A 102,082-nucleotide genomic window follows, 5' to 3' on the forward strand; every position below is an offset into this window, starting at 1 on the left:
GTTCCGAAATTTCATATCACTCATCAGCTTGCTAGCCTTAACTGAACCGTATTGGATTCAAGGGTTTAAGGCCAGCCCTTTCAAAGCGAACAAATGAACTACTAAGGCAAAGGCTAAAACCCGTTCCCAATATAGGTTATCAATGATAAATTCAAGGTATCCTTGGCAATATCAGTACCAGGGTGCTGGAAAATGCTGTCCTCAATATGCCAATTTGTACTATTCTCAACTAGATTCAGTTTTTGTCAAGCGACAACGATTTTCAGTATTACAGGCTAGTCGAGAAGCACGCTGTTGGATGAGAACATCTAAATCTGGTCGTCCTGTCAGTGAAAGTCGCCAATCTGCCCAGATACTGTATAAAGTATCTGCAAGCGCACCAATGATTGGTAATTTGGTGACAGCGTAAACCCAACCCATTCCCAGTTCTTCGTATACCCGTCGAAAAACCTCAACATTTTTGATTACACTTCCATTTGGTAAAACTGCATGAATGCGCCCCATTGCGGTTTCAAAATTAACACCACCATGATTTTCAGGAGTGTAATCATCGGCTGCAATATCTACAAACGCTACTATTCCTCTACCCGCATCCTGCTTTTGCAAAAAGTTGACTTCCCGTAGACATAAAGGACATTCTCCATCGTAGAGTAGTTTGATTTTCCAAGATTGGCTATTGGCTGAAGGCATCATAAATATTTCTTAATTAAACTTTACAATAATTATAATTTATAGGTAGAGTTAATGCTTAAGAATAGACAGTAGAGACTAAGTTATAGCAAGTCGCCTGTTAATTGATTTGAACGTCACGCGACGTTCAAAAAGTGAATATACTGAACTTAATTAAGTGCAATAGTGCCAATTTTCAACAGATGCAACTAGAAGAAATTTTATTGGAATTAGAGAACAATACAAAAAAGTTTCCCCGTTTAGCTTTAGAAAGAGCGATTGAGGAACGAGAAGCTATAACTCCTATATTATTATCAACTTTAGAAAGGTTGAGTAATAATCTTGAAGAGTTATTAGAGAAAGAAGAATATATCTTACATCTTTATGCCTTATATCTACTAGCACAATTTAGAGAACCGTTAGCGTACCCTATAATTATCAACTTTTTCTCAGTGCCAGGAGAAATGGCATTAGATGTAACCGGAGATATAGTAACTGAAGATTTATGTAGAATACTTGCTTCTGTTAGTGGGGCAAATATTGAACCAATAAAACAGCTTATAGAAAATCCAGAAGCCAATGAATATATTAGAGGTGCGGCTTTAGAGTCGTTATTAGTTTTGGTGGCTCAAGAAGTTATTACTAGAGAAGAAGTTATACAATATTATGCCGAACTATTCTCAAATACGAGTTGGGGTAAAGATGATTATATTTGGACGAATCTAGTTAGTAATAGTGCAGAACTTTGTGCGACTGAACTAAAGGAAGAAATTGATAGAGCGTTTGAAGAGGATTTAGTTGAACAGTTTTTTATTAGTCAAAAAAATGTAAATGATGACCTACAAGTGGGAACAGAAGCGGCTTTGAAGAAACTGCGCGAAAATCCCCGTTACTCTTTCATTGAAGATGTAATATCAGAAATGAAAGGCTGGGCTTGTTTTTACCCTGAAAGATTCCAAAAACTCGATAATAGATTAATTAAACCAGAAGAGGTTACTTCTTTTATCCCCAAAAAAGGCAAAAATCAAGCTAAGAAGAAGAAAAAAATGCAAGAACAATCTCGTCGAAGAAATCGTACTAAAAAAAATAAGTAATCAGTAAATTTAAGATTAAAGTATTAGATTGAATGCTAATAAATGAATGCTGAATATTTAGTAATAGCTGTAACTGCTATTTTTGTCTTTAATTTTAAAATTTTATGGTTGATTAACTTTTCTGGTTGATTACTTTGTCATGGTGTAACATACTCGATTGCAAGATTGATGGTATTTTATTGTTGCACAAACTCTTTGATCTCAATGGCGATACAAGATATGACACTCAATTTATATTTACTGCGACATGGAGAAACTACTTTTAGTCAAAGTGGTAATTTCTGTGGTGAAACTGATGCAGAGTTAACATCTGAAGGGATGCAGATGGCATCTAGTTTTGCCGATGTGTATAAAAAATTGAAGTGGGAGGCTGTTTATGTTAGCCCAATGAAGCGTGCAATTGCAACTGCCAAGCCATTTTGTGATGCTATCGGTATGGATATGCAGTTGCGTGACGGACTGAGGGAAGGTAGTTACGGCGAATGGGAAACTAAGAGTAAATCCTTTGCTCAAGAGAATTACGCTCAAAACTATGTAAAATGGTTGACAGAACCAGCTTGGAATGCACCAATAGGTGGAGAAACTGCGGTAGATATTGCCAACCGTTCTATGCCTGTAATTGCTGAAATTCAAGAAAAACATCCCCAAGGTAATGTTTTAGTAGTTTCCCATAAAGCCACAATTCGGATTATGCTTTGCAGTTTACTAGGAATTGATTTGGGACGCTATCGCTATCGGGTGAATATTTTGGTCGCGTCTGTAAGTATGGTGAAATTTGACGTTAATGGCCCTTTGCTAGAAATACTAGGCGATCGGTATCATATACCCGATCATATTCGCTGTCGTCCAGGAACATAATAATCCCTACTTGTAGCATCGCTTGAGAACAAAAAAGAAAGGTTGAGGTAGGTTTTTATAATCCATGATTCCGAACAGAGTATTCTCATCTACTTTTCTAAAAGAATCATTGATTGGTAAATAATCATAAATCATGGTAGCAGAAACTTTTCCTCTATACTCCATCATTTGCAGTTTTGTTTGACTGTTCTCAGTCTTCATTAAATAATTTATTGACACCAGTAATGGTTTTAGGAAATTATTTTTGTGTATCGGTAATTTTAAGTTCCAGTTCATTAAACCGAGATTGGGTGCAACCTGAAAAATTTTCCTTTGAGTATCTAAAAATCAATACGGTTCAGTTAAAGGTTATTGGTGTAGATAATTGGTGTTGATTGACGCGATTTATCGCGTCAATCAAATTCTTCAGTACATCTGGCATCGAGTCTTTTGACCACAGACTCATTGTCTTAAATCCTTTTGCTGTTGATAACGTTGTTTAAATAGTTGTTGCTGTTTTTTATGATCCACAATGGGTTCAGGATAGCCAACAGCGTGACGTTCTAAAGGTGTAATCTTACCTGTCACCAAATATTCCGTATCTATAGACCGCAATTCAGGCAACCACTGGCGGATATACTCAGCATCAGCATCGAATTTTTGGGACTGACTAGCTGGGTTAAAAATCCGCACGGGTTTGGGATCCATACCGCTAGAAGCACTCCATTGCCAACCGCCATTATTAGCAGATAAATCACCGTCAATTAATTTCTGCATGAAGTATTTTTCACCCCAATGGGGATTAATTAACAAGTCTTTAGTGAGGAAACTAGCCACAATCATCCGACAACGGTTGTGCATCCAGCCAATTTCATTTAACTGGCGCATGGCTGCATCTACGATGGGGTAGCCGGTTCTTCCCTCACACCAAGCTTGAAAATGTGCCGTGTTACTTTCCCAGGGGAAAGTTTTAAACGCATCACGGTAAGCACCCTCAGCTAGTTCCGGGAAGTTATACATAGCGTGTTGATAAAATTCTCGCCAAGCTAGTTCTTGTTGCCAAGTGCGGATACTTGCGATCGCTTCTTCGCTGTTATAGTTTTCTAATGCTTCTATTGTGGCTTGCCAAACGGTGCGAATACCAATTACGCCAAATTTTAAACCTGCACTCAGTTGTGATGTCCCATCAATGGCGGGGAAATTACGCTGTTCTTGGTATTCTGTAATAGCTTTGGCGTTAAATTCCTCTAGTTTTTCTTGTGCGGCTGCTTCCCCTGGGGGAAGTATTAAATCTGCATCCCAAACAAATCCTAACTCTTTAGCTGTAGGTAAGGCGATCGCTCCTGCTTGTTTGGCCAGTTCCTGTTCTGCTTCCGTTAATCCTGCCGCATTTTGTAAGGTTTCTACTGGTTTAGCCTTCGGTTTGCTGTACCAATTTTTCCAGAAGGGTGTGTAAACCGTGTAAGGTGCATTGCTAAGAGAGAAAATTTCCTCTGGTGCGTGCAGAATTTGATCCCAGTTGTGGGTGAGAAATTCTATCCCTTTTGCTTTTAGAGTTTCAATGATAGCGCGATCGCGTGTTTGGGAGTAGGGTTCTACATCCCAATTCCAAAACACAGCTTTAGCTTGCAACACCTCAGCCAAATTAGGAATCACGTGTACAGGATCACCCTGAAGGATTAATAACTGACTTCCCGCCTGTGCGTATCGCTGTTGTAGTGCTTGCAAACAGCCGATCATATAAGTAACTCTAGCTGGTGCAACATCATCCCGTTCGAGAATATTAGGGTCAAGACAAAAAACACCCACTACGTGAGAACTTCGCTCTCTTGCCAAAGCTAATCCAGTATTATCAGCAATGCGTAAATCACGACGATGCCAAAACAAAATTAAGTCAGACATTTTAGATTTATATATAGTTCACTCGTACTAGCTTAAACTGTAGTCACATCATTTCATATCGTCTTAAATTTTGTTTCTAAACTTAAAACACCTTGGTCTGCATCCAAAGTAGCTATAGCACCCACGGGTAAAGCTGCATTGGGGCTATCATGACCAAAAGGTAAGTCAGAGACAATCGGAATATTTAAACCCCCCAAGCGATCGCGCACAACTTCTTCTACACTAAAACTGGGTATATTGGCAGGCGGTTCACATCTGCTAAAGCTTCCTAAAGCGATACCCTTAACTTTACCTAGAACACCACTTAAACGCCACTGGGTGAGCATTCGATCAATGCGGTATGGTGCTTCGGTGACATCTTCTAAAGCTAAAATTACACCATCTAAATTGGGTAGAAGGGGTGTAGCTAACAAATGGGTTGCTACAGTCAGATTTCCAGGTAATAACAGGCCAGTGACCACACCACCACCCCAAGGGCAACCCTTGAGATGTTCAAGCGGTCTTCCTTCCACCCAATTGAATAAACGCTCAATTGACCAAGTTGGCTCATCGGCTAAAGTTGTCATTACGGGAGCATGAACCCCAGATATACCTGCGTTGTAAAGACTCCACAACAAAGCCGTAATATCAGAAAAGCCAATTAGCCATTTAGGAGTCGATGAGTTAGTTTCCCAAGACCAATTTTCTAAGATGCGGGTACTACCAAAACCACCTCTAGCGCAGAGGATACCGCGACAATCAGGATCTTGCCAAGCAGTAGCGAGTTGATGACGGCGGTTTTCATCCTTGTCAGCGAGATATCCCCAACTGTAGTGAATATTATCACTCACTTCGACACGATAACCGCGCGATCGCCAAATTTCTATACTTAGCTGCAAAGCCTTAAATTCTCGCAACGCACCACTAGGGGTGATCACTCGTAGTAAATCTCCTGGTCTAAGAGGTGCAGGTAATATTTTCGATTCCATCAATTATAGTTTGGTTGAGCAGATTTCATCGGATTTTACATTTATAAGCTATTTATTCTCAACCTTAAATTTACAAAGCACTATACAGACAAAACCCACCTATGCAGGTAAGAAGAGTGCTGTTAGCGGTAGCGAGCGGGGCGTTTAGCCCGTTCCGTTAGCGGTAGCGCGGCGTTTAGCCGGTGCTGAGTTAAAAGACCACCCACTTTCTTGTGAGGTATCAACCTACGCCTGAAAAAAAGATTCCGCCCACGTTCGCGCAGCGTCCCGTAGGGAGAGGAGGGGCTTTTATTAAGTACAGAAGTACCGAATAAGTTTTAATTTACTCATTACTCAGCACTCAGCACTCAGCACTCAGCACTCAGCACTGAGTTAGTGTATCTTCACTCCGTACCCTTGAGAAAGTACCAAGTAACAAAACAGGGTAATATAGCTATGTTCGATTGCAACTTGAATTACTCACAATTATGGTAAAAAGCTATGTAACCAGTGCTTTTGTGCAAGCATTGGGATCTGAAGTATTTGCGGTATTTGGCTGGAGTCAGCGACAAACATATCCAATAATAGCTAAATCTTGGCTGGCAACATTAGAAATCTTTATTTGTGAACATAACTTAGAAGCAGCCTATCAAAAGTTTCAAGTAATTCAATCGACACCAATTTCTCAGTCAATTACTACAGCAGTATTACCCTATAAGCAGCCCCTAACGGAATCAAAAGAATTGCTAGTTTTTCTGGGAAATCAAAAACTAACTATTCTAGGTAATGGGTTCAAAAGCTATATTGATCAAGAAAAGACATTAGAACTTAATAGCTTTAGTCAAACAAGTCCTCAAGTATTACTAGAATTATTTGCTCAACAAAAATTAGAGGATGATTTATTACAAATTGATAGCTTCAATTCATTTAAATCGCTAGTTGAAAGTTTAGAAAAAATAGGACTAATTTCACCGGAGGTTGGAGCTTTAAATTGGGGTGATTTCAGGAAAATAACTCCTATTTGTCACGTGACAGGGTTCACACGAGGAACTCCAATTGACCGCTACTATCTGCAAAACTTTGTAAGTAAAATTAAGGATCAGGTAGTTGGAAACGTCTTAGAAGTTGGCGGTGTTGCCAAGGATCGAGAATTCTATCAATTTGATCTGGCCTCCACCTATCGGATTATGAATTTAGAATCAGGTTCTGGAATTGATTTAGTAGGTGATGTTCATGATGTTTCGCTGATTGAAACAGAATCTCTAGATGGGGTGGTAATTTTTAATGTATTAGAACATTGTTATTCTCCTTGGATTGCTGTTGAAAATATCTACAAATGGTTAAAACCAGGAGGAAAATGCTTTTGTATGGTTCCTAATGCTCAAAGATTGCACGATCGCCCTGGAGACTACTGGCGACCCTTACCTGATGGTGTAAACTGGCTATTTCGCAACTTTTCCCAACGCCAAATTTCCATCTATGGCAATCCTTTAACTGTAATCGCTAGCTTTCATGGGGTGGCGACTGAAGAACTGACTTCCGAAGAATTAGATGAATTTCATGCTGATTATCCCGTTTCTACTTGTATTGTGGCGACAAAATAAAGACTGAAGTCAAACTAGTTAATTGATGTGCTTTTGACTCAAATACGATATATTTACAAATCAGCAATGCAGTGGCAAAAACACAAACAAACATGAAAATATTGTTCCCTTATACCCCTATAATTTTACATCCATAAACCCTTTTTCACGCTAGCACTTATTATCCATAAGCTCCCATGACTAAAATTTTCTTACGGCCTAACACAATAGATGAAGTAGCCTTCCGTTCTGTTGTTGAAAAAAACGAATATCGAATTCCTGAAAAGCTTCAACCAGAAGATCGGATCATTGACATTGGAGCGCACATAGGATGTTTTTCCTACCTATGCTGGCAACGAGGGGCGCGAAAAATCGAAGCTTTTGAAGCTAATTTAGAAAATGCTGAACTAGCACAAAAAAATCTTGTTTCTACAAATGTGGTAATCCATTCAAAAGCTGTTTGGCGTTCAGACAATAAACAAGAGGCTGAGTTATATCATTCTGGCTATACACAAATGTTACCTGATGGGCCTGATACTGTGGGAATTAACACAGCATCAGGGAATATTTTCGCGTCAATTGGTCAACCCGTAACCGTAGTAGCCCTTGATGATATCATTGGAGATTCAACGGTGAAAATTCTCAAAATCGATTGTGAAGGAAGTGAATTTCCTATACTTCTCACCTCTAAACGCTTACGACAAGTCTGCTGTTTTGTCGGGGAGTATCATCTGATGGACTCTATCCCCAGTGCAGCACAGGTAGAAGGGTTCGAGAAATATACTGTAGGAACGTTGGCAGATTTATTCATTAGTCATCGCTTTAGAGTTGAATTTATCCCCTATCCCGATGCTCGGTTTTCTAATGTCGGAAATTTCTTCGCCTATAATCTTGACTTAGATTAAGTATTTGTAGGGTGTGTTACGTAGCCTAACACACCGACAAGATTGCAGGAGAAAAATTCACATTGTAATTTACCTCCCCCTACGCATATTTCAAAAATCAAATATGAGTTCTATTGAACTGAATATGCTAAAATTTTGAGCGTTTGCAGATCATGTAGTTTAAGTATATTCTTATGGCCTTAAGTCAGGTATTTTCTCATATATACAAAGTTAATCTCTGGGAAAGTTCAGAATCTCTTTCAGGCCGCGGCTCTGAAATTTCTATCACTGCAAAAATCCGTGAGTCTTTGCCAATACTATTGCAAAATTTAAAGGTGCAGTCTATCGTAGATGCTCCTTGCGGAGATTTTAACTGGATGAGCCAAATTTCTTTAGATGGTATTGATTATGTGGGGCTAGATATTGTTCCTGAAGTTATTGAAAAGGCTCAAAAAAAATCTACTCACTCTCGCATAAACTTTAGAACAGCAGATATTACTAACTCTGATATTCCTAAAGCAGATTTAATAATTTGTCGAGATTGCTTAGTGCATCTATCCTATCAAAATATTTTTCGCATTTTCCACAACTTTCAACGGAGTAAATCAACTTATTTATTAACTACAACTTATCCTAATTTGACGAGTAATCGAGATGTTCCCAGTGGTTGTTGGCGAGCATTAAATCTGGAAAAACCTCCTTTTAACTTTGGTCAACCTCTTTATTTACTTGATGATCCATCCGATGATACAGGTAACACAGATAAATCTCTAGCTTTATGGCGTTTAGAAGACATTATCCTTTCACCTCCCTCTCCTTGGAGTCTTTCTAGTTTAAAAGTTAGTACGATTTCTGGAATCAGGCGATTTATTCCTTCGTTTATGTTGTAGGTTTTGTTTAAAAATACCCAATTTCCAGCCAAAAACCCAGAATTAATTTTAAGAGAAACCTATTACAGCACAACTTAAATTTTTAATTCACGGCGGTACTAGGGGTGTACATTTGTGCGCCCCTAATGTGTGGTCTATTTACTCAGAACTCATTACTTATTTCCAAATTAAATCGAGGCGTTCTTGAGCCTCTTTTAAGCTTTTTTCTGGAGATGCACCTAGAATTGTAGACTCAATGGCACGACCTAGACTATCAGACAGGCGACTGTAGCCAGGAATAATGGGTCTAGCATCTGACACAAATAATTGGTCTACAAAGACTTTCATTACTGGTTTTTGCTTGATGAATTCTTGATAAGCTGGGCTTTGGGCAGATTTCACATTTATCGGTAAAAAACCTGAGCCAATACTCCATTCAGTTTGGAATTCTTCACTGATCAGGTATTCTAAAAACTTCGATGCTGCTTGTTCTTTTTCAGGTGTGGTTTTCATCACAAACATATTACCACTAGCCAGTACGTTGCCAGGACGAATATTGATCGGAATTGGCATGACACCAAAATCCACTTGACTTTTCATGATGAATGTCCAAGGCCCTGTCAACTGCATCGCTACACGACCAGCCAAAAAGTCATCTTCTTCGTATCCCCGTTCTGGTGCAGATAATTTAGTTGAGCCGTCTTTAATTAAATCTTGCCAAAATTGTAAAGCAGCGATCGCATTTGCATTCACCATATGAGGATGGCCATTTTCTAGGACTGTGCCATTACTACTGAACAAAAAAGGCAACCAAGTTGCAACTGTCCATTCTCCTTTACCCAAAGGCATTAATAAACCATACTGGTCGGGACGTTGATCACCATCGCGATCTATGGTAAGTTTCTTCGCAACTTCTCTGAATTCTTGCCAAGTTTTTGGTAATTCGGTAATTCCCGCCGCTTTAAACAAATCTGGTCTATAAAAAACACCAACATTACCAGCCAGCAGTGGTACTGACCAAATGTGACCGTCTAGCTGCATTTCAGCAAAACAATTGGGGAGAATTTCGGATTTGAGGGGTGATTTATCTAGCCATCCTTCTAGAGGTTGAATTGCTCCTAATTCCACCAATTGACCTGTGATTTGGGGATTAAAAAACAACATATCTGGCGGGACATTACCCACAACAGCAGTCAGTATTTTGGGTAACTGTTGGTCTAGTTGACCTGTATAGAGAGATTCTATCTGAATATCAGGATGAGCTTGGTTAAATCGGGCTACTAATTTTTGAAATAAATCCCGATTAACAGGCGGATTAATCGAGTGCCATAAAGTGAGATGTATAACTCCCGTGTCTTGGTATGTTGTCGGTTGACAGCCTGATAATATAAGACCAAAACATAAGCAAATAACCAGAATTGAACTCTGCCACAAACTTGTAATTCGCCGAAAATAGGGTATAATTTGGGATAAAATATAAATAGTTTTCATGGTATGTAATTAGCTCAACTAGAGTTTTATTTAGAAAATGATAATCATCTGTCATTGCAAATAATAATAACCCGTGGAAACTATTATTAGTAATTCGTCATAGCCAAAGCCAACATGATTAATAGCATAGTCATATTTAATAGAAGAAAATGATCACAAATCAAAGCAACTCACTCAAGTTGCTGATGTTATCTACACCAGTAGGTGCGATTGGTTCAGGCGTGGGAGGTGGAGTAGAACTCACTCTGAGTAATATTGCCCAGGAAATGATCCGACGTGGACATACTCTAAAGATAGTAGCTCCTAGTGGCTCAATAGTAAAAAATGTGCCAGTGGTGGAAATTTCTGGCGAAGTCCAAACACCAGCGCAAACGCAGACTCGTGATGAGCCGATTATTTTGCCGCAAAACTCCGTATTGGCGAATATGTGGGACTATGCTCACCAAGTTCAGACAGATTATGATTTAATCGTCAACTTTGCCTATGATTGGCTACCTTTATATCTGACGCCATTTTTTAGCTGTCCCATTGCTCATTTAATCAGCATGGGTTCTTTAACCGATGCAATGGACGGCATACTTGAGCAAGTAGCAACTAAGTTTCCTGGTACGATTGGCGTTCATTCACTCACACAAGCACAGACATTTACCTTTGCAGAAGAATGTCGTTGTTTAGCTAATGGAATGGACTTATCGATTTATCAGTTCTGTGCTGAAATGGGTGATTCCTTGGCTTGGGTGGGTAGAATTGCACCGGAAAAAGCTTTAGAGGATGCAGTAGCAGCAGCAAAAATTACCGGAATTACCCTCAAAATTTTCGGGTTTAAACAAAATGAGCAATATTGGCAAGAAATTTTGCAAAAATACCCCGATGCTCCCATAGAATATGTAGGCTTTCTCCCCACAGAACAACTACAACAGGAATTAGGTAAATGTCGGGCATTATTAGTAACACCGCGTTGGGTAGAAGCCTTTGGTAACGTGGCGATTGAGGCGTTAGCCTGTGGTGTACCAGTGATTGCTTATCGTCGTGGGGGACTCACGGAAATTGTCAAAGATGGTGAAACTGGCTTTTTAGTAGAACCAGATAGCGTTGACGGATTGGTGAATGCGATCGCACAATTAGATAAAATCGATCGCCGTGCTTGTCGTCAACAGGCTGAGGTAGAATATTCTCAAGAAGCAATGGGCGATCGCACTGAGCAGTGGTTTAGATATATCGTGAGGTACAAGAACCCCACTCCCCGCAAGCAAGGAGGGGGCTATGATATACCCATGTGATTAGGAAAAAACTTTAGCTATCGCAGCAGATTTTGGTAAATTAACTTGCAATTTCTTAGACATTGCTTCTCTAGCCTGCATAGCTAAAGTATCATCTAAAGATTGTAAAGTGATTGGCTGCTGATACTTTAATCGCAATGCTGTTTGAATTAACCAGTCAGCAACAAAGGGATTTTTAGGTAATAATGGCCCGTGGGAATAAGTGGCGATCGCATTTTGATAAAACGCGCCTTCTGTACCATCTTCGCCATTATTACCTAAGCCATATACGACTTTTCCCAATGCTTCCACTTTACCTAGTTTGGTGCGTCCGCCGTGGTTTTCAAAACCTACTAAATAGGGTTTGCTTCCCGTCATTGCTTCTAAATCTTTCGCTAGTCTGCTGGCTGTAACTTCTATCACTAAGTTACCGATGCAACGCTTAGTATTTTCGCCGGGATGGATGGAGACTAAATCGAGTATCCCTAAACCTTCAATGCGCTGTCCAAAAGCTGGCTCGTAATAGTGTCCTAAGAGTTGGGGTGAACCACAAGTAAAAACGCCTGGCGTACCGTTTTCGATTTTCTCGCGGATAGCTTCAGCTTTCGCACCTTGCAAATCACGCATGACAATCTCTTGCTGTCTATCTTGCGCGCCACCACCTACTATCACGTCTACAGATTTAATATCATCTGCTGTGGAATTTTGGTCAAGGGGTAATACTTTCACACTGTATCCCCGCCATTGAGCGCGACGTTCTATAGTAATCACATTACCGCGATCGCCATAGGTACTCATTAATGTAGGATATAGCCAACCGATTGTTAATTCTAGATTCATAGTTTGAATGGGGACTGGGGACTGGGAACTGGGGACTGGGGACTGGGAATTATGCAATCAGGCTTTTTTTCCTAATACCTAATCGCCGATACCCAATACCCAGTCCCTAATTTAAAGGATTTTCCTACCTGTGAGGACTTCTCGCACTTCTAGCATGGCTGAGTAGGTGGGGAGAATGTGCAGGGTTTCATCTGCTGGTGTGTGTTCTAAAGCAGTGGCGATCGCTTGCTTTAAGTCTGCCTCAACTATTAAATTTAGATTACTCTGGGGTGATTTTTCACTGTAACGCAGACGTAAGGCCATATCATAGACGCGATCGCCACTCACTACTAAAGTCCCGCCACGTTCGACTAGTTTTTCTGTGTCTACGTCCCAAATCCAGGATACATCTGTACCGTCGGGAGTGCGATCGTTTAACACCATTAATGTAGTTTTATCGGTGCTTTGAGTCACAACGCGAATTGTCTCATTCGTCCCGACAGGATTTTTTGATAATAAAATTCTGACTCGTTTACCATCAATCACTAAATCTTCTGCACGTCCAAAAGCAGCTTGAAAGGTATTAATAGTGTTGCGAATTGTACTTTCATCAACGCCTAATTCTATAGCGGCTGTGGCTGCGGCTAAGGTGTTGTATTTGTTGTATAAACCAACTAAAATCTGTTGCCATTCACTACTTACTAACGCTGGTTGACTCTTAGTAAAACCACAACTAGGACAAGTGAAATCTCCTAAATGAGATAAATACACACCTTTGTAATCTAAAGAATGTCCACATCGCGGACAATAAATAGAATCAACGGCGTGAGGAATAGCTTCTAAATAATGTTCTGGTTCATTTAAACCAAAGAATAATACTTTTTGGGGTAACTGTTGACCGAGATAGGATAAAGTTGGGTCATCAGCATTAGGAATAACTACTGTTTCTGGCGGGAGAGTCGAGATAACTTTTGTCCAGCGTTTGCTGATGGTGTCTACTTCGCCGTATCTATCGAGTTGATCCCGAAATAGATTCAAACACAGGATAATTCTTGGCTGGAGTGGTTTTAATACCTTGGGAACAATATTCTCGTCTACTTCCAGAATTGCATAATCAACATCCAGCGTCCCCACCAAGTTACTGTTTTCTAGGAAAGCTGTCATCAAACCATTTTCCAGATTTGCACCCGTGGAGTTATGACAGACACGAAAACCTTTGTTTTCCAATATCGTGCATAATAGCAACGCCGTAGTAGTTTTGCCGTTAGTACCAGCAATCATAATCACGCCGTTTTTGACTTGCTGGCTCAATAATTCTAACAGTCGGGGTTCAATACGGCGAGCGATCGCCCCTGGTAATACACTAGCAGCACCCAGACGCAGCGACTTTACCCCAAAGGTGACGCTTTTCGCCACCAACACCGCAAACCCTAAACGCACTCTATCTATAAGTTTTATCTTATTACCCACATCCATACCCTAATTCTTTTGATCAATAGTCAATCGTCAATAGTCAATAGTCAATAGTTTTTCTTCCCCAGCTTTTCTCTGTCACCTATCACCTATCACCTATCCCATAGATCCCCCTAGGCGTTATCTTAAAAAAAGTGGACGGGCGTAATTATATATCCAGCCCTGGTTGCCTAATTCAGCACACCTAACGATAAATAGTAGCTTGCAAGGTGCATTTTGATGATTAGTATCATGTTTTCTTTTTTACGTAAAAAAAATGCTGACTGGCGGCGGTTGGTTTCCAAATGCCTGTTTTTACTGACTTTATTATTAATTGTTAGTACACAGTCAGCTTTAGCAGGTGTTAACGATGACCTTTATGATGGCAATATCTTCGTAGTTTATGCTGGTAACGGTTCGCTAGTACCACCTAAAGTAACCCTAGCGCAATCTTTAGCCGAACATAAACCAACGGTGTTGGCTTTCTATCTGGATGATAGCCGTGATTGTAAACAGTATGCGATCGTTATTTCCCGGATACAAGAATTTTATGGTCAAGTAGCTGAGATTATGCCACTTAATATTGACACTATCCCAGCCAAAAAAAGCTATGAACCCACAGAACCAGGATATTACTATACTGGAGGTGTGCCTCAAGTTGTAGTGTTTAATCAGTCAGGTGAGGTGGTTTTAAATAAGCAGGGTCAAGTCGCCTATGAAGATATAGATGACAGTCTGCGAAAAGTGTTTGATTTATTACCCCGCACCGAAACAACACAGTTAAAACGCCGATCATTCAATGAGTTTAGTAGTGAATTAGCCAAATAACTTTGGGGTAGACCAAATTGGTCTGCCCTAAGTTTTCGTACCGCCTGTTACTGTATTCTTCATCCTGTAAAAGCTAATGTTGAGATATCAAATTTTTTAGTCGTTATTCATTAGTCAACATTCCAAGGCTTTTGACTAGTGAATAATGATTGATTAATGACCAATGACGAGTAGAGTGTGTTCTGATGTCAAAGGTTTACACTACCGAGGAACTAATTCAAATTTTGGCAGAAGAACGTCAAGCCTGCCTTAAAGGAGAACGTCTGAAGATAGAAGTAACAGTTTCTGGTAATCCTTTGATTGACCAGTTTATTAGAACAGATGGGCTACAAAAATTCACCGCCTATCAAGATTTTAAAGCTGCTATTCACGTTTATCAACAAGAAAATCAAGTTTCGGGAATTGTTTGGCGCGAGATGACAGTCAAAGGTAAAAGCCTGCGCTATCCAGAAGTAGATACCCAATTAATTGCCCTGGCTAATGATTTGGAAATAATCAAATCAGCGAAAAATTCTATTTTGAATTTTTGGTATGAAGTCACTGCACAAATGGATTTATATTTGAGTTTTAATAATAGTAAACAATATCAAAAAATTACAGTACCTGATGTAGAAAGAATTGCTCAAATAACAGAATGGGCTAGTTTCTCGAAGTGGGAAAATGCTAATTTTTTAGAGATGATTTTACAGATGGGATGGGGTAAACCAGAAGAAGCCAGTTATAAACGTGGTAGACCAAAATCAGGTAGTGAGTTTATTCATGCTGTCAATCCTGGTAATCAGCCGATTGGTTGATTTATAGATAGTTATTCAGATAACCCAACATTAATATTTTTGTTTCTGTTAAAAGCCGTTGACGCATTTCAGGATTTTGGTTTGTAGCTAGCCATAGCAAATCACCCACTACTTTCACTATTACCAAAGCGATCGCCTGACATTTTTCAGCATCTAGCGTAGGGTTAATTCTACCAAAAAAAGCCGCGAGTTCATCAACAATCCGATATTCGTACTTATCCATGGCCTCAATTGCTGGATATGTCATCAAATTCAGTAGTTGTTCATAAACCGCCCGATATCCCGGATGGCTATTCATAAAATGATCGAAAGCATCAATCACCCTATCAACATACACCTCTACAGGTAAAGTCTCTGCTTCTTGTGTGTGCAGTTGGGCAAACAACTGATACTCCTGTTGGAAATATCGAGTTGCTAAGGCTTTGAGAATCGCTTCCTTATCGGGGAAGAACTGATACAACGAACCTACCGGAACTTTAGCACGAGTTGCGATCGCTCGCGTCGTCGTCTGTTCATATCCCACCTCAATAAATAACTCCTCTGCTGCATTCAAAATGCTATCCACTCGCTCTTGACTCCGCAACTGCTGCGGTTGGCGACGCATTTTTGAGGCGTTGGGGGAATTTTTCGCTGTCATTAATTTAAATCTTGACAAAACATGAACGTTGTTCATATATTGAAAACGTGAACGGTGTTCATATTAATTATCCCCTCTTCACGAGTTTTTGTCATGCAAACCCTCAACCCTGCCACTATTCAGCCGCTTACACTTGATTCGGAAGTCCAACGGCAGATGAATTTCCAGTTTTTGACAGCGATGAAAGGCTTTTTTACATTACTCACAACAGAAGACAGTCTAGATGCCGTTGATGAACTGAGTAGCATCTTAATTCATAGCCGCGCTTTTGAACTGGCGGCTGAAGCTATGCAGATTAATCCCGATGTGGCAAGTTTAATCCAAGAACGTTACAGTCCTCCAGCCCATAATTTAGAGCAACTGTTGCAACTTCCACCTGATTCCTTGGGTTATCTCTACGCTTCCAGACTCAAGGAATTGGGTTTTGAACGTATTGATTTAGATATTGACATCAATTCAGATACCGCTTATATCGAGTATCGCTGGCAACAAACTCATGATATTTGGCATCTGATTACGGGTTTTAGTGCGAGCAGCATTGAGGAAATTGGACTACAGGCATTTTATTTAGCACAGTTTCGCCTACCCCTGGCTGGGATGTTAATTGCCAATGCTTTGATAAGCATAACTTTACTCACTCCAGAAGATTTACCCCAACTTCTCGAAACCATTGCCCAAGGCTGGATGATGGGATTAAAAGCAAAGCCCTTATTTGCTCAAAAGTGGGAAGATGCTTGGGAAAAACCTCTATCTCAATGGCAAGCTGAATTAAATATTCAACCATTGAACGCCTAACTCTATGTTGACAAAACCTTGCCATCTCTGGTTTCGTCTCATTCGCAAAACTTACCCCTGGTTATCTCTGGTTATACAGGGTAGACGCGTGATATTTGCTGCCAGTGTTGAGCAAATGCGCGAACGAGTTCGGTTTTGGATACTATTTTATAAGTTGGACTTTGCTAATCTGTTAGCGATCGCTATTGAATTAATTCAACCAGAATTTTGGGTTTAATTCAGCCAGTCCTTTCCAAAAACTGCTTACCACAATCTTTGCAGAGATAGCGTTGCTTCCCGTGACGATGCCCATTTTTAGATAAGCGGGATGAATGACAGTGAGGACACATCATTACTTTCATTACCTGCTTTGCTGATTGCTGTGTGTGAGGAGTCAAATATGCGACTAATAAAGCCTTAATTTCCGCATAACGGGCTGGTCTTTGGTTTGCATTTTGGCGTAAAGCATTCAGTAGTAAAGAGTTGTAACATATGTGAACCGTTTCTGCTAAAAGTTCGCTTTTTTCTACCGCTAAATCTGGATTCCACTGCCGAAAAAAGACGGCGAATTGTGTGACTAACTGCTCATTAAAGGTTTCATCAAATAACTGAAACAAATCTGGTGCAACAAAATACTGGATATACACGACACGAGACATAGGATTTTCAAAGTATTCCGCGTAGGTATTCACCATGCGTTCAATAAACTCTGATAATGGCTTTTGCTTGTCTGCTGACTGCATCATCTGGATATTAATCTTTGTCACCTGTTCCATGTGACGAGTTTCCAGAGCGTGAAAAATTGCTAATTTATCAGGAAAAAACTGATATAGAGAACCAATCGCCGTTTCAGCCTTCGCCGCAATCATGTGGGTGGTTGCAGCTTCATATCCCACCTCTACAAATACTTCTGCTGCTGCTTGGAGAATTTTCTCTACTCGTTCTTGACTCCGCTTTTGCTGCGGTTGACGACGCATCAAAGTAGAGTCTGATTTTTTTCTAATCATAGTTGACAAACATGAAGAATATGTCGTATTTTTAGATTTAAATATGAAACTTTCGTCACAATTTTAATCTAGTGATGGCGAACGTTGAGCGATCGCATTCATTTCACATACCTTACTTGGGAGACTCCTATGGAAGCAATTCTGCCTGGCGCACCGTGGTTAATTGCTCATCGTTCCATGCTAGGCATTAACAAACCTCATAAAATCACCTTGAATGGACAAGATTATGTACTGTGGCAAAATCAACAAGGTGAAGTTTTTGCCCTTGATAACATTTGTCCACATATGCAAGCACCGTTATCAGATGGCTGGATTTGTTCAGATAGGGGTACAATTGCCTGTCCCTTCCATGCGCTAGAGTTTGATGGACAGGGAAGACTTCACAATGCTGGTAAAGTGGGAAGCCAACCCCTCACGAGTCCTTTGGAACTAGTGATTCAAGACGATTGTATTTGGACATACGGCGGCTATACTCCCAAAATTCCCGTCCCGAATCTCATCTCCACACTCAGTGCAGGTATGAGCTTTTTAGGTGTAGCTGGAGAAAAAAGTATTCGCGGTACTTTTGTGGACAGTATATCTATCAACTATGACTACAACCATCAAAACGGCACACACCGAGAGTTATTTGGCATAAAAGCCAATCGCATCCCCCTATTTGAGCATGATGGCTATCATGCTCAAGTTGTGCAAGAACTAGATCGTGCAGATAGTACCTGGAATGATATCCTCAAAAATCCTGTTGTCCTCACTGCACCCAAGACGTACACAGGCATATTAGAATATGCTTTCCCCGCACTGACAACTTTTCGTGCTGATTTCCCCATTGGAGAAGTTTTGCAAGTTCATGCGTTGTACCCAGAAACCGCAACCCAAACTAAAACCTTCGTTTTAGTCTATAGCCAACCCAAACACCCAATCTTCAAGCCATTAATGGGACGCTTTATATTAAGTGCAGTGGAAACAGTTGTAGAGCAAGATACACGCACCATTGAAACATCTTATCCTCGCCAGCCAGCCAAGATTCGCCTACCCAACGAAGAAATTATGTTTCATGCCCAAAAGCTCTATCGTGAATGGTAAGCAATAAATTACGAATTAGTAATTATCTCCCTCGCCAAATCTATCGCCTCTTGGGGTGTTGAGACTTTCCCCTCAGCTTGTGCTACACCAATTTCCGTCAGCAGTTGACCTACAACTGGCGATGGCGGAATATTTAGTGCTATCATTATATCTTTACCACTTACTAGCTGAGTGGGATGAGCGACCAGATCATCAGGGTTAAGGTAGCGGCTGATCAATGGTGCGTATACCCCGAAAGGATTTGTGCCAGACATCGGCTCTACCAGATTATCGTATACTAAGGCTAACAAAATTGTAGCCGTGAATACAATTCCTGCTTCTTGGAATAAAAAATACTGTTCTCGCACGGTATCAGCTAACTTTAGCTGAGGGAACAATTTCAAAGCAGTAGTGATAGCGCGAACTTCAGCGCGGCTATAGGTAAGTTCCTGTAGTTCGTTTTCTGCTGTTGTTGGCTCTGGATGGACAAGACAGGCCAGTTTAGCAAGACCTAACCAAGTAGTTTTGACTGTATCACGCACATAATGTTGTAGTTCTACACCTAGCTGTGGCCAATTTTCTGTAACTAATGTCGCTACGGTGTCAACTGCTGCGAGTTTGTCGAAGCTTTTAGAAGTGGCGTTTTGAAAGAATGGTGCAAGTAACCCATCTTCCCCAGCCTTAGTTATCCAAGGTGTACCCTGAGAACTAGCTAGCAAGTAACCAATTTCTACCCGGACTCGTTCTGCGGCTACTTGGGATATATGCGATGCTAAAGCACGGATAGTATTTTGGGTATTTGGCTCAATATTAAAACCCAGTTGAGCAGCTTGGCGATAGGCACGCAATAGGCGCAGAGGGTCATCGGCTAAATTGCTGGGTGATATCATGCGTAATAGACCCAACTCTATATCATCACAGCCGTGTAGAGGGTCGATGATTTTTTGGGTGTGTGGATTATAGGCGATCGCATTTATTGTAAAATCCCTTCTATGTAAATCAGTCTCTAAACTCTGTCCTTCCTGTTGAGCAAAATCAGCAGTCGCATCAGGAAACACCACACGAGCAATTTGACGTTCTGAGTCGAGTAAGACAAAACCTGCTTGGTAATGATGTGCGATCGCTCTTGCTACCTTGACCGCATCCGATGGGATAATAAAATCAAGATCCCAATATTCACGCTTTCTACCTAAGATAGCATCCCGCACTGCACCACCTACCATGTAAGCAGTTCGTGGCAACCTTTCCAGACTAAAAGGCCAATTTTCAGGAGCTAAGTTAGTAAGAACATGAGGGTACATCTTAATAAAAATCAACCCAGCAACAGGTGAATAAAGGTTTGGCTTAAGCTAGATTAACAATAATCAAGGCATCTGGAGTTGGTTCTATTATGTGTATTTGCGTAAACTGCCACTATGTAGATCGCTGTGTAACTTATAATGCCGTCGAGACACAGCACCAACAGCCCCACTTAACAGAAACCCCAAATTTTGATCCCAATGAACCTTCTATCAACGTTAACATCCGTACTCAAGAAGATGTGATTGAAATGGAATGGGATGTGGTTGGTTGTCTCAGCTTTAAACAAGAAACAGGTAAGTGGTCAAAGCTACGTCCAGGCGAATTAGTACCGACTTGATGAAGAAAGTCAAATTTCATCATACAACAATCGGAAAAGTTTTTTAAATCACTTTTCCGATGACAACTTAGATTTATGAGCTATGAATTAAAACCATTTTCCATGTCCATAGCCATAGCCATAGCCATAGCCTCCTGAGTAGTAGCTTCTCGGAAAAGAATTGTAAGAAGCTTGGGAATAAGAGCCACTGTAAGTACCAAATCCAAAGCCACTACTATAACCACCGCCGGCAATCAATTCTATTGTTTGATTAGTCAATTTATCAAGAAAGGTTTCAGAATCTTGAAACAAATCATGACCTGTAGCATAAATCTCATCAATTGTGATATTAGCCATCTAACTTGCTCCTGAATCAATCATATTTAACAACAAAATTAGTTAGACATAATGGAATGTAGAGAGGAATTGCATCAATACTTAGGAATGGCTGAATAAAAATACAAATAAATGATGGTAGGCGCGAATCAAACCGCAAAAAATAAATTTGTACAGCCATTTTTACAGTTGCCCAATATTTGTGCAACATTTCTGATATTGTGTCTAACCTAATTCTGATGTTATCTAATTAATCGAATATGAGAAATCAAATAATTAGACAGAAATCTCTAATTTATGTCTTGAAGTTCGTAGTAAGAACTTTAATCCTTATGGATTTCCAGTAACTTCTGCATCCTCACCAATATCTCTCGGCAGGCGGCTCAACCGGGTTTTTAGCTGGCTGGCATTAGACGTAATCTGAATTGAGTAGTTGCATCAAGATGGCTTTCAGTTGCCAGCTATGCTATGGCTAGTCCACTGCATAAGCTACCCCTGAGTAGATAGTGCCTTGCGGAAAACAATCTTGTCCGCCCCTTCTGCATAGAACTCGCGTATACGTGCTTCCTCATCGTAACCGTTCTTTCGATAGAACGCTCGCACATACTCAAAATCTGGAGTACCCATCGTCTCTACTAGTAATACCCGCGCACCCCGGTCTGCCAAAGTCCGCTCTACAAAGAGTAGCAGTTTCGCACCACGTCCTTGCCTTTGGTGAGTCGGGTGGACGGCAATCAATTGCAAGTTCCATGTCCCGCTAGTCATTCGTTCGGGTTCACAGTAGGCTAATCCCACAAGTCCTTCATCGTCGTCTGTAATCCAGAATGGATGAGTGTTGCTATCTTTGCTCAACGAATCGGTCAACATCTGACGCAACTCCTCTAGTTCGTCGGATGAAAAGAGTTCGATAGAGTCGGCTAAGGCAATTAGTGCATCTTTGTCGTCGGGCATGATTGGTCGGATCATAGCAAACTCCAGGTATGTAAAAGAAAAAATATGACAACAGTTGTTATGTCGCAAAGGAAATATAACAACTGTTATGATGAGATGTCAAGATAATTATTTTATGTGGCTGCAAACTAAGGAGAGTTATGAGTTATGACGATCGCCGCATTGAAGTTGCTAATGCGGCATGGCGGGTGATTATCCGTGAAGGATTAGATCGTGCTAGTATGCGGGCGATCGCGCAGGAACTTGGCTCTTCTACGGGCGTTGTGACCCACTACTTTCGAGATAAAGAAGAACTCATCTTATTTGCTCTAGAACGAGTGTTTAAAAACGTCCTAGAGGACATGAAATTCTGTGTCAAGGGACGGCAAGGAATTGACAGGCTAGAACAGATGATTCTTACGGCTCTCCCTCTGAAGATGAGTGACAAAGCCGATTGGAAAGTTTGGGTGGCGTTTTTGGGCTATTCAATCGGGCGCGAACATCTAGTTCAAAAACACCAAAAACGCTATGACATTTTACAGCAACTTATTTCTCAAGAGTTAGCTGACTTGCAAACAGCTAATCTGATTCGAGTCGATCTTGATGTAACTCTCGAAGCCAATGTACTCATCGCCCTAGTGGATGGCATTGGTACTGGAGTTGTCATCTGTCCTGAGCAATTCTCGGCAGAGCAACAACAATACCTTGTACGCCGACATATTAATGCTTTACTGGCATCATCTTGAATACTAAATAATCCCTCTCTCTATATTTTTAGATGGAGGGATTATTTTTTAGAGAACCTGGATTAGTGCAGGATAACTCTTCCATTGAAAAAGATGAGAAAATTTCTGCCTGATTCTACTTACCAGCCTTTATCTGCTTGTTCCAGGACGTAAGCTGCTACATCTTCAATTTGGTCAGGCTTTAAACGACCATTAAAAGCAGGCATGGCATTTTTACCCTTTGTTACTTGAGCAATAATCGCCTCTGCTGAGTACATACCGAACTGTTCCAAGGCATCTTTCTTCAAGGTTTTATTAGCTTGCACCAGATTCTTACCACCTGCATGACAGGAAGCACAGTTAGCACTAAAGACTTTTGCTCCATTTACACTGTCAGCAGCCAAAGCGGAATTACTGAAGGCAAAAGTGAAGATTGCTATGCCTAACAGTAAGATTGAAAAAATTTTCTTCATTTTGTGTTCTCTCTGCAACAAAGGCTTATTCAGCCCAATATCTTCCTATATAATTTTCAGGCGACTGAATTACCTGCGTCAAAAGACGGTCTGTCAAACTTCATGATTCTTTAGCTGCTAACTGGCTAATTGCTAACTCTGTGACGCGGCAAATTCTCCATTCGTCTAAAATCGATGCTCCCATGCTTCGGTAAAATGCCTGCGCTGACTCATTCCAGTCAAGAACACTCCACTCTAACCTGCCGCAATCTCTTTCCACAGCAATTTGAGCTAATTTTATCAGCAGTGCTTTGCCAATGCCTTGCCGCCGATACTCTGGTAAAACAAACAAGTCTTCAAGATAAAGCCCTGGTTTAGTCAAAAAGGTTGAGTAATTATGAAAAAATAGCGCAAAACCTACAGCTTTACCTGAGTATTCGGCTAATATTGCCTCTACATACTTTCGTGAGCCAAATAAATGCTCCTGTAATGCGGAAACATCGCCAGTTACAGCATGAGATAGTTTTTCGTACTCCGCTAGCCCTTGAATTAAGCCAAATAGTGCTTTGCTATCATCAGGTTCAGCAAAACGCACAATTAAATCACCATGTACAGTCATGAGTCTATGGTCAATAGTCCATAGTCATTAGTCCATAGTCAACACTCAATAGTCAACACTCAACAGTCATTAGTTTTTCTCCCCCTGCTCCCTGCTCCCTGCTCCCTGCCCCCTGCCTTCAAATCAGCCACCCCTTGAGACGTTTAGCTATGTGAGGGCGGCGTAATTTCCGCATAGCTTTACTTTGAATTTGGCGCACTCGTTCACGGGAGAGATTGAACATATTACCCACTTCTTCTAGGGTGCAGGGTTCGCTACTTGTCAAACCATAGCGGAGAGAAATCACATCTTTTTCCCGTGGGGTAAGAACATCTCCTAAAACCTCCCAAATCTCCTGACGCATCATGTTTTCATTCATTTTTGCTTCAGGAGACAAGTTGTCTTCATCTTCTAATAAATCCATCAGTTCCGTGTCTTCTTCTTTACCGACACGGTGGTTGAGAGAAAGTGCTTGTCTTCTTAACTGTTGCAGTTGGCGCAGTTGTTGGACACTGATTTCCAACGCTTCAGCCATTTCTGCTTCGGAGGGGTTGCGGCGGAGTTTTTGCTTGAGTTCCCGTTGGGCTTTTTTGAGTTTATTAAGTTTTTCTACGATGTGGATGGGTAGACGGATAGTTCTGGCATCATTAGCGATCGCTCTGGTAATGGCTTGTCTAATCCACCAATAAGCGTAGGTAGAAAATTTATATCCTTTATCGGGATCAAATTTTTCTGTCGCCCGATTTAAACCCATTGCCCCTTCTTGGATTAAATCTAGAAAAGGAACTCCCCGATTTAAATATCTCTTCGCAATTGATACTACTAATCTCAAGTTCGAGCGAATCATTTTCCGCTTGGCAACTCGACCTTGATATAAACGATGTTCTAGCTGCTTTTCTGTAACTTCTAATCGTGCAGCTATTTGCGCTTTGGTAGGTTGCTCTGCTAATTCTAATTGCAGAGCATCTTGTAAATCTTTGACGTCTTCTAAAAATTTGACTCGCCTAGCTAACTCTACCTCTTCATCAGGTTTGAGTAATGGGTAGCGTGCCATTTCTTTAAAAAATGCACCTACAGCATCATCATGCTCGGTTTTATTATACCCAGAAGGACGAGCAGCTGCCATTTGATCCCCATCCCGCTCATCTGACTCCAGATGTTCTACGGTTGGGACTTCTTCTTCTATGACTAGTTCCAAACTGTCAAGAGTTTCTTCTTCCTGTTCAACAGTATTCTCAAGTATTTCCATTGTTCCCAATTCAGCAATATTCATAGTTTCCTTGAGGGATTGTTGCTTGGTTTGGTACATAATTTAATGGCAGATGTTCACTAATAATAATTGACAGTTCCCTAAGTATGAATGCACCTGTTTGATCACAAAAACCAGCCTGATGCGAATTTATTGATAGAAGTTAAAATTAATTTTTAATTGACAGTTATTTATTGCCACTAACTTGAACTTCTCCATCATATTAGTTTTACACCCAGATTTTATTTTCTCAGTCACAACATATATACACTTATTGTTTTATTAATTTCCAAATCTGTCAAACACCTTCAACCTTTATCAATTTGAACATTTAGATAAAATACAGTTAGATATCACAGAATTTGAACTTTTGTAAATTTTTGGGGTGTTTAATTGAGATTTATGGAATTAATCGTCGTAGTTGTGGGTCTGGAGTTATCAGGTGAGGATAAAAATTATTAATGCTAATAATCAGGCAATTTACTATTTCCAAAAAAATGTTTGTATAAAAGCATCTCATATATAGAAAGGATTGAATATCTATCAACGGGCTGAAAAACGCTATTCCCTATTTAGTAAATAGATAAACTATTTCGGAAATCTTCAGGGATATAGTTTGATTTTTTATAGTAGACTTCAAATATTTATTGCACGTATGGGTGAGTTCAATTTGTCTAGTAGATTACATAAGAGGAAACTTATCAAGTATTATGGGTGATAAAAGTATTGTGAAATACATTTTACTTCTACAGGAGGAAAATTTTATATTTGGCGATTTCAGCGAATTTTGCTGTTCCAGTTCACACAAATAAGAATATTTATCTTTACATTTTAGACACCATGTATATTAATAACGTAAATTCACATAATTTGGTGGTTCATGAGACTACGGACTTTTACCGAACATCAACTAATAGAAATCGCTACGTCGAAGTCCTAGTAGATTGTCCAGGGAATACAGGACTGTTTACTTACCGTTTACCTGCCCAACTAGAAATTCAACCAGGAGACATATTAAGTGTACCTTTTGGCGCACAACAATTAGGCGCGATCGCAGTTAGATTATTGAGCCAACCCAACATTGACATACCACTAGAAAAAATCCGGGAAGTAGAAGATGTAGTCAGTTCGGCCTTTTTTAGCAGTGCTTATTGGGAATTGTTAAATAAAGTAGCATCATATTACTATACACCTTTAATTCAAGTGATACGAGTGGCATTACCACCTGGATTATTAGGGCGATCGCAACGTCGTATCCGGTTAATTATCAAACAAAAAGACATATTAACTTCTACTGCTTTTTTGAGTCCAACAGCGCAGCAAATTCTTAAACTTTTGCAGGCTCAATCAGCAGGGGATTATAGTTTCGCTTATTTACAACAAAAAGTCAAATCTGCCTATCGGGGAGTGAGGGAATTGCTGCGAATTGGTTTAGTAGAAAGCTATTTAGAACCTCCGCGCACAACTCGACCAAAAAGACAAAAAGCAGTGATATTAATTGACACCATAGAGAGAGATATAACCACGCGACAGAGAGAAATTTTAGAAGTATTGCGAAAACGTGGCGGTGAGTTGTGGCAAAGTGAATTATTGCAAATTACTAACGCCAGTTCCTCTGTCCTCAAGACGATGGAACAAAAAGGTTACATTGTTATAGAAGAACGGGAAATATTACGAAGAGAACAAGGTCAAGCATTAGCTTTAGATACATCAAAATCATTAAATCTAGCCCAAGCCAATGCCTTAGAAACCATTCAACAGCTAGAGGGATTTCATCAAGTCTTGTTGCATGGAATCACAGGTTCAGGCAAAACAGAAGTATATTTGCAAGCGATCGCCCCTCTGATCAAGCAGGGTAAATCAGCATTAGTTTTAGTCCCAGAAATTGGACTCACACCCCAACTCACAGATCGGTTTCGCGCCCGCTTTGGGAGTAGAATCAGCGTCTATCACAGCGCACTCTCCGAAGGCGAACGTTACGACACCTGGAGACAAATGCTTACCGGCGAGCCGCAAATTATCATCGGCACACGTAGTGCCATTTTTGCACCCTTACCCAACTTAGGTTTAATCATCCTCGACGAAGAACACGACTCCAGCTTTAAACAAGACTCACCCATCCCCACCTACCACGCCCGCACCGTCGCTCAATGGCGGGCAGAATTGGAAAATTGCCCCTTAGTCTTAGGTTCAGCAACACCTTCCTTAGAGAGTTGGGTGAATGTGGGGGGAGGAGGGGCAGGGGGCAGGGGGCAGGGGGCAGGGGGCAGGGGGCAGAGAGCAGGGGAAGTAGGGGAAGTAGGGGAGGCAGGGGAAGCAGGGGAGGCAGGGGAAGCAGGGGAGCAGGGGAGATTTTACCCCAATCCTCACTCCCTCGCTCCCTCACTCCCTCACTCAGAACTCAGCACTCAGCACTCAGCACTCAGAACTCAGCACTCAGCACTCAGCACTCATTACCTATCCCTCCCCGAACGCATTAACTCTCGCCCCCTACCGCCAATAGAAATAGTGGATATGCGGCAAGAACTGCAAGACGGGAATCGTTCTATATTTAGTAGGTCGCTACAACAAGCTTTAGAACAACTACAACAGACAAAACAACAGGGGATTTTATTTATCCATCGCCGGGGACACAGCACCTTTGTCTCTTGTCGTAGCTGTGGTTATGTCTTGGAATGTCCCCATTGTGATGTGTCCTTGTCTTACCACCAAATCGAAGTAGGCGCACCACAACTTTTACGCTGTCATTACTGTAATTATGTGCGATCGCATCCTCAAAACTGCCCTGAATGTATGTCCCCTTACCTGAAATTCTTTGGTAGCGGGACTCAGCGAGTCACCCAAGAATTAAGCCGACAGTTCCCAGACTTGACTTACATCCGTTTTGATAGCGATACCACCCGCACCAAAGGCGCACATCGTACCCTACTGACTCGGTTTGCTAACGGCGAAGCAAATTTACTAGTGGGGACACAAATGCTTACCAAAGGCTTAGATTTACCCCAAGTCACATTAGTGGGAGTGGTTTCGGCTGATGGCTTACTGCACCTGTCAGATTATCGCGCCAGCGAACGAGCCTTTCAAACCTTGACTCAAGTAGCTGGACGTGCAGGCAGAGGTGACGATCGAGGTAGAGTAATTATGCAAACTTATACCCCAGAACATCCCGTCATTGAAGCAGTCAGAAATCACGACTATCATTCATTCGTGCAAGCCGAACTAGAACAACGGCAAGACCTCAATTATCCACCCACAGGCAGGTTAATCTTATTGCGCTTGAGTAGCCTTGATCCCATCCAAGTCCAGAATACAGCCCAAATCATCGCCACAGCTTTAACAGCGAAGGCAGGATTTGAAATATTAGGGCCAGCACCAGCTAGTGTGATGCGCGTCGCCAACCGTTTTCGCTGGCAAATATTACTCAAATTCGACTCAGAAGCCTTACCCCAATTACCCGACTGGGAAGAAGTGCGATCGCTCTGTTGTGATAGCGTTAGCTTAACAATAGATGTAGACCCGTTAAATATCATATGATTCCTCTGTGTCTCCGTGTCTCGGTGGTTAAAAATCTCTTAATTTCACCACAGAGACACAGAGGCACAGAGTAAAAATGAAATTAATTTAAGTGTTCTTGATGGAAACTTTAAACATCTACTACAAAATCATCAAGACAGCAAACTGTAACTACCGCTAAATGAATGAGGTGGTGTGAAATATTGCCAAATTGCTCACACTCCTCTAGACAAGTAGGTTATTTTTTATCTCTAAGAATTAGACAGTATTGGCTAAAAATTGAGTACAAAATAAATGGGACAAGGTTTATTACAAATTGGTTTAACGCTATGTATTGTGATAGCAATCACACCCCTTTTAGGTAAATACATAGCCCGTGTGTTCCTTGGCGAAAGGACATTATTAGATCGGTTAATGAATCCGATAGAACGCAGCTTCTACGTTCTTGCTGGTATTCGCCCAAAAGATGAAATGACGGGTTGGCAGTATGTGCGAGCGATACTATACACTAACCTGTGCATGGGTATTCTTGTATATTCACTGATATATTTTCAGAGGTTGTTACCTTGGAATCCCAATGGCTTTGCTGCTCCTCGTTGGGATATCCTACTGCATACTGTAGTTTCATTTGTCACAAGTACCGACCAGCAACACTATACTCCTGAGACAACCCTGAGTTACTTTTCCCAAGTTGCAGCGTTAGGATTTTTGATGTTTACCTCAGCTGCTACGGGGATAGCAGTAGGTATTGCCTTTATTCGGGGACTCACAGGCAAAAAACTGGGGAATTTTTACGTTGATCTGATCCGTGCCGTTACTAGAATATTATTGCCTATTTCAGTGATTGGTGCGATCGCCTTAGTTTTATTAGGTGTACCGCAAACATTACAACCACCGTTAGAAGTCACCACTCTAGAGGGAGGTACTCAATACATAGCCAGAGGGCTAGTAGCCTCCTTTGAAATGATCAAAATGTTGGGTGAAAACGGCGGTGGTTTCTTTACTGCTAACTCTGCTCATCCCTTTGAAAATCCTAACAGTGCTTCTAACTTGCTCGAAATCATCACCATGATTGCGATCCCCGCCGCCATGATTTATGCCTATGGCGTATTCGCCGAAAACATGAAACAGGCTTGGCTATTATTTTGGATGGTATTTGTAGTATTTGTAATTCTAATTTGGGTAGCCGCCGGGGGAGAACTCCAAGGAAATCCCATAGTAAACGGGACTTTGGGTGTAGATCAACCAAATTTAGAAGGGAAAGAATTAAGATTTGGTTGGGCAGAGACAGCATTATGGGCAGTCACGACAACCTCAACCATGACAGGTGCAGTCAACGGGATGCACGATTCCTTCATGCCATCAGGAATATTTGCGACATTATTTAACTTATTCCTGCAAATTATCTGGGGTGGGCAAGGTACAGGAACAGCTTATCTATTTGTTTATCTAATTCTCACCGTATTTTTAACCGGCTTGATGGTGGGACGCACCCCAGAAATTTTTGGACGCAAAATCGAAAAACGCGAAATCGTCCTCGCCAGCGTCGTCTTACTGATTCACCCCATATTAATCTTAATTCCCAGTGCGATCGCCCTCGCCTATCCCTTTTCCCTTTCTGGCATTACCAACACAGGCTTTCATGGGATTTCTCAAGTAGTTTATGAGTATGCCTCAGCTAGTGCCAACAATGGTTCTGGCTTAGAAGGACTCACAGATAATAGCCTGTGGTGGAACTTAAGCACCAGCATCACCATCGTCGCCGGACGCTACATTCCGATGGTTGCCGTCTTATTGTTAGCTGATAGTATGTCTCGCAAGCAAACAGTACCCCAAACCCCTGGCACACTCAAAACAGATTCCTTAATATTTACAACAGTTACAGCCGGCATCGTCTTGATTTTGGGAGTGTTAACATTTTTCCCAGTGTTAGCACTAGGCCCTATTGCTGAAGGGTTTAAACTAGCGTCTGGTAGTTAGAAGGGAAGAGGGGAGACTTAAATCAGCTATCAGTCACTTGAAACTGTTCACTGTTAATGCCCAATCCCCAGTTCCCAAGAGTTATTTAATTTTGACTTTTGACTTACCCTCCGGGTTCGCTTTTAGCGTTCTCGTAGAGTAGCCGCTTTCGCGTCTATGACTTTTGACTTGATTTATCCCCAATCCCCAGAATATGAATCCAGTTGCATCTACCGCTAAAACTAAATCTCGCCGTCAAGCCCGCAAAAAAGGCCGAATCAAGACTAGAAACATTTACCTCAGAGCCATCTGGGATGCTTTTATCAAGCTCAACCCCAAATCTGCCATCAGAAACCCCGTGATGTTTTTGGTGTGGATGGGGACACTCATCACCTTAGCCGTCACCATCAATCCCAATCTATTTGGCACAACCCAACAGCAAAACCCCCAACTGTTCAACGGCATTTTAACAGGGCTGTTATTCTTCACCGTTTGGTTTGCTAACTTCGCTGAAGCCTTAGCAGAAGGAAGAGGTAAAGCCCAAGCCGATACTTTACGTTCCACTAAATCAGAAACCCTAGCAAGAAAACTCTCCCCCGATGGCACAATCTCGGAAGTTCCTTCCCCTAGTCTCAGACAAGGCGACACCATTTATCTAGTCGCTGGAGATACCATTCCCGCCGATGGGGAAGTAATTATGGGTGTGGCTTCAGTGGATGAATCAGCCATCACTGGGGAATCTGCACCAGTTCTGAAAGAATCAGGCTCAGATATCGCTAGTTCTGTGACTGGTGGTACACGCATCCTCTCCGATGAATTAATTATCCGCGTCACCGCCGATCCCGGTAAAGGCTTTATTGACCGGATGATTGCCCTCGTTGAAGGGGCAGAACGCATCAAAACCCCCAATGAAATCGCCCTGACGGTATTATTAGCGGTTTTGAGCTTGGTGTTTCTGTTGGTTGTCGTTACCTTACCAGCCTTTGCTTTCTATGCCGATAGTCCCGTCAGCGTCTCCATTTTAGTCGCCTTACTAGTAGCCTTAATTCCCACCACCATCGGCGGCTTACTCAGTGCCATCGGCATCGCTGGTATGGATAGAGTCGCTCAATTTAACGTCATTGCCACATCAGGTAGGGCAGTAGAAGCCTGCGGTGATATTAACACCCTAGTTCTCGATAAAACCGGCACAATCACACTAGGGAATCGCTTGGCGGAAGAGTTTATCCCCATTAACGGTCATGCAATGGAGGAGATTGCAAGTGTCGCTTGGGTTGCTAGTGTCTTTGATGACACCCCTGAAGGTAAATCCATTACCCGCCTCGCCGAAAAACTGGGTGCAAGATTTGATTTCGACTTCAACCAAGCCCAAGGAGTCGAATTTTCTGCAAAAACCCGCATGAGCGGTACTAACTTACCAGGGGGAAGGGAGGCGCGTAAAGGTGCAGTGGGGGCGATTAAAGGATTTGTCCGTTCTCGGAATGGTCAAAGTACACCCGAATTAGATACTGCTTACGAAAAAGTATCCCAACAGGGAGGTACACCTTTGGCTGTGTGCTTAGATCATGAAATCTATGGCGTTGTCTATCTTAAAGATATTGTTAAACCAGGCATCCGCGATCGCTTTGAGCAATTACGCCGCATGGGTGTACGTACCATCATGCTCACAGGTGATAACCACATTACTGCATCTGTGATTGCCCAAGAAGCAGGCGTTGATGAATTCATCGCCGAAGCCACACCAGAAGACAAAATCAGTGTGATTCAACGGGAACAAGCCCAAGGCAAACTCGTAGCCATGACAGGAGATGGGACTAACGACGCGCCAGCCCTCGCTCAAGCTAATGTTGGTGTAGCCATGAATACGGGTACGCAAGCTGCCAAAGAAGCCGCCAACATGGTAGATTTGGACTCCGATCCCACTAAATTAATTGATATTGTCAGCATTGGTAAACAACTGCTAATTACACGGGGAGCGTTGACAACCTTTTCCATTGCTAATGATATTGCTAAATATTTTGCAATTCTCCCAGTTATCTTTATGGGGGCTAATCTGCGAAGTCTCAATATTATGAATTTGACCAGTACCAACTCGGCGATACTATCAGCATTGATTTACAACGCCTTGATCATTCCCGCTTTAATTCCCTTAGCCTTAAAAGGTGTCAAGTTTAGACCTCTTACAGCTAACGAATTGCTACAACGCAACATCTTGATTTATGGCTTAGGCGGAGTGATTGCACCATTCATTGCCATTAAATTGATAGATATGCTAATTACCTTGGTGGGACTGGCCTAACAAGGTAAAACGCAAAAGTCAGAAGTCATAAAAAATTTTTATTTCTTTGGGCGGTTATAGAGTTAGAAAGTATGAAAAAAGAAATTAATAGCTTTAACCAGTTTAAATTATTAATGAAAGATGATAAACCTGGTGGCTAAAGCCTTGTAATTCTTCCCAATAGATCAAAATAGCTGGAAAATTTTATATGTCATTTATTCGAGAAATTATCAGAGCAATTCGTATTACCCTGGTACTTTGGTTAATCACAGCAATCATTTATCCCTTGGGAATTTTAGTAATTGGTCAAGGTTTATTTCCTTCTCAAGCTAATGGTAGTATCATGCAAAGTATAGAGGCTCAACCAATAGGTTCAGCCTTAATTGGTCAGGTCTTTATCTCAGATAAATATTTTCATGGTCGTCCTAGTACAGTCAGATACTCTCAAGGTCGAAAAGCCAGACCCATTGGTATATCTGGTGCTAGCAATCTTGCTCCTGGCAATCCAGAATTAATCAACAGAATCATCGAAACAGCTAATCAACTACGAGATGAAAATGTTCAACCTTGGGCTGAATTAATCTACACTTCTGGCTCTGGATTAGATCCCCATATTTCCGTCAATGCCGCTAGACAACAGTTAGAAAGAGTTGCCCGCGCCCGTGATGTGAAAGAAAATGAAATTCTACCTCTAATCAATAAATATACTGATGGCAGATTTTTAGGTATTTTTGGTGAACCAGGGGTCAATGTTTTGAGGTTAAATTATGCCCTTGACCTCCAAGACATTAATCGTCAAAATCGTTCGTAATTTTTTCCTTGTAGCTCACCCATAAATTTGGAATTACGAATTACATTAGCGTAGCGGGGTACAGCCCATCACAAATTATTTATGTATGCAGCACGTAAGGGCAAACACAAAATCTTTATAGGTATGGCCCCCGGAGTGGGTAAAACTTACCGAATGCTAGAAGAAGCCCAAGCACTTAAGCAGGAAGGTATTGATGTAGCGATCGCGCTTTTGGAAACCCACGGACGGATAGAGACAGCAGATAAAGCAGAGGGGCTAGAGACTATACCGCGCCAGCAAATTGTGCGGGGAGATTTGACACTCACAGAAATGAATACTGATGCTATTTTAAAGCGATCGCCTCAGCTAGCCTTAATTGATGAACTCGCCCATACTAATGTCCCCGGTTCACTACGCGCCAAACGTTACGAAGATGTAGAAGTCATCTTGGCAGCAGGTATTGATGTCTACTCCACCATGAATGTACAACACTTAGAAAGCCTCAATGATGTAGTAGCACGGATTACTGGTGTAGTTGTTAGAGAACGTGTACCCGATCGCATCCTGGAAGCAGCAGATGAAATTGTAGTAGTAGATGTCACACCAGAAACTTTACAGGAACGGTTATTGGAAGGCAAGATTTATGCACCAGCCAAAATTCAGCAATCACTCAATAACTTTTTTCAACGGCGAAATTTAATCGCATTGCGGGAGTTGGCTTTACGCGAAGTAGCCGACAATGTGGAAGAAGATGCGATCGCTACTACTCCCAACGGAAAATTCTGTAATATTCATGAGCGAGTCTTGGTGTGTGTATCGACTTATCCCAACTCAGTACAATTATTACGTCGGGGAGCTAGACTAGCCGGTTACATGAATGCACCTTTATATGTTTTATTTGTAGCCGATACAGACCGCTTTCTCACCAAAGAGGAAAGCTTACATATCGATACCTGCGAAAAGTTGTGTAGAGAATTTGCAGGCACTTTTATGCGTGTGACTAATAGTAACGTAGCCAATGCGATCGCCCAAGTCGCAGAGAAATACCATATAACTCAAATCGTCATCGGTGAAAGTCAGCGATCGCGTTGGCAAATTCTCCTCAAAGGGTCTTTAACTCAAAAATTAGTGCGCTTACTCAAAAATATCGATTTACACATCATTGCTAGTGAGAAAATATCTAAATAATCTACATCATTCGTGAGAGCCGAGAAACCAGGGTTCTGATGTGATATAAATAAAAATTATCTCCAGACACTTAAAAGTATCGTGGAGAGATAATCATGAGTATTTTTAGTTAAATAATGTCTCAGTCCTAGCCAAGTTTACAAGCAATATAATCTATGCTCAATTTGGCTAATCTCTCGTAGTTTCAATTAAGACTACTTAGCATTTTGTAACTTTTGTTTGCGGCGTTGTTGTAGCACCATACCACCCACAGCTAGCATCCCCAAGATTGCGCCAGGTTCAGGTGTAGATTGGGGGTTAGGATTGAACTTACCAGTCCCAAGGTGAAATGTGTGGTTGTCGGTTTCAAATCCACCGCCTCCAACTTGGGAAAGCCTAATTTCGTCAAAGTTGTCTAGTGCGCTGTCAGAGAAAAACTCAAAGAAGCCATTCTTTTGGTCGTTCATGTTTATACCCACAACTGTCGCAATATTGTTCAACTGGTTGTAGTCCCATTTAGCAACTGTTACTCCTCCCTTGAGTAATTCAAAAGTATTACCGGGGCTTAAAGCACCTGCATTAAGACCAAAATAGTTGAAAATGCCACCATCCTTGGCTGTGATACTGACAGAGTTATTTTGAAAAACTGCTAAATATTCGCTCTTATTTACTTCACCACCAGCACCAGCAGGGGCCCAATTATCATTAAATATACCCGTGCTTCCCTTACTTGTAGCATAGCTACCGCCAGAAAAGGTGTATTTCACCAGCTCGTTACCTTTAAATGTTTTGTCTGTTACACCATTGAAATCAATAGTTGTAAAGTTGCTATTGTTGACATTTTCAGAGAAAGCACCTTGATTAGTTACGGCTGGTGAACGGTAAGCACCAGCAGTGTAGGTCAAGCTAATAGCATGGGCAGAACCAGCGTAAGCAAGAGGAGCGATCGCAGATGCAGAAAGAGCAGCAGCACAAGCAATTTTTTTGATAAACATATTTTCGAGTTGCCTTGAAGGTTGTTTGTATAAGTAAATTGTGTAACTAATTCGTAATAGAAACTAGGATGTAATTACTAGATTTGGAATAATAGATTCAATGTGTAAAACCGTGATATTTTGTATCTGTTTCAAAGGAAAATATAGTATAATTACTTAAAAAATATATGGGTAATATTTGTTTTATAGAACAAGTGTAAACTTCCTATGAAATCATCATTAGTCTTTAAAGTAATGTCTTTTGGCTAGCAGTGAAGTTAAAGAACAGATGAAAACTCAAGCCATTGATAGATGGAAACTACTCAGCCGTTGTTACTAGCGATAAAAACTGAATAATGACAGCAATTGAAGCAAGTATTTTTTGACATGGGCAATGGCATCAACTAAACTACTACACGATGGCGGAAAGCAGGAATAAAATACTATTCAAAATCAGTAAAAAGGCTACAGCGCAGGTATTTTATCTTTTGCCTTTTACCTTTTATATTTTTATAAGAGCCTTTGTTTATGCACCAGACTGGACAAACTACTGCCCCTACCCGCGTGATTGGTTTAATCAGTGGCACATCTGTAGATGGTATAGATGCCGCTTTGGTAGAAATTTCCGGTACAGATTTGGATCTGCAAGTTGAGTTACTAGCAGGGGAAACCTATCCCTATCCTGGGGAACTGCGAGAAAAAATCTTGGCGGTTTGTGCTGGTGTAGCCATGTCAATGGCAGAATTAGCAGAATTAGATGATGCGATCGCCAAAAGTTTTGCCCAAGCTGCCCAAAATATTCAAAAAAACCACCAGTCAGCTACTTTGATCGGTTCTCATGGTCAAACTGTATATCATCGACCGCCTGAAAGTAAGGGAGCAGGAAAACTGTCTCTTGGTTACAGCTTACAATTGGGTCGTGGTGATTTGATTGCCCACCTGACGGGAATTACGACTGTTAGCAACTTTCGCGTAGCTGATATTGCTATTGGTGGTCACGGTGCGCCCCTTGTACCCAGAGTAGATGCGTTTTTACTCAGTCACCCCCAAGAAGGACGTTGCATTCAAAACGTCGGCGGTATTGGAAATGTGGCATATATCCCGCCCCGTCGTGACGACTGGTTAAATAAAATTCGTGGTTGGGATACTGGCCCTGGTAATAGTTTGCTAGATTTAGCAGTGCAGCAATTAACGGATGGTGCTAAAACCTACGATAACGGGGGTAAATGGGCAGCTAGCGGTAATCCCTGCTATCCCTTGGTGGAACAATGGTTATCTCACGAATATTTTCATCTACACCCACCAAAATCTACAGGTCGGGAGTTATTTGGTGTAGATTACCTGCATCAGTGTTTTCAAGATGCTGCACCATATCAACTAACTCCAGCTGATATGCTGGCAACATTAACAGAACTAACTGCGGCTTCCATTGCGCACAGTTACCACACCTTTTTACCAGAAATGCCCAACCGCGTCTTTTTATGTGGCGGCGGTAGTCGGAATCTTTATTTGCAACAACGTTTGCAGTTATTATTGGGAGAAATACCAGTTTTAACCACTGATGACGTAGGTTTAAATGCCAATTTTAAAGAAGCGATCGCCTTTGCTGTTTTAGCCTACTGGCGACAATTGCATCTCCCTGGTAACTTACCGGCTGCAACAGGCGCACCCTGCGAAGTCTTGTTAGGAGAAGTTCATAGCTGAAATGCTTCCATCCCCTTGTCTCTTCTGCTTGCTGCCTCTAAAATTGTGGGTGAAATGGACATCATGTATCATGCAAGCTGTTTACCCTATATATATATAGTTACTGAGAAAGAGGGGACGGAGATATGAGGGTTTGGTTGGCTTGCTTTTTGGTATTATTTGCTTTAGCAGAACTGTTTGACTGGTTAAAAGGATTGTCTCTACCATTACCTATCTATATTTTGGGTGGTGCTTTCTTAGCGGTTGCTTCTAACTATGAAAAGATTATTGGATCTTATTTTAGTGATGGAAGTGAACAGTCTCAGATAAAGTCCTTTGCTCCATCTACTGATGCAATCCCTCTAACACCAGCTAATCAAGTTGTAGATGCTCAACAGGAGGAGATAGTTTGAAGCTGGGGTAGAAAAACAGCGATCCCTGCGGCTGGCTGCGCCTATGCTCTAAGCCAGTAACTTGCTACATTAAATACAGCTAGCTTATGTGACTTTACGCTCACCCCAATTCAGGCTACTTTCCCAACGCCGTGATTAGTGGAATATTAAACAGACTCAAAAGTGCGTTCATCAAAGATAAGAGTTACCGTGACACCAGTTTTAATCAGCACTGGTGGCAAATAATTTTGGTTACTACTCTAGGGGTTACGACTTTAGTTTGGGTCAGTCGGGAATTGAAATTGTTGCAGTCTTGGGAGTTGAAAGCCTATGATCAGATATTGCGATCGCGTCCTGTAGAACCACCAGATCCACGCATATTAGTAGTAACAATTACCGAAGAAGATTTAGCCCAAGAAAAATGGCCTCTGTCAGATGCCACTATTAACAAACTCTTAGTCAAATTAGAATCTCATCAACCCCGTGTCATTGCTTTAAATATTTACCGCCCGACGCAAAACAATTTAGCCAATGGTTTAGAAAATCCTCACAATATTATTGGCACTTGCTTGTTTAGCAGTATGGATAGGTCGGAAATTCCAGCCCCAGCCAATTTACCACCTGAGAATATTGGTTATAACGATTTAATTCCTGACAGTCAGGAAGATCAAATTATTCGCCGTGCTTTATTATTTTCTGAGCCAACAGACAAAAATTGTACTACACAATTTTCATTTGCTGCTTTAGCAGCAATTAACTATCTCGAACAAGCTGATATTAATGTCGATTTTATTGAACCCCAGAATTTCCATCTCGGCAAAACTATCTTCCCCATTCTCTCAGCTAATTCCGGTAGTTACCAAGATATCAATGCGCGTGGTTATCAAATCCTCCTAAATTACCGCCATCCCAACAACTTGGCTCAAACAGTTACTCTCACTCAAGTTCTGAACAATCAAGTTAACCCCAATTGGGTCAAAGATAAACTAGTAATTATTGGTACAACAGCCGCCAGTGTTCATCCTGGGTTATATACACCCTACACAGCCTCATCTAAGCAACCAACTAGAACACCTGCGGTTTTTATCCACACCCAGATAGCCAGTCAACTCCTCAGCACAGTCTTGGATGAACGACCCCTAATTTGGTATTGGCCTGACTGGGTAGAACTAATTTGGCTTGGGAGTTGGTCATTAGTGGGGAGCGTGTTGGGATGGCGACTGCGACATCCTTTGTTATTGGTAATAGTGGGAGGTACAACCTTAGCTGGTTTAGTCGGGATATGTGCTGGTTTGTTTCTCCAAGCTGGATGGCTTCCCCTGATTCCTCCAGTTTTAGCTTTAGTTATGAGTAGCGTGAGTGTCATGAGCTACACAACCTATAGAACACAGCAGCAAACCAAGGTCATACTGCTGCAAGTGGAACAACAACAAGCAGCAATTGAGCAGTTAAATATGCTCTTACAAGAAACTCAAGTAACTACAGCTATTACAGCACTTCATGACCTACATTCTCACAAAGATTCAGCTAGTGTCACCCCAGAAAAAAATACTGGCGACTTCTTATTAAGTGATCGTTATCAAATTATTTCAGTGATTGCATCGGGGGGATTTGGTCGCACTTATTTAGCCCAAGATACCCAAAGACCAGGAAACCCTAGTTGTGTCGTGAAACAGTTAATGCCCGCCCGCCGAGATACCAAATTTTTACAAGTTGCTCGCAGGTTATTTAATACTGAAGCAGAGATTTTAGAAGTGTTGGGTAAACATCAACAAATTCCCACACTGTTTGCTTATTTTGAAATAGGTGAAGAATTTTATTTGATAGAAGAATACATTCCTGGACATACATTAAATGAAGAATTACCCCCTACAGAAAATATCAAGAGTGAAGCTTTTGTGATTGCCATGCTCAAAGAAGTTTTAGAAGTTTTGGCATTTATACATGAGCATCGGGTAATTCATAGAGATATTAAACCAACAAATATTATTAGGTCTGCTAAAGATAATCGATTAGTATTAATTGATTTTGGTGCAGTGAAATTAATGCAGCCAGTAAGCAGCGAAGAAACAGAATTAGCTACGGTTGCCATCGGGACGAGGGGATATTCGCCACCAGAGCAATTTGCTGGTCATCCCCGTTTAGCTAGTGATATTTATGCTCTCGGTATGATGGGGATTCAAGCATTAACGGGGATATCACCCCAAGAACTCCGACCAGATACTGAAACAGGTAATGTGATGTGGAGAGAATCCGCAGAAGTCAGTGCAGAATTAGCAGAAATTTTAGATAAGATGGTGCGCTATCATTTTAGCGATCGCTATCAATCAGCTAATGCTGTATTGCAAGATTTGAAGCAAATTGCTGATTTAATATATTCATAATCTGAATTATTGCTGAGAAAGTGGTGAAAACTATCTTGCAAATTCCCTGGAAATTTTCAGCCAAGCTTTAAGACTGCATCATTTAAGACTTACTAAGTACCGTAATACTAAAAGCAGTCTACTAAAGCAACTTATACACCTATGCAGCAAGCGTCTCATCCCGCAGTCATCCTGGGTGGTGGCTTCGCTGGGCTGTTCACAGCTTTACACTTAAGCCAGCAAAATTACTCCCATCCGATTATTTTAATTGAACAGCGCGATCGCTTCAGTTTCAAACCCTTATTATATGAACTGTTAAGCGGCGAACTCCACAGCGAGCAAGTTTATCCCCGATACAGAGAACTTTTAGCTGGTAGTAATGTCAACTTTGTACAGGATACACTTCTATCTATTGATCTACACCGACAGCAAGTTAGGTTAGCTTCTGGTAGAAATTTTAACTATAGTAACTTAGTGTTAGCACTGGGGAGCAAAACCACCTACTTTAATACTCCGGGTGCGGCAGAATGTGCGATGCCGTTGACATCTGGGGAACAGGCGATCGCACTCCGCAAACACTTGCGCCACAGACTACATCAAGCCATCCAAACTCAAGACATAGCTCGCCGTCGCTTACTGCTGACTGTTGCCATTATTGGAGCAGGGCCAGCTGGGATTGAACTGGCTTGTACCTTAGCAGATTTATTACCCATTTGGTATGACGAATTGGGCGGTGATGCTGGTGAAGTTCGGGTAGTCTTAGTCAACCGTAGCCGAGAAATTCTCAAAGGTGATGTTAATAGTCATTTGCGTTGCACAGCCCAACGTGCGCTAAAAAATCGGGTGATTCCTGTAGATTTTTTATTTGATGCGGCTGTCACTCAAATTACAACCAACGGCGTAGAGTACAAACAAAACGAGCAAACAAAGGTTTTACCAGCCGGCACGATCGCTTGGACGGCTGGAACTGCTCCGCATCCTTTATTGATGGAGTTACCAGTCCCCAACAACCGAGGACGGCTACTGGTGACACCAACTTTACAACTTCCAGATTTCCCCGAAGTGTTGGCGGCGGGAGATTGTGCCGCAGATAGCGACAATCCCCAACCACCTACAGCCCAAGTCGCCTATCAACAAGGAATTGCGATCGCGCAAAATCTCAAGCGGATGAGGGAAGGTAGACCCAGTATTCCTGTAGAAATCCAAATGCGCGGGACTTTGATGAAACTGGGACTCAATGAAAGTGTGGCGAACTTATTCAACAAAGTCCAAATCAAAGGACAAGCCGGTCATTTGATTCGCGAAGCAACATATCTACAACTCTTACCCAACTCTACCCATAATCGCAAAGTCACCACCGAATGGTTGACCGAAGAATTATTTCAGCGCGATCGCTCCATCACCCATATGCAACTCGGGCAAACCCCGTTTCTGCCTGGAATTGCCACTACTGCGGCGGCACTAATTTTAGCCACCCCCCTGGTTTGGCGAGCTGCTCAACCTACCCAATTTCAACAAAACCTCAGTTGGTCAGGCATACCAACATTACTAAATCACCTTACACCCCCCTCTCGATAAATACTCTCTGCGTCTCTGCGTCTCTGCGTGAAAAAATTTTGATTTTTTGGAATTTAACCATGAAATACCTACTCAACCTCCGCACAGCTTTCATCGTCAATCGCGTCACAATGGGCGTTTTCTTTCTCATCTCCGGTATTGCCAATTACTTAAATTTCAGTGTTCCTAACGGTTTCTACCAAACAGTCCTAACTCAAAAACTACAAATTATTGGCCCGGGAATTCCACCAGGATGGGAAGGTATAGGCCCTTTACCTTGGTTAATCGCTATTCCCTACGGTTGGTTACTACCTTTAGCCGAAATTGTGTTGGGTGCATTGTTTGCGCTTAACTATTGGGTGCGGTGGACAGGGTTATTGCTAATACTCATGACCTTTAGCATCATTTTGGCATTCGGTATTATTCCCGCCGGTACTTTGTTTCCCAATGGCGCAGAAAGCTTTAACAAGAACATCCTATTTATGACTTTGATTTGGATGTGCATTGCTTATGATGCTTACGAACAGAAAATGAGCCGTCGTCGCGCTCAAGCATCGGCTGATTATAGTCTTACTCCATCGGTTGATGATATGTAAAACATCACACGGAAATATAGAAAGTATTACTGTCAACTAAACTCTGGAGAAGATGTTATGACTACTGCACACTACGATTTAATTATTATTGGGACTGGTGCGGGTGGTGGGACGCTGGCTTATAAGCTTGCTCCCACTGGGAAGCGAATTTTAATTCTGGAACGTGGTGCTTTTTTACCTCGTGAAAAAGCTAACTGGGATACAGTGGAAGTAGTACAGAAAGACCGTTATCACACTCATGAAGTTTGGTATGACCACAAGGGAAATTCTATTTATCCTGGTACAGGTTATTTTGTCGGTGGTAATACTAAAGTGTATGGTGGTGCGCTGTTTCGGTGGCGGGAACAAGATTTTGAGCAGGTAATTCATAAAGGGGGAATTTCGCCGGCATGGCCACTGAAATACCGTGATTTTGCACCTTACTATACTGAAGCTGAGAAACTTTACGAAGTACATGGTAAGCGAGGTTTAGATCCAACTGAGCCTGCTGCAATGGAAGATTATCCCTATCCGGCTATTCGTCACGAACCGCGTATTCAAGAGCTTCATGACTCACTTAAGGATGAAGGTTATCATCCGTTTTATCTCCCACTGGCGATTAAACTCAATGAAGTAAATCGTCATTTGAGTGCTTGTATTCGTTGCGATACTTGTGATGGTTTTCCTTGCTTGGTAGATGCAAAAGCTGATGCAGATGTGAATTGTGTGCGTCCAGCAGAACAGTATGATCATGTCACTCTGATGACTGAAGCTAGAGTACAACGTCTACATACAAGTCCTTCTGGACGAGAAGTTACGACGGTGGAAGTTGAAATTGATGGGGAAATTCATTTCTTTTCTAGTGATATTGTAGTCGTTTCCTGTGGGGCGATTAATTCAGCCGCTTTATTGTTGCGTTCAGCTAATGAGCAACATCCCAATGGCTTGGCGAATAGTTCTGATCAGGTGGGAAGGAACTTCATGAAGCATCAGAACGGAGCGATGATTGGGGTGAGTTCAAAATCAAATTTGACTACATTTCAAAAAACCTTAGCCATCAATGATTTTTACTGGGGTGATGAAGATTTTGATTATCCAATGGGTCATGTGCAGTTACTAGGTAAAGTAAATGCAGATATGATTGCCCAAGAATCACCATCAATTTTGGGACTATCGTTTAGGGAAAGACATACATTTGAAGCGATCGCTAATCACTCGGTAGACTGGTGGTTAACTGCGGAAGATTTGCCTGATCCCAATAATCGCGTCACACTCCGGGATGATTCTATTCAGTTGCACTACACCGAAAACAACACCGAAGCCTACAATCGTCTAGTCAATCGTTGGACACAGGTATTGAAGAAAATTGGTTGTGGTGAAAGAATTATTCCCGCCTCTTTCTATTTCCGCAAAAAACTACCATTGCAAGGTGTCGCGCATCAGTGCGGTACTTGTCGTTTTGGTGAAGATGCTCAAACTTCTGTGTTGGATATTAATTGCCGCACCCATGATATCGATAATTTATATGTGGTCGATGGTAGTTTCTTTCGTTCCAGTGCTGCTGTTAACCCAACTTTGACAATAATTGCTAATGCTTTAAGAGTAGGTGAGCATTTAATTGAACGTATGGGTTAATGTGCATAAAAATATCCAGAATTGTCAGTGACCATCTGTTAAGTCTTGAAATTACACAGTCTGATTATTGACTGTTGACTGTTAACCGTCAGCAGTCAAAAGGGTTAATTTTTTCATAAAATTATATTTGATTACTTTTCAGTATTTTTACTACAACAATATTTCTCTATCACATACTAAAAAGGTAGATACAGGCATAAATGAACAGTTATGAAAATTACTATAAATTTAGCAGCATCTCTCAATGAAATTTGTCGTATTCATTTACAAAATGGAATCATTTCTAGTCATGCACATTCATTAATTGTTAAATCTATTAATGAATTAATTTTATCAGGTATTGTTAAGCAAAGTTTAAAAGTAGGTGATATTGTTCCTAACTTTATTCTACCTAATGCTTTCGGTCAACCAATAGAATTACAAAATCTACTAGCTAGTGGTGCTGTCGTTATTTCCTTTTTTCGAGGTCATTGGTGTCCTTTGTGTAGCTTGGAACTAGAAGCACTCCAGCAAGCATTACCAGCAATCCAGACATTAGGAGCAGCACTAATTGCTATTTCACCTCAGACCCCCCACTATACCACATTAACTGTAGTAAAACAGGAAATAACGTATGAAGTATTGAGCGATCGCCGCAATGATGTCGCGCGTCAGTTTGGGATTGTATTTCAAATCCCGGAGTATTTAAGACCAGTATTTCAAGAGCAAGGCCATGTCTTACCTAAATACAATGGAGATGAATCTTTTGAACTACCCATTCCAGCTACATTTGTAGTTTCTCAAGAGGGAAAAGTCGTGTATGCTTTTGTTGATCCAGATTATACTAAGCGGTTAGATCCAATTGAAATTGTGAGTATTCTGCGAAATATTTCTATGTTTAACAAATCTGATTAAGATTACTCCCGGAGTGCATAAACCACACCACGCACTTTATGCACTAAGCGTTTCTCGTTGTTTTCTTTCAACTTGAGCCGCAAATAATGAATATAAACTTCTATCGCTTTTGATGAGGAATATGTAAATCCTTAGCCATCAGGAGTTTTATCTTAATTAGGTTAGAAAAAATTTATTAGTTTATAACACTAAAATCTCATAATATTTTAATTTCTTAATCAGTATGAACTCATGTTCATGAAGCAATCTATTAATTATCGGTTACGAATTTGCATCAAATATATAACCAAAAACGAGCGAGGATTACATCATGAAAAATTTAATTGGCGGGTGTTTGTCAGTTCTTTTACTAGCTACAGGTTCTACAGCTATGGCTATACCTATAAATTATGACAATATATCATCATCACCCCAACAAGTTGCCTTACAAGTAAACGTCCCTCATATTACTAGCTCTGGCGTTATAAATAATTCTCACTTTATTAGAGTTGCAGTAGTAGGAATGTCTTTAGAAAACATCAATATTTATTTACCCAGTCAAATGGAACGATTTAATGGCATAAAAATTAAAGATAAATCTGGGAGAGATATTGCAGCTAAAACAGAAGTTACTAAGGAACGTTTATCAATTACCTTTGATCAACCTATAACTCCTGGAAATTCTTTGGAAGTGCAATTTACAAATGTACAAGCCAGAACTTCCATTAGCAGAATTCTGCTTTATGGCGTAACAGCTAAGAGAGTAGGTTTGCGGGGAGAAATTCCCATTGGTACAGCTAGAGTCGATTTACCTGATAAAAGCTAGAGTGTTGCTGTTGTAGAAGATGTTTTTGCAACAGATATTATGTAATATTTATATCCCTGACTTCTTTAATAAATCGGGGATATGATCTAAAAATATTTGTCTGTCGCAATTATTCTTATAATTTCTCATTAATATTACTTCTCAAGTTAACTTTTTATTTTATATTTTTATTATAAAATTTTAGTTTAGTAAAGGTACAAATATATAAGTGAAGATTTAGCAATACTAAACCCCCACAAAAAACCTATGTACAGCAGCATTTATGTGAAATAGGATTACCCCTATAACCCATAAACTGTACCCTGTAACTTATTTTCATCCTGCTCAATTTCTGTTTCTTGATTCTGCACCTCATACTCACCAAATTCTTGAATTAATTTAGCAACTAACCCTGTCCATCCTGTTTGATGACTCGCACCAATACCTGCTCCATTATCACCATGAAAATATTCATAGAATAAAATCAAATCTCGCCAATTGGGGTCTGTTTGAAACTTTTGTGTACCACCATAAACAGGACGTTCACCAGCAGAATTTTTTAAGAAAATGCGAGTTAATCTTTGAGATAATTCTATTGCAACTTCCCAAAGTGTCATCATTTGACCAGAACCAGTAGGACATTCTACTTTAAAATCATCCCCCAAGTAGTAATAAAATTTTTGCAGTGATTCTATCAGTAAATAATTGACTGGAAACCAAATCGGCCCACGCCAGTTAGAATTACCCCCGAATAAACCACTACTAGATTCAGCAGGTTCATAATCTACACGAAATTGATTCCCGTTTACATTAAAAGTGTAGGGATGTTCAGCATGAAAGCGAGATAAAGCGCGAATACCATAGGGACTGAAGAACTCACTTTCATCTAGCATTTTTTGCAAAATACTTCTCAGCTTATCTCTGGAAACAATTGCTAGTAATCTTGTCGCACCTATACCTTTGGTTTCCATACAAGCTACATTTTGCCGCAAATCAGGGCGATTTTGGATAAACCATTCTAACCGCTTTTTAAAACCAGGAAGCATTTTTAAAGTGTCTGGTTCAATTATTTCAATCGCAAATAGAGGAATTAATCCTACCATTGACCGCACTTTTAAAGTAATCTGCCTTTCGGGTAAATGCAGCACATCATAGTAAAAACCATCTGACTCATTCCACAAACTGGCTTCCATTTCACCAATTTTATTCATGGCATCAGCTATGTACAGAAAATGCTCAAAGAATTTAGTGGCAATATCTTCATAAACTGGATTAGTCTTGGCTAATTCTAGCGCGATCGCTAGCATATTTAAACAATACATTCCCATCCAACTTGTACCATCAGATTGGTTAATGTGTCCGCCTGTAGGTAAAGCTGCACTCCTGTCAAATACACCAATATTATCTAATCCTAAAAATCCCCCTTGAAAGACGTTATTACCCTCAGCATCTTTGCGATTTACCCACCACGTAAAATTGAGCATTAGCTTTTGAAATACTCGTTCTAAAAACTGTCTATCTGCTCCACCATAAATTTTCTGCTCAATCTTATAAATCTGCCAAGTTGCCCAAGCATGAACAGGGGGATTTACATCACCAAAAGCCCATTCATAGGCGGGAATTTGCCCATTGGGGTGCATATACCATTCTCGCGTTAAAACATCTAATTGGTACTTGGCAAAATCTGGGTCAATCATGGCCAAAGGAATGGTGTGAAATGCTAAATCCCAAGCTGCAAACCAGGGATATTCCCACTTGTCTGGCATAGAAAGAATATCTTCATTATAGAGATGAAACCATTCTTTGTTTCTACCATTGCGGCGTTCTGGTGGTGGCGGTGGATTGTGGCGATCGCCTTTCAACCAATCCTCAACAATATAATGGTAAAATTGCTTACTCCACAACATCCCTGCAAAGGCTTGACGCTGCACATTCCGCATATCTTCACTAAGATTAAATGGCGTAATGCGTTGATAAAATTCATCAGCTTCTTGCTGGCGTTGACTAAAAATTTGATCAAACTCTTGCCCAAATGGTTCAATTAAATTTCCTAAATTACAAAGTCGCAATTTGATAATTTTAGTTTCACCTGGGTTAACTGTTATCACATAATTAGCAGCCGCTTTCGTACCAATTTTTTCAGAATTAACTGCGGATTTTTCACTATTGATAATATAGTCATTAATCCCATCTTTAACATAAGTAGACCCATGAGAATAACCAAATAATCGCTGATAGTTAGTTTCATTTTCTGTAAATAAAACTTCTGTGGCTTGCTGACAATATAACCATCTTTTACCTAAAGTTTCATGTAACGCTGCTATAGTCTGAAAACCATCACCTGATATTACTTCTTGTAAAACAGGTTTATTTTTGTCTCCATTCCAAGACCAAGTATTGCGAAACCAGAGAGTAGGTAATACATTGAGCATCTTAGCTTCTGTTCCTCGGTTAATGACCTTGATTTGAATCAAAATATCTTCAGCAGTATTTTTGGCATATTCGACAAACACATCAAAGTATTTGTCATCATCAAATACACCTGTATCTAACAATTCAAATTCTGGTTTTTGACGATCGCGGTTTTGATTCTCTGCAACTAATTGGGAGTACGGAAAGGCTGTTTGGGGATATTTATACAACGCCTTCATATAAGAATGAGTCGGGGTACTATCTAAATAAAAGTAACATTCCTTAACATCTTCGCCGTGATTACCTTCATTCCCCGTCAGCCCGAAAAAACGTTCTTTGAGGATAGCATCTTCACCATTCCATAGAGCGATCGCAAAACAAAGACGTTGATGATTATCAGAAATGCCAAAAATTCCATCTTCACCCCAACGGTAAGCGCGTGAACGAGCTTGATCATGGGTGAAATAATCCCAAGCAGTCCCATGAGAACTGTAATCTTCGCGCACCGTTCCCCACTGGCGATCGCTCAAATAAGGCCCCCATCTCCGCCAATGGGCTACGTGATGCGAAGCCTCTTGTAATCTAATTTCTTCTTGGGTTAGATTTGCCATCATAGCATTGTACTTTTATTTATTTGCTATCTGGAGTATCCCGTTTTTCCCCTAGGTGTAGCTGAAGTTTTAATTAAATTCAAGAGAAAGATTAGTAAGTAAAAATCTAGAAAAAACTCAGGAAAAACTAATGTTAATTTTTCCAACACTCCGCGTTTAAAGACCCTCAATTCCTAACCAAGCACACAAAACCTCTGCAACAGTCCACGCTTGGGCAATACATCCCCGTGGAGTCATCGGCGCATCACCATCAAAAATTTCGCTGAGACTACCAATACCATGTGCAGTCAGATGATTTGCCATTGGTTCGAGAAATTGACGCGCCTGCTGAGGATTGTTGTAAACGCGTAGATGAGCTTGAACAAAAGCACCTATTAACCAACCCCAAACAGTTCCTTGGTGATAAGCTCCATCTCGTTGATACTGATTCCCTCCATATCTTCCCTGATATTTTGGATGATTAGGAGAGAGCGATCGCAATCCATGCGAAGTTAACAGCATTCGCCCACAAGTTTCTACCACAGACATCTGTTGAGCAGGGGTGAGAGGACTTTCTGGTAAAGACACTGCAAAAATTTGGTTAGGACGCAACGATGAATCATCCCCATCAGGGCTATCTATCACGTCATAACAATAACCTAGCCCATCATGCCAAAATCGAGAAAATCTTGCTAACACCCTATCTGCCATTGCCTGATATTCTTGATGTGGTTTACCAAGCTGACGGGCAAATTTCGCCATAGTCCGTAAAGCATTATACCAAAGTGCGTTGACTTCAATGGGTTTACCGATTCGGGGTGTCACTACCCAGTCTCCCACCTTGGCATCCATCCAAGTTAATTGCACACCTACAACCCCTGCATAAAGTAAACCATCGGCGGGATCTAAATGAATGTTGTAGCGTGTACCGCGACAATGCCAATTAATAATATCCGCTAACACCGGAAAGAGTTCACCCAGCAGATGATCATCGTTTGTAGCACTGTAGTAAGCGCGGGCTGCTTCAAAGTACCACAACGTAGCATCAACTGTATTGTATTCTGGTTGCTCCCCCGCATCAGGAAAGCGATTAGGTAACATTCCCTGATTTATATATTTGGCAAAGGTGCGGAGAATGGAACGTGCTACCTCTGGGCGACCAGTGGCAATTGTCAAGCCTGGTAGACTAATCATGGTGTCTCGTCCCCAGTCACTAAACCAGTGATAACCAGCAATAATGGTTTTGCCGTTGGGTTCTTCTGGTAATGGACGATCTACAATAAACTGGTCAGCAACTAATATTAGATGGTTAATCCAAGCTGGTAATTCTTGACTATCGAGAGGTTGATGAGCTTTAGCAATTTCTATTAACTTCTGTTCTTGAGTGCGGCGCAACTTTAGCGCGGTTTCTCCCTGCAAATCTGGTTTTTTGTCTGTGCTGGCGACAAAAGTAAAAGATTCTCCAGGATTGAGTGTCACTTCTATAGTAGCGGCGTGGAGGTGGTCTTCTTTATCACTCAGTCCGCGATAGCGTTCAACTGCCAAATCAAAGCCATAATACCAATTGTGGACAGGAGACACACTACCAAAGTCACTGAGGAGATAGAAAGGTGTAGCACTAGGATAAGCAGTAATACAAATTCCCTTTTCAACTGTTTCTAGAGACATTTGCCAGTTATTACTCTGGGTATCGCCGTGATAATCACGGTAGTTAATCATTGCTTTGAGTGTTAGCTGAAGCGGTTGGGTAGCGCAAGACAAAGTATATTGAACGTAGGTTGTATTAGCACCTTGCTGCATCCACACCCGTTTTTCTAACAAAGCATCAGCCACAGCAAATCGCCATACGGGGATTGTACCTTCCAAAGCAAACCGCTCAATATGTCGATAACCGTGGGGACTAACAATAGCATCAGCCCAGCGATTAGTATTTAAGGGATAAGAGCAAGTATCATACAGAACAGTTTCATCTAATTTTGCCAGCAGTAAAGTACGACCTAAAGGCGGTTGCAAGGCTGCTACCAATAAACCGTGATAGCGACGGGTAAGTAAACCTGCTACTGTCCCAGAAGCATAACCACCAATCCCATTGGTAACTAACCACTCCCTTGATTCGGCTGTGTCGAGATTACCGCAAATTTCCCGCCCAAATTCCATACACATAAATCAACACTCTTGCTGGCGATCAATATATGGATTATCAGTGATGAATTCTATTGTCTGCTGAGAGTGAAATTAAGACTTAATGAGAATTAATTATACTGGGCGAGGATTCAGAATAGGCGATCGCTAATTTTGCTTAAATAACTACCCTATTAAGGACTTCCAGATAAAAAAATATCCAAACTGTAGGGTGCGTCAGTGCGATAGAACCTAACTATACTCAGAAATTATTCATACTGACGCACCCTACCCAACCATCAATTGCGGATAATTTATTTTTTGGTGTTCCTTTAATCAGCCTGAGAGAGTTCTGGTAAGAGTCTGATATCTTAATCAATGCGCGATCTACTGAAATGAGTAAGCATTTACAACAAATGAGTAAGCAAACTGCGATTTACTTGCTAAATCTACTGAAATGAGTAAGCATTTACAACAAATGAGTAAGCAAACTGCGGTTTACTTGCTAAATCTACTGAAATGAGTAAGCATTTACAGCAAATGAGTAAGCAAACGAGCATTTTGCTTATTAAAATTTATATTTGATAGACAGATTTTTTCTACCTACACTCATCATATTAAAGAAAATTTTTTAACCTACACTCATTCAAGAACGTTCAAATCTGGTTAGAGTAACTCCAGTATTTTTCCATTCAGCCTTTTGGATCTAAACTATGAAAAATAGATATTCTTTTATTGGTGGTAAGCAAGGCACATGGCGAGTATTAGATGTGCGGGGTATTCTGGGAATAAGTTTAGAACTTGTTGAAAGAATCAATGTGGTAAATGATGCTGTCACAAAATTACCATCAGATAGTTTGTGGACTTTACAAGGTTTTAGCAGCAACGTTCGCTATGCTGTGCGTGATGAAATAAATGTTCTTCAGGCAGTGCAACCTGTGTTAAATCGCTCAGAAGCTGTTTTAGCAGTGCTGATCCCCATTAAAAAATCTGCCCAGTGGTGGGAAATGCCACAAGATGAGAGGCGCGCTATTTTTGAGGAAGAATCTCATCACACAGCAAATGGTTTGGAGTATCTTCCAGGCGTTGCGCGTCGATTGCTTCACTGTCGTGATATTGAAGAACCATTCGATTTTCTCACCTGGTTTGAATTCGCACCGGAACACACCAAGGGTTTTGATGAATTGCTGTTGCGGATGCGCGCCAGCAAAGAATGGGAGTATGTGGAACGTGAGATTGAAATTCGTCTGGAGCGTGATGAATAAAGTAAAAAGTACATCATTATAAGTAAGTAGAATTATTTAATTAAACATAAACTAGACCTAACCCCCAACCCCTTCCCTTGTAGGGAAGGGGAGAGGTTTGGAGAGAAGCTACAGCAGTCGCGTTACAATTTAGCTCAAAACGTAATTTTGTATGCTGACTGAACCAAACAAAGCTCTCGTACTCCAGTTCTACAAAGCCTTTGACGATCGCAAAATAGAACAAGCCTTGGATCTTCTAGCTACTGATTTTGTTGCTCATTTAGCGGGTGTACCTGAACCATTAGATAGGGAAGGGTTCAAGCAATTTGGGATGTCATTTTATTTAGCTTTTAGCCAAGGTCAACACGTTTTTGATCAGGTGATTGTTTCAGGTGATAGTGTTGTAACCTGCGGAACATTCACCGCAACGCATCTCGGAGAATTCCAAGGACTCCCGCCAACAGGTAAGCAAATCACTTTGTCAATTATGCACATTGATCGAGTCGAGAACGGGAAAATTGTTGAGCATTGGGGTCAAGGTGATGCACTTGGACTGATGCAACAGTTAGGGATTGTTTTCTTGCCCGGTCTACAATTATTACCACAGATCCTCAAAGGTGTAGTATTCAAACTGTTGAAGAAATCTGCATAGAAGCGAAGTTTGCATACAACCCAAAAACAGTTATGAATAAATCTCCAGTGAACCAGCAGCCTGTAGCAAAATGGTTTCGATATTGTTTGTTGCTCACAGCAATTTTTAATCTGTTTGGCGCAATTAGATTTGCACCTCCAGTTTACTATCCGGCTGATACTGTAATACTTCCAAAAGATGCAATATTTGTTCATTGGGTGATAGCATCATGGATTCTTATCTTAGGTGTGAGTTATGCTTGGCTAGCAATTAAAGCTAAAGTCGAGAATTTCTTTATTGCTGTAGCCGCAGCTTTTAAAATTGCGATCGCCATATTATTTTTTGCATTTTGCTTTAGAGGTGACTTGCCATTGACGTTTCTATTTGGTGGTTTTGGTGATCTCTTCTTTGCCTTTGCTTTTATTTTCTGGCTGTTTCAAACTCAACAAAGAAGTAAAATCTACACAGACTAATAACCCTAATGCAGTTATCAAACTTCTAACAGCCACTAAAGAATCAGAAAAAGCAGTATGGCAAAATCCACCAAAACTTACTGGAATCCATTGATTGTAGAACATCGAGAAGAATGGCAAGCGATCGCAGGCTTAGAACAAATTGCTGAAGAACTCACCCTTAGCATAGATGAAGAAACTGGCGAATACACGCGTTTAACTCGTTTTCATCCCGGTGCTGATACCACTCCGTTTGGTGCAAAAAGTCATCCCTATCCTGAAGAGATTTTTGTCGTTAGTGGTCGTCTTTATGATCAAGCTTTTGATATGTGGTTAGAAAGCGGACATTATGCAAGTAGACCACCGGGTGAGATTCATGGCCCATTCAAAACTGATATTGGATGTGTTGTGCTAGAAATATCATTTCCTAATCGTATCGAGTAACAAGTGATTCTTACTACTTTATAAACTTCATTGCTACCCCATTCATACAATAACGTTTACCTGTAGGTGCGGGGCCGTCGTCGAATACATGACCTAGGTGTCCACCGCAACGACGACAATGCACTTCTACTCTGGTCATCAACAAAGATTTGTCTATAGATGTACCAATTGCTCTATCAATTGGCGAGTAAAAACTAGGCCAGCCCGTACCACTGTCAAATTTGGTTGTAGATGTAAACAATGGTAAGTCACAAGCAGCACAGATATAAGTCCCTTTTGCATATTGCTGATCGAGTGGACTAGTACCAGCACGTTCAGTGCCATGTTTCCGCAATACGCGAAACTGTTCTAGCGTTAAAATTTTGCGCCACTCCTCATCATTTTTCATGATTTCAAATTTATTGTTGGCGATCGCCATAACTTGTGACTTACCTGTTAAATAGCGTGATAACAATACTGTGGCAACTGTTACTGCACCTGCTTGTAAAAAATATCGTTTTTTCATAATTTATTGGCAAATTTAGCTAGTTGTATTACTAGCTTGAACCTTGACTCTGAATTAGCCCTGATAAAATTATTAAAATTCTCTAAGAATAATGGTGATAGGAAACAGAGAACAAATAATTATGAGGTGTACTGAATTGCTCTGAGACTAAGAACCAGGCAAGCGATCGCTCAACAGCCATTGTGTCTTATTCGCTTCTGAATGACGATAGCCACAGCGAAAAATACAACGTTTATTATTGTGGTGATGTAGTTTAGCGCAGCGAACAGCACGTTTACCTTTGAGCATTACATAAATTTCTGCGGCTGAGAGCATCCCCAGAAGTGGTGCAGTAAAATAAACCCAAATATCTGTCCAATTGTGAGCGGGAATTGCTGATGCTAGAGTACGTGCTGGATTCATGCTCATCCCTGACAAGGGGGCTTCTATAGTAATGTAGATTGCAATGAGTATCCCTGAAAATATCCCCGTAAATGGGGCAAGTTTGGGAGTATTAGAGACAAATAAAATCATCAGCATCACCCCAAAAGAAATAATTATTTCAGCTAAAAAGGCGATACCTGTACCCTCCACACCAGGAATTGTAATAATGTAATTGACAGAGGGATGGGTAATTGCATTTCCCAATAGTGCGATCGCTAACAGTAATCCCATCAATCCGCCTAAAAATTGCGCCAGGATATAAAAAATCGCATCCCACAGCTGAATTTTGCCGAGGCGGAAGAAAGTGAATGTGACAACTGGATTGATATGTGCGCCGGATTGCTTACCCCAAGGAGAGTAGACGATCGCGATCGCAATTAACCCCATCGCTACTCCGATGATCAAGCGGCGTAAAATTGCTTCGTGAATAGTCTGTCTGATCATTGAAGCTGGATGCTCTAACACCGCAGTCACAATCGCCGCCAAAATCATAAAAATACCCAAACCCGCAGCTTCCATCAAATATTCAGGATAGTGTTTCCGTAGTGCCTGCAACATCATAACTTTGGATTTTGGATTTTAGATTAATCCATAAAAAAAATTGTTTTTGGTATAGTTTTTACTTACTGTTCTTGATAATTCCAAAGTAATCCTCCATCCACAAAAAAGGTACTACCTGTTATATAGTCAGCATCAGCAGAAGCGAGAAAAGTCACTAAGGAAGCTACATCTTGCGGTTTACCTAAGCGACTCAGGGGGATATTTTGTAATAATGCTCCCAACTTTTCTGGATCATTCAACAACTTAGTATTAATCGGCGTTTCTATTGCTCCTGGCGCAACATTATTAATAGTTATCCCCAATGCACCCAACTCAACTGACAAATTACGAGTCAACATTTTTATTCCACCTTTACTAGCACAATAAGCTGTAAAATTAGGAAATGGTAATTCTTCATGCACCGAACTAATATTAATGATTTTCCCAGTTCTTTGAGTAGCAATTAAATGTTGAACAAAGCTTTGAGTAGCGAAGAAAACACCTTTTAAATTAACATTCATCACAGCATCATAATCTGCTTCTGTGACTTCCCAAAAAGGTGCGTGTTTTTCAATGCCAGCATTATTTACCAAAATATCTAATTTGCCAAAATGGTGAATACTTTCTGCAATTAATTGACGCACTTCCTCAACACTACCCAAGTCAGCTTGTACGGTGTAACCATGAGATTTAGGACATTGAGCCATGTGGCACTTACCATCAAAAGCATCTACCTTGGCTAAAGTTTCCTCTGCTCCTTCTGGATGAGAGCGATAGTTAATCACAACATTTGCCCCAGCTTGGGCAAGATGTAAAACAATTCCTTGTCCAATGCCTTGACTGCTACCTGTAACCAAAGCAACTTTACCTTGTAAATTCATGATTTTCTCTTGATTAATTTTTAACTTCTTAAAGTAGCAGCCCCAAAAGTAGCATTAAACCTGCGACACCAAATAGCAACAGATTTATAATCGGCTAAGTTAATTTTTTGAGGAATGAGATAACGTTGTTTGCCTCTAAATTTTCGTAATGGGGCTATGACAATATAATCTCCTCTTCTTAAAGGATAAGCTGGCGGACGAGTTGAACCAATGACGTTATGAGAACGGTGTAAAACTATAACTAGGTCTGGGCCTGATGTAGAAGTTTTAAATGACTGCTCAAGCTCAATAAATGATTTGCCATCTTGGGTAGTAATGTTGACTGTTCCTTGAGTTGTGTGTTCTCCAGAAACAAATGTGCCAGACTTGATATTATTTTTCGCTGAAGATTTAGCAGGCTGTGGGGAAGACTGCATTTGAGTTAATAGTATGGAAGTATTGGCATTTGCACTAACAAGATTTGTGAGCAACTGTTTATTTGATAATTCTTGGACACAACCACCCATAAACAGAGAAACTAGACTAAATCCGAGCAAATATTTCAATTGCATAAAAAAAATCTCCTGAATGTAACAACCATTCGTTTCAGTTGGCATCTCAACCTGAAATTAATTATTATTTAGATAATTAGTTAATAAATTATGAGCATCTAAGAAATTGCATCGATAAAGCTGATTTTTTATTTAGAAAATTATGAAAATTTTCTCAGCAAAATTTAAGCCTATCTCCGTTATGCTTCTAGAGGATTTGGATCAGTTATGTGAGAGCTAAGAAAAATTGTTCCGAATGGCTACAGCAGGTGATTGCTGAGATTGTAGCCAAGGAAGAAGCTCTTTAGCTTCCCAGGAGGATTTCCCCGCCTTGGGCAATCAACCTAATCTTTTTCAGGATGCCAGATTTATGCACAATTTGCTGAATATACCCTACTGCATCCATATTTTTGGGCTATTCTTGTAGACTAGATTAGTCCAGCATCAATCTCAAATTGGCATGACTCAGGGGCAAAAAACTGCAATTGAAGGTATCTATGAAGTCTGTATTGGTGTTCCCGATGCAATTTTTGCGATTCAATACTGGGAACAATTTGGCTATCGTATCGGCCAAATGGGTGAACTATCTCCTAGTGCAGCTGATCAATTGTATGGGGTAAATTCAGGTTTACGCTCGATTCGCCTTTACCACCAAAATGCAGATCATGGTTTAATTAGGTTGATGGTGTGGCAAAATTCCACAAATCCAGGTTTGGGGTTAGCTTCAATGAAAATTAAGGGCAATCGTTGGGCTACTAGTTTAACAGGTGATGTTTTAACCATTTTAAATCATGCAGAGGAAGCAAAAGCCGCCGGGCGGGCTATCCGCTATACTCCCCCTTACTGGGAAATAATTTACCAAAAAGAGCAAAAAAATCGTCCTTTTATCGATCCTGTGGTTGGGGTGCGCGAAATGTTGTTATTGCAACCATTGACTCGACAGGTTTTGTTTCAAAGGTTTGGCTATAGCATCCCTAATTACGGTGAAATTAACCACGAATGCGCTTTTGGGACTAGCCAGTTTACCCACATGGGGATTATTGTTCAGGATGACAGCAAGGAAAGCCTGAAATTTTACGAAGAAGTTTTGGGTTTGCTGCGGGTGCGTGATGATGTGGAAACTAGCTATGAATCTTCTCTAGCGGGGAGAGATATTTTTGATTTACAACCAGGGGAAAAGTTTATTGTCACTACCTTTGATGATCCCCGTTCCTCTAAGTCTGACATGATGGCGGCGCGGAGTGGAAGGTTGTATGTGATTCGGTTTCCCAACGCGATGAATTTAGAGTCAAGGTTTGAAGCAGCACAACCTGGTAGTTTGGGGATGTCACTCTATACTTACCGGGTGCAGGGAATAGAAACATATTGCGATCGCATCCAGGCTAGTCCTGTGCCAAAATTTACTAGTATTGTCGAAAATGAGTTTAGAGAGAAAAGTTTCTCGTTTATTGCGCCGGATGGGTACTTCTGGAATTTGGTAGAAGGCTAAATAAGTCAAAAATGTCAAAAAAATCGCTAGTCTTAATTTTACTGGCTGTAATGTCTGCATTACTAGTGGCGATCTCATCTACAGCCATGAGCATTTATTCGTATGGAAATAATACTCATAATCTCAAAGCAGATGCAGCAATTGTCTTGGGTGCAGCTGTCTGGGGAGAAGAACCTTCACCAGTCTTTCGAGAACGCATTAACCACGCCGTTAACTTATATAAAAATGGTGATGTGAAGCAGATGATTTTTACTGGTGGTGTTGGGGACAAGGATGAACCCGCCGAAGCTATAGTTGGTAAAAACTATGCGATTCAGCAAGGGGTAAAAACAGCCGATATTCTAACTGAAACGCAGTCGCGCACAACGCGCCAAAACCTCAACAATGCTGGGGAAATCGCATCTCTTCACCAATTAACTAAGTGTCTCATCGTGAGTGACCCTTTGCATCTCAAACGAGCTGTATGGATGGCGCGAGATTTAGGTATGGATGCTTATCCATCGCCTACGCCTACTACCCGCTATCGTAGTTTGCAAAGCCAAATACCTTTTTTAATGCGCGAAACCTATTTTTATTTTGTCTATCTGATATTTAAAATTTAGTCACCGTTAGCTTCAAACCAGAATCGAGGCGGGGTACTTTGAGATAATCTACTGGTTCAGTAAGTTGCGGAATTTGCTTACTTGCTGATTCTTGACATTTTTTTAAGACAGCATCAGGATTTTCCAGAAATTCTAGTGGGTTGATGTTTTTACATCCTGTTTCTTGTACCACTGTCAGAGAACTGGCGGTATCTTGAAGATTATTGGTTTGGTTAATGGGATTGTTCCACTGACTATTGATGGTGACTGGTTCTATCAACAAAGCCGCAGCTTCATGACGTTCGCCGATGATTTCGAGGGAATTTTCTGGGTTAGCATAGGCAGTTTGGCTAACTGCGATCGCACCCATTACTAAAACTAAGCTTATATAAAAATATTTCATCAAAAACCTCAGTTATCTAGAATTTAAAAAGACGAATTACAAATTTGTATCAAGTACAGTTCTAGCAAAAATATTTCGACAAGTCTATGGTGTTAACTAAACTCAATCGGCTCTAATTTTTGTGCATAAATTAAATCACAATACTAAATCATTGGTGAGAGCCTAGAACCCCAGTTTATCTGAAAAATCGGGGTTCTGAAACAAATTAAATCTGTAAGCTTTTCCTACGGTAAAACCAAGTCTGTAATTAAAGCTGCATGGTCAGAATTAGCATTACCTCCAATATAAGTTCTAGCAACTTGGAAATGTTTACTAACAAAACAGTGGTCAATGGGAATATTCATCAGTGGAATCAACCAATGGGCGAAGTTTACATGAGTTGCAGGTCTAGGCCAGCTAGGTAAAATCCCGAAACCTAAGCGGGTATTATGTAACTTAGTTTTATTAACAAACTTCCGATAATAAGGCGACCACGGCGTTAAATTAAAATCTCCGGCTAAAATCAATGGCTGATTTAATCCTTGAATATATTCCGTTATTGCTGCTAATTGCAGATTACGACTGCGAAAAGTGGCTGGCTTTACAGGCACGAGTGGATGAGTTCCTATAAAAGTAATCGGTCGTTTATTTATTTCTAAAGTTGCAACTAGGTTATGCTTGGCTTTTTTGTTGAAATTATCTGCTCTCGCATCTTGAATAGGAAACCGACTAAAAAGAGCTATTCCACCACCAGAGCTTCTAAAAGCATAAGGCAAATTTGGTTTTAATTGAGATTGAATTATTTCAAAAGAGGTTTGATTAATTTCCAGCAATAATGCTACATCAGGTTGATTATCTGCTACTAAATCGACAATTTTATTGTGTTCATTATTTTGGGTATTGATATTAAAAGATAAAATCCGTATAGTTTTAGCTGCATTACCAGCTACTTGTTGAGTATGGGATAGATACCAAGGCAACACCTCAACTAAATTTAGTCCTAGCAATAATACAGCAGTGAAAAATAGTATTTTGTGCTTTATATATCTTATTCTCCAAAGAATAAATAAAACAATACTCACTAGCAATGATATGATCAGATACTGGTAGCGGAAATGAGTGACTAATTCTAGCGGCCAAGACCAGGCAATGTAAGTAAATAATGATAATAATCCTAAGACAGATAAAGTAGCGATCGCCACAATTAAAGTTAGTCGTTGCCACATAAAATTAATTCACGTAAGTATCACCAATTAACATCAAGCACACTTACCTGTTTTTCGGATTAGCATACCATCATTTAAATCAATGAAAGCCCTACCGGAAGGTGGCAAAAAGTAGTTGAATAAGTACCAGTAACTAACCTAAAAATTTTGCTCATGAGAATTTGGGCTGCGACAGTTGTACTCACTTCTTCTCTGGTAATGTCTGGGGTTCTTCATCCCTCAGTTTTCGCCAACAATGCTAAGACACCTTCTCAGTCAATATCTCAGTCCCAGTCGAACAAAGCACAACAAATTAACGTTCGTAAAGCTGAGTTTGGCATCGCTAAAATTGACTCTGAAGGGATATTGAACTTTACTCCCTCAACTAAAGTACCGCTAGCAGAAGGTAACAAATACGGCTGGCGAATTCAACTGCAAAATATTCAGGGTGAAGTCAGATGGCGGGAAGTCATACGATTACCAAAGCCTCCAGAAACCTGGGCTACAGATAACGGCGAAAACTTCACATTATCACCAGATGGAGTTGAAGCTATTTCCAATCGCACACAGTTAGCGAAGGATGGTGTGATTGAGAATTTTTGGACGATCGCACCCGGTGATCCTCCAGGTAAGCATACAATACACGTATATGTTGATGACCGTCTCGTCGGTAATTTTGAATTTGAACTTTTACCTAAAGGGGGACAAGAGCAGAAGAATACAAGGTAAACTTCTGTTAAGTATTAAGCAACTTTAACATAACCCTCAGATTGTTACAAAATTTCAGAAACCCAGTTTTAAAAAACCGGGTTTCTTGAGTTTCAAGTAATAATTCACAACTGTCATAACAGTTACTTGCAGAGTATCTTGGAGATAGAGGTTTGATATTTGTGGAGTAGCGATCGTGAATACAGAAGAATTTCTGCGATTGATGGCAAAACAGCGTCCCTGTCCTCAAACACTACCAAAAGCACTGCAAGCCTTGTGGCATGACAAACAAGGTGATTGGAATCAAGCCCATGATATTGTGCAGGATGCCCGTGATGCAGATAGTGCTTGGGTTCATGCTTACCTACACCGCAAAGAAGGTGATTTGAATAATGCCCATTACTGGTATCAACGCAGTAGTCAGCCAGCATTTAGCGGGGATATCAACCAAGAATGGGAACAGATAACTTCTTTCTTATTGAAGAAGGTAAATACAACAAATGGATGCTGAGGAAATCAAACGGCGATATCAAGCAGGGGAGAGATATTTCTCCGCCGCCAACTTAATTAAAGTTAAGTTAATTGCTGCCTATTTGCCTGGGATCAATTTATGGGGAGCAGATTTAACTGGTGCTAACCTAGCTAGAGCAAAAATGTGGGGAGCAGACTTAAGCAGAGCAAATCTAGCCAATGCCAACTTGACTAGAGCAAATTTGTGCGGAGTCAAACTAAATGAGGCCAATCTGCGGGGAGCTAAACTTAATTTTACTAAGTTGTATGGAGCAGATTTAACTGGTGCTTATTATGATGAAACCACCCGCTTTTCTAGAGGTTTTGATCCTGTTAGTAGAAATATGCGGAAGTTTTGACTTAGCCACAAATGTGGTTATTTACTAGATAACTAGCACTCTACTTTTATCCATTTTCCAGCAACCTCACCAACCATCAGGTGTAGTTAATTCAAGATTCTTCGGCGGCGGGTAGTGGGAATATTTCGCCAGATAAATATGCTGAAAAGTGCTTTTGGAAGTATAACCAAGATGTCATATCTTCACCATCATTCAGAGCTTTTGGAGCTTGCTTATATAAAGGTACGCGATGATTAATTTCATCTTGGAGTAACTGAGGCAATTCGGTTAAACCCTTGACTTTACTACCAAATGCACTATATATCAGATAACCGGGGCGATCGCTCATTTTCATCCAAGGCAACCATTGACCAATCCTATCCCAACTTAGCCGCAATTGTGAAACTGAAGTTAATTCTGAGTTAAATAAATCTGCGGTTGGTACTGTGAGTTTAAATAATTCTGCGGCTTGATAAGTTTCATAGGGGCTATATTCAGCTAATTTTGGATCGTCAGCTAAAGGGTTGGGATATGTAGGGAAAATGTCAAACACAAAAGTTGTGTTTTCTCCTTCTAATTGGGCGGGAAATTTGCCTTTAAAACAGCCCTGTACAGGATTATTTGCTACATGAATTACTGGGACTATTTCACCTGTCCAGGGATTTTCCCATTTGCGTAAAATTTCCTCTGTTTCTGGATTTAAATAATAGGTTAGTTCCCTAGAAGTAAAATCCCAGCTACCTACTTCTTGTGGAATGCACCTACTCACACTCAAACCCAAAATTTTAAACAGCAGTTTTCTTTTCTGTCCAGGAATAAAAGCGTAAATTTTGCCTGTCCAGGTAAGAAAAGTTGATTCAGTTGAGTCAAGAGAAGAACGAGTTTTTACCCAATATTGAGCATCTAATTCTTGAGTTTGGAAAACCATATATAAAATCCTTAAATAATTCGTAATTCGTAATTCGTAATTCGTAATTAGTCAATAGTTACTCTCCCCTGTCACCTGTCACCTGTCACCTGTCACCTGTCCCTTGTCCTCTAAACCCCTACACCCTTTTGACTATCAAGGCGACGAAATAAAAATAACCACAGGGGTAAAGAACTGTTAATGGCGATGAGCCGCACCAAATGACCTGTTGTCACAATTTCTACATTATGATCTAATGCCAGTGAAACCAAGATCATTTCTGCTGCTCCCCCTGGTGCGGTGACTAATAAACAAGTCAACCAGTCCCATGAGGTTAATTCCATTGCTAGTATAGTCGCGATCGCACCAGCAATTAAAGTCATAACTACAGACATTAAAGCGTAACCTATAGCTCTTTTGCCAAAGGTGGGTTTTTCTCCCCAATATTCGCCAATGGTGATTCCCAGCAGTGTTTGACCAATAATATTGATCAATTGTGGTGGGTTGAAATTAATATCACTGACAAATGGCAACCAACCTAACACAGAATTAAATGTGAGTCCTAATAGTAATGCACCAAAAAAATCCCCCGCAGGTAGGTTGAAAATGGCAACAACATAAACTATGAGGGCGGTGATTGGCAATGCTAATGCTAATAATTCTAATTGTGATAGATCAAAATTCAGCCAAGCACTATTAGCTGATAGGGTTGGTAAATTCCAGTTATTCCCAACTGCTGTTCTGGCAATGAAGGGAATCAGTAAAACTACAGAGGTGGCGCGAATAGCCTGCACCATTGCTACCAATGTAACATTTTTATCATAATCAGCTGCGATCGCTGACATCACCCCCACACCCCCAGGAACTGTAGCTAGCATTGCGGTTAAAAGATTGGTTTTACTCAAGCGCGAGTAGATATAGCCAATACAGCCACCACACAACAGTAAAAATAGGGTCAACAACATAAATATAGGAATTCCAGCCGCTAGGCTAGTTAAATCACTATTAGCATTGGTAGCACCAACTGTCAGCCCTACTAACGCCATCCCAACTTTTCTCGCCATCCGATTCGGTCGGGGAGAATACTGATAAAATATGCGACAGCATTGCAAAATCACTGTACCCGCAGCAATACCGCCAAATATCCACGAAATTCCGCCAAAGTGTAACTTTGTTAATGCTACAGCTAGGGGAAAGGACAACAGCATTTCCAAGGTAAGGACTATTAGTTGTTTCCCTATTAGCTGTGGTTTGGCAACTCCAATCTGTTGATTAATGGTTTCCTCTAGAGTGGAAACAGGACTTACACTTTGATTCATCTATACGCGGGTTGAAATTAATTTAACTATATAAATAATTAAAGGTTCGTAGTAAGGACTTTAGTCCTTCTTTTAGGACTAAAGTCCTTACTACGAACTCAAACACAATAATTTTACATTAATCAACATAGTTAGGTTTATGCAGCAAGCCCTACTTAGACATTGACCAAATTTAAACAATTATCAGTTAGTTGATAACTGATAACTGTTCACTGATTCAATCCTCGTCTAAGGCCGGAAATGCTTCTTCAAACTTCCATAATTCATCTTTATTGTTGAGAAACCATGTTCTAGTCACTGGTGTCAATTGTTCCCAAATAATATCACCGGGAATATGAGGAGAGGCATAGCGATATTTTTGCCCAAGTAATTGTAAATTCTCCGCTACTTCATCCGGAATACCAAATTCTTGCCAATCAACTTGGATGTATCTACCTGCAACCCCAGATGTAGGGTCAAATACTAATTGTGCGGTTCTGATTAAGTCAGCAAAGTGTGTTGCTTTAAGTGATTCTTCATGCTCGTAAGACATATTCGCTGGAGTAATAAAAGGTGTGTGAAGTTTGAATTTACTACCAGAGATTTTGCTTCCAATACTCTTATTTTAGCGCACCAGTAACTGCGATGGGTTAGGAGATGATGAGTAACATAACTATGGAATTAATTTGAGACGTTGATTTTTATTAATTATGTCAACGGTTTAGCAAATTACCAGGGATAATTCAAATATATATTTGAAATGATTTTATCGCCATCCTCAATTATTCTGAGAGCCGACAACCCCGGTTAATCAAAGAAACATGGGTGATGAGTTCTTGCAGTGTCTAAGTTTTTTTCTTAAGAATAGTTTTAGAGGTGATCAAAATGATGGGAATATTTTGGTTGACCGTTATTGGGATAGTTTGGCTATTTGGTTTCACTTTGTTAGCAGAAATGTGGTTCTATGAAGAAGAACAGGAGTTAGAAAATAGGGAGTTGTGAGTGGGGAGAAGGAAAAGAGATTGTTATATGAGTAATTGGGGGATGGGTAATCTCAAGAGCGTAATTGTGCTATTATTTGGGCTGGATTCCAATAAGCGCGAGTGGTTTGAATCTTACCTTCGGCGTTGACTTCAAAAATAGTAATTCCCTCAAATTTGACTGATTTACCACTTTTGCTAACTCCTGTGATTGTCCATTTGACGGCTGCTTCGTTGCTAGCAATGAAGATATGTTCAGTTGTTGGTTCTAATTGTGCAAATACAGCTTGCAACTGTCCGATAAATTCGCGATATCCTTCATGAACTTTTGTAGGTGGTTCACCTACCGGATCGTGACTTATAGCATCTTCAGCAAAGTTATCAACCCAACCTTCTGGGTTCATGGCTGCAATGTTAGCAAAGTAAGCAGCAACGGCTTTTTCAATAATTTCGTTTGACATAATTTGGTTTGATCACTTTTCAATAGTTTCTACCAAAACGGTGACGGCAGCGATCGCCACTAACATTTCGTCATTTTTGTCATTCAAGGAAGCAATAGCGCGTCCTTGTACCACCATACCCCCAGATTCGACAGTCAGGCTTTTGCGTCCAAAGGGTAATACAGCCAAGACTTCGGCTTCTCTGACTTGTTCAGGATAAGGTACTGCTACCTGGACTTCCACAATCATCTCATTCGGGTCATTTAAACCAGCAACTTCCCATACACCCAGTAAAGCATTGTGGGCGATCGCATTACGAACAGCTCTTGCTGCGGCTACTGTCGGTTCTTGTCCATGTTGATCTACACCCATCCCCATCTCAATAATTAAGCGTTTACGAGCCACAGTTAACTCCCACAATCTTCACTTTTAACTATAGATAGGAGTAGTGTATTTCAATCTGATGATTTTCTAATTACGAATTATTATGCGCGATCGCACTCACACTAATATCTCAACTGAGTTACAACAAGCCACCGCCGACTTACATCAAGTTAACCCTGGAGTGGGACTACTGCGTTTTAGTCTCATTGGCTTGGTATTTCTTAGTTGTGTGGCTTTGGCTTGGTTGGTGCAGAACAATATTGTGTTTGTGAGTGCAACAATCATAGCGGGAATTTCCTATTCTTTTTGGCTAGTTTGTACCCATGATATGAGTCATTGCACCCTGACGGGGTGGACTTGGTTTGATACAGTGATACCTCGATTGATTAGCTGGCCGATGTTGTGGCCTTATAGTCTTTATGCAGAGTTACACGCCTGGCATCATGGTTGGAATGGCAGCGATTTCAGAGATCCCGAACGGGTACAATGGACTTGGCAAGAATACCAACAAGCACACCCGCTTTTAAAATGGTATGTTCGCCATCAGTGGGGTTGTGATATTTTCCTCCTCGGCGGAATTGGGTTGATTATTAAAACTTTTATGATGGCTGTGCGCTTGCAAAATTTAAGTTTGCGGATGCGTCGCCAATTAATGTTAGATGTCTCAGGGATGCTGGTTATACAAAGTGTGTTGCTGACTATTGTGATTTTGCATGGGGAGTTGCTGTGCTACATCTTATTTTGGGTGATGATGGAACGGGTGATTGGAATCATCATGCAGACACGCGATCATTTGGAACACTACGCACTGTGGGGGAAGTTTAACAATCATCAGTTAACGCAGCTTTATACTTCTCGGAATTTGAGAACTATTCCCCTCTTGGGATGGTTAATGGGTGGTTTAAATTATCATGCAGTGCATCATGCTTTTCCGGGGATTCCTTTTAATCAGCTTCCAGCAGCATTTGAGCGCGTTCAAGGGGTGTTAGCAAAGCATAATCTTCCCCCGATGCAATTAGATTCTGGTTATATTCAGTCAACTTATGAATTGAGTCATCATCCTTCCTTGATTGGAGAAGCGACTACATCTGAGATTTGTGGCGATCGCATGATGCTAATTTGATCAATCGACCTCTTACATAAATGCTGAAGCTGTCATGTTGAGCGAAGCGAAACATCTCAAAAATTATATGTTTCATTCAGAATGACAAATCTCATTTTCGGACTTTTGCAAGAGACTCCATGAATTGCACTCACAAGAAGCAATGAAAATTTATTTTCCCTCGTTTCGTAGTAAGGATTTTCATCCTGATTTTTCTAAAGACTGAAGTCCTTACTACAAACTTTAAGCAATCGGTTCAAATACCATTTGGGGAATTAATACACCCGCTTGTAATTCCCCAATACCTAAAAAACGGGTTTCTGTTTCGTAAACTCGCACATTACCAGCCATCTCTGGATTTAGGGAAATACGCTGTCCTTGACACCATTTTTGTGCAGAAATATTGGGTAAAGTCACAGATGGTAAGTGTTGTAAGACTGCATCTGGGGAGATGGGTTGAAATGTCCCGACTTGTAGTTGGGTTTCTAAGTCCGAGAAGGTGAGACTAGCTGCTAAATTAAAGCCACTACTTTGAGTGCGAGTTAAAGCGGCGAGAGTTCCGCCAGTATTTAACACTGTACCTAAATCACGCGCGATCGCCCGAATATATGTCCCCCCACCACAGGCTATCTCTACATCCAATTCAGGAAACTCTCCGGCTCGCCAATCTAAAATTTCCGTACTATAAATTTCTACTATCCGCGAGGGAACTTCTACTGTTTCCCCTTGACGCGCTAAATCGTACAGGCGTTTCCCTTCTACTTGAATTGCGCTGTAAATTGGGGGGATTTGCTCGATTTTGCCTGTAAATTTTGCCAGTGCGGTTTTTATCTGTGCTAAATCTAATTCTCCACAGGGTTGGGAAGTGATGATTTCACCTTGCAAATCATCCGTTGTAGTCCTCACCCCTAAACGGATGGTGGCTTTATAAGCCTTGTCACTGGGAAGATATTGTAATAATCTTGTTGCTTTACCAACTGCAATTGGTAGCACACCAGTAGCGGCTGGATCTAAAGTTCCCGCGTGTCCTACACGTTTGAGCTTTAATAATTTTCGTACCCGCGCCACGCAATCATGAGAAGTCCAGCCAAATGGCTTGTTTAAATTAATAAAACCTTGCACTGTGAAATTTGGTAGTTTGCCGATCAGCCACAATTTTAACGTGAGTTGGACAAACCTCTGCCTTTCACGCTAATAAGGTTGGGAGCAAATATTTTGCCAAAATCAAAAAACGTTACCTTGCAACATCTCTAAAACTTTTGAGCAAATTTTTCTCTAAAAACACTTGACTTAGAGCGCGCTCTAAGTTCTATGGTTATTGGCATATGGATACAGAACTCACCATACAACAAGTTGCGACACTAACAGGTTTGAGTGTGCATACACTCCGTTACTACGAACGGAATGGACTACTTGCACCTGTCAACCGAGCGGCGAATGGCCATCGTCGTTACTCAAAAGCTGATATAGACGGTATTAATTTCTTGACTCGACTGCGAGCGACGGGAATGCCAATTCGCCAGATGCAACAGTTTGCCTATCTATATCAGCATCAGCCAGAAGCGATCGCCCAACGACGATGGCTCTTGGAAGCGCATGAGTGTTATGTCCAAGAACGCATCGCCGAACTCAGCCGTAACTTAGAGATAATTCAGTGGAAAATCCAGCGATACAAGGAACTAGAGGCATTAAATCAGACTGATCATCAAAAGACAGAGTTGATTGAATTGAATTAGGGAGAAAATCATGAAAATCAGAAAACTCGGTAGCCAAGGATTGACAGTCTCAACTTTGGGACTCGGATGTATGGGAATGTCGGAATTTTACGGTGCAGTTGATGAGACAGAATCGATCGCTACCATTCACCGAGCTTTAGAATTAGGAGTCACTCTACTAGATACCGCCGATATGTATGGGAGCGGTGCAAATGAACAGCTGATTAATCAGGCAATTAAAGATAGACGCGATCGCGTTGTTTTAGCAACAAAATTTGGCATTCAGCGAGGGGAAGATACCAGCTTTCGCGGGATTAACGGTAGCCCTGAGTATGTGCGCGAGGCGTGTAATGCTTCATTACAAAGATTAGGAGTTGACTACATTGATCTCTATTACCAGCATCGAGTAGATCCAAACGTGCCGATTGAAGAAACTGTTGGCGCAATGGCAGAACTGGTACAACAAGGTAAAGTCCGCTACTTGGGTTTGTCGGAAGCGGCGACAGCGACAATTCGCCGCGCTCACGCTGTCCACCCCATTACCGCTTTACAGTCTGAATACTCGCTTTGGCAAAGAGAGCCAGAAGATGAGATTCTCGCAACTATTCGCGACTTAGGTATTGGCTTTGTGGCATACAGTCCACTTGGTAGAGGCTTTCTCTCTGGGGAAATTACCCGTCCAGAAGACTTAGCTAACGATGACTTTCGCAGATATTTGCCTAGATTCCAAGGTGAGAATTTTGACAAAAATCTTCAGTTAGTCGATCGCGTCAAAGAAATCTCTCACTCCAAGGGTGTGACACCAGGACAATTAGCTCTGGCTTGGTTACTGGCTCAGGGAGATGATATCGTACCCATCCCTGGAACTAAGCGTCGCACTTACCTAGAAGAAAATGTTGCCGCAGTCAATATCACATTGACTCCAGAAGAACTGGCTCATATCGATGAGGTAGCACCGAAAAATGTAGCAGCAGGCGATCGCTACAGCGACATGAGTACCGTCAACCGTTAGGCATAATTAATGCTATAGATATCTAGCGCAAAATTCGTAGAGATGTAGCAATGCTAAGTCTCTACGAATTTTTATGTTGGGGAATTATCTGTTCTAAACCGTATTGATAATTACTTAACTTCTTCCGGTGCAAAAGCCTTGATTTTACCCTTTTTGACCGCCACCACTACATCATAAGTTGCACAATAAGAGATAGTGACATTATTAGCCTTATTGTAAAGATTAACTACCATACCTGCGCCACCAGGTTGAACTCCGATTGGTTCTAAGTCACCAAAGAAAAAGCGACGCAACTGATCACCACTACCAAATTGACCCTTATTCTTCATAAGTAAGTCAATTTTTTGCTGTGCAGTCAAACCTGTAGCATCTTTCATTTCCGCAGCTGATGCTTGAACCCAAGTAGGGTTAATAGCTTGTAGTGGAATATCAAAGACTGTTAACATACCAGCTAAAGCCACACTTGTTAGTAAAGATGGTGCAAGTTTCATTTGTAACTCCAGTTTTTGTCGATCTCAGCGATTACAGCATCTCACCAACTACTGAAGTCCACCTGAACGCCAACTAGAAATTACCTGAATTTACTTCTCCATAAAATTCAGTCGTTACTCAGCTTTTTCTCATAAAAATATGGTTTTAAGTGCATCATAAAAGCTGAAAATAGTTAATGGTATTTAGTGGGAGTAGTATAACTGTGACCAAACCGAGAAGAAAAAATAGTTTCATAAATCAAATTCCTGGTCAAATTTATCTATGGTTTGCAGTTCTAATTTTTGGCGCATCAAGTGCAATTACTCGCAAATTGACCGAAATTGGTGCAGAGAACTTCTTAGGTGGTCGTAACCCAATTTCCTTGTGTAACGTTTTATTTGTCGGAAATCTCTGCGCCTTAACATTGATGATCTTCATTTATGGGCGACAGTGGAATAAAACAGCTTTGCAGAGACTTACTCAAAAAGAATGGTTTCACCTGACAATTGTTGCCATTTTATCAGGAGCTTTAGCCCCTGCCTTAATTTTTCAATCCCTGGCGTTAACTAATGTTAACAATGTAATTTTGGTAGGACGGATAGAACTTCCTTTGAGTTTAGCGTTATCTATTTTACTGTTGAAAGAACGGGTAAATATTTGGGAAATTGTCGGCGCGATCGCAGCTTTTATTGGGGTGATTTTAACTGTGATTCTTCAGCCTCAAACGGGTAACGTCATGATGAATATGGGAGGTTTGAATATTGGTGTGGGGGAATTTTTAGCAGCCACAGGAGCAATATTTTTAGCCTTTGCTACTATTATTAGTAAACAACAACTTGCTCATATTCCCTTGGGGATTTATAGTATCTTTCGTACTGCCTTAGGCACTATCGTATTTTTCATCTTTGCTATAGTGCTTTATGGTAGTGAGCATTTTATGGATGTGCTATCACCTTTTTTATGGCAATGGATGTTTATTTATGGTGGACTAATTGTCGTTTTAGGTCAATCATTTTGGACTAAAGGTTTGAGAGTTACGACTGTATCTACAGCTTCATTAGCCAGTTCTTTCACTCCCATTGCAGGTATCTTGGCAGCTTATTTAATTCTCGGTGAAGCCCCTACATTAGCTCATTATGTTGGTGGTAGTTTAATACTATTCGGTATATTCCTCAGTCAAGTTGGCCTGCGTCGTCAAAATTCTGGGCGTGTGATGGTTGATAGACAAATTTCCACAGCCACAGAACAAGAGCTAGAAAATCATGCCGGATTTAAAGGAGTCTGAGGTTAACTTTGTCATCGAAGAAGCAGGGGGGAAGGGAGCAGGGAGAGCAAGCCCTTCCCCCTTGCTGTGGAGCGGAGCAAAACATGGGTATAAGCCCCGTCCTTCTAGGACACTTATACGGGGCGGAGTCCAAGCTCCGTCCCAGTCTTCCCCTTGTCACCCTACCCCCTTGCCCCTTTTCCTCTTGTTGACAGGGGAATCTCATATCCTATGAGAGCGGCTAAAAAAACCCCCTTTTGGGGGATAGAGTAATAGACGTTTATTCGTAGTACAATCTAGCTTGTATAGTTAATTCGTCTACGATCACGGTTATCACTGTGGTCGTTTTCTTTATTCTACGTTGAACAACTCAATACTGGGGTGAGGGGTCATAGCTCCCACCGCTAAATAGTAGGGGAGCAGGGGGAGCAGGGGGAGCAGGGGAAGCAGGGGGAGACAAAAAATTATTTTTTGGCCTTTGACTTCACGGCGGTACTAGCCAATACGCTGAACTACAGGAGGTGAGCTAGAACCATTACCCTGTTGAGCTTGTGTATTTTGGGGTGTATCATGAAGCTGCGCTTCTGGTTGTGGCGGCTGTGGTTCTGGCCCTAAAGGTTGAGGATTAGCAACATACTCAAATTCGCCTTTACCATCCATTGAACGGCCTTTCGCCCAACGACCTTCAGCACTTTCATTACCTTCAGAATGATTCCAGAACTGATACGCAAATTCGCGTTTTTCTAATTCCAAGGGGAAGGAACTAGGAACGGGAGTTGTTTCTAGTCCAGATTGTTCTAAATCCTCAATCGCGGCTAACCAGAGGTTTTGGTGCATAGTATCGCGAGCAATCATAAAACTCAGGGTATCTTTCACCCCTGGATCATTCGTCATTTCGTACAACCGTACCGCTTGTAAGCGTCCCTGACTCTCCGCATGAAGATTAGAGCGAAAATCAGCTAAGAGATTACCACTAGCAACAATGAAGCGACCATTCCAAGGGTAGCCAACGCTGTCAGTTGGGGTTGCACCCAAACCAGAAACAATAGCGTGTTGGGGATTCATGGCTGCGTTCATGATGACTTCCCGTGGGTTAGTACCACCCATCACAGCACCCACTACCGCATCTTTTACCCCCTCTTCTTGCACTTTCAAGGGTGCTTTATCTAAAAGATGGGCGATGGTTGTAGCCAACATCTCAATGTGACCAATTTCTTCAGTACCAACATCTAGCAACATATCTCGATATTTAGCAGGGCCGCGACAGTTCCAGCCTTGAAATAGGTACTGCATCATGACGGTCATTTCCCCAAATGTCCCACCGATGAGTTCTTGAATTTTCATCGCATAGACGGGATCTGGCTTTTCTGGGGGCTTGAAATATTGCAGTTTTTTGGAGTGATAAAACATCTGGGTTTCTAAATAAGTGACAAAAACAAGCTCACAAATGTCTGATTTTTATGGCTTATTTCTTCTAGGAAACTAAGTATTTTTTTTATCTACATCAATCAATAGTTATATAAAAATTAGCAGATTTTTTTATATATTTAATTCCCTAGATATACGTATTTATTTGTTTCACGCAGAGGAGCAGAGAAGTGAAAAAAATCGGTGTTTGGAGTTTTTTAAATAAATAAACACAGATATTATATCTGTGTTTATTTATAGTTAATATCCTGATTAATTTTCATCACGTCCGTGAATTTGGGCAGGGGGGCTAGTTGCTTCTACAGCAGTAAATGGCTCTAGAACTTTGTAGTGATGGGTTGCCCCTTTCGGTACTACCCAAGAACTTCCCGGTTCTAGTAATATCATTTGTCCTTCAATATGTAGTTCTGCACGACCATTAATTACATAACCAACCGTTTCATATTCACGACTTGTTGGGTGTTTATCTTCTTCTGGTTGTTCGTTTTCCCAAAGACGCATAGAAACAGATTTACCGGATGCTAAATATTTCTGACCGAGTTTACCTTTGGGAGAATGGGTAGAGTCAATTTTTTTTACGCTGGTATCACTCATAATTTCATCACCTTAAGGTTTCAGTACGACTTTGATGCAGTTATCTTGTTTGTGTTTAAAAATTTCATAGCCGTGGGGTGCTTGTTCTAGAGGTAGCGTGTGGGTAATCACAAATGAAGGATCAATTTCACCGTTTTGGATGCGTTCTAGTAAAGGTTTTAAATATTTATGGACGTGGGTTTGTCCCATTTTGAAGGTTAAACCTTTGTTCATAGCTGCACCCATTGGTACTTTGTCCAAGAAACCACCATAGACACCAGGAATTGATACGTGACCAGCTTTTCTACAAGCCACAATTACCTGGCGTAAAGCCGTTGGACGGTCGGTTTCTAGGCGCACAGCTTGTTTAACTTGGTCGTAGAAAGCCATCATATCCGTACCGTGGGCTTCCATTCCTACTGCGTCAATGCAAGCATCAGGGCCGCGTCCACCAGTCATTTCTTTGAGTGCTTCCCCAACATCGACTTCTTCGTAGTTGAGAACTTCGGCTTTACCTTGTTCTTTAGCCATTTGCAGGCGTTCGGGAACGCGATCAAAGGCGATTACTCTTTCTGCACCCAACATATATGCACTTCTGATGGCAAATTGTCCGACTGGGCCGCAACCCCAAACGGCGACAGTATCGCCGGGTTCGATGTCGCAGTTCTCAGCTGCCATGTAGCCTGTTGGGAAAATATCTGTCAAAAATAAGACTTGCTCATCCGTTAAATTTTCGGGGACTTTGAACAAGCCTACGTCAGCAAAAGGTACACGGACGTATTCTGCCTGACCCCCAGCATAACCACCAAATAAATGAGAGTAGCCAAATAGACCGGAGGGAGAATAACCCATTTGCAGTTCTACCATCCAGGCATTAGGGTTAGAATTATCGCACAAAGACCATAATTGCCGTTGACAGAAGAAGCAAGAACCGCAAGAAATAGTGAAGGGAACTACGACGCGATCACCTACTTGCACATTTTTGACTGCGCTTCCTAGTTCAACTACTTCTCCCATGAATTCATGACCGAGAATATCACCCTCTTGCATTGAGGGAATATAGCCGTTATATAAATGTAAATCTGAGCCACAAATGGCTGTAGAAGTAATTTTAATAATGGCATCACGAGGATTAATAATTTTAGGATCAGGAACTGTTTCTACTCTTACATCGTTTGTTCCATGCCAACAAACTGCTTTCATAGTTATTAGTCCTTAGTCAAGTCGCTGCGCTCCAATTCAAAATTCAAAATTTAAAATTCAAAACTTAGGAATAGGGGCTTGTACCGAGAATAACTTACTCAATAGATGTAGTAAGTCATCAAATTTGAATTGAGGGATAAACAAGTTTGTAGTAAGGACTTTAGTCCTTAGAAAAATCAGGACTAAAGTTCTCTCTACGAGACGCTACGCGAATACTACGAACTGTCAAAACTAACTTGATAGACTAGTAGGGTGTCAGGGCAAACGCATCTAAATTACTCTTGATCACAACGAAGGTTAAGAACCAACGAAAAAATCAGGATTTTGCGTTTGATTATTTTTTAAGCCTCAAAGTGATCGCCTAAAACCTTCGCAATAAGCAGGAGTTAATGACATTACTTTTAACTCTATTGAGAATAGACTGTGCTTATTGACATGATGCGGTTGCCCTAAGTAGGGTGTGTGACGCTGCGAAAGTATTTGAACGTAGTAATGAGACTTATAGCGTCAGGCACCAACCATCAATTGTGACACTTGCGTAAGTCCTGGTCATATTATCGTTGAGACTCCGGTCTTTGGTAATAACCACGTTCCTCACCAGTAATTGGCTCAACGGCTTCGCCTACTTTTCTTTTAACAGTATCTTGAAACTCTTTTGTAGCTCTAGGAGTTTCTTCATCTAAATTGAGTTTTTCCCGAACATTGTCAACAGTTCCTTTGAGTTTTTCTTGAGCATTTCTCACTTGAGTATCATTTCTAATTCCTTCATTATCGGGTGTACCTTTGTAATAAATACCCTCTGGAGTTTTAACATCTGCCTGGGCAATCATTGCATTGGTATATATAAAAGACTGACCTACGAAAAAGGTAGATCCTATCAAACAAATAACTAGAACTTGACGCAGAAGAAAATTTTGTACCCAAGAAATTACGCGATTCATAACATTCCTCACTTGTATTATGTGTAAATTGCTAGATATTGGGCAAATCAACTTTGGATCTTGAATTAGGTATCAATCTAAAATCTAAAATTCCTAGTTCCCTACTTCTTCCCAGAAGGCTGTCCTTCCGTGGTGGCGATTTCTCCAGTTTCCATTAGCATTTTGAAGCGGCGTAGTTCATCACCTATTTGCTGTTCTGGTTCTTCACCGAAGAGTTTGGCGAAAATCGCCGCTAGTGTACCGCCTGGGGGATTGTATTCTAAAACTACTTTGACTTCTGTACCGCGATTCGCTGGTGCTGGTTGAAAACGCACAAAACCAGAGTTTTCAATGTCTGCTCCTTCCACAGAAGCCCACGTAATCAACTCATTTTCTCGGTCTTCTAAGATATCTGCATCCCATTCGACGCTGTTACCGAGAGGTGCATTGGCTATCCAGTGCGATCGCCTAGCCCCTGGCTTTTCGTTGTAAACTTTGACAGATTTGAGATGCTTCATGAATCTGGGCAGATTCTCAAAGTTGTGCCAATAATGGTACAGTTCCTCTGCTGGTTTATTGATTGTCACCGTCTTTTCAACTTTAATAGGTTTATTCAACCCGATTGCTTCTTGGGCTTGCTGAATGGTACTTTGTTTAGTTGCACCTTGATAAATCAAGCCACCACCAGCTAAAGCCGTCAATACTCCCCGCAAAGAAGTTTGTCTTAAACCCATTAAAACTAACGCACCACCACCAATGAGGGATGCCCAACGCTCCATATCACTAGCTTTAGCCTGTTTATCCCCTGATGTTACAGTCACTCTTTTATCTCCAAATTCAAAAAGGTGAAGGGAGTAGTCGATTTTGGGCGTTGCATAACTCAAGTATGAATTTGCAAAATTTGACATCTCGAACTCTCACTCTCTGCGTCTTTGCGCCTCTGCGTGAGTAAATTCATACCCAAATTCAGCAACACCCAATTTTGCTACCTATTCCCTCACATCGAGACAGCCGCCCCTGTCGTCGGCTTAGGAGGCTGAACTTCAGCAACCCTCCGTGTCCGATATAACTCTACTAATCGCTGTTCAGACTGCACTAAGTCTTGGTAAATTCCTTTAAAAATAGCCGTTGCAACTGGATCAGTATACATTGCACACAAGTTACCAATATCACCAATCCCTGTTTGCAAATCACCCAAGGCGCAGCGTATCTGGTAGATGTCATCGCTACCTGTAAAAGTTGCTTTCACCTTGGCATATTGATTGGCAATATTTGCGCCAAAAGAAGGTTTTTCACCGAGCTTGTGCAGATATGCTTCTAGTCTTTCAATATGGCGTTGTTTATTGACAATCATTTCTTGAAACAACGCCTTAGCTTGTGTATCCGATTCTTTTTCTACATAACTCTCCAGTGCTTCTAGTGAATAACGTTCTCCACCCAAAGCTGTATTCAACCCGCGAACAATATCACCTTTGGTTGATCCACCCCAAGCATCAGCCAGTTTCCACCATTCTGCACTCGTGTCTTTCTCATCTGGTAATGCAGCATCTTTACCACCATAACCCAAACGGCTTAAAATCGCCGTCGTGAAAATTGGTAAATCTCCAGGTTCGCGGGATGTAATCAAGTTTCCATCAACTTCCAATGGCTCATCTTGATAGTTTGCACCCGCATTAATCATATCTTTGCGGATAGCACTAAAACCAGTAACTCGCTTACCCTTGAGCAAATCACCCTCAATTAAAAGCTGTGGCCCGTGACAAACCGCCGCTACCAATTTTCCTTGCTGCATCGCCTCTTGCACAAAGCGGACAGTATTAGGGTTGCGGCGCATTTTATCAGGGGCCATCCCACCAGGAATGATTACAGCATCAAATTCAGATGCGATCGCCTCTGTAGTGGTAGCATCAGCTTGTATAGAAAGTTTACCTCGTTTGCCTTTGTATTTTTCATTCATCCGTGAACCAAGGACAACTACCTCAAACCCTGCTTGTTTTAGACCATTGCAAGGAATAATAAATTCTACATCCTCTACTGCTTGTTCAATCAGAATAGCTACTCTTTTCTTCCCAGAGTGATTATTATGGTTGGTCATATTTTTTCCTATCTAATAATTTTGAATTGTTTAAGCTGTTACTTCGCTAGTTGGTGGTGTAGCAAACATTTCTTCGTAATCGTGAGAAAAATGACGGTGTAGTTTAGCAAACTCTGCTGGTGTGACAGCATTTTGTAGTATGGCAAAAACAGCACGAACATGAATAGCTGTTGTTGTAGGTTCTAGATTTTCTTTCTGACTGGCACGCACAATAAAATCTTGTAAATTAAAGTTCTCATCTGGTTGTCCCTCTCTACCTTTCAAACAATCACCAAGTTCCTGTGGCAATTGAGTAGATAAATTTAGAGCTTCATCTCCAGAAATGCGTTCTTTAATAGTTTCTAGCGTGGCACGAGTAGCACGTTCTGCCTCTTCACGAGAGTTTGATTGAGCCAAGCTTTGTACGTGGGTAATAAACTCGTTGTATTCCATTTTGCCCTCCCTTGAACACAATTCAGCTTTTTGTGATCTCAGATATTTTCCAGCAATAAATAAAAATAAAAATCTAATTTCAATGATTAATTTTAATATTTAAAACCCACAAAAAAATAGCTATGAGTAGGAAGTTTTTTATCTAACTTCGACTTGGGTTGAGAACTCCTAGCTCATAACTACCAGATTCAACTACAAGTGGCTTGACCTTAGATTTCATACCTTTAAGACTAAGTTGTAATATCTAGATTTACTTCGTTCTTAGGAAATAGATTGCTTTATCTCTCAAGTTGTACATCTTATGAAGTACAACTAATCAACTAAAAATAGTTATTGTAAAGATATAGAAAGGGCTAGTTTTATGACAGAAAATAATCATCCAGAAATTAAATCAGAAGACTTACCACAGGAAATCACCGAATCCTATGGCACTGGTGTAAAAGACATACCAGGATACAATATTGGTGGGCGTACCCTCCAGGAAAAAAGGCATGAGTACACCCAAACCAGTCCCGAACTGACTGGTGGCGATGTTGATGCGTATTGGCAAGATGCAGACTCAGTAGGAGATGAAGCTGTTGGTGGTACTTCACCCACTCCCGACCAAAATGTCACAGAAGAGATAGAAGCAGCAGTAGGCTTAGAAATGAATGATAACGAGTTACTTCACACCCAAGACATCTTAGAACACCGCGACGATGCACGTTGGGAATTAGAGCCTACCTCTGCCGAAGATTACCAAGAACGCCATTAACAATTCAAAAATCAAAAATTTTCAGTCGGGGATTTAAACTCCCACGGAAAATATTCTACCTGTAGACTTATCTGACTTTTCACGTTATGTAGAAAAGCTAACGCGAAACATAACCCCCTAACCCCAGTTCTTTCAACGCGAACAAATTAACTATATCCTCTTTTGGATAATTCAAGTTGTGAATTGCTAGAAAAAAGGTATTTTTAGCAATCACAACCATTCAAACTATTGAATTAGATAAATTAATACATGAATTTCTTCAAGTTCAGTAATGCAATCATAGATTAAGAGATTGAGGAAGTTAAAATCATGATTTTTACAAAAAATAAATAATACAATTTCTCTAGGTGTACCCTTTTTTACATCAGGTAATCCAGTTATTTAATCAGTTATGTGGTCGTGATTCACTGCTTTTTTTATGAATGATTGTACTGTTCTAAGAGCCGATTAGTTGAAATATGTCCCTGTTTACTATCATAAATTACTGGTAATTTCGGTTTCTTTCTTCCTCTAGTCGCTTTGAAAAACTCTTTGAGATAAACACTCGTTGCAAATTGTTGTAAAAATTGTGTGATTCTGACTATTGAAACAGTTTTGAATATTTCCCACTCTGAAGCCGGAATTGCAATCATCATTCCTTTATATGTACCTTGAATCTCATCGACTAAATGTGAAATATTCGTTTTGGACATCAATAACTAATAAGGCTCGTTTCATGGGAACTAGTCTCTAAGAATACATCACAATAGTTTAACTTGCTCTACCAAAAGATGATTTTTGGCTTGCATCTTCTCAATTTAGTACAAATGTACTATAATGGGTACAGCACTCAAAAAGCCTAGTAGAACAACAGTAGAACAACCATGTCACGGTCTTCTGGAAGAGGGATTCAAGGGTTTAGTCCTATGATGAAGCATTACATTCTCAATCTCAACCCCACAGCTAAACACGAATGGGATCGGTGCATCTTAAGAGATCCCCTGACTGCAAAGCGTCCAGATATTGCCAAATTAATTGCTGAAGCAGTTGGTGCTGATACCGGCAGTTATTTGGTCAGTGTGAATATAGAAGTACAAGTGTTAGAACAAGCCGCCACACCTCAAATAGAACAACTATCACTCTCATTGTCTGAGGTTAATGTCCCAACTCAACTTAGAGAAGCAGCTTAATTGGGGACTGGGGATTGAGGACTGGGAACTAGCCTCAGAAACCTCTCCCTTACCTCCATTTCCATACTAACTTTCTGAAAATACAAAATTGGGTTGAAGGGAGGACAGAAATTATTAAGTAAGATAAATTCATAAATAAATATAAAATAAAGAACTTAAAATTTTTAATTTATACATAAGTAAATTTTCAAGGAGTTAATTTTGAGCTAATAGTTCAGTTTGGTAAACTTTGGGATTTGTTGAGAAACTTAAAATATCTTGTTTTACTATAGATTGGACAAAATTGATTTCCCTATCTTTTAAGTAATGATAGCATTGTGGTGGTCGAAAGTCAGACCATTCTTCTCTTAAGCGTTCTAGTTTAATTGGAGAATCAAAACTAAACTTACTTTTAAAGTAAATGGCATAACCAATCGAACATTTTCTGTAGTATTGCTGGAAGCAATCGTAAGTAATTCCAGCTTTATCTCCAACAATATTCCAAAGGTCTAGAGGGGATTTTTCAATAACTTTTTCTACTTCAAGTACCCCAACTAATGCTTGCTCTGGTGATGTGACATAAACGAGAATTAAATCTCCTTCTTTGAGATGGCGAGGTCTGACACGACGCAATTCAACTTGTTTATCACCATCAAAAATCATGTTGGCGTATTTTTGGTGTATGGATAATAAAAGTATATTTGGAGACATCAAATTCATTGACTCATAGTGAATAAACTTCCCTTATTATATAATAATATAAATTCTTCTGGTTTTATTTTTGAAGAAGTTTGAACTGATATTTTCCGTTTTAATATACTCTCAATTTCATGTAATTTGATAATATTTTTAAATGACTCTGTGTGACTGAACTTGATAGCCATGATATTTTTATCTAAATTATTTTGAGTAGCTTGTCGAATATCATCAAATGTATAAATTCCATATCTTCTGAATTTTTTATATAAATCTTTTGCTTTACCAATTATTATTTCATCTAGTATAGAGCAAGCTCGAATAGCCCCAAGTTTATGCAAATTCTGACTTTCACTACCGGCTTTACTGACATACCATAAAATTCTCCCAGGGGCTTTCATTGAACGTTTCGAGCAATAGTAAACCACTTCTCGTTTTAAAGCAAGGTCTTCTTTAGCTCCCCATAAAACATCTGCTGCTAATTCTTGATCGAATAAATCTTTAGCCCACCAAGCTTTAATAGGAACAATAAAAGTAGGAATTTCCGCATCAGTAATTTTAGCCGGGTATAGGATACGTTCAATATCTGACATCAAATCAGAGTTGCTAAGTAGAGATTTATTCTTTAAAACATCTACAAACGAAATATATTGTTCATAGCTTTTGGTTGATTTATTACATATATTTGCAAGATATGAAGCGATGGAATTGGAATCATCTACTATAGCTAAGTTAGCTCTTAACCATCCATCTTGAGTTTTGATAAAACTATCTTCTTGAAGTGCTATAGTAACTTGCTCATCTAAGTATATTTCAGTAATTCTAGTAAATTGTCTTTTTTCACAAGCTGCGCTAAAAAAAGACTGAAATATACAATGGCGTAAGAGAGTGGAAGTTAACTTTGTGTCTCTAACACGCAAAATAGGTATTTTTAACTCTTCACTATCTGACTTATCGTAAATGATGAGAATGATTGGCTCTTCTTGACGAATAATCATAAAACATTCAAATTGCTCTGGATATGAAAGAAAACTTCTAATAGTTTTTCTAAATTCAACTTTTCTTTCACCTTGAGCATAATTCAAAAATAAATCAATTATTAAATCTACTTCTCCACTTTGAATACGCTTTTTTTCTATATTAGTACCAGCTAATCTTACAGGTTGATATTCTGTCTCTCGACGCAGTTCATCTAATCTGATAATAAAATCGATGGGATGAATAATAAGCAGATTATACTCCTTGTATATTTCTTCTTCAATATTTAGCAATCTCTTATCTCTTGTGATGAAGAAGGGGATCTTAATACTGGAAGCAATCACTCTTGCAATTTGACGAAGGTCTGAAGCATCACTATCACTCATGTTTTCTGGAAAAAAGCTGCGTATAGCTCGACACGCTTGATCAAAATCCTCTTGAGTGCAAGGAAGGAAGGTAAAACTGTTGGTTATTGTGCGTAATTTTTTTCTTTTGATTTCGTCCTGATTTCTATTTATCTCATTTCTTATTTCATCAGTTAAACATAATTCAATTTCTGTTTTTAACCAATCAGACATCAAAACTTTAGATTCTTTGCTGTCTTCATCAAATGTTTCATGATCTGTTAAATCATAAAAAATATTCGCATCTATAGCTATAAATATTCTAGAGTCAATTTTTTGTTGAGCGAGGGTAGTGAGTAAATCAGGATGACCATAATTTAACCACCATTCTGTTAATATACTTCTATCTTTACTTCTTCCTGGTCTTTCATGTACAGAAGTAAACCCAAGTGAAGCCCACATTCCATCTAGACCATAGTCTCGACGGCAAGACAAAATAATCCCGTACAAGTGACTAGTTCTTGCTTTTAATTTTTTAATAAGTAACTTTGCAATTCCTCTCCCTTGCCATTGCTTATCTACACAAAGATGCGTAAGTTTTACCCTAGAACGATTGGTGTCGTAAAGAAGATATCCCACACAACCTACCTCTTTAATGATAAAACCAAGAATACGACCTTCATCAGCAAGTCTTCGGAAAGCACCATCAGGTAAAAAACCAAGTGTCACTGAATTGCTATCTCCTAATTTGATTATTGTTTCCAGGTGTTTTGACCCTGAGCTAATTTCATCAATGCTATGATCTGGCAGTTCTTCCTTCACCATTAAAATCACCTTTTATCAGCACAGAAAATACTTACTGAATAGTTAAGTACATTTGTTTTGTATAATAACTATATTCTATTTTTTGGAAAAATACTGATAAACAAGTATCAAAAAATAATATATTTATAATATGGCTCTATAAGTTGATTAGTATTTATTATCCGGATTCAATACACTTTTAGTAAACAAGTTACTTAGAAATAAATTTGAGTTAATCGTCAAGAAATGTTAAGAATTTATTATTCAAATTTTGATTGCTACCATCTTAAGCAATTGGAAAGATGCGTATAACTTACTCAAGAGGCTGTAATTTAGATAGCTGATAACAAAAAGCTTTAAAACAGGTAACTTGAGTATGAAGTGCTTATTTATAATTTGGGTACTTGTACTATCTTTAGTCTTTCCCAATTCTGCGATCACCTCCGGTGGGCGTTCGCCCTGCTCCGGTGGGCGTTCCGCCATCTCTACGAGAGGCTGCGCCAACGCCTCCGAGGAAACACAGTTCATCGCTCAAACCAAACAGCCCGATACTTTAATTCCAGGTCTGGGAACATACCGTCATCCAGTTTCCACCCAAAATCCCCAAGCTCAAAAGTTTTTTGACCAAGGTTTAAATCTGATTTACGGTTTTAATCATGATGAAGCGGTGCGCTCTTTTCAACACGCTGCTGAACTCGACCCGCAAATGGCAATGGCATATTGGGGAATTGCTCTTGCTCTCGGCCCTAATATTAATTCAGTAGTCACCAGTGAAAAAGAACAAGCTGCTTATCAAGCCATACAAACAGCTTTAGAATTGGCTGTGCAAGCATCAATTCCCGAAAGAGACTATATTCAGGCTTTAGCAAAACGTTATTCCCCAAATTCCCATGCAGATTTACATCAATTAGATGTAGATTATGCCAAAGCAATGGCAAGTCTATTTCAACGCTATCCTGATGACTTAGATGCAGCAACTTTATATGCTGAAAGCCTGATGGATTTGCATCCTTGGCAATTGTGGACACATGATGGTCAACCACAACCAGGGACAAACAAAATTGTGGTTGTTTTAGAATATGTTCTACAAAGAAATTCCAATCATCCAGGCGCAAATCACTACTATATCCATGCAGTAGAAGCGTCATTACATCCAGAACGCGCCCTTGAGAGTGCCAAGCGATTAGAAACCTTAGTACCTGCGGCTGGACACTTGATACATATGCCTGGCCATATTTATTTTCGCGTTGGTGATTATGCGGGAGCAATGCGAGTGAATCAGCAGGCGATCGCGCAAGATGAGCCTTACATCTGTCACAATCAAGTCCAGGGTATTTATCCGCAGTTATATCTGACCCACAATCTGCATTTCCTCATGGTAGCTAGTAGTATGGCAGGCAAACATAAAGATGCCCTGGAAGCTGCTGATAAATTAGTTGCTCATGCTAGTTCTATAGACCCTCATCTGCCCATGTTAGAGGGATTCCTAGGGAATAAATTATTGATGCAAGCCCGATTTGGCGATTGGGATGAGATATTACAGACTCCTGCACCTGATGCGACACTACCAACTACTAATGCACTTTGGCATTTTACACGCGGTTTGGCATACGCAGCCCAAAATAAACCTGAAGATGCAGCAAATGAAAGCCGTGCTTTACTAGCTACAACACAGATTATGCCATCTGAGGCGACTATTGGATTTACACCTGCCAGTCGTATTTTAGACATTGCCCAAAAATTTTTAGATGCCAAGATTGCCGAATCTCAGCGTGAATATAATGCTGCGATCGCCAAACTACAACAAGCCGTAGTAGCAGAAGATAACCTAGATTACGTAGAACCCCCAGACTGGTACTTCCCCACACGGGAAGCCTTGGGTGGTGTACTGTTAGCTAAAGGTGATTATGCCGCAGCAGAGCCAGTCTTTCGAGCCGATTTACAAAAATATCCCCATAATGGACGTTCTTTGTTTGGCTTGCAGAAGAGTTTGCAAGCACAGGGTAAAAATAGGGAATAGGGACTGGGGATTGGGGATTGGGGATTAGGGAAAACTTCTCCCCTGTCTCCCCTATCTCTTCCTACCTCCTAGCCTAAAGTTGTCTCACCACTGGCTTACCATCTATAACTTCGCCAACTAGAACTACATCGGCACAGTTGACAAAAATCCCATTCTCTAGGACTCCTGGGATGTTATTCAGGACTTTTTCTAGATTAACTGGGTCATCAATAGAGTCAAATCGGACATCTAAGACAAAGTTACCTTGGTCGGTGATGACTGGCCCGGCTTTTTTCACACCCATACGCAGTTCTGGTTTACCGCCGAGTTGCTTAATAGCGTTAGTAACCGGGGTAATTGCCATTGGGATAACTTCCACTGGTACAGCAAACACTGAACCCAAACGGTCTACTAACTTGCCACTGTCTACCACAACAATAAATTGACTGGCCAAATAATCAACTACTTTCTCACGGGTATGAGCTGCGCCACCACCTTTAATCAAGTTTTTTTTGGGGTCAACTTCATCAGCCCCATCAATGGCAATATCAATGTGGTCAACAGCGTCCAGCGTTGTGAGAGGAACACCGTATTTTTTCGCCAATACCTCAGACTGAAATGAGGTAGGGATACCGACAATATCTGTCAGTTCACCAGACTTGAGGCGATCGCCTAAATATTGAATCGTATAAGCTGTAGTTGAACCTGTACCCAATCCCACAATTGAACCAGACTTCACCAAAGCCGCCGCCGCTTTGCCGACTTCTTGCTTCATTAAAGTAACGGGGTCTGTTGTTCCTGTCATTCCCAAAACTCCTGAAATTTCGACTAAATAGAAGGCTTTATCACGGCCGACTATACTACAATCCTTGACACTTCAAAATTCACTCAGGCACAATTCTCAAAATTTAGAGGCTAGAGACTAAAAAGAAAAAGGGTAGACAAGGTAGAATTTGTCCCCAGTCCCCAATCCACAAATTCGGCAACCTTACCCAGTAAAAATGTGTCAACATAATCAGTGCGCGATGCGTCAGTTGTTGTCTATACAAAGAAGCAGATTTACGGTGGTAAGAACTATGCGTCCTTGGTTAAGTACATTTTCTTTAGTGCTACTACTCCAAAGCTTCCCAGTAATTGTGCAAGCGCAAGTGACTGAAACTACTGTGGGAGTTACATCAGAAGCAATTCAAGAGGTAGTTGCTGCCAAGTTGATGACTAATTCATCTGATGGTAACTTCTATCCAGAACGGTTGGTGAGTCGTGCAGAATTAGCGACGATTTTAGTCAAAGCATTTAAGTTAGATAGACAAGAAGCAGCTAAACAAGAAAAATCAATACCTGTATCGGATGTTCCCTCTTCTCACTGGGCATATCGAGATATTCAGACAGTGCTAAAAACAGATGTGATGAAAGGTTATCGGGGGAATTTGTTTTTCCCGAATCAAAGAGTGACGAGGGCGGAAGGGTTGGCTATATTCGCCCAAGCTTATGGGGTGTTTCAGTTTGGGGATGATTCTGTGAACGAAATTCTTGCCCCATACCCAGATGCGGCATCTATACCTAGTTGGGCGAGAAAAGCGATCGCTACAGTAGTCACAGAAGGATTCATTAACACTGATGCTCAAAATAATATATCCCCCTTAAGACCGATGAATCGTGGGGATATGGCCTATCTTTTGAGTAAATATTTGCAAAGACAGCAAAAGCAACCGGAAACGCCAGAAGTTCCCAGTGTTACCAACACTCCACCATCTTTCTAGTTCTTAAAAGCAAAAATAAAAAAGCAAAAGTCACAAAAATGACACACCCATAATGTGGGCTTTTTCTTGATGTTTTCCTAATAACTGTCTATTTTGTTACTGTCCTCGAATGTAACTGAATACATACTTTAAAGTAATTTCGCGGTATGAGCTTTCAGCATAAATACTAAGAAAAAATGCTGAAGGTATTGTGTCTAATTCCCCGTTACAGAAGAATACATTTTAGACTGCTACTTAGTACCAGTCTAATTCTATCGGCAACCCGACCGTGGGAAAATCAAAATACCGAAAGTTAGAGATTAAAGAGGAAAACACTATAATATGCACTTGAGCGAAATCACCCATCCCAATCAGTTGCACGGTTTATCTATCCGGCAACTGCAACAGATTGCCCGCCAAATTCGCGATAAACACCTGCAAACAGTAGCAGAATACGGTGGGCATCTAGGGCCTGGTTTGGGTGTTGTAGAGTTAACACTAGGGCTTTACCAGACTTTAGACTTAGATCGGGATAAAGTAACTTGGGATGTAGGACACCAAGCTTATCCCCACAAACTCATCACAGGACGTTACAGTAACTTCCATACCCTCAGACAAAAAGACGGAATTGCCGGTTATCTCAAACGTAGTGAAAATCAATTTGACCACTTTGGCGCGGGTCATGCTTCTACTAGTATCTCATCTGCCTTGGGCATGGCTTTAGCACGAGATTTGAGTGGGGAAAAATTTAAAGTTGCGGCGGTGATTGGTGATGGTGCTTTAACTGGCGGTATGGCTTTAGAAGCCATCAACCACGCCGGACACTTGCCCAAAACTAACCTGCTGGTGGTTCTCAACGACAATGAGATGTCTATCTCTCCCAACGTGGGGGCAATTCCTCGCTACCTGAATAAAATGCGTCTCAGTCCCCCGGTGCAGTTCATCAAAGATAATTTTGAGGAACAATTCAAACACATTCCTTTTGTGGGTGAATCCTTATCTCCCGAACTAGGACGCATCAAGGAAGGGATGAAGCGTTTGGCTGTTCCCAAAGTAGGGGCAGTTTTTGAAGAACTGGGCTTTACCTACATGGGGCCAGTAGATGGGCATAATTTGGAAGAATTAATTGCCACCTTCCAACAAGCACATCAAATTGCTGGGCCAGTTTTAGTCCATGTGTCAACAGTCAAGGGTAAAGGTTATGAAATCGCGGAAAAAGACCAAGTAGGTTATCACGCCCAAACCCCTTTTAACTTGACAACTGGCAAAGCGATTCCTTCCAACAAGCCGAAACCGCCCTCCTATGCCAAAGTCTTTTCTCACACCCTCGTCAAACTTGCCGAACAAAATCCCAAAATTATTGGGATTACGGCGGCGATGGCGACAGGAACAGGTTTAGACAAACTGCAAGTCAAATTACCAAATCAATATATTGATGTCGGTATTGCAGAACAACACGCTGTCACCCTAGCGGCGGGATTAGCTTGTGAAGGTATGCGCCCTGTGGTTGCTATCTACTCTACCTTCTTACAACGGGCTTATGACCAAATCATTCATGATGTCTGTATCCAAAACCTCCCAGTATTCTTTTGCTTAGATAGGGCAGGTATTGTGGGTGCGGATGGCCCTACCCACCAAGGTATGTATGACATTGCTTATCTGCGTTGTATTCCTAATATGGTGCTGATGGCCCCTAAAGATGAGGCAGAACTGCAACGCATGATTGTCACTGGTATTGAACATACCAGTGGCCCTATTGCTATGCGTTTCCCCAGAGGTAACGGCCACGGTGTGCCTCTGATGGAAGAAGGTTGGGAATCTTTGGAAATCGGTAAGGGTGAAATTCTCCGCAATGGTGATGATGTGTTAATCGTCGGCTATGGCACAATGGTTTACCCTAGTATGCAGGCGGCGGAAATCCTCAGTGAACACGGTATTGAAGCGACTGTGATTAATGCCCGATTTGTTAAGCCTTTGGATACAGAATTAATTGTACCTTTGGCTCAGAAGATTGGGCGCGTGGTTACTCTTGAGGAAGGCTGTGTGATGGGTGGCTTTGGTTCAGCCGTAGCAGAAGCCTTGCTAGATGCTGATGTGGTAGTTCCTGTGAAACGCATTGGGATTCCAGATGTGTTGGTCGAACACGCTACACCAGATGAATCAAAGGCAGAATTAGGATTAACTAGTCGTCAAATAGCGGAAAGAGTTTTGGCAGCTTTCTTTCAGCAAAAAGTATCTGCTGTTGTTTAGTTAATTAGATATTTATTGATTAATAACCCCTAAAACAGGGGTTATTTTTTTATGAAAATACTAGGTTAGATCAAAAAAACTCATGTGGAGACACGATTTATCGCGTCTGATAAAACGAATATTGTCTAAAAAATTGTCAATATATCTAGAAAGGTATTGATTAATCATAATTTGCTGAGGCGATCGCCATAAAGCTGGCTTTAATGGTGATGCGATCGCTCGTTGAAGATGGTACTAATATGTGAGTCAGTTTAACTAACTATAATTTCCCTACCACTATGCAATCAATTCTCTGGCAGGGTATAACTCATGCTTCTATAGCTTCAGTGTTATCAACACCGATTAAAGACCCAGTACCCGTCTTTTTGATGATTTTGGGGATTATGCTAATTGCCCCCCTACTTTTTGAAAAAATCCGGCTACCTGGGATTGTCGGCTTAATTTTGGCGGGTGTGGTAGTCGGCCCCAATGGACTAGGACTTTTGGCACGGGATACAACAATTGTCCTGCTGGGTACGGTTGGTTTGCTGTTTCTCATGTTCATGGCAGGTTTAGAAACTAGCTTAGATGACCTAAAATACAATGCTGATAAGGCAGTTATCTTTGGAGTTGCTACTTTTCTTGTGCCGATGGGATTAGGCACAGCAGCCATGATGGGTATTGGCTACGATTTATTACCTGCGGTTTTGGTGGCTTCCTGTTTCGCTTCCCATACCTTACTCGCACTACCTATCGCCAGCAAATTGGGAATTATGCGTTCTCAAGTTTTGACTACTACTCTTGGCGGTACATTAATTACCAATATTTTGGCACTTTTGGTATTAGCAGTAGTAGTCAGAGCGCATCAAGGTAATTTAACTCTGAGTTTTTGGCTGTTTTTGATTCCGGCTTTGATCATCTACACCTTTTTGACTTTATGGGGTGTACCTCGGATCGGTCAATGGTTTTTTCAGAGATTTGGCCATGATGAAGGGGCAGAATTTACCTTTGTTTTGGCTACTTTGTTTGTTGTTTCCTACGGGGCAGAATTAGTCCAAATTGAGCCGATTATTGGGGCTTTCTTGGCAGGGGTAGCTATTACGCAGTTAATTCCCCAACTTAGCCCGTTAATGAATCGGATTCAATTTATCGGGAATACCTTGTTTGTCCCGTTCTTCTTGATTTCTGTAGGGATGTTAGTTAATCCTGGCATTTTGATTAAAGAACCGCGATCGCTGGTAGTATCTGGTGTGATGGTGACTGTGGCAATTGTCGCTAAGTACCTTCCTGCCTGGGGTGTGGGCAGGTTATTTGGCTTTGACTTTAACAATACTATGGTGATGTTTGGGCTGTCGGTGGCACAGGCGGCATCAACTTTGGCAGCCATCACCGTTGCTTACAATATCGAGTTAGTTGACGAACTGACAGTTAATGGCACAATTGCCATGATTCTAGTTACCTGCGTGGCTTCCCCTTGGGTAACAAATCAGTGGGGACGTAAACTCAAGCCAGAAGCAACTAGTACCCAAAAACTGCAAAACAGTAGTAGTATAGGCGATCGCGTTTTAGTCCCAGTGGCTAACCCCAGCACAGAAGATAATCTCCTCAAATTAGCCATTATTCTGGCAAAATCAGCAAATGGCACTCTGTTACCTCTGCACATATTATTAGAAGAAACTGCCCCCATTTCCCCAGAGGCCAAAGCCAGACAAAACCAATTACTATCCACAGCCGAAATGATTGCCCATGCGGCGGTTGCTAATGTCACCCCCATCGGTCGTATTGATGAAGCTATAGATAAAGGTATCGCCCGTGTTGCTGAAGAAAAGCAAGCGAGTGTAATTATCTGCGGTTGGAAAGGTTACTCGACTTATCAAGAGAACTTATTTGGTGGTGTGATTGACAAAATTGTGCAGCGTAGCAGTGTTCCTGTCTTGGTATCTCGCTTTCCTTTACCAATTGAACATACCAAGCGAGTATTTTTGGCTTTCACCAGCCAACAGATGCGTACTAGTTCTTTCGCCCAAAGCATTCAATTAGCTAAAAATCTAGCCACAGAACTCAAAGCCTCTTTACAACTGTTACAAGTCGTCCCAGTTAGGGAGACAACTAGTGAGTTAACTGATATCGAACTACCCCCAGACACACCAATTCAACAGGTGCGGGGTAATTTTGTGAGGCAAGTTTCCCGATTACTCAAAAGCAATGATTTACTGCTGTTAAATGGCGCAGTAGAACACAAAAACCAACTATTGGTACTATTTGGCAATGCACCAGAAGCGATCGCTCACAATCACCCAGAAATTGCTATGATTATTGCCAACTTTCCCCAATAGTTGCGGTATTCAACAGAAAAAGCAGACTTTGTTTTCATCTTTTGGGCTAACATCCCCCATAACAAATAGTTTAAGGAGTAGGAATTGAAATAAAAATGATGGTATTTCCGCATAAATAATAAGAATACCATCATTAAAAAAATAAATTTGGAATTGTTCATGAATTATTTTTCCAAAAAATTATATTAAAAATTATTTTCTAAAATTTTTAATATTTAAGAGTATCTGGTATATTCAAGTGTGAACACTTGAGAAAATAAATATTTGTATTATCTCTTGGTGAGATAAAAAATACGGAATTAACTAAAAGTATCAGTGTGAAAAATTCAAATTTTTAGGAAAACATATGATGCTTCATTTGTAGATTGCGTACTTTTCATATTAATCCTCAAGAATATGGATATTTGTTTTCAAAAGTCTCTACTACTGCTTATTTAAGGATTATTCAATGAACAAAACACTAAGCTTTTTTGGTGTAGCGACTGCGGTAACAATGTCGCTTGCGAGTGCTGGTATGGCTCAAGCTATAAGCATCGAGACTTCAGGTGTCTGGACATCAGTCACACCTGATGGTACAACAACTGTTAATGGTATCAACACTAACACAGTCAGTTGGGGAGATCCTGCAACAAATTCGGGGCAAAGCTCATACGTATTCAATGGTGAGAATACTTTCACTGCGCCCATAGATGGTACAGATTTTCTGCTGGGGACATTCACTCACAATAATTTTCCCGTCTTTCCACCTAGCATTACCGGAGCTAACTTAGCACTCAGTCTTAGTGGTGATGTGAATAAAACCTTTAATTTCTTTTTCAATCACAACGAAACACCTAATAATGGTGATTCCGGTGTTTGTTCTAGCACTCCTGGTTTTAATGTACCCTGTCCTGATGTGGTTTCCATCCCTAATACTGCATCTTCAGAAACTATCAACATTGGTGGTCACCAATACATATTAGCCATCAGTGGGTTTCTACAAGGGGGCAGTGTAGTCAATCAATTCATAACCCAAGAAGATCAAGCAAACACCGCCGAAATTTTTGGTCGGTTGGAGAAAGTACCAGTAGAAGAAGTTCCTGAACCTCTTACTATGCTTGGTATCACTACTGGCGTAGCATTTGGGGGATTTTTCAAGCGCAAGTATTCTAAAAGTCAAAAAAGCAAAGTTAGTGCTTAATTTAATACCATTGCCAAAAAATGGCTAAGGTATTTTTAATTAAGTCTAATTAGGCAGAGTAGTATCAAAAATAGAGTTCAGATATCTGCTAAATTGAGAAATCAATCAATAAAGTTAAGTTCCCTGTTGATGACTATCAACAAAAAAGCAGCCGTAAGTATCAATATAAATGTGTATTTAAAAAGCAATTTTCAGTGTTAACAACGTAGTAAGAATATTGCAATTTTTACAAAACAAATAGAATTAAATTATTCTATACTTCTTATGCTACATCATTTTCCTAAAAAGCTTTAATGATTACTGAGTAAGTAAGATGAGTATTATTTTTAAGATTTTAGTTTAATTGCATCCCAATATAATTCAATATTTTAGCTTTGCTACGCCATTACGTATATTTCAGAAATCAAATATGATTCCTATATGTACAGAAGAGCCTAGAATTAAGATATTCTAAATTGGATATTTTGAAAATCTCAATTACTGATGACAAATTATACAAATCCAATTTACCCTGTTATTTGGCAGAATGATTCTGTATTACTAATTGATCAAACCCGTTTGCCTAATGAGTATGCGGTTGTAGAGATTCACAGTAGCGAAGATATGGCGCGGGCAATTAAAACTATGATTGTCCGGGGTGCGCCAGCTATTGGTGTAGCAGCAGCCTATGGGATGTATTTGAGGGCGAGAGAAATTGCAACAAGCGATCGCCTCGAATTTTTAGCACAACTAGAACAAGTCGCTGATTTATTGCGGGCTACTCGTCCTACAGCCGTAAATTTATTTTGGGCAATTAGTCAGATGATGAAAATTGCCTACGCTACCCCAGGAACAGTCACAGATATTCAACAAGTTTTATTACAAACAGCCCAAGCAATTAATGCTGAAGATTTGCAAACCTGTCAGGCGATCGGCGATCATGGTTTGCAACTATTGCCCACAACCCCAGAAAAGCTAACACTACTGACTCACTGTAATGCTGGGGCTTTAGCTACGGCTGGTTATGGTACAGCTTTAGGGGTTGTGCGTTCGGCTTGGCGAGAGGGACGTTTAGCACGTTTGTTTGCTGATGAAACTCGTCCCCGCCTGCAAGGTGCAAAACTCACCGCTTGGGAGGCTGTACAAGAAGGTATACCTGTAACTGTCATTACTGATAACATGGCAGCCCATTGTATGCAGCAAGGTTTAATTCATGCTGTCGTCGTCGGTGCAGATCGCATTGCTGCTAATGGTGATACGGCCAATAAAATTGGTACTTATAGTTTAGCCATCGTAGCTAAGGCACATAACATTCCTTTCTTTGTGGCAGCACCTCTTTCTACCATTGATTTTGAGTTATCTGATGGTAATCAAATCCCCATTGAAGAACGAAACCCAGAGGAAATTTATCAAGTTGGTGATACCATCCTGACACCATCCGGTGTGGAATTTTATAACCCAGCTTTTGATGTGACTCCAGCCAATTTAATTACAGCCATCATCACAGAAAAAGGGGCTTTTGCTCCTGGTGAATTAGTAAAAATACAGTAATTTTTTAGTGTTAAATATTACCTAGTCTTTAATAAACAGAATATAATGGGTTGCTTGGGGAAACTTGATGCGAAATTCCTCATCTCTGATGTGTAGTAATACATCAAGTAAAAATTTTGTTTCTGGTTCAGCAAATACACCAAGAAAAGAAAATAAAGGTGTCCATGAATAAGTTAATTCCCGCAATTGCGTTAATTTTTTGCTCAATATTGATTACAAGTTGTGATAATGCACAGACAAATACAGTTAGTCAAAATCAGATAGAATCTACAACAGGAAATGTCACAGAAGTACCAGATAAAGTAGATACCCAGAAAAATACTGAAAATACACCAGCAGTTAATCAAACCTCTGGCAGTAATCAAGCTAACATTAATAAAACTCAACCTGTTGCCAACAAACAACCAGAAATTTTTACAGTTAAAGAATTAGTCACAGGTGATATTATCTGCTACGCCACTGTAGTAGATGAAAAGGGTGTGGAACATCGTCGAAGCACATCATTTGAAATTTGTGCTGAATCAGAAAAATATTTAAATAAAAAAGTCCGCGCCTCTTATGAAATTGCCTCTTTAAATGATTGTGAAAGTATTGAACCTTGTGGTAAGAGTCGCCAAGAATCGATTATTAGCAAGATGGAAATCTTGGATGAGAAAACATCTAGCAACACACAAACTCACAGTAATGGTAAATGGAGAATCACAATTGGTAATCGTGATTCTTGGACTGGGGTGAACAATACAGGGAATCTAACTTATAAAGGATGCGATGCTAAAGGTAATTGCATCAGCTTAACAGGTGGGAAAGTATCTTGTCGGCGTGGTGAATGTGTAATGGGTTGGGTGAACGGAGATTATCGCTACATTTGGTCACAAGCGATTACAGAAGACGCTAATGCTTCTCCAACTTTGATAGTCAAGAAAGGCGATACCGAAATTCTGAAAGCTATAGGATTTAAACCTGTGCCTGTTAGTTAAATTTTCCCATCTAGCGATCGCCTTTGGCGGGTGCTTTGCGCCATCGCTACTCTAAAGGTGAAATGCGATCGCCTGTCTTGGGGTCAAATACAAATAACTGATGTAAATCTAGTTGTAAATGTAAGCGATCGCCTGGATTGAGACGCACATTACCACTCAATTGAATATTTAGCAACGTCGTAGCACCAGGTAAACCAGCACGCACTAAGGTTTCTCTTCCTAAAGGTTCGATCACCTTCACTTCTACTAAGAGTCCTGAGTCTTCACTAATTGTCATGTGTTCTGGACGAATGCCCAAATCAATGCTTTGTCCTTGAGGTATCTGCAAATTATCATTAATAAATGGGGGAATTTCGATTAATTGCCCACTCACATCAAAACAACCATTTTTATAAATAGCGGGCAAAATATTCATGGGTGGACTACCTAAAAAAGTTGCCACCATTTGATTAGCAGGACGAGCATAAATCGTTTGAGGGTCGCCAATTTGTTGTATTCTCCCGCGATTAAGTACCACAATCTGATCTGCCAAAGTCATGGCTTCAACTTGATCATGGGTGACATAAATAGTTGTCACGCCTAATTGTTGATGTAGCTGTTTTAATTCTGCCCTGGTATCATCTCGCAATTGAGCATCTAAATTAGATAAGGGTTCATCTAATAAAAATACTTGGGGTTCACGGGCGATCGCTCTCCCTAATGCTACCCGTTGTTGTTGCCCACCAGATAGTTGTTTGGGTTTACGGTCTAATAAGTGTTCTAAAGAAAGCGATCGCGCTACATTCACCACCCTATCTTGAATGATTTTCGGGTCAACTTTCCGCATTTTCAACCCAAAGGCGATATTTTCACCCACCGTCATATGGGGATACAGTGCATAGTTTTGGAACACCATCGCCACGTCTCGCGCTCTTGCTGGGACGGTGTTTACCAATTGATCGCCAATAAAGAGTTTACCAGATGTGGCAGTTTCTAAACCCGCGATCGTCCTTAAAATTGTAGATTTACCACAACCGGAAGGGCCGACTAACACCCAAAACTCACCATCGGGAATTTCAAAGGTAATATCCTCGATCGCGGTGACATTGTTAAATTTACGCTTAATATCTTCTAGAAGAACTCTTGCCATAATTAGATTTGAGATGTTTAACTAGCGATGACTGAAAAAATTTCCTGATTTCTCTGATTCTAGTAATAAAATAAACTCCTGCTTGTTTCGTTAATAGTTATGAGGTTTTTTCCTCCCTAAATCCCTACCCCCATTCCCTTCACTTAGACCATGCAGGATGAGCAAATAAAGAAGCAATTACACGCACTCCCCGCAATTGATTTGATAGCGGTAAATGACCTTTAGGCGCACTCATTTTCCAGGTAAATTCATTAGGGTATCTTGTCCATTTATTCCCACTTTTCCAACCGATTTTTGTCCAGAGATTGTCCCAATTTTTGCCCAAACTTAACCATATTTCTCGTTGTACTGAAAAACCAAATTTACCTTCGGAGTGAACTATCCACAGATTATTGATAGTGTGTAAATCAACAGTGGGGAAATTATCTATATCAGTGAAATACAGCCATTTTCTCTGTACTGCCGTAGCCCCTGCAACCTCACACATCTGTTGAATAGTCATGAGATCAGCTGCTTGAAAGTCTTGGACAGCTAGTAACTGTTGCAAAGAATTATAATTAACTCCTGCCTCTGATTTTAGAGGTACAATTCCTTCAGGAAAATAATTTTGCAGAAATTCTTGGGCTTGGGGTGCATCAGAGTTGTAGAGGAATTGATAGGCTTTGCCTTCAACCCAAGTAGCTGGGCGATCGCGACGTTGCAATAAAAACTCTGACAACACATTTAATCCCTCGTTACCCAAAGCAGCTAATTGTGGGATGATCTGTTGTTGGACTTGCATAGACCCAGCGATTAACTTTTGTCGAAGGGAGTCAATTTCATTAGCAGTGCCTGATACAATCATTGGGTCTGTCATGCCATTACTCATGTTAGCGGTCAGTGGAAAAGCAATTGGCTATCTAGCTTTATCTATGATCCAGCAGTGATAGCGAAAAGTAGTTTACTATTTTTGATCGTACAAAATTGCGACAATTTCACGAAAACCTACACTTGAATCCCTAAATGCTGTACAAGGGAAATAGGGGGAATATCTGCTCATTGAGGGATTAGAGATTAAGAAGGTGACAGAGGACAGGTTACAGGTGACAGAGGTGTAAGGGAAGAACAGGAGGACAAGGAAGAAGTTTTCCTAAATTCCCAGTCCCCATTGCCCCTTATCCCCAGAGGGGACCCCGAGTTCCCCAGTCCCCAATCCCCAATATCTACAGTAAAATTTGCAAGCCTACACAAGAAGAATCTTCTCTCTGGCGGCGTACCTTTGTGGAGTGTGTGAAGTATGTACGACAAGATTAACCCCCCTACAACTGGATCAAAAATCACCTTCAAAAATGGTGAACCTGTTGTACCAAACAATCCCATTATCCCTTTTATTCGGGGCGATGGAACAGGTATTGATATTTGGCCAGCTACGCAAAAAGTGCTAGATGCGGCGGTAGCTAAAGCGTATCAGGGCAAACGTCAAATTAGCTGGTTTAAGGTTTACGCTGGTGATGAAGCCTGCGATTTATACGGTACTTATCAGTATTTACCTGAAGATACTCTAACGGCTATTAGAGAGTATGGTGTGGCAATTAAAGGGCCTTTGACTACTCCTGTGGGTGGTGGTATCCGGTCTTTAAATGTGGCACTCAGACAAATTTTTGACTTATATGCCTGTGTGCGTCCTTGCCGTTATTATGCGGGTACGCCATCACCTCACAAAAACCCCGAAAAACTGGACGTGATAGTCTATCGGGAAAACACAGAGGATATTTATTTGGGGATTGAGTGGAAGCAAGGTAGTGAAATAGGCGATCGCTTAATCTCTATCCTCAACAATGAACTGATTCCTGCCACCCCAGAACACGGGAAAAAGCGCATCCCCCTCGATTCTGGTATTGGGATTAAACCCATCAGCAAAACAGGTTCTCAGCGTCTAGTCCGCCGTGCCATCAAACACGCCTTGTTATTACCTAAAAACAAGCAACAGGTAACGCTGGTGCATAAGGGTAACATCATGAAGTACACCGAAGGCGCGTTCCGTGATTGGGGTTACGAACTAGCCACTTCTGAGTTTCGTCAAGAGTGCGTCACCGAACGGGAATCTTGGATTTTAAGCAACAAGGAAAAAAATCCCCATATTTCTCTAGAAGAAAATGCCCGTTTGATTGATCCTGGTTTTGATGGTCTTACTGAAGAGAAGAAAGCTCAAATTGTCAAGGAAGTGGAAACGGTTCTTAACTCAATTTGGGAAACCCACGGTAACGGTAAGTGGAAAGAGAAAATCATGGTCAATGACCGGATTGCTGACAGTATCTTTCAACAAATCCAAACCAGACCAGATGAGTATTCGATTCTGGCGACGATGAACTTAAACGGTGATTACTTGTCTGATGCGGCTGCTGCTATTGTCGGTGGCTTAGGAATGGGGCCTGGCGCAAATATTGGCGATGCTTGCGCCGTTTTTGAAGCTACCCACGGTACAGCACCCAAACACGCCGGGTTAGACAGAATTAACCCTGGTTCGGTGATTTTGTCTGGGGTGATGATGTTTGAGTTCATGGGTTGGCAAGAAGCCGCAGACCTAGTTAAGAAAGGTTTAGGAGATGCGATCGCTAATAGTCAAGTCACCTATGACTTAGCACGGTTAATTGAACCACCCGTAGAACCACTAAAATGTTCTGAATTTGCAGACGCAATTATCAAGCATTTCGGTTAATTCCAGTTAACTATTAGGACGGGGAAACCCCGTCCTAGAAGCCAAATAGCAATTTCTCTCACGCACATCTAAAATTTTGAATTTAGATAATATTTCTTGCTACCAAACTCTAAATGCTTGTGTTTCTTTCCTTCTTAGAGCGGTTGGTGTGCTTATAGCGTAATAATTAATTTTAGTTAATTAATTTTCATTATCTTTATGGTAATTATTTGTGGGTTGATCGGTTTCTATTAGCTGTGAGATAAACACATCTGGTTTTCTACTAACAACAGATATAATTCTATCGATCGCAATTACTTCACCGATTTTTACAACCATTTCCCACAAAGTATCTTCCTCTGTTTCTTTGTTGTGAGTCCTGTGTTGAAACCACAATAAATCATCCCCAACTCGAATGATTTTTGTAAAATACCATTTATCTCGTATCAGTATCCAGACTTCTTGATCTAAGTATGATTCTAGAATAGACTTCACAATATTTCAAATAATAAAAAATGATGTGCTAAATACTATTTGAGTATTCCCTGCTGAAGCAACAGTAAACATACGATATATTAAAAATATTTTGATACATTTTATACTAATTACATAAATGTTTGTAGGTATGCGATTCCTCGCGTCTTCAAACTACATAACAAAAATAAAAAGCGTCCCCGGTGAAGAGGACGCTTTTTATTTAGCTAAAGCTTAAAGATTAACCGTTGATAGCAGGTGCGCTGATAGCAACAGGAGCAACTTCACCAGCAGCCAAGTCTAAGGGGAAGTTGTGAGCGTTACGCTCGTGCATTACTTCCATACCCAGGTTAGCGCGGTTGATTACGTCAGCCCAGGTTGCAATGACGCGACCTTGGGAGTCGATGATGGATTGGTTGAAGTTGAAACCGTTCAAGTTGAACGCCATTGTGCTGATACCCAAGGCGGTGAACCAGATGCCTACTACTGGCCATGCAGCCAAGAAGAAGTGCAAGGAACGGCTGTTGTTGAATGATGCGTATTGGAAAATCAAGCGACCGAAGTAACCGTGTGCTGCAACAATGTTGTAGGTTTCTTCTTCTTGTCCGAATTTGTAACCGTAGTTTTGTGATTCGGTTTCGGTGGTTTCACGCACCAAGGAGGAAGTTACCAATGAACCGTGCATTGCGGAGAACAATGAACCGCCGAATACACCCGCCACACCTAACATATGGAAGGGGTGCATCAAGATGTTGTGTTCTGCTTGGAACACGATCATGAAGTTGAATGTGCCGGAGATACCTAAGGGCATACCATCAGAGAATGAACCTTGTCCGATGGGGTATACCAAGAAGACTGCGGTTGCTGCTGCTACTGGTGCAGAGAATGCTAGGCAAATCCAAGGACGCATTCCTAAGCGGTAGGATAATTCCCATTCCCGTCCTAGGTAGCAGAATACACCAGTCAAGAAGTGGAAGATTACCAATTGGTAAGGACCACCGTTGTACAACCACTCATCTAAGGAAGCTGCTTCCCAGATTGGGTAGAAGTGCAAACCAATCGCGTTGGAGGAAGGTACAACTGCACCAGAGATGATGTTGTTTCCGTAAATCAATGAACCTGCTACTGGTTCACGGATACCATCGATATCTACTGGAGGTGCTGCGATGAAGGCAATGATGAAGCAGGTGGTTGCGGCTAGCAAGGTGGGGATCATCAATACGCCGAACCAACCGATATAAATCCGGTTTTCGGTGCTGGTGATCCACTCGCAGAACCGTTCCCATACATTCGCGCTTTGACGCTGCTGTAAGGTTGTGGTCATTTTTTTATGATTGCTTTGGTTTTTATGATTGAGGTAAGTATTTTTCCCTACCTGTTTACTACCTTAGACGGAAGATGGAGTTTTGTAAAGGTAATTTAATTAAATATTACTTATTGAAATTATTTGCTTTACTAATTAATCCCGTCAATCGACGGGATTAATTAGTTTATATCAACCAGGAGGCCATGCCATTTGTCTTCCGCCTAGGATGTGCAGATGTAGGTGGTAAACGGTTTGACCGCCATCATTACCCGTGTTGATAACGACACGATAGCCGTCTGTTAGTCCCACTTCTTCAGCGACACGCTTGGCAGTTAACAAAAGATGCCCTAAAAGTGCATGATCTTCAGGTGTAGCATCAGCTAATTTGGGAATCGGTTTTTTAGGAATTAGCAGAATGTGTACAGGTGCTTGGGGATTAACATCTTTGAAGGCCAGGGCTAAGTCATCCTCATAAACGATGTTGGCGGGGATTTCCCGACGGATGATTTTGCTGAAAATTGTCTCTGTGGTTTCACTCATGCGTTTCTAATTACTCATCTGCTAGAGATTCTAAAGGTTTACTGTTTATAGAAGAAATATTTAACCAATGCTTGCTAGAGTCTGGAGTGCGTCAATTGTCGGCATCGATGCTGTGAAAGTCGGCGTAGAGGTCGATGTTTCAGGGGGTTTACCAGGAATTGTGGTTTTGGGGCTACCAGATTCAGCAGTTCAGGAATCGAAGGAGAGAGTCAAAGCTACTTTGAAAAATGCTGGGTTTGCCTTTCCGATGCGAAAAATTGTGATTAACTTAACGCCAGCCGATTTACGCAAGGAAGGCCCCTGTTTTGATTTGCCTATTAGTGTGGGTATTTTGGCGGCTTCTGAACAAGTTAGTGCTGATTTGTTGGGAGATTATATTTTTTTGGGCGAAGTGTCATTAGACGGCAGCCTGCGTCCAGTGGCGGGTGTTTTACCGATCGCAGCTACGGCTCAGAAAATGGGAATTGCAGGGTTAGTTGTGCCTGCTGATAATGCTCAAGAAGCATCGGTAGTACAAGGGTTAGATGTGTATGGCTGTAAGAATATCTCTGAGGTAGTTGATTTATTGAATCATCCAGGGAAGTACAAACCTGTAAAGTTAGATGAATTAAAAGAGTTACCACAGATAGCCCATGCTGTTGCAGATTTAAAGGATGTGAAAGGACAGGCTCATGCTCGTCGGGCTTTAGAAATTGCGGCGGCTGGGGGGCATAATCTAATTTTTGTGGGGCCGCCTGGGAGTGGCAAAACGATGTTAGCACGACGCTTACCGGGGATATTGCCCCCGTTAAGCTTTGCGGAAGCTTTAGAAGTGACTCGGATTCACTCTGTCGCCGGGTTATTAAAGAATCGTGGCTCATTAGTACGCGATCGCCCTTTTCGCAGTCCCCACCACTCAGCATCAGGGCCATCTTTAGTTGGTGGTGGTGGGTTTCCGCGTCCAGGGGAAATTTCCTTATCACACCGGGGTATCTTGTTTTTGGATGAATTGACAGAATTTAAACGAGATGTCTTAGAGTTTCTCCGTCAGCCCTTAGAAGATGGTTTTGTGACGATTTCCCGCACCAGACAATCAGTTACATTTCCGGCACAATTTACTTTAGTCGCCAGTACAAATCCCTGTCCATGTGGCTACTACGGCGATACTATTCAGCAATGTACCTGCTCACCAAGACAACGAGAACAATATTGGGCAAAACTTTCTGGCCCCTTGATGGATCGAATTGATTTACAAGTGGCTGTGAATCGCTTGAAACCAGAAGAAATTACCCAACAACCGACAGGAGAAGGTTCGATGTCTGTACTGGATAGGGTAAAACAAGCGCGCGATCGCGCCACGATTCGTTTTCAAGAAGAATCAAATCTGCGGTGCAATGCCCAAATGCAAAGCCGACACCTCCAGAAATGGTGCAAACTAGATGATGCTAGCCGGAATTTATTAGAAGCCGCAATTAAAAAATTAGGGTTATCAGCCAGGGCTAGCGATCGCATTCTCAAAGTCGCCCGCACAATCGCAGATTTAGCGGGCGATGAAGAACTCAAAGCTAATCATGTCGCTGAAGCCATCCAATATCGCACTATAGATAGAATGCAGTAGGAAGGTGACAGGTGACAGGTGACAGGTGACAGGTGACAGGTGACAGGTGACAGGT

General features: G+C 40.8%; 98 protein-coding genes and 1 pseudogene. 50 read left to right on the forward strand and 49 right to left on the reverse strand.

The annotated features are described in order from the left end of the window. Positions 1 to 225: 225 nt before the first annotated feature. Entirely contained in the window at positions 226 to 693 is a 468-nt protein-coding gene (locus ACM0OR_RS05405) for a thiol-disulfide oxidoreductase DCC family protein (RefSeq protein WP_414575332.1), read from the reverse strand. Between the two features lie 179 nt (positions 694 to 872). On the opposite strand from ACM0OR_RS05405, the gene ACM0OR_RS05410 reads away from it, so the two are divergent. After that, entirely contained in the window at positions 873 to 1,763 is an 891-nt protein-coding gene (locus tag ACM0OR_RS05410; RefSeq protein WP_414575333.1) for a DUF1186 domain-containing protein, read from the forward strand. Positions 1,764 to 1,982: 219 nt separating this feature from the next. Beyond that, positions 1,983 to 2,621, forward strand: a complete 639-nt coding sequence (locus tag ACM0OR_RS05415) for a histidine phosphatase family protein (protein WP_414575335.1) — start codon at positions 1,983 to 1,985, stop codon at positions 2,619 to 2,621. A gap of 6 nt (positions 2,622 to 2,627) precedes the next feature. Here the strand turns inward: ACM0OR_RS05415 and ACM0OR_RS05420 are convergent, their stop codons facing one another. The 3 genes from ACM0OR_RS05420 to ACM0OR_RS05430 all read right to left on the reverse strand — a co-directional run bounded on the left by ACM0OR_RS05420 (position 2,628) and on the right by ACM0OR_RS05430 (position 5,470). Next, positions 2,628 to 2,897: a DUF4334 domain-containing protein gene (locus ACM0OR_RS05420; RefSeq protein ID WP_414575336.1), complete on the reverse strand. Its 270-nt coding sequence runs from the start codon at positions 2,895 to 2,897 to the stop codon at positions 2,628 to 2,630. A gap of 165 nt (positions 2,898 to 3,062) precedes the next feature. Then, positions 3,063 to 4,502, reverse strand: a complete 1,440-nt coding sequence (locus ACM0OR_RS05425) for a deoxyribodipyrimidine photo-lyase, 8-HDF type (protein ID WP_414575337.1) — start codon at positions 4,500 to 4,502, stop codon at positions 3,063 to 3,065. Positions 4,503 to 4,555: 53 nt separating this feature from the next. Next, positions 4,556 to 5,470 (reverse strand): S66 peptidase family protein, encoded by a 915-nt coding sequence (locus ACM0OR_RS05430; protein WP_414575338.1) that lies wholly within the window; start codon positions 5,468 to 5,470, stop codon positions 4,556 to 4,558. A 467-nt stretch (positions 5,471 to 5,937) separates the two neighbouring features. Between ACM0OR_RS05430 and ACM0OR_RS05435 the strand changes: the two genes are divergently transcribed. The 3 genes from ACM0OR_RS05435 to ACM0OR_RS05445 all read left to right on the forward strand — a co-directional run bounded on the left by ACM0OR_RS05435 (position 5,938) and on the right by ACM0OR_RS05445 (position 8,806). Further along, positions 5,938 to 7,053: a class I SAM-dependent methyltransferase gene (locus ACM0OR_RS05435; protein ID WP_414575339.1), complete on the forward strand. Its 1,116-nt coding sequence runs from the start codon at positions 5,938 to 5,940 to the stop codon at positions 7,051 to 7,053. A 176-nt stretch (positions 7,054 to 7,229) separates the two neighbouring features. Next, the gene (locus tag ACM0OR_RS05440) at positions 7,230 to 7,937 is read left to right on the forward strand and encodes an FkbM family methyltransferase (protein WP_323269185.1); all 708 of its coding nucleotides are present in this window, start codon (positions 7,230 to 7,232) and stop codon (positions 7,935 to 7,937) included. A 314-nt stretch (positions 7,938 to 8,251) separates the two neighbouring features. Next, the gene (locus ACM0OR_RS05445) at positions 8,252 to 8,806 is read left to right on the forward strand and encodes a class I SAM-dependent methyltransferase (protein WP_414575340.1); all 555 of its coding nucleotides are present in this window, start codon (positions 8,252 to 8,254) and stop codon (positions 8,804 to 8,806) included. 156 nt (positions 8,807 to 8,962) lie between these two features. On the opposite strand, the gene ACM0OR_RS05450 is transcribed toward ACM0OR_RS05445, so the two are convergent. Beyond that, a complete protein-coding gene (locus tag ACM0OR_RS05450; RefSeq protein WP_414575341.1) occupies positions 8,963 to 10,276 on the reverse strand; it encodes an ABC transporter substrate-binding protein in 1,314 nt (437 codons plus the stop codon). A 149-nt stretch (positions 10,277 to 10,425) separates the two neighbouring features. Here ACM0OR_RS05450 and ACM0OR_RS05455 point away from each other — a divergent pair, with 149 nt between their 5' ends. Further along, entirely contained in the window at positions 10,426 to 11,556 is a 1,131-nt protein-coding gene (locus ACM0OR_RS05455; RefSeq protein ID WP_414575344.1) for a glycosyltransferase family 4 protein, read from the forward strand. Here the strand turns inward: ACM0OR_RS05455 and ACM0OR_RS05460 are convergent, their stop codons facing one another. Continuing rightward, positions 11,557 to 12,375 (reverse strand): type 1 glutamine amidotransferase, encoded by an 819-nt coding sequence (locus tag ACM0OR_RS05460; RefSeq protein ID WP_414575345.1) that lies wholly within the window; start codon positions 12,373 to 12,375, stop codon positions 11,557 to 11,559. A gap of 111 nt (positions 12,376 to 12,486) precedes the next feature. Next, positions 12,487 to 13,830 (reverse strand): MurT ligase domain-containing protein, encoded by a 1,344-nt coding sequence (locus tag ACM0OR_RS05465; RefSeq protein WP_414575347.1) that lies wholly within the window; start codon positions 13,828 to 13,830, stop codon positions 12,487 to 12,489. Between the two features lie 216 nt (positions 13,831 to 14,046). Between ACM0OR_RS05465 and ACM0OR_RS05470 the strand changes: the two genes are divergently transcribed. Both ACM0OR_RS05470 and ACM0OR_RS05475 read left to right on the forward strand, forming a co-directional pair. Further along, positions 14,047 to 14,634 (forward strand): thylakoid membrane photosystem I accumulation factor, encoded by a 588-nt coding sequence (locus ACM0OR_RS05470; protein WP_414575349.1) that lies wholly within the window; start codon positions 14,047 to 14,049, stop codon positions 14,632 to 14,634. 185 nt (positions 14,635 to 14,819) lie between these two features. Continuing rightward, positions 14,820 to 15,428 carry a hypothetical protein gene (locus tag ACM0OR_RS05475; RefSeq protein ID WP_323266924.1) on the forward strand — a complete coding sequence of 203 codons (609 nt, stop codon included), beginning with the start codon at positions 14,820 to 14,822 and terminating at the stop codon, positions 15,426 to 15,428. A 1-nt stretch (position 15,429) separates the two neighbouring features. Here the strand turns inward: ACM0OR_RS05475 and ACM0OR_RS05480 are convergent, their stop codons facing one another. Continuing rightward, the gene (locus tag ACM0OR_RS05480) at positions 15,430 to 16,065 is read right to left on the reverse strand and encodes a TetR/AcrR family transcriptional regulator (RefSeq protein WP_323266925.1); all 636 of its coding nucleotides are present in this window, start codon (positions 16,063 to 16,065) and stop codon (positions 15,430 to 15,432) included. 93 nt (positions 16,066 to 16,158) lie between these two features. Between ACM0OR_RS05480 and ACM0OR_RS05485 the strand changes: the two genes are divergently transcribed. Further along, entirely contained in the window at positions 16,159 to 16,860 is a 702-nt protein-coding gene (locus ACM0OR_RS05485) for a Coq4 family protein (RefSeq protein ID WP_323266926.1), read from the forward strand. 4 nt (positions 16,861 to 16,864) lie between these two features. Next, positions 16,865 to 17,077: a hypothetical protein gene (locus ACM0OR_RS05490; protein WP_414575350.1), complete on the forward strand. Its 213-nt coding sequence runs from the start codon at positions 16,865 to 16,867 to the stop codon at positions 17,075 to 17,077. A gap of 1 nt (position 17,078) precedes the next feature. On the opposite strand, the gene ACM0OR_RS05495 is transcribed toward ACM0OR_RS05490, so the two are convergent. Then, positions 17,079 to 17,846 (reverse strand): transposase-like zinc-binding domain-containing protein, encoded by a 768-nt coding sequence (locus ACM0OR_RS05495; protein WP_414575351.1) that lies wholly within the window; start codon positions 17,844 to 17,846, stop codon positions 17,079 to 17,081. Positions 17,847 to 17,975: 129 nt separating this feature from the next. Between ACM0OR_RS05495 and ACM0OR_RS05500 the strand changes: the two genes are divergently transcribed. Continuing rightward, the gene (locus tag ACM0OR_RS05500; RefSeq protein ID WP_414575352.1) at positions 17,976 to 18,929 is read left to right on the forward strand and encodes a Rieske 2Fe-2S domain-containing protein; all 954 of its coding nucleotides are present in this window, start codon (positions 17,976 to 17,978) and stop codon (positions 18,927 to 18,929) included. Positions 18,930 to 18,937: 8 nt separating this feature from the next. Here the strand turns inward: ACM0OR_RS05500 and ACM0OR_RS05505 are convergent, their stop codons facing one another. Then, entirely contained in the window at positions 18,938 to 20,209 is a 1,272-nt protein-coding gene (locus tag ACM0OR_RS05505) for a CCA tRNA nucleotidyltransferase (protein ID WP_414575353.1), read from the reverse strand. Between the two features lie 89 nt (positions 20,210 to 20,298). Between ACM0OR_RS05505 and ACM0OR_RS05510 the strand changes: the two genes are divergently transcribed. Then, positions 20,299 to 20,547: a Ycf34 family protein gene (locus ACM0OR_RS05510; protein WP_190697749.1), complete on the forward strand. Its 249-nt coding sequence runs from the start codon at positions 20,299 to 20,301 to the stop codon at positions 20,545 to 20,547. Positions 20,548 to 20,634: 87 nt separating this feature from the next. On the opposite strand, the gene ACM0OR_RS05515 is transcribed toward ACM0OR_RS05510, so the two are convergent. Together ACM0OR_RS05515 and ACM0OR_RS05520 are read right to left on the reverse strand one after the other, a co-directional pair. Beyond that, positions 20,635 to 20,883, reverse strand: a complete 249-nt coding sequence (locus ACM0OR_RS05515; RefSeq protein WP_414575354.1) for a hypothetical protein — start codon at positions 20,881 to 20,883, stop codon at positions 20,635 to 20,637. A 468-nt stretch (positions 20,884 to 21,351) separates the two neighbouring features. After that, on the reverse strand, positions 21,352 to 21,828 hold the full coding sequence (locus tag ACM0OR_RS05520; RefSeq protein ID WP_190697753.1) for a GNAT family N-acetyltransferase: 477 nt from the start codon (positions 21,826 to 21,828) through the stop codon (positions 21,352 to 21,354). A gap of 125 nt (positions 21,829 to 21,953) precedes the next feature. Here ACM0OR_RS05520 and ACM0OR_RS05525 point away from each other — a divergent pair, with 125 nt between their 5' ends. Continuing rightward, positions 21,954 to 22,538 (forward strand): TetR/AcrR family transcriptional regulator, encoded by a 585-nt coding sequence (locus ACM0OR_RS05525; RefSeq protein ID WP_414575356.1) that lies wholly within the window; start codon positions 21,954 to 21,956, stop codon positions 22,536 to 22,538. 119 nt (positions 22,539 to 22,657) lie between these two features. Here ACM0OR_RS05525 and petJ read toward each other — a convergent pair whose 3' ends face one another. From petJ to ACM0OR_RS05540, 3 genes are all read right to left on the reverse strand, one after another. Beyond that, a complete protein-coding gene (petJ, locus tag ACM0OR_RS05530) occupies positions 22,658 to 22,990 on the reverse strand; it encodes a cytochrome c6 PetJ (protein WP_323266933.1) in 333 nt (110 codons plus the stop codon). Positions 22,991 to 23,090: 100 nt separating this feature from the next. Beyond that, positions 23,091 to 23,588 (reverse strand): GNAT family N-acetyltransferase, encoded by a 498-nt coding sequence (locus ACM0OR_RS05535; RefSeq protein WP_190697758.1) that lies wholly within the window; start codon positions 23,586 to 23,588, stop codon positions 23,091 to 23,093. 118 nt (positions 23,589 to 23,706) lie between these two features. After that, on the reverse strand, positions 23,707 to 24,876 hold the full coding sequence (locus ACM0OR_RS05540; protein ID WP_190697761.1) for an RpoD/SigA family RNA polymerase sigma factor: 1,170 nt from the start codon (positions 24,874 to 24,876) through the stop codon (positions 23,707 to 23,709). Positions 24,877 to 25,656: 780 nt separating this feature from the next. On the opposite strand from ACM0OR_RS05540, the gene priA reads away from it, so the two are divergent. From priA to ACM0OR_RS05565, 5 genes are all read left to right on the forward strand, one after another. Continuing rightward, positions 25,657 to 28,350, forward strand: a complete 2,694-nt coding sequence (gene priA, locus ACM0OR_RS05545) for a primosomal protein N' (RefSeq protein ID WP_414575357.1) — start codon at positions 25,657 to 25,659, stop codon at positions 28,348 to 28,350. 273 nt (positions 28,351 to 28,623) lie between these two features. Continuing rightward, on the forward strand, positions 28,624 to 30,309 hold the full coding sequence (kdpA, locus tag ACM0OR_RS05550; protein WP_414575358.1) for a potassium-transporting ATPase subunit KdpA: 1,686 nt from the start codon (positions 28,624 to 28,626) through the stop codon (positions 30,307 to 30,309). A 193-nt stretch (positions 30,310 to 30,502) separates the two neighbouring features. Next, complete coding sequence (gene kdpB, locus ACM0OR_RS05555) at positions 30,503 to 32,587, forward strand: potassium-transporting ATPase subunit KdpB (RefSeq protein ID WP_414575359.1); 2,085 nt, start codon at positions 30,503 to 30,505, stop codon at positions 32,585 to 32,587. Between the two features lie 187 nt (positions 32,588 to 32,774). After that, positions 32,775 to 33,377 carry a K(+)-transporting ATPase subunit C gene (gene kdpC, locus ACM0OR_RS05560; protein ID WP_323266938.1) on the forward strand — a complete coding sequence of 201 codons (603 nt, stop codon included), beginning with the start codon at positions 32,775 to 32,777 and terminating at the stop codon, positions 33,375 to 33,377. 81 nt (positions 33,378 to 33,458) lie between these two features. Beyond that, positions 33,459 to 34,544, forward strand: a complete 1,086-nt coding sequence (locus ACM0OR_RS05565) for a sensor protein KdpD (protein WP_414575360.1) — start codon at positions 33,459 to 33,461, stop codon at positions 34,542 to 34,544. Positions 34,545 to 34,738: 194 nt separating this feature from the next. On the opposite strand, the gene ACM0OR_RS05570 is transcribed toward ACM0OR_RS05565, so the two are convergent. Further along, positions 34,739 to 35,518 (reverse strand): PEP-CTERM sorting domain-containing protein, encoded by a 780-nt coding sequence (locus ACM0OR_RS05570; protein ID WP_414575361.1) that lies wholly within the window; start codon positions 35,516 to 35,518, stop codon positions 34,739 to 34,741. Positions 35,519 to 36,025: 507 nt separating this feature from the next. On the opposite strand from ACM0OR_RS05570, the gene ACM0OR_RS05575 reads away from it, so the two are divergent. The 7 genes from ACM0OR_RS05575 (at position 36,026) to ACM0OR_RS05605 (ending at position 44,596) form a co-directional block, all read left to right on the forward strand. After that, on the forward strand, positions 36,026 to 37,201 hold the full coding sequence (locus ACM0OR_RS05575) for an anhydro-N-acetylmuramic acid kinase (protein ID WP_414575362.1): 1,176 nt from the start codon (positions 36,026 to 36,028) through the stop codon (positions 37,199 to 37,201). Positions 37,202 to 37,326: 125 nt separating this feature from the next. Further along, positions 37,327 to 37,593 (forward strand): hypothetical protein, encoded by a 267-nt coding sequence (locus tag ACM0OR_RS05580; protein WP_323266942.1) that lies wholly within the window; start codon positions 37,327 to 37,329, stop codon positions 37,591 to 37,593. A gap of 131 nt (positions 37,594 to 37,724) precedes the next feature. Next, positions 37,725 to 39,956, forward strand: a complete 2,232-nt coding sequence (locus tag ACM0OR_RS05585; protein WP_414575363.1) for a CHASE2 domain-containing protein — start codon at positions 37,725 to 37,727, stop codon at positions 39,954 to 39,956. A 141-nt stretch (positions 39,957 to 40,097) separates the two neighbouring features. Then, on the forward strand, positions 40,098 to 41,513 hold the full coding sequence (locus tag ACM0OR_RS05590) for an NAD(P)/FAD-dependent oxidoreductase (protein WP_414575364.1): 1,416 nt from the start codon (positions 40,098 to 40,100) through the stop codon (positions 41,511 to 41,513). A gap of 59 nt (positions 41,514 to 41,572) precedes the next feature. Further along, entirely contained in the window at positions 41,573 to 42,088 is a 516-nt protein-coding gene (locus ACM0OR_RS05595) for a DoxX protein (RefSeq protein WP_323266945.1), read from the forward strand. Between the two features lie 57 nt (positions 42,089 to 42,145). Next, a complete protein-coding gene (locus tag ACM0OR_RS05600; protein ID WP_414575365.1) occupies positions 42,146 to 43,702 on the forward strand; it encodes a GMC oxidoreductase in 1,557 nt (518 codons plus the stop codon). Between the two features lie 210 nt (positions 43,703 to 43,912). Beyond that, positions 43,913 to 44,596: a peroxiredoxin-like family protein gene (locus ACM0OR_RS05605; protein WP_414575366.1), complete on the forward strand. Its 684-nt coding sequence runs from the start codon at positions 43,913 to 43,915 to the stop codon at positions 44,594 to 44,596. A gap of 2 nt (positions 44,597 to 44,598) precedes the next feature. Here ACM0OR_RS05605 and ACM0OR_RS05610 read toward each other — a convergent pair. Continuing rightward, positions 44,599 to 44,709 (reverse strand): annotated as a pseudogene (locus ACM0OR_RS05610) (winged helix-turn-helix domain-containing protein); the annotation flags it as partial. A 197-nt stretch (positions 44,710 to 44,906) separates the two neighbouring features. On the opposite strand from ACM0OR_RS05610, the gene ACM0OR_RS05615 reads away from it, so the two are divergent. After that, on the forward strand, positions 44,907 to 45,401 hold the full coding sequence (locus ACM0OR_RS05615) for a DUF2808 domain-containing protein (protein WP_323266948.1): 495 nt from the start codon (positions 44,907 to 44,909) through the stop codon (positions 45,399 to 45,401). Positions 45,402 to 45,682: 281 nt separating this feature from the next. Here ACM0OR_RS05615 and ACM0OR_RS05620 read toward each other — a convergent pair whose 3' ends face one another. Continuing rightward, positions 45,683 to 48,403, reverse strand: a complete 2,721-nt coding sequence (locus ACM0OR_RS05620) for an MGH1-like glycoside hydrolase domain-containing protein (RefSeq protein ID WP_414575409.1) — start codon at positions 48,401 to 48,403, stop codon at positions 45,683 to 45,685. Positions 48,404 to 48,559: 156 nt separating this feature from the next. Further along, positions 48,560 to 50,545 carry an amylo-alpha-1,6-glucosidase gene (locus ACM0OR_RS05625; RefSeq protein ID WP_414575367.1) on the reverse strand — a complete coding sequence of 662 codons (1,986 nt, stop codon included), beginning with the start codon at positions 50,543 to 50,545 and terminating at the stop codon, positions 48,560 to 48,562. A 671-nt stretch (positions 50,546 to 51,216) separates the two neighbouring features. Between ACM0OR_RS05625 and ACM0OR_RS05630 the strand changes: the two genes are divergently transcribed. The 4 genes from ACM0OR_RS05630 to ACM0OR_RS05645 all read left to right on the forward strand — a co-directional run bounded on the left by ACM0OR_RS05630 (position 51,217) and on the right by ACM0OR_RS05645 (position 53,274). After that, positions 51,217 to 51,768: a chlorite dismutase family protein gene (locus ACM0OR_RS05630; RefSeq protein ID WP_414575368.1), complete on the forward strand. Its 552-nt coding sequence runs from the start codon at positions 51,217 to 51,219 to the stop codon at positions 51,766 to 51,768. A 151-nt stretch (positions 51,769 to 51,919) separates the two neighbouring features. Continuing rightward, the gene (locus ACM0OR_RS05635; protein WP_414575370.1) at positions 51,920 to 52,399 is read left to right on the forward strand and encodes an ester cyclase; all 480 of its coding nucleotides are present in this window, start codon (positions 51,920 to 51,922) and stop codon (positions 52,397 to 52,399) included. A gap of 32 nt (positions 52,400 to 52,431) precedes the next feature. Continuing rightward, positions 52,432 to 52,851 carry a hypothetical protein gene (locus ACM0OR_RS05640; RefSeq protein ID WP_323266953.1) on the forward strand — a complete coding sequence of 140 codons (420 nt, stop codon included), beginning with the start codon at positions 52,432 to 52,434 and terminating at the stop codon, positions 52,849 to 52,851. Between the two features lie 57 nt (positions 52,852 to 52,908). Next, positions 52,909 to 53,274, forward strand: coding sequence for a cupin domain-containing protein (locus ACM0OR_RS05645; RefSeq protein WP_190697815.1), 366 nt, complete (start codon positions 52,909 to 52,911; stop codon positions 53,272 to 53,274). Positions 53,275 to 53,287: 13 nt separating this feature from the next. Here the strand turns inward: ACM0OR_RS05645 and msrB are convergent, their stop codons facing one another. The 4 genes from msrB to ACM0OR_RS05665 all read right to left on the reverse strand — a co-directional run bounded on the left by msrB (position 53,288) and on the right by ACM0OR_RS05665 (position 56,174). After that, entirely contained in the window at positions 53,288 to 53,779 is a 492-nt protein-coding gene (msrB, locus tag ACM0OR_RS05650) for a peptide-methionine (R)-S-oxide reductase MsrB (RefSeq protein WP_414575371.1), read from the reverse strand. 147 nt (positions 53,780 to 53,926) lie between these two features. After that, positions 53,927 to 54,763: an MIP/aquaporin family protein gene (locus ACM0OR_RS05655; protein WP_414575372.1), complete on the reverse strand. Its 837-nt coding sequence runs from the start codon at positions 54,761 to 54,763 to the stop codon at positions 53,927 to 53,929. 62 nt (positions 54,764 to 54,825) lie between these two features. Next, complete coding sequence (locus ACM0OR_RS05660; RefSeq protein ID WP_323266959.1) at positions 54,826 to 55,623, reverse strand: glucose 1-dehydrogenase; 798 nt, start codon at positions 55,621 to 55,623, stop codon at positions 54,826 to 54,828. Between the two features lie 20 nt (positions 55,624 to 55,643). Beyond that, on the reverse strand, positions 55,644 to 56,174 hold the full coding sequence (locus ACM0OR_RS05665) for a DM13 domain-containing protein (RefSeq protein ID WP_414575374.1): 531 nt from the start codon (positions 56,172 to 56,174) through the stop codon (positions 55,644 to 55,646). 439 nt (positions 56,175 to 56,613) lie between these two features. Here ACM0OR_RS05665 and ACM0OR_RS05670 point away from each other — a divergent pair, with 439 nt between their 5' ends. Next, complete coding sequence (locus tag ACM0OR_RS05670) at positions 56,614 to 57,642, forward strand: VOC family protein (RefSeq protein WP_414575375.1); 1,029 nt, start codon at positions 56,614 to 56,616, stop codon at positions 57,640 to 57,642. Positions 57,643 to 57,653: 11 nt separating this feature from the next. Further along, positions 57,654 to 58,244: a YdcF family protein gene (locus tag ACM0OR_RS05675; RefSeq protein ID WP_414575376.1), complete on the forward strand. Its 591-nt coding sequence runs from the start codon at positions 57,654 to 57,656 to the stop codon at positions 58,242 to 58,244. Here the strand turns inward: ACM0OR_RS05675 and ACM0OR_RS05680 are convergent. After that, the gene (locus ACM0OR_RS05680; RefSeq protein ID WP_323266963.1) at positions 58,234 to 58,626 is read right to left on the reverse strand and encodes a hypothetical protein; all 393 of its coding nucleotides are present in this window, start codon (positions 58,624 to 58,626) and stop codon (positions 58,234 to 58,236) included. The genes ACM0OR_RS05675 and ACM0OR_RS05680 overlap by 11 nt on opposite strands. Before the next feature lie 224 nt (positions 58,627 to 58,850). After that, positions 58,851 to 59,831 (reverse strand): endonuclease/exonuclease/phosphatase family protein, encoded by a 981-nt coding sequence (locus tag ACM0OR_RS05685; RefSeq protein ID WP_414575377.1) that lies wholly within the window; start codon positions 59,829 to 59,831, stop codon positions 58,851 to 58,853. A gap of 153 nt (positions 59,832 to 59,984) precedes the next feature. Here ACM0OR_RS05685 and ACM0OR_RS05690 point away from each other — a divergent pair, with 153 nt between their 5' ends. From ACM0OR_RS05690 to ACM0OR_RS05700, 3 genes are all read left to right on the forward strand, one after another. Continuing rightward, positions 59,985 to 60,539, forward strand: coding sequence for a hypothetical protein (locus ACM0OR_RS05690; RefSeq protein WP_414575378.1), 555 nt, complete (start codon positions 59,985 to 59,987; stop codon positions 60,537 to 60,539). A 175-nt stretch (positions 60,540 to 60,714) separates the two neighbouring features. Beyond that, complete coding sequence (locus ACM0OR_RS05695; protein ID WP_323266965.1) at positions 60,715 to 61,029, forward strand: hypothetical protein; 315 nt, start codon at positions 60,715 to 60,717, stop codon at positions 61,027 to 61,029. Beyond that, positions 61,019 to 61,387, forward strand: a complete 369-nt coding sequence (locus ACM0OR_RS05700; protein WP_323266966.1) for a pentapeptide repeat-containing protein — start codon at positions 61,019 to 61,021, stop codon at positions 61,385 to 61,387. Before ACM0OR_RS05695 ends, ACM0OR_RS05700 begins: the two co-directional genes overlap by 11 nt. Positions 61,388 to 61,478: 91 nt before the next feature. Here the strand turns inward: ACM0OR_RS05700 and ACM0OR_RS05705 are convergent, their stop codons facing one another. The 5 genes from ACM0OR_RS05705 to ACM0OR_RS05725 form a co-directional block, all read right to left on the reverse strand. Further along, the gene (locus tag ACM0OR_RS05705; RefSeq protein ID WP_323266967.1) at positions 61,479 to 62,294 is read right to left on the reverse strand and encodes a DUF1838 domain-containing protein; all 816 of its coding nucleotides are present in this window, start codon (positions 62,292 to 62,294) and stop codon (positions 61,479 to 61,481) included. A 110-nt stretch (positions 62,295 to 62,404) separates the two neighbouring features. Then, positions 62,405 to 63,592: an AbrB family transcriptional regulator gene (locus ACM0OR_RS05710; RefSeq protein WP_323266968.1), complete on the reverse strand. Its 1,188-nt coding sequence runs from the start codon at positions 63,590 to 63,592 to the stop codon at positions 62,405 to 62,407. Positions 63,593 to 63,809: 217 nt separating this feature from the next. Further along, the gene (locus ACM0OR_RS05715; RefSeq protein WP_323266969.1) at positions 63,810 to 64,124 is read right to left on the reverse strand and encodes a hypothetical protein; all 315 of its coding nucleotides are present in this window, start codon (positions 64,122 to 64,124) and stop codon (positions 63,810 to 63,812) included. A 501-nt stretch (positions 64,125 to 64,625) separates the two neighbouring features. Beyond that, the gene (locus ACM0OR_RS05720; protein WP_323266970.1) at positions 64,626 to 65,012 is read right to left on the reverse strand and encodes a nuclear transport factor 2 family protein; all 387 of its coding nucleotides are present in this window, start codon (positions 65,010 to 65,012) and stop codon (positions 64,626 to 64,628) included. A gap of 12 nt (positions 65,013 to 65,024) precedes the next feature. After that, on the reverse strand, positions 65,025 to 65,396 hold the full coding sequence (locus tag ACM0OR_RS05725; RefSeq protein ID WP_190697866.1) for a Lin0512 family protein: 372 nt from the start codon (positions 65,394 to 65,396) through the stop codon (positions 65,025 to 65,027). Positions 65,397 to 65,478: 82 nt separating this feature from the next. Between ACM0OR_RS05725 and ACM0OR_RS05730 the strand changes: the two genes are divergently transcribed. Continuing rightward, positions 65,479 to 66,498, forward strand: a complete 1,020-nt coding sequence (locus ACM0OR_RS05730) for a fatty acid desaturase family protein (protein ID WP_414575379.1) — start codon at positions 65,479 to 65,481, stop codon at positions 66,496 to 66,498. A 222-nt stretch (positions 66,499 to 66,720) separates the two neighbouring features. Here ACM0OR_RS05730 and truB read toward each other — a convergent pair whose 3' ends face one another. Next, on the reverse strand, positions 66,721 to 67,599 hold the full coding sequence (truB, locus tag ACM0OR_RS05735; RefSeq protein ID WP_414575380.1) for a tRNA pseudouridine(55) synthase TruB: 879 nt from the start codon (positions 67,597 to 67,599) through the stop codon (positions 66,721 to 66,723). A 203-nt stretch (positions 67,600 to 67,802) separates the two neighbouring features. Between truB and ACM0OR_RS05740 the strand changes: the two genes are divergently transcribed. Further along, a complete protein-coding gene (locus ACM0OR_RS05740; RefSeq protein ID WP_414575381.1) occupies positions 67,803 to 68,213 on the forward strand; it encodes a MerR family transcriptional regulator in 411 nt (136 codons plus the stop codon). A 10-nt stretch (positions 68,214 to 68,223) separates the two neighbouring features. Further along, entirely contained in the window at positions 68,224 to 69,204 is a 981-nt protein-coding gene (locus ACM0OR_RS05745; protein ID WP_414575382.1) for an aldo/keto reductase, read from the forward strand. A 110-nt stretch (positions 69,205 to 69,314) separates the two neighbouring features. Here the strand turns inward: ACM0OR_RS05745 and ACM0OR_RS05750 are convergent, their stop codons facing one another. Then, the gene (locus ACM0OR_RS05750; protein WP_414575383.1) at positions 69,315 to 69,695 is read right to left on the reverse strand and encodes a hypothetical protein; all 381 of its coding nucleotides are present in this window, start codon (positions 69,693 to 69,695) and stop codon (positions 69,315 to 69,317) included. A 203-nt stretch (positions 69,696 to 69,898) separates the two neighbouring features. Here ACM0OR_RS05750 and ACM0OR_RS05755 point away from each other — a divergent pair, with 203 nt between their 5' ends. Beyond that, positions 69,899 to 70,960, forward strand: coding sequence for a DMT family transporter (locus ACM0OR_RS05755; protein WP_414575384.1), 1,062 nt, complete (start codon positions 69,899 to 69,901; stop codon positions 70,958 to 70,960). A 474-nt stretch (positions 70,961 to 71,434) separates the two neighbouring features. Here ACM0OR_RS05755 and ACM0OR_RS05760 read toward each other — a convergent pair whose 3' ends face one another. The 7 genes from ACM0OR_RS05760 to ACM0OR_RS05790 all read right to left on the reverse strand — a co-directional run bounded on the left by ACM0OR_RS05760 (position 71,435) and on the right by ACM0OR_RS05790 (position 77,590). Next, positions 71,435 to 72,349, reverse strand: a complete 915-nt coding sequence (locus tag ACM0OR_RS05760) for a manganese catalase family protein (RefSeq protein WP_414575386.1) — start codon at positions 72,347 to 72,349, stop codon at positions 71,435 to 71,437. Between the two features lie 270 nt (positions 72,350 to 72,619). Beyond that, positions 72,620 to 72,961: a cupin domain-containing protein gene (locus ACM0OR_RS05765; protein WP_414575387.1), complete on the reverse strand. Its 342-nt coding sequence runs from the start codon at positions 72,959 to 72,961 to the stop codon at positions 72,620 to 72,622. A gap of 12 nt (positions 72,962 to 72,973) precedes the next feature. Beyond that, positions 72,974 to 74,143 carry a zinc-dependent alcohol dehydrogenase gene (locus ACM0OR_RS05770; RefSeq protein ID WP_414575388.1) on the reverse strand — a complete coding sequence of 390 codons (1,170 nt, stop codon included), beginning with the start codon at positions 74,141 to 74,143 and terminating at the stop codon, positions 72,974 to 72,976. A gap of 554 nt (positions 74,144 to 74,697) precedes the next feature. Beyond that, positions 74,698 to 75,084: a hypothetical protein gene (locus tag ACM0OR_RS05775; protein WP_414575389.1), complete on the reverse strand. Its 387-nt coding sequence runs from the start codon at positions 75,082 to 75,084 to the stop codon at positions 74,698 to 74,700. Positions 75,085 to 75,185: 101 nt separating this feature from the next. Continuing rightward, complete coding sequence (locus ACM0OR_RS05780) at positions 75,186 to 75,884, reverse strand: SRPBCC family protein (protein WP_414575390.1); 699 nt, start codon at positions 75,882 to 75,884, stop codon at positions 75,186 to 75,188. Between the two features lie 176 nt (positions 75,885 to 76,060). Continuing rightward, positions 76,061 to 77,158, reverse strand: coding sequence for a DJ-1/PfpI/YhbO family deglycase/protease (locus ACM0OR_RS05785; protein WP_414575391.1), 1,098 nt, complete (start codon positions 77,156 to 77,158; stop codon positions 76,061 to 76,063). 30 nt (positions 77,159 to 77,188) lie between these two features. Continuing rightward, positions 77,189 to 77,590 carry a DUF2267 domain-containing protein gene (locus tag ACM0OR_RS05790; protein WP_323266980.1) on the reverse strand — a complete coding sequence of 134 codons (402 nt, stop codon included), beginning with the start codon at positions 77,588 to 77,590 and terminating at the stop codon, positions 77,189 to 77,191. 361 nt (positions 77,591 to 77,951) lie between these two features. Between ACM0OR_RS05790 and ACM0OR_RS05795 the strand changes: the two genes are divergently transcribed. After that, on the forward strand, positions 77,952 to 78,344 hold the full coding sequence (locus ACM0OR_RS05795) for a DUF6335 family protein (protein WP_414575392.1): 393 nt from the start codon (positions 77,952 to 77,954) through the stop codon (positions 78,342 to 78,344). A gap of 416 nt (positions 78,345 to 78,760) precedes the next feature. On the opposite strand, the gene ACM0OR_RS05800 is transcribed toward ACM0OR_RS05795, so the two are convergent. Further along, positions 78,761 to 79,036 carry a hypothetical protein gene (locus ACM0OR_RS05800; RefSeq protein ID WP_414575393.1) on the reverse strand — a complete coding sequence of 92 codons (276 nt, stop codon included), beginning with the start codon at positions 79,034 to 79,036 and terminating at the stop codon, positions 78,761 to 78,763. A 213-nt stretch (positions 79,037 to 79,249) separates the two neighbouring features. On the opposite strand from ACM0OR_RS05800, the gene ACM0OR_RS05805 reads away from it, so the two are divergent. Further along, positions 79,250 to 79,513, forward strand: coding sequence for a hypothetical protein (locus ACM0OR_RS05805; protein ID WP_414575410.1), 264 nt, complete (start codon positions 79,250 to 79,252; stop codon positions 79,511 to 79,513). 195 nt (positions 79,514 to 79,708) lie between these two features. Here the strand turns inward: ACM0OR_RS05805 and ACM0OR_RS05810 are convergent, their stop codons facing one another. Both ACM0OR_RS05810 and ACM0OR_RS05815 read right to left on the reverse strand, forming a co-directional pair. After that, positions 79,709 to 80,212: an ASCH domain-containing protein gene (locus ACM0OR_RS05810; protein ID WP_414575394.1), complete on the reverse strand. Its 504-nt coding sequence runs from the start codon at positions 80,210 to 80,212 to the stop codon at positions 79,709 to 79,711. Then, on the reverse strand, positions 80,209 to 82,335 hold the full coding sequence (locus tag ACM0OR_RS05815; RefSeq protein WP_414575396.1) for a GNAT family N-acetyltransferase: 2,127 nt from the start codon (positions 82,333 to 82,335) through the stop codon (positions 80,209 to 80,211). The genes ACM0OR_RS05810 and ACM0OR_RS05815 overlap by 4 nt, the downstream gene beginning before the upstream one ends. A 355-nt stretch (positions 82,336 to 82,690) precedes the next feature. Between ACM0OR_RS05815 and ACM0OR_RS05820 the strand changes: the two genes are divergently transcribed. Beyond that, positions 82,691 to 84,334 carry a tetratricopeptide repeat protein gene (locus tag ACM0OR_RS05820; RefSeq protein WP_414575397.1) on the forward strand — a complete coding sequence of 548 codons (1,644 nt, stop codon included), beginning with the start codon at positions 82,691 to 82,693 and terminating at the stop codon, positions 84,332 to 84,334. Between the two features lie 73 nt (positions 84,335 to 84,407). On the opposite strand, the gene rpiA is transcribed toward ACM0OR_RS05820, so the two are convergent. After that, on the reverse strand, positions 84,408 to 85,118 hold the full coding sequence (gene rpiA / locus ACM0OR_RS05825) for a ribose-5-phosphate isomerase RpiA (protein ID WP_414575398.1): 711 nt from the start codon (positions 85,116 to 85,118) through the stop codon (positions 84,408 to 84,410). A gap of 271 nt (positions 85,119 to 85,389) precedes the next feature. On the opposite strand from rpiA, the gene ACM0OR_RS05830 reads away from it, so the two are divergent. The 5 genes from ACM0OR_RS05830 (at position 85,390) to mtnA (ending at position 93,327) form a co-directional block, all read left to right on the forward strand. Continuing rightward, positions 85,390 to 86,073 (forward strand): S-layer homology domain-containing protein, encoded by a 684-nt coding sequence (locus tag ACM0OR_RS05830; RefSeq protein ID WP_414575399.1) that lies wholly within the window; start codon positions 85,390 to 85,392, stop codon positions 86,071 to 86,073. 321 nt (positions 86,074 to 86,394) lie between these two features. Next, positions 86,395 to 88,302 (forward strand): 1-deoxy-D-xylulose-5-phosphate synthase, encoded by a 1,908-nt coding sequence (gene dxs / locus ACM0OR_RS05835; protein ID WP_323264517.1) that lies wholly within the window; start codon positions 86,395 to 86,397, stop codon positions 88,300 to 88,302. 278 nt (positions 88,303 to 88,580) lie between these two features. Beyond that, complete coding sequence (locus tag ACM0OR_RS05840; RefSeq protein WP_414575400.1) at positions 88,581 to 90,617, forward strand: cation:proton antiporter; 2,037 nt, start codon at positions 88,581 to 88,583, stop codon at positions 90,615 to 90,617. Between the two features lie 448 nt (positions 90,618 to 91,065). Beyond that, entirely contained in the window at positions 91,066 to 91,797 is a 732-nt protein-coding gene (locus tag ACM0OR_RS05845; RefSeq protein ID WP_414575401.1) for a THxN family PEP-CTERM protein, read from the forward strand. 483 nt (positions 91,798 to 92,280) lie between these two features. Continuing rightward, on the forward strand, positions 92,281 to 93,327 hold the full coding sequence (gene mtnA, locus ACM0OR_RS05850) for an S-methyl-5-thioribose-1-phosphate isomerase (protein ID WP_414575402.1): 1,047 nt from the start codon (positions 92,281 to 92,283) through the stop codon (positions 93,325 to 93,327). A 21-nt stretch (positions 93,328 to 93,348) separates the two neighbouring features. Here mtnA and ACM0OR_RS05855 read toward each other — a convergent pair whose 3' ends face one another. Next, the gene (locus tag ACM0OR_RS05855; protein WP_414575403.1) at positions 93,349 to 93,534 is read right to left on the reverse strand and encodes a hypothetical protein; all 186 of its coding nucleotides are present in this window, start codon (positions 93,532 to 93,534) and stop codon (positions 93,349 to 93,351) included. Positions 93,535 to 93,536: 2 nt separating this feature from the next. Between ACM0OR_RS05855 and ACM0OR_RS05860 the strand changes: the two genes are divergently transcribed. Continuing rightward, positions 93,537 to 94,304, forward strand: coding sequence for a hypothetical protein (locus tag ACM0OR_RS05860; protein WP_414575404.1), 768 nt, complete (start codon positions 93,537 to 93,539; stop codon positions 94,302 to 94,304). 46 nt (positions 94,305 to 94,350) lie between these two features. On the opposite strand, the gene ACM0OR_RS05865 is transcribed toward ACM0OR_RS05860, so the two are convergent. After that, a complete protein-coding gene (locus ACM0OR_RS05865; protein ID WP_414575405.1) occupies positions 94,351 to 95,433 on the reverse strand; it encodes an ABC transporter ATP-binding protein in 1,083 nt (360 codons plus the stop codon). Between the two features lie 139 nt (positions 95,434 to 95,572). Continuing rightward, entirely contained in the window at positions 95,573 to 96,289 is a 717-nt protein-coding gene (locus ACM0OR_RS05870) for a GUN4 N-terminal ARM-like repeat domain-containing protein (RefSeq protein WP_414575406.1), read from the reverse strand. Positions 96,290 to 96,709: 420 nt separating this feature from the next. On the opposite strand from ACM0OR_RS05870, the gene ACM0OR_RS05875 reads away from it, so the two are divergent. Beyond that, positions 96,710 to 98,131, forward strand: coding sequence for an NADP-dependent isocitrate dehydrogenase (locus ACM0OR_RS05875; protein ID WP_323264511.1), 1,422 nt, complete (start codon positions 96,710 to 96,712; stop codon positions 98,129 to 98,131). Positions 98,132 to 98,311: 180 nt separating this feature from the next. On the opposite strand, the gene ACM0OR_RS05880 is transcribed toward ACM0OR_RS05875, so the two are convergent. The 3 genes from ACM0OR_RS05880 to ACM0OR_RS05890 all read right to left on the reverse strand — a co-directional run bounded on the left by ACM0OR_RS05880 (position 98,312) and on the right by ACM0OR_RS05890 (position 100,430). Next, a complete protein-coding gene (locus ACM0OR_RS05880; protein ID WP_323264510.1) occupies positions 98,312 to 98,605 on the reverse strand; it encodes a hypothetical protein in 294 nt (97 codons plus the stop codon). Between the two features lie 220 nt (positions 98,606 to 98,825). Continuing rightward, positions 98,826 to 99,908, reverse strand: a complete 1,083-nt coding sequence (gene psbA / locus ACM0OR_RS05885; protein WP_414575407.1) for a photosystem II q(b) protein — start codon at positions 99,906 to 99,908, stop codon at positions 98,826 to 98,828. Between the two features lie 171 nt (positions 99,909 to 100,079). Further along, a complete protein-coding gene (locus ACM0OR_RS05890) occupies positions 100,080 to 100,430 on the reverse strand; it encodes a histidine triad nucleotide-binding protein (RefSeq protein WP_237995551.1) in 351 nt (116 codons plus the stop codon). A gap of 67 nt (positions 100,431 to 100,497) precedes the next feature. Here ACM0OR_RS05890 and ACM0OR_RS05895 point away from each other — a divergent pair, with 67 nt between their 5' ends. Next, on the forward strand, positions 100,498 to 102,027 hold the full coding sequence (locus tag ACM0OR_RS05895; protein WP_414575408.1) for a YifB family Mg chelatase-like AAA ATPase: 1,530 nt from the start codon (positions 100,498 to 100,500) through the stop codon (positions 102,025 to 102,027). Positions 102,028 to 102,082 lie beyond the last annotated feature (55 nt).

This window comes from Anabaena sp. CCY 9402-a (assembly GCF_963920945.1).
In the GTDB taxonomy this organism is placed as follows: domain Bacteria; phylum Cyanobacteriota; class Cyanobacteriia; order Cyanobacteriales; family Nostocaceae; genus Trichormus; species Trichormus minutissimus.

Coding starts and splice junctions, on each gene's coding strand:
- ACM0OR_RS05405 (WP_414575332.1), bottom strand. CDS start 693: ATGATGCCTTCAGCCAATAGCCAATCTTGGAAAATCAAACTACTCTAC.
- ACM0OR_RS05410 (WP_414575333.1), top strand. CDS start 873: ATGCAACTAGAAGAAATTTTATTGGAATTAGAGAACAATACAAAAAAG.
- ACM0OR_RS05415 (WP_414575335.1), top strand. CDS start 1,983: ATGACACTCAATTTATATTTACTGCGACATGGAGAAACTACTTTTAGT.
- ACM0OR_RS05420 (WP_414575336.1), bottom strand. CDS start 2,897: ATGAACTGGAACTTAAAATTACCGATACACAAAAATAATTTCCTAAAA.
- ACM0OR_RS05425 (WP_414575337.1), bottom strand. CDS start 4,502: ATGTCTGACTTAATTTTGTTTTGGCATCGTCGTGATTTACGCATTGCT.
- ACM0OR_RS05430 (WP_414575338.1), bottom strand. CDS start 5,470: ATGGAATCGAAAATATTACCTGCACCTCTTAGACCAGGAGATTTACTA.
- ACM0OR_RS05435 (WP_414575339.1), top strand. CDS start 5,938: ATGGTAAAAAGCTATGTAACCAGTGCTTTTGTGCAAGCATTGGGATCT.
- ACM0OR_RS05440 (WP_323269185.1), top strand. CDS start 7,230: ATGACTAAAATTTTCTTACGGCCTAACACAATAGATGAAGTAGCCTTC.
- ACM0OR_RS05450 (WP_414575341.1), bottom strand. CDS start 10,276: ATGAAAACTATTTATATTTTATCCCAAATTATACCCTATTTTCGGCGA.
- ACM0OR_RS05455 (WP_414575344.1), top strand. CDS start 10,426: ATGATCACAAATCAAAGCAACTCACTCAAGTTGCTGATGTTATCTACA.
- ACM0OR_RS05460 (WP_414575345.1), bottom strand. CDS start 12,375: ATGAATCTAGAATTAACAATCGGTTGGCTATATCCTACATTAATGAGT.
- ACM0OR_RS05465 (WP_414575347.1), bottom strand. CDS start 13,830: ATGGATGTGGGTAATAAGATAAAACTTATAGATAGAGTGCGTTTAGGG.
- ACM0OR_RS05470 (WP_414575349.1), top strand. CDS start 14,047: ATGATTAGTATCATGTTTTCTTTTTTACGTAAAAAAAATGCTGACTGG.
- ACM0OR_RS05475 (WP_323266924.1), top strand. CDS start 14,820: ATGTCAAAGGTTTACACTACCGAGGAACTAATTCAAATTTTGGCAGAA.
- ACM0OR_RS05480 (WP_323266925.1), bottom strand. CDS start 16,065: ATGACAGCGAAAAATTCCCCCAACGCCTCAAAAATGCGTCGCCAACCG.
- ACM0OR_RS05485 (WP_323266926.1), top strand. CDS start 16,159: ATGCAAACCCTCAACCCTGCCACTATTCAGCCGCTTACACTTGATTCG.
- ACM0OR_RS05490 (WP_414575350.1), top strand. CDS start 16,865: ATGTTGACAAAACCTTGCCATCTCTGGTTTCGTCTCATTCGCAAAACT.
- ACM0OR_RS05495 (WP_414575351.1), bottom strand. CDS start 17,846: ATGATTAGAAAAAAATCAGACTCTACTTTGATGCGTCGTCAACCGCAG.
- ACM0OR_RS05500 (WP_414575352.1), top strand. CDS start 17,976: ATGGAAGCAATTCTGCCTGGCGCACCGTGGTTAATTGCTCATCGTTCC.
- ACM0OR_RS05505 (WP_414575353.1), bottom strand. CDS start 20,209: ATGTACCCTCATGTTCTTACTAACTTAGCTCCTGAAAATTGGCCTTTT.
- ACM0OR_RS05510 (WP_190697749.1), top strand. CDS start 20,299: ATGTGTATTTGCGTAAACTGCCACTATGTAGATCGCTGTGTAACTTAT.
- ACM0OR_RS05515 (WP_414575354.1), bottom strand. CDS start 20,883: ATGGCTAATATCACAATTGATGAGATTTATGCTACAGGTCATGATTTG.
- ACM0OR_RS05520 (WP_190697753.1), bottom strand. CDS start 21,828: ATGATCCGACCAATCATGCCCGACGACAAAGATGCACTAATTGCCTTA.
- ACM0OR_RS05525 (WP_414575356.1), top strand. CDS start 21,954: ATGAGTTATGACGATCGCCGCATTGAAGTTGCTAATGCGGCATGGCGG.
- petJ (WP_323266933.1), bottom strand. CDS start 22,990: ATGAAGAAAATTTTTTCAATCTTACTGTTAGGCATAGCAATCTTCACT.
- ACM0OR_RS05535 (WP_190697758.1), bottom strand. CDS start 23,588: ATGACTGTACATGGTGATTTAATTGTGCGTTTTGCTGAACCTGATGAT.
- ACM0OR_RS05540 (WP_190697761.1), bottom strand. CDS start 24,876: ATGTACCAAACCAAGCAACAATCCCTCAAGGAAACTATGAATATTGCT.
- priA (WP_414575357.1), top strand. CDS start 25,657: ATGTATATTAATAACGTAAATTCACATAATTTGGTGGTTCATGAGACT.
- kdpA (WP_414575358.1), top strand. CDS start 28,624: ATGGGACAAGGTTTATTACAAATTGGTTTAACGCTATGTATTGTGATA.
- kdpB (WP_414575359.1), top strand. CDS start 30,503: ATGAATCCAGTTGCATCTACCGCTAAAACTAAATCTCGCCGTCAAGCC.
- kdpC (WP_323266938.1), top strand. CDS start 32,775: ATGTCATTTATTCGAGAAATTATCAGAGCAATTCGTATTACCCTGGTA.
- ACM0OR_RS05565 (WP_414575360.1), top strand. CDS start 33,459: ATGTATGCAGCACGTAAGGGCAAACACAAAATCTTTATAGGTATGGCC.
- ACM0OR_RS05570 (WP_414575361.1), bottom strand. CDS start 35,518: ATGTTTATCAAAAAAATTGCTTGTGCTGCTGCTCTTTCTGCATCTGCG.
- ACM0OR_RS05575 (WP_414575362.1), top strand. CDS start 36,026: ATGCACCAGACTGGACAAACTACTGCCCCTACCCGCGTGATTGGTTTA.
- ACM0OR_RS05580 (WP_323266942.1), top strand. CDS start 37,327: ATGAGGGTTTGGTTGGCTTGCTTTTTGGTATTATTTGCTTTAGCAGAA.
- ACM0OR_RS05590 (WP_414575364.1), top strand. CDS start 40,098: ATGCAGCAAGCGTCTCATCCCGCAGTCATCCTGGGTGGTGGCTTCGCT.
- ACM0OR_RS05595 (WP_323266945.1), top strand. CDS start 41,573: ATGAAATACCTACTCAACCTCCGCACAGCTTTCATCGTCAATCGCGTC.
- ACM0OR_RS05600 (WP_414575365.1), top strand. CDS start 42,146: ATGACTACTGCACACTACGATTTAATTATTATTGGGACTGGTGCGGGT.
- ACM0OR_RS05605 (WP_414575366.1), top strand. CDS start 43,913: ATGAAAATTACTATAAATTTAGCAGCATCTCTCAATGAAATTTGTCGT.
- ACM0OR_RS05615 (WP_323266948.1), top strand. CDS start 44,907: ATGAAAAATTTAATTGGCGGGTGTTTGTCAGTTCTTTTACTAGCTACA.
- ACM0OR_RS05620 (WP_414575409.1), bottom strand. CDS start 48,403: ATGGCAAATCTAACCCAAGAAGAAATTAGATTACAAGAGGCTTCGCAT.
- ACM0OR_RS05625 (WP_414575367.1), bottom strand. CDS start 50,545: ATGTGTATGGAATTTGGGCGGGAAATTTGCGGTAATCTCGACACAGCC.
- ACM0OR_RS05630 (WP_414575368.1), top strand. CDS start 51,217: ATGAAAAATAGATATTCTTTTATTGGTGGTAAGCAAGGCACATGGCGA.
- ACM0OR_RS05635 (WP_414575370.1), top strand. CDS start 51,920: ATGCTGACTGAACCAAACAAAGCTCTCGTACTCCAGTTCTACAAAGCC.
- ACM0OR_RS05640 (WP_323266953.1), top strand. CDS start 52,432: ATGAATAAATCTCCAGTGAACCAGCAGCCTGTAGCAAAATGGTTTCGA.
- ACM0OR_RS05645 (WP_190697815.1), top strand. CDS start 52,909: ATGGCAAAATCCACCAAAACTTACTGGAATCCATTGATTGTAGAACAT.
- msrB (WP_414575371.1), bottom strand. CDS start 53,779: ATGAAAAAACGATATTTTTTACAAGCAGGTGCAGTAACAGTTGCCACA.
- ACM0OR_RS05655 (WP_414575372.1), bottom strand. CDS start 54,763: ATGATGTTGCAGGCACTACGGAAACACTATCCTGAATATTTGATGGAA.
- ACM0OR_RS05660 (WP_323266959.1), bottom strand. CDS start 55,623: ATGAATTTACAAGGTAAAGTTGCTTTGGTTACAGGTAGCAGTCAAGGC.
- ACM0OR_RS05665 (WP_414575374.1), bottom strand. CDS start 56,174: ATGCAATTGAAATATTTGCTCGGATTTAGTCTAGTTTCTCTGTTTATG.
- ACM0OR_RS05670 (WP_414575375.1), top strand. CDS start 56,614: ATGACTCAGGGGCAAAAAACTGCAATTGAAGGTATCTATGAAGTCTGT.
- ACM0OR_RS05675 (WP_414575376.1), top strand. CDS start 57,654: ATGTCAAAAAAATCGCTAGTCTTAATTTTACTGGCTGTAATGTCTGCA.
- ACM0OR_RS05680 (WP_323266963.1), bottom strand. CDS start 58,626: ATGAAATATTTTTATATAAGCTTAGTTTTAGTAATGGGTGCGATCGCA.
- ACM0OR_RS05685 (WP_414575377.1), bottom strand. CDS start 59,831: ATGTGGCAACGACTAACTTTAATTGTGGCGATCGCTACTTTATCTGTC.
- ACM0OR_RS05690 (WP_414575378.1), top strand. CDS start 59,985: ATGAGAATTTGGGCTGCGACAGTTGTACTCACTTCTTCTCTGGTAATG.
- ACM0OR_RS05700 (WP_323266966.1), top strand. CDS start 61,019: ATGGATGCTGAGGAAATCAAACGGCGATATCAAGCAGGGGAGAGATAT.
- ACM0OR_RS05705 (WP_323266967.1), bottom strand. CDS start 62,294: ATGGTTTTCCAAACTCAAGAATTAGATGCTCAATATTGGGTAAAAACT.
- ACM0OR_RS05710 (WP_323266968.1), bottom strand. CDS start 63,592: ATGAATCAAAGTGTAAGTCCTGTTTCCACTCTAGAGGAAACCATTAAT.
- ACM0OR_RS05715 (WP_323266969.1), bottom strand. CDS start 64,124: ATGTCTTACGAGCATGAAGAATCACTTAAAGCAACACACTTTGCTGAC.
- ACM0OR_RS05720 (WP_323266970.1), bottom strand. CDS start 65,012: ATGTCAAACGAAATTATTGAAAAAGCCGTTGCTGCTTACTTTGCTAAC.
- ACM0OR_RS05730 (WP_414575379.1), top strand. CDS start 65,479: ATGCGCGATCGCACTCACACTAATATCTCAACTGAGTTACAACAAGCC.
- ACM0OR_RS05740 (WP_414575381.1), top strand. CDS start 67,803: ATGGATACAGAACTCACCATACAACAAGTTGCGACACTAACAGGTTTG.
- ACM0OR_RS05745 (WP_414575382.1), top strand. CDS start 68,224: ATGAAAATCAGAAAACTCGGTAGCCAAGGATTGACAGTCTCAACTTTG.
- ACM0OR_RS05750 (WP_414575383.1), bottom strand. CDS start 69,695: ATGAAACTTGCACCATCTTTACTAACAAGTGTGGCTTTAGCTGGTATG.
- ACM0OR_RS05760 (WP_414575386.1), bottom strand. CDS start 72,349: ATGTTTTATCACTCCAAAAAACTGCAATATTTCAAGCCCCCAGAAAAG.
- ACM0OR_RS05765 (WP_414575387.1), bottom strand. CDS start 72,961: ATGAGTGATACCAGCGTAAAAAAAATTGACTCTACCCATTCTCCCAAA.
- ACM0OR_RS05770 (WP_414575388.1), bottom strand. CDS start 74,143: ATGAAAGCAGTTTGTTGGCATGGAACAAACGATGTAAGAGTAGAAACA.
- ACM0OR_RS05775 (WP_414575389.1), bottom strand. CDS start 75,084: ATGAATCGCGTAATTTCTTGGGTACAAAATTTTCTTCTGCGTCAAGTT.
- ACM0OR_RS05785 (WP_414575391.1), bottom strand. CDS start 77,158: ATGACCAACCATAATAATCACTCTGGGAAGAAAAGAGTAGCTATTCTG.
- ACM0OR_RS05790 (WP_323266980.1), bottom strand. CDS start 77,590: ATGGAATACAACGAGTTTATTACCCACGTACAAAGCTTGGCTCAATCA.
- ACM0OR_RS05795 (WP_414575392.1), top strand. CDS start 77,952: ATGACAGAAAATAATCATCCAGAAATTAAATCAGAAGACTTACCACAG.
- ACM0OR_RS05800 (WP_414575393.1), bottom strand. CDS start 79,036: ATGTCCAAAACGAATATTTCACATTTAGTCGATGAGATTCAAGGTACA.
- ACM0OR_RS05805 (WP_414575410.1), top strand. CDS start 79,250: ATGATGAAGCATTACATTCTCAATCTCAACCCCACAGCTAAACACGAA.
- ACM0OR_RS05810 (WP_414575394.1), bottom strand. CDS start 80,212: ATGAATTTGATGTCTCCAAATATACTTTTATTATCCATACACCAAAAA.
- ACM0OR_RS05815 (WP_414575396.1), bottom strand. CDS start 82,335: ATGGTGAAGGAAGAACTGCCAGATCATAGCATTGATGAAATTAGCTCA.
- ACM0OR_RS05820 (WP_414575397.1), top strand. CDS start 82,691: ATGAAGTGCTTATTTATAATTTGGGTACTTGTACTATCTTTAGTCTTT.
- rpiA (WP_414575398.1), bottom strand. CDS start 85,118: ATGACAGGAACAACAGACCCCGTTACTTTAATGAAGCAAGAAGTCGGC.
- ACM0OR_RS05830 (WP_414575399.1), top strand. CDS start 85,390: ATGCGTCCTTGGTTAAGTACATTTTCTTTAGTGCTACTACTCCAAAGC.
- dxs (WP_323264517.1), top strand. CDS start 86,395: ATGCACTTGAGCGAAATCACCCATCCCAATCAGTTGCACGGTTTATCT.
- ACM0OR_RS05840 (WP_414575400.1), top strand. CDS start 88,581: ATGCAATCAATTCTCTGGCAGGGTATAACTCATGCTTCTATAGCTTCA.
- ACM0OR_RS05845 (WP_414575401.1), top strand. CDS start 91,066: ATGAACAAAACACTAAGCTTTTTTGGTGTAGCGACTGCGGTAACAATG.
- mtnA (WP_414575402.1), top strand. CDS start 92,281: ATGACAAATTATACAAATCCAATTTACCCTGTTATTTGGCAGAATGAT.
- ACM0OR_RS05865 (WP_414575405.1), bottom strand. CDS start 95,433: ATGGCAAGAGTTCTTCTAGAAGATATTAAGCGTAAATTTAACAATGTC.
- ACM0OR_RS05870 (WP_414575406.1), bottom strand. CDS start 96,289: ATGACAGACCCAATGATTGTATCAGGCACTGCTAATGAAATTGACTCC.
- ACM0OR_RS05875 (WP_323264511.1), top strand. CDS start 96,710: ATGTACGACAAGATTAACCCCCCTACAACTGGATCAAAAATCACCTTC.
- psbA (WP_414575407.1), bottom strand. CDS start 99,908: ATGACCACAACCTTACAGCAGCGTCAAAGCGCGAATGTATGGGAACGG.
- ACM0OR_RS05890 (WP_237995551.1), bottom strand. CDS start 100,430: ATGAGTGAAACCACAGAGACAATTTTCAGCAAAATCATCCGTCGGGAA.
- ACM0OR_RS05895 (WP_414575408.1), top strand. CDS start 100,498: ATGCTTGCTAGAGTCTGGAGTGCGTCAATTGTCGGCATCGATGCTGTG.